Annotated in this window: 106 protein-coding genes (2 of these 106 cut by a window edge); 44 read left to right on the plus strand and 62 right to left on the minus strand. The window is 44.4% G+C overall.

Features of this window, described 5'->3' with window-relative positions:
- From hrpA to ACF8CV_RS13145, 5 genes are all read left to right on the plus strand, one after another.
- On the plus strand, nt 1–2850 hold the 3' portion of the coding sequence (gene hrpA / locus ACF8CV_RS13125) for an ATP-dependent RNA helicase HrpA (protein ID WP_171056005.1). The gene continues 1137 nt to the left of window position 1, outside the view; only the last 2850 of its 3987 coding nucleotides appear in the window; its start codon lies off the left edge, out of view; it ends in the stop codon at nt 2848–2850.
- A 184-nt stretch (nt 2851–3034) separates the two neighbouring features.
- The gene (locus tag ACF8CV_RS13130; protein ID WP_005483427.1) at nt 3035–3514 is read left to right on the plus strand and encodes an outer membrane beta-barrel protein; all 480 of its coding nucleotides are present in this window, start codon (nt 3035–3037) and stop codon (nt 3512–3514) included.
- A 243-nt stretch (nt 3515–3757) separates the two neighbouring features.
- Nucleotides 3758–4273 (plus strand): outer membrane beta-barrel protein, encoded by a 516-nt coding sequence (locus ACF8CV_RS13135; RefSeq protein ID WP_005454858.1) that lies wholly within the window; start codon nt 3758–3760, stop codon nt 4271–4273.
- Nucleotides 4274–4657: 384 nt separating this feature from the next.
- Nucleotides 4658–6238 carry a BCCT family transporter gene (locus tag ACF8CV_RS13140; protein WP_171056004.1) on the plus strand — a complete coding sequence of 527 codons (1581 nt, stop codon included), beginning with the start codon at nt 4658–4660 and terminating at the stop codon, nt 6236–6238.
- Between the two features lie 121 nt (nt 6239–6359).
- Nucleotides 6360–6749 (plus strand): ATP-binding protein, encoded by a 390-nt coding sequence (locus ACF8CV_RS13145; RefSeq protein WP_025631719.1) that lies wholly within the window; start codon nt 6360–6362, stop codon nt 6747–6749.
- Between the two features lie 18 nt (nt 6750–6767).
- On the opposite strand, the gene ACF8CV_RS13150 is transcribed toward ACF8CV_RS13145, so the two are convergent.
- The 16 genes from ACF8CV_RS13150 to ACF8CV_RS13225 form a co-directional block, all read right to left on the minus strand.
- A complete protein-coding gene (locus ACF8CV_RS13150; protein ID WP_005486834.1) occupies nt 6768–7406 on the minus strand; it encodes a sugar transferase in 639 nt (212 codons plus the stop codon).
- A gap of 10 nt (nt 7407–7416) precedes the next feature.
- Nucleotides 7417–8610, minus strand: a complete 1194-nt coding sequence (locus ACF8CV_RS13155; protein ID WP_171056003.1) for a glycosyltransferase family 2 protein — start codon at nt 8608–8610, stop codon at nt 7417–7419.
- Nucleotides 8603–9721, minus strand: a complete 1119-nt coding sequence (locus tag ACF8CV_RS13160) for a glycosyltransferase (RefSeq protein WP_171056002.1) — start codon at nt 9719–9721, stop codon at nt 8603–8605. The genes ACF8CV_RS13155 and ACF8CV_RS13160 overlap by 8 nt, the downstream gene beginning before the upstream one ends.
- Before the next feature lie 235 nt (nt 9722–9956).
- A complete protein-coding gene (locus ACF8CV_RS13165) occupies nt 9957–11390 on the minus strand; it encodes a chain length determinant family protein (RefSeq protein WP_021449098.1) in 1434 nt (477 codons plus the stop codon).
- On the minus strand, nt 11387–12511 hold the full coding sequence (locus ACF8CV_RS13170; protein WP_069540366.1) for a glycosyltransferase: 1125 nt from the start codon (nt 12509–12511) through the stop codon (nt 11387–11389). Before ACF8CV_RS13170 ends, ACF8CV_RS13165 begins: the two co-directional genes overlap by 4 nt.
- 115 nt (nt 12512–12626) lie before the next feature.
- The gene (locus tag ACF8CV_RS13175) at nt 12627–13991 is read right to left on the minus strand and encodes an O-antigen ligase family protein (RefSeq protein WP_021823082.1); all 1365 of its coding nucleotides are present in this window, start codon (nt 13989–13991) and stop codon (nt 12627–12629) included.
- Nucleotides 13988–15418, minus strand: a complete 1431-nt coding sequence (locus tag ACF8CV_RS13180; RefSeq protein WP_170926572.1) for a lipopolysaccharide biosynthesis protein — start codon at nt 15416–15418, stop codon at nt 13988–13990. Before ACF8CV_RS13180 ends, ACF8CV_RS13175 begins: the two co-directional genes overlap by 4 nt.
- Nucleotides 15411–16583 carry a glycosyltransferase family 4 protein gene (locus ACF8CV_RS13185; RefSeq protein ID WP_138938704.1) on the minus strand — a complete coding sequence of 391 codons (1173 nt, stop codon included), beginning with the start codon at nt 16581–16583 and terminating at the stop codon, nt 15411–15413. Before ACF8CV_RS13185 ends, ACF8CV_RS13180 begins: the two co-directional genes overlap by 8 nt.
- A gap of 10 nt (nt 16584–16593) precedes the next feature.
- Nucleotides 16594–17778, minus strand: a complete 1185-nt coding sequence (locus tag ACF8CV_RS13190) for a glycosyltransferase (protein ID WP_138938703.1) — start codon at nt 17776–17778, stop codon at nt 16594–16596.
- Nucleotides 17779–17928: 150 nt separating this feature from the next.
- Nucleotides 17929–18999, minus strand: coding sequence for a glycosyltransferase family 4 protein (locus tag ACF8CV_RS13195; protein ID WP_086583800.1), 1071 nt, complete (start codon nt 18997–18999; stop codon nt 17929–17931).
- The gene (locus ACF8CV_RS13200) at nt 18974–20518 is read right to left on the minus strand and encodes a sigma-54 dependent transcriptional regulator (RefSeq protein WP_025524990.1); all 1545 of its coding nucleotides are present in this window, start codon (nt 20516–20518) and stop codon (nt 18974–18976) included. The genes ACF8CV_RS13195 and ACF8CV_RS13200 overlap by 26 nt, the downstream gene beginning before the upstream one ends.
- Nucleotides 20519–20789: 271 nt before the next feature.
- Nucleotides 20790–21170, minus strand: a complete 381-nt coding sequence (locus ACF8CV_RS13205) for an Hpt domain-containing protein (protein WP_005454845.1) — start codon at nt 21168–21170, stop codon at nt 20790–20792.
- Nucleotides 21171–21182: 12 nt separating this feature from the next.
- A complete protein-coding gene (locus ACF8CV_RS13210; protein ID WP_138938702.1) occupies nt 21183–21869 on the minus strand; it encodes a CpsD/CapB family tyrosine-protein kinase in 687 nt (228 codons plus the stop codon).
- Complete coding sequence (locus ACF8CV_RS13215; RefSeq protein WP_025520508.1) at nt 21869–23971, minus strand: SLBB domain-containing protein; 2103 nt, start codon at nt 23969–23971, stop codon at nt 21869–21871. Before ACF8CV_RS13215 ends, ACF8CV_RS13210 begins: the two co-directional genes overlap by 1 nt.
- Nucleotides 23968–24870 carry an OmpA family protein gene (locus ACF8CV_RS13220; RefSeq protein ID WP_025796375.1) on the minus strand — a complete coding sequence of 301 codons (903 nt, stop codon included), beginning with the start codon at nt 24868–24870 and terminating at the stop codon, nt 23968–23970. The genes ACF8CV_RS13215 and ACF8CV_RS13220 overlap by 4 nt, the downstream gene beginning before the upstream one ends.
- Before the next feature lie 26 nt (nt 24871–24896).
- Entirely contained in the window at nt 24897–25217 is a 321-nt protein-coding gene (locus ACF8CV_RS13225; RefSeq protein ID WP_005454817.1) for an STAS domain-containing protein, read from the minus strand.
- Between the two features lie 376 nt (nt 25218–25593).
- Here ACF8CV_RS13225 and ACF8CV_RS13230 point away from each other — a divergent pair, with 376 nt between their 5' ends.
- A complete protein-coding gene (locus ACF8CV_RS13230; RefSeq protein WP_017448527.1) occupies nt 25594–26436 on the plus strand; it encodes a DNA ligase in 843 nt (280 codons plus the stop codon).
- On the opposite strand, the gene ACF8CV_RS13235 is transcribed toward ACF8CV_RS13230, so the two are convergent.
- A complete protein-coding gene (locus tag ACF8CV_RS13235) occupies nt 26426–27436 on the minus strand; it encodes a DUF3080 domain-containing protein (protein WP_171056001.1) in 1011 nt (336 codons plus the stop codon). The genes ACF8CV_RS13230 and ACF8CV_RS13235 overlap by 11 nt on opposite strands.
- A 142-nt stretch (nt 27437–27578) precedes the next feature.
- A complete protein-coding gene (locus ACF8CV_RS13240) occupies nt 27579–28949 on the minus strand; it encodes an MATE family efflux transporter (protein WP_015296717.1) in 1371 nt (456 codons plus the stop codon).
- Nucleotides 28950–29236: 287 nt separating this feature from the next.
- On the opposite strand from ACF8CV_RS13240, the gene ACF8CV_RS13245 reads away from it, so the two are divergent.
- Nucleotides 29237–29848 (plus strand): riboflavin synthase, encoded by a 612-nt coding sequence (locus ACF8CV_RS13245; protein WP_020840658.1) that lies wholly within the window; start codon nt 29237–29239, stop codon nt 29846–29848.
- 108 nt (nt 29849–29956) lie between these two features.
- Here the strand turns inward: ACF8CV_RS13245 and ACF8CV_RS13250 are convergent, their stop codons facing one another.
- Together ACF8CV_RS13250 and ACF8CV_RS13255 are read right to left on the minus strand one after the other, a co-directional pair.
- Complete coding sequence (locus ACF8CV_RS13250) at nt 29957–30151, minus strand: CPXCG motif-containing cysteine-rich protein (protein ID WP_005396219.1); 195 nt, start codon at nt 30149–30151, stop codon at nt 29957–29959.
- Between the two features lie 283 nt (nt 30152–30434).
- Nucleotides 30435–31301, minus strand: coding sequence for a fructosamine kinase family protein (locus ACF8CV_RS13255; RefSeq protein WP_054389447.1), 867 nt, complete (start codon nt 31299–31301; stop codon nt 30435–30437).
- 224 nt (nt 31302–31525) lie between these two features.
- Here ACF8CV_RS13255 and ACF8CV_RS13260 point away from each other — a divergent pair, with 224 nt between their 5' ends.
- The 3 genes from ACF8CV_RS13260 (at nt 31526) to ACF8CV_RS13270 (ending at nt 33944) form a co-directional block, all read left to right on the plus strand.
- A complete protein-coding gene (locus ACF8CV_RS13260) occupies nt 31526–32497 on the plus strand; it encodes a response regulator (RefSeq protein WP_005488594.1) in 972 nt (323 codons plus the stop codon).
- Entirely contained in the window at nt 32497–33459 is a 963-nt protein-coding gene (locus tag ACF8CV_RS13265; protein ID WP_005453915.1) for a sensor domain-containing diguanylate cyclase, read from the plus strand. Before ACF8CV_RS13260 ends, ACF8CV_RS13265 begins: the two co-directional genes overlap by 1 nt.
- Nucleotides 33460–33599: 140 nt before the next feature.
- A complete protein-coding gene (locus ACF8CV_RS13270; RefSeq protein WP_005453925.1) occupies nt 33600–33944 on the plus strand; it encodes a DUF3802 family protein in 345 nt (114 codons plus the stop codon).
- 62 nt (nt 33945–34006) lie between these two features.
- On the opposite strand, the gene ACF8CV_RS13275 is transcribed toward ACF8CV_RS13270, so the two are convergent.
- Nucleotides 34007–34501 carry an NlpC/P60 family protein gene (locus ACF8CV_RS13275; protein WP_015296721.1) on the minus strand — a complete coding sequence of 165 codons (495 nt, stop codon included), beginning with the start codon at nt 34499–34501 and terminating at the stop codon, nt 34007–34009.
- A 134-nt stretch (nt 34502–34635) separates the two neighbouring features.
- Between ACF8CV_RS13275 and ACF8CV_RS13280 the strand changes: the two genes are divergently transcribed.
- The 6 genes from ACF8CV_RS13280 to ACF8CV_RS13305 all read left to right on the plus strand — a co-directional run bounded on the left by ACF8CV_RS13280 (nt 34636) and on the right by ACF8CV_RS13305 (nt 39058).
- On the plus strand, nt 34636–36654 hold the full coding sequence (locus ACF8CV_RS13280; RefSeq protein WP_392417229.1) for a methyl-accepting chemotaxis protein: 2019 nt from the start codon (nt 34636–34638) through the stop codon (nt 36652–36654).
- A gap of 207 nt (nt 36655–36861) precedes the next feature.
- On the plus strand, nt 36862–37281 hold the full coding sequence (locus ACF8CV_RS13285) for an NUDIX domain-containing protein (RefSeq protein ID WP_025534427.1): 420 nt from the start codon (nt 36862–36864) through the stop codon (nt 37279–37281).
- Nucleotides 37271–37684, plus strand: a complete 414-nt coding sequence (locus ACF8CV_RS13290) for an NUDIX domain-containing protein (protein ID WP_025500062.1) — start codon at nt 37271–37273, stop codon at nt 37682–37684. The genes ACF8CV_RS13285 and ACF8CV_RS13290 overlap by 11 nt, the downstream gene beginning before the upstream one ends.
- Nucleotides 37685–38152: a hypothetical protein gene (locus tag ACF8CV_RS13295; RefSeq protein WP_171056000.1), complete on the plus strand. Its 468-nt coding sequence runs from the start codon at nt 37685–37687 to the stop codon at nt 38150–38152.
- 262 nt (nt 38153–38414) lie between these two features.
- Nucleotides 38415–38795 (plus strand): hypothetical protein, encoded by a 381-nt coding sequence (locus ACF8CV_RS13300; protein ID WP_005495070.1) that lies wholly within the window; start codon nt 38415–38417, stop codon nt 38793–38795.
- Nucleotides 38796–38839: 44 nt separating this feature from the next.
- The gene (locus ACF8CV_RS13305) at nt 38840–39058 is read left to right on the plus strand and encodes a hypothetical protein (protein WP_025588324.1); all 219 of its coding nucleotides are present in this window, start codon (nt 38840–38842) and stop codon (nt 39056–39058) included.
- Nucleotides 39059–39150: 92 nt separating this feature from the next.
- Here the strand turns inward: ACF8CV_RS13305 and ACF8CV_RS13310 are convergent, their stop codons facing one another.
- Nucleotides 39151–39978, minus strand: a complete 828-nt coding sequence (locus ACF8CV_RS13310) for a sterol desaturase family protein (protein WP_138938696.1) — start codon at nt 39976–39978, stop codon at nt 39151–39153.
- 154 nt (nt 39979–40132) lie between these two features.
- Here ACF8CV_RS13310 and ACF8CV_RS13315 point away from each other — a divergent pair, with 154 nt between their 5' ends.
- Nucleotides 40133–40882, plus strand: a complete 750-nt coding sequence (locus ACF8CV_RS13315) for a tRNA-uridine aminocarboxypropyltransferase (RefSeq protein WP_083110760.1) — start codon at nt 40133–40135, stop codon at nt 40880–40882.
- A gap of 173 nt (nt 40883–41055) precedes the next feature.
- A complete protein-coding gene (gene nagK, locus ACF8CV_RS13320; protein WP_023625024.1) occupies nt 41056–41964 on the plus strand; it encodes an N-acetylglucosamine kinase in 909 nt (302 codons plus the stop codon).
- A 204-nt stretch (nt 41965–42168) separates the two neighbouring features.
- Here the strand turns inward: nagK and ACF8CV_RS13325 are convergent, their stop codons facing one another.
- The 6 genes from ACF8CV_RS13325 to ACF8CV_RS13350 all read right to left on the minus strand — a co-directional run bounded on the left by ACF8CV_RS13325 (nt 42169) and on the right by ACF8CV_RS13350 (nt 47143).
- Nucleotides 42169–42435: a DUF2960 domain-containing protein gene (locus ACF8CV_RS13325; protein ID WP_005377584.1), complete on the minus strand. Its 267-nt coding sequence runs from the start codon at nt 42433–42435 to the stop codon at nt 42169–42171.
- Between the two features lie 74 nt (nt 42436–42509).
- The gene (locus ACF8CV_RS13330; protein WP_138938695.1) at nt 42510–44288 is read right to left on the minus strand and encodes a bifunctional molybdopterin-guanine dinucleotide biosynthesis adaptor protein MobB/molybdopterin molybdotransferase MoeA; all 1779 of its coding nucleotides are present in this window, start codon (nt 44286–44288) and stop codon (nt 42510–42512) included.
- Nucleotides 44285–44872 carry a molybdenum cofactor guanylyltransferase MobA gene (gene mobA, locus ACF8CV_RS13335; RefSeq protein ID WP_025504675.1) on the minus strand — a complete coding sequence of 196 codons (588 nt, stop codon included), beginning with the start codon at nt 44870–44872 and terminating at the stop codon, nt 44285–44287. Before mobA ends, ACF8CV_RS13330 begins: the two co-directional genes overlap by 4 nt.
- Entirely contained in the window at nt 44850–45569 is a 720-nt protein-coding gene (locus tag ACF8CV_RS13340) for an energy-coupling factor ABC transporter ATP-binding protein (protein ID WP_025522065.1), read from the minus strand. The genes mobA and ACF8CV_RS13340 overlap by 23 nt, the downstream gene beginning before the upstream one ends.
- A gap of 50 nt (nt 45570–45619) precedes the next feature.
- Complete coding sequence (locus tag ACF8CV_RS13345) at nt 45620–46318, minus strand: ABC transporter permease (protein WP_005396188.1); 699 nt, start codon at nt 46316–46318, stop codon at nt 45620–45622.
- Between the two features lie 6 nt (nt 46319–46324).
- On the minus strand, nt 46325–47143 hold the full coding sequence (locus ACF8CV_RS13350) for a substrate-binding domain-containing protein (RefSeq protein WP_005479446.1): 819 nt from the start codon (nt 47141–47143) through the stop codon (nt 46325–46327).
- Between the two features lie 325 nt (nt 47144–47468).
- On the opposite strand from ACF8CV_RS13350, the gene ACF8CV_RS13355 reads away from it, so the two are divergent.
- The 3 genes from ACF8CV_RS13355 to ACF8CV_RS13365 all read left to right on the plus strand — a co-directional run bounded on the left by ACF8CV_RS13355 (nt 47469) and on the right by ACF8CV_RS13365 (nt 52793).
- On the plus strand, nt 47469–48920 hold the full coding sequence (locus tag ACF8CV_RS13355) for a sigma-54 dependent transcriptional regulator (RefSeq protein ID WP_005453875.1): 1452 nt from the start codon (nt 47469–47471) through the stop codon (nt 48918–48920).
- Nucleotides 48910–50949, plus strand: coding sequence for a cache domain-containing protein (locus ACF8CV_RS13360; RefSeq protein WP_025503769.1), 2040 nt, complete (start codon nt 48910–48912; stop codon nt 50947–50949). The genes ACF8CV_RS13355 and ACF8CV_RS13360 overlap by 11 nt, the downstream gene beginning before the upstream one ends.
- 251 nt (nt 50950–51200) lie before the next feature.
- Entirely contained in the window at nt 51201–52793 is a 1593-nt protein-coding gene (locus tag ACF8CV_RS13365; RefSeq protein ID WP_005453913.1) for an ABC-F family ATPase, read from the plus strand.
- Nucleotides 52794–53155: 362 nt separating this feature from the next.
- On the opposite strand, the gene ACF8CV_RS13370 is transcribed toward ACF8CV_RS13365, so the two are convergent.
- Nucleotides 53156–53989: a formate dehydrogenase accessory sulfurtransferase FdhD gene (locus tag ACF8CV_RS13370; RefSeq protein ID WP_005396179.1), complete on the minus strand. Its 834-nt coding sequence runs from the start codon at nt 53987–53989 to the stop codon at nt 53156–53158.
- Between the two features lie 314 nt (nt 53990–54303).
- Here ACF8CV_RS13370 and ACF8CV_RS13375 point away from each other — a divergent pair, with 314 nt between their 5' ends.
- The 12 genes from ACF8CV_RS13375 (at nt 54304) to ACF8CV_RS13430 (ending at nt 70028) form a co-directional block, all read left to right on the plus strand.
- The gene (locus ACF8CV_RS13375) at nt 54304–54768 is read left to right on the plus strand and encodes a DUF3305 domain-containing protein (protein ID WP_138938694.1); all 465 of its coding nucleotides are present in this window, start codon (nt 54304–54306) and stop codon (nt 54766–54768) included.
- Nucleotides 54758–55387 carry a DUF3306 domain-containing protein gene (locus tag ACF8CV_RS13380; RefSeq protein ID WP_138938693.1) on the plus strand — a complete coding sequence of 210 codons (630 nt, stop codon included), beginning with the start codon at nt 54758–54760 and terminating at the stop codon, nt 55385–55387. Before ACF8CV_RS13375 ends, ACF8CV_RS13380 begins: the two co-directional genes overlap by 11 nt.
- Nucleotides 55388–55695: 308 nt before the next feature.
- Nucleotides 55696–57357, plus strand: a complete 1662-nt coding sequence (locus ACF8CV_RS13385; protein WP_020903769.1) for a 4Fe-4S dicluster domain-containing protein — start codon at nt 55696–55698, stop codon at nt 57355–57357.
- A gap of 9 nt (nt 57358–57366) precedes the next feature.
- The gene (locus tag ACF8CV_RS13390) at nt 57367–57993 is read left to right on the plus strand and encodes a molecular chaperone (protein ID WP_024703673.1); all 627 of its coding nucleotides are present in this window, start codon (nt 57367–57369) and stop codon (nt 57991–57993) included.
- 73 nt (nt 57994–58066) lie between these two features.
- Entirely contained in the window at nt 58067–58267 is a 201-nt protein-coding gene (locus ACF8CV_RS13395; RefSeq protein ID WP_005396171.1) for a twin-arginine translocation signal domain-containing protein, read from the plus strand.
- A 10-nt stretch (nt 58268–58277) separates the two neighbouring features.
- Complete coding sequence (locus tag ACF8CV_RS13400; protein WP_086583776.1) at nt 58278–61133, plus strand: formate dehydrogenase subunit alpha; 2856 nt, start codon at nt 58278–58280, stop codon at nt 61131–61133.
- An 11-nt stretch (nt 61134–61144) separates the two neighbouring features.
- The gene (gene fdh3B / locus ACF8CV_RS13405) at nt 61145–61753 is read left to right on the plus strand and encodes a formate dehydrogenase FDH3 subunit beta (RefSeq protein WP_005453840.1); all 609 of its coding nucleotides are present in this window, start codon (nt 61145–61147) and stop codon (nt 61751–61753) included.
- Between the two features lie 14 nt (nt 61754–61767).
- Complete coding sequence (locus tag ACF8CV_RS13410) at nt 61768–62820, plus strand: formate dehydrogenase subunit gamma (protein WP_015296735.1); 1053 nt, start codon at nt 61768–61770, stop codon at nt 62818–62820.
- Nucleotides 62804–63220, plus strand: a complete 417-nt coding sequence (locus ACF8CV_RS13415) for a membrane protein (protein WP_005479430.1) — start codon at nt 62804–62806, stop codon at nt 63218–63220. Before ACF8CV_RS13410 ends, ACF8CV_RS13415 begins: the two co-directional genes overlap by 17 nt.
- 502 nt (nt 63221–63722) lie before the next feature.
- Nucleotides 63723–67910 carry an RHS repeat-associated core domain-containing protein gene (locus tag ACF8CV_RS13420; protein ID WP_138938692.1) on the plus strand — a complete coding sequence of 1396 codons (4188 nt, stop codon included), beginning with the start codon at nt 63723–63725 and terminating at the stop codon, nt 67908–67910.
- A gap of 2 nt (nt 67911–67912) precedes the next feature.
- Entirely contained in the window at nt 67913–68467 is a 555-nt protein-coding gene (locus ACF8CV_RS13425; protein ID WP_021449073.1) for an imm11 family protein, read from the plus strand.
- A 340-nt stretch (nt 68468–68807) separates the two neighbouring features.
- Nucleotides 68808–70028 (plus strand): ammonium transporter, encoded by a 1221-nt coding sequence (locus tag ACF8CV_RS13430; protein WP_021486678.1) that lies wholly within the window; start codon nt 68808–68810, stop codon nt 70026–70028.
- A 73-nt stretch (nt 70029–70101) separates the two neighbouring features.
- Here the strand turns inward: ACF8CV_RS13430 and ACF8CV_RS13435 are convergent, their stop codons facing one another.
- Nucleotides 70102–70281, minus strand: a complete 180-nt coding sequence (locus tag ACF8CV_RS13435) for a hypothetical protein (RefSeq protein ID WP_138938691.1) — start codon at nt 70279–70281, stop codon at nt 70102–70104.
- A 120-nt stretch (nt 70282–70401) separates the two neighbouring features.
- Here ACF8CV_RS13435 and cobB point away from each other — a divergent pair, with 120 nt between their 5' ends.
- Nucleotides 70402–71127, plus strand: coding sequence for a Sir2 family NAD+-dependent deacetylase (gene cobB / locus ACF8CV_RS13440; RefSeq protein ID WP_015296744.1), 726 nt, complete (start codon nt 70402–70404; stop codon nt 71125–71127).
- A gap of 74 nt (nt 71128–71201) precedes the next feature.
- On the opposite strand, the gene ACF8CV_RS13445 is transcribed toward cobB, so the two are convergent.
- From ACF8CV_RS13445 to potA, 5 genes are all read right to left on the minus strand, one after another.
- On the minus strand, nt 71202–72239 hold the full coding sequence (locus ACF8CV_RS13445; RefSeq protein ID WP_005453907.1) for an extracellular solute-binding protein: 1038 nt from the start codon (nt 72237–72239) through the stop codon (nt 71202–71204).
- Between the two features lie 250 nt (nt 72240–72489).
- On the minus strand, nt 72490–73521 hold the full coding sequence (locus tag ACF8CV_RS13450; protein ID WP_017448550.1) for an extracellular solute-binding protein: 1032 nt from the start codon (nt 73519–73521) through the stop codon (nt 72490–72492).
- 106 nt (nt 73522–73627) lie between these two features.
- Nucleotides 73628–74398 (minus strand): spermidine/putrescine ABC transporter permease PotC, encoded by a 771-nt coding sequence (potC, locus tag ACF8CV_RS13455; RefSeq protein WP_005389180.1) that lies wholly within the window; start codon nt 74396–74398, stop codon nt 73628–73630.
- The gene (gene potB, locus ACF8CV_RS13460) at nt 74398–75258 is read right to left on the minus strand and encodes a spermidine/putrescine ABC transporter permease PotB (protein ID WP_392417212.1); all 861 of its coding nucleotides are present in this window, start codon (nt 75256–75258) and stop codon (nt 74398–74400) included. The genes potC and potB overlap by 1 nt, the downstream gene beginning before the upstream one ends.
- Entirely contained in the window at nt 75239–76432 is a 1194-nt protein-coding gene (gene potA / locus ACF8CV_RS13465) for a spermidine/putrescine ABC transporter ATP-binding protein PotA (RefSeq protein ID WP_238988919.1), read from the minus strand. Before potA ends, potB begins: the two co-directional genes overlap by 20 nt.
- A gap of 323 nt (nt 76433–76755) precedes the next feature.
- Here potA and ACF8CV_RS13470 point away from each other — a divergent pair, with 323 nt between their 5' ends.
- From ACF8CV_RS13470 to ttcA, 4 genes are all read left to right on the plus strand, one after another.
- The gene (locus ACF8CV_RS13470) at nt 76756–77553 is read left to right on the plus strand and encodes a hypothetical protein (RefSeq protein ID WP_005457395.1); all 798 of its coding nucleotides are present in this window, start codon (nt 76756–76758) and stop codon (nt 77551–77553) included.
- A complete protein-coding gene (locus tag ACF8CV_RS13475) occupies nt 77546–78382 on the plus strand; it encodes a glucosaminidase domain-containing protein (RefSeq protein WP_138938690.1) in 837 nt (278 codons plus the stop codon). Before ACF8CV_RS13470 ends, ACF8CV_RS13475 begins: the two co-directional genes overlap by 8 nt.
- 12 nt (nt 78383–78394) lie before the next feature.
- Nucleotides 78395–79054: a DUF2987 domain-containing protein gene (locus ACF8CV_RS13480; protein WP_138938689.1), complete on the plus strand. Its 660-nt coding sequence runs from the start codon at nt 78395–78397 to the stop codon at nt 79052–79054.
- A gap of 190 nt (nt 79055–79244) precedes the next feature.
- On the plus strand, nt 79245–80138 hold the full coding sequence (gene ttcA / locus ACF8CV_RS13485; protein ID WP_005477636.1) for a tRNA 2-thiocytidine(32) synthetase TtcA: 894 nt from the start codon (nt 79245–79247) through the stop codon (nt 80136–80138).
- Between the two features lie 95 nt (nt 80139–80233).
- Here ttcA and uspE read toward each other — a convergent pair whose 3' ends face one another.
- The 10 genes from uspE to ccoN all read right to left on the minus strand — a co-directional run bounded on the left by uspE (nt 80234) and on the right by ccoN (nt 89214).
- Entirely contained in the window at nt 80234–81181 is a 948-nt protein-coding gene (uspE, locus tag ACF8CV_RS13490; protein ID WP_005495023.1) for a universal stress protein UspE, read from the minus strand.
- 179 nt (nt 81182–81360) lie between these two features.
- Nucleotides 81361–82107, minus strand: a complete 747-nt coding sequence (locus tag ACF8CV_RS13495; protein WP_005477663.1) for an FNR family transcription factor — start codon at nt 82105–82107, stop codon at nt 81361–81363.
- Between the two features lie 90 nt (nt 82108–82197).
- Nucleotides 82198–82875: a sulfite exporter TauE/SafE family protein gene (locus ACF8CV_RS13500; protein WP_025555964.1), complete on the minus strand. Its 678-nt coding sequence runs from the start codon at nt 82873–82875 to the stop codon at nt 82198–82200.
- Between the two features lie 8 nt (nt 82876–82883).
- Complete coding sequence (gene ccoS / locus ACF8CV_RS13505) at nt 82884–83048, minus strand: cbb3-type cytochrome oxidase assembly protein CcoS (RefSeq protein ID WP_005457379.1); 165 nt, start codon at nt 83046–83048, stop codon at nt 82884–82886.
- 14 nt (nt 83049–83062) lie between these two features.
- The gene (locus ACF8CV_RS13510; RefSeq protein WP_138938687.1) at nt 83063–85426 is read right to left on the minus strand and encodes a heavy metal translocating P-type ATPase metal-binding domain-containing protein; all 2364 of its coding nucleotides are present in this window, start codon (nt 85424–85426) and stop codon (nt 83063–83065) included.
- Between the two features lie 4 nt (nt 85427–85430).
- Entirely contained in the window at nt 85431–85907 is a 477-nt protein-coding gene (locus tag ACF8CV_RS13515; protein ID WP_005457371.1) for a FixH family protein, read from the minus strand.
- An 89-nt stretch (nt 85908–85996) separates the two neighbouring features.
- On the minus strand, nt 85997–86971 hold the full coding sequence (ccoP, locus tag ACF8CV_RS13520) for a cytochrome-c oxidase, cbb3-type subunit III (RefSeq protein ID WP_005477628.1): 975 nt from the start codon (nt 86969–86971) through the stop codon (nt 85997–85999).
- Complete coding sequence (locus ACF8CV_RS13525; RefSeq protein ID WP_005396487.1) at nt 86971–87144, minus strand: CcoQ/FixQ family Cbb3-type cytochrome c oxidase assembly chaperone; 174 nt, start codon at nt 87142–87144, stop codon at nt 86971–86973. The genes ccoP and ACF8CV_RS13525 overlap by 1 nt, the downstream gene beginning before the upstream one ends.
- Before the next feature lie 9 nt (nt 87145–87153).
- Nucleotides 87154–87774 (minus strand): cytochrome-c oxidase, cbb3-type subunit II, encoded by a 621-nt coding sequence (gene ccoO / locus ACF8CV_RS13530; RefSeq protein ID WP_005457377.1) that lies wholly within the window; start codon nt 87772–87774, stop codon nt 87154–87156.
- 12 nt (nt 87775–87786) lie between these two features.
- Nucleotides 87787–89214, minus strand: coding sequence for a cytochrome-c oxidase, cbb3-type subunit I (gene ccoN, locus ACF8CV_RS13535; protein WP_005477654.1), 1428 nt, complete (start codon nt 89212–89214; stop codon nt 87787–87789).
- 256 nt (nt 89215–89470) lie between these two features.
- On the opposite strand from ccoN, the gene ACF8CV_RS13540 reads away from it, so the two are divergent.
- From ACF8CV_RS13540 to ACF8CV_RS13555, 4 genes are all read left to right on the plus strand, one after another.
- On the plus strand, nt 89471–89827 hold the full coding sequence (locus ACF8CV_RS13540; RefSeq protein ID WP_005457383.1) for a hypothetical protein: 357 nt from the start codon (nt 89471–89473) through the stop codon (nt 89825–89827).
- A gap of 113 nt (nt 89828–89940) precedes the next feature.
- Nucleotides 89941–91122 carry an FIST signal transduction protein gene (locus ACF8CV_RS13545; RefSeq protein WP_024700058.1) on the plus strand — a complete coding sequence of 394 codons (1182 nt, stop codon included), beginning with the start codon at nt 89941–89943 and terminating at the stop codon, nt 91120–91122.
- The gene (locus ACF8CV_RS13550; protein WP_138938686.1) at nt 91112–92842 is read left to right on the plus strand and encodes an ATP-binding protein; all 1731 of its coding nucleotides are present in this window, start codon (nt 91112–91114) and stop codon (nt 92840–92842) included. The genes ACF8CV_RS13545 and ACF8CV_RS13550 overlap by 11 nt, the downstream gene beginning before the upstream one ends.
- Nucleotides 92843–93268: 426 nt before the next feature.
- Nucleotides 93269–93598 carry a phage protein gene (locus ACF8CV_RS13555; RefSeq protein ID WP_338149267.1) on the plus strand — a complete coding sequence of 110 codons (330 nt, stop codon included), beginning with the start codon at nt 93269–93271 and terminating at the stop codon, nt 93596–93598.
- Between the two features lie 21 nt (nt 93599–93619).
- Here the strand turns inward: ACF8CV_RS13555 and ACF8CV_RS13560 are convergent, their stop codons facing one another.
- The 7 genes from ACF8CV_RS13560 to matP all read right to left on the minus strand — a co-directional run bounded on the left by ACF8CV_RS13560 (nt 93620) and on the right by matP (nt 96213).
- Nucleotides 93620–93880 (minus strand): hypothetical protein, encoded by a 261-nt coding sequence (locus tag ACF8CV_RS13560; protein WP_025625196.1) that lies wholly within the window; start codon nt 93878–93880, stop codon nt 93620–93622.
- Nucleotides 93862–94047, minus strand: coding sequence for a hypothetical protein (locus tag ACF8CV_RS13565; protein WP_025625197.1), 186 nt, complete (start codon nt 94045–94047; stop codon nt 93862–93864). The genes ACF8CV_RS13560 and ACF8CV_RS13565 overlap by 19 nt, the downstream gene beginning before the upstream one ends.
- Nucleotides 94041–94286, minus strand: coding sequence for a hypothetical protein (locus ACF8CV_RS13570; RefSeq protein ID WP_025625198.1), 246 nt, complete (start codon nt 94284–94286; stop codon nt 94041–94043). Before ACF8CV_RS13570 ends, ACF8CV_RS13565 begins: the two co-directional genes overlap by 7 nt.
- Nucleotides 94287–94402: 116 nt before the next feature.
- Entirely contained in the window at nt 94403–94681 is a 279-nt protein-coding gene (locus ACF8CV_RS13575; RefSeq protein ID WP_138938685.1) for a hypothetical protein, read from the minus strand.
- A 324-nt stretch (nt 94682–95005) separates the two neighbouring features.
- Nucleotides 95006–95329: a hypothetical protein gene (locus tag ACF8CV_RS13580; RefSeq protein ID WP_015296753.1), complete on the minus strand. Its 324-nt coding sequence runs from the start codon at nt 95327–95329 to the stop codon at nt 95006–95008.
- A 112-nt stretch (nt 95330–95441) separates the two neighbouring features.
- Nucleotides 95442–95753, minus strand: coding sequence for a DUF3634 family protein (locus tag ACF8CV_RS13585; protein ID WP_005494983.1), 312 nt, complete (start codon nt 95751–95753; stop codon nt 95442–95444).
- Nucleotides 95754–95763: 10 nt separating this feature from the next.
- Nucleotides 95764–96213 carry a macrodomain Ter protein MatP gene (gene matP / locus ACF8CV_RS13590; RefSeq protein ID WP_005457449.1) on the minus strand — a complete coding sequence of 150 codons (450 nt, stop codon included), beginning with the start codon at nt 96211–96213 and terminating at the stop codon, nt 95764–95766.
- 210 nt (nt 96214–96423) lie between these two features.
- Between matP and ACF8CV_RS13595 the strand changes: the two genes are divergently transcribed.
- Entirely contained in the window at nt 96424–98061 is a 1638-nt protein-coding gene (locus tag ACF8CV_RS13595) for a Lon protease family protein (protein WP_138938684.1), read from the plus strand.
- A gap of 70 nt (nt 98062–98131) precedes the next feature.
- The gene (gene fabA, locus ACF8CV_RS13600) at nt 98132–98650 is read left to right on the plus strand and encodes a bifunctional 3-hydroxydecanoyl-ACP dehydratase/trans-2-decenoyl-ACP isomerase (protein ID WP_005390081.1); all 519 of its coding nucleotides are present in this window, start codon (nt 98132–98134) and stop codon (nt 98648–98650) included.
- A gap of 113 nt (nt 98651–98763) precedes the next feature.
- Here fabA and rmf read toward each other — a convergent pair whose 3' ends face one another.
- The 10 genes from rmf to pepN all read right to left on the minus strand — a co-directional run.
- Nucleotides 98764–98937 carry a ribosome modulation factor gene (gene rmf, locus ACF8CV_RS13605; RefSeq protein ID WP_005494976.1) on the minus strand — a complete coding sequence of 58 codons (174 nt, stop codon included), beginning with the start codon at nt 98935–98937 and terminating at the stop codon, nt 98764–98766.
- A gap of 171 nt (nt 98938–99108) precedes the next feature.
- Entirely contained in the window at nt 99109–100848 is a 1740-nt protein-coding gene (locus tag ACF8CV_RS13610) for a DUF3466 family protein (protein WP_023585874.1), read from the minus strand.
- Nucleotides 100849–100855: 7 nt separating this feature from the next.
- Nucleotides 100856–102775, minus strand: coding sequence for an ABC transporter ATP-binding protein (locus tag ACF8CV_RS13615; protein WP_023585875.1), 1920 nt, complete (start codon nt 102773–102775; stop codon nt 100856–100858).
- On the minus strand, nt 102753–102995 hold the full coding sequence (locus ACF8CV_RS13620; protein ID WP_011105882.1) for a glutaredoxin family protein: 243 nt from the start codon (nt 102993–102995) through the stop codon (nt 102753–102755). The genes ACF8CV_RS13615 and ACF8CV_RS13620 overlap by 23 nt, the downstream gene beginning before the upstream one ends.
- Before the next feature lie 28 nt (nt 102996–103023).
- A complete protein-coding gene (gene rlmKL / locus ACF8CV_RS13625; RefSeq protein ID WP_005494968.1) occupies nt 103024–105147 on the minus strand; it encodes a bifunctional 23S rRNA (guanine(2069)-N(7))-methyltransferase RlmK/23S rRNA (guanine(2445)-N(2))-methyltransferase RlmL in 2124 nt (707 codons plus the stop codon).
- Nucleotides 105148–105643: 496 nt separating this feature from the next.
- Nucleotides 105644–106186: a cell division protein ZapC gene (locus ACF8CV_RS13630; RefSeq protein WP_005494967.1), complete on the minus strand. Its 543-nt coding sequence runs from the start codon at nt 106184–106186 to the stop codon at nt 105644–105646.
- A gap of 168 nt (nt 106187–106354) precedes the next feature.
- The gene (pyrD, locus tag ACF8CV_RS13635; RefSeq protein ID WP_005458264.1) at nt 106355–107365 is read right to left on the minus strand and encodes a quinone-dependent dihydroorotate dehydrogenase; all 1011 of its coding nucleotides are present in this window, start codon (nt 107363–107365) and stop codon (nt 106355–106357) included.
- A gap of 308 nt (nt 107366–107673) precedes the next feature.
- A complete protein-coding gene (locus ACF8CV_RS13640) occupies nt 107674–112515 on the minus strand; it encodes an NAD-glutamate dehydrogenase (RefSeq protein ID WP_023585877.1) in 4842 nt (1613 codons plus the stop codon).
- Nucleotides 112516–112716: 201 nt separating this feature from the next.
- The gene (locus tag ACF8CV_RS13645; protein ID WP_005494961.1) at nt 112717–112935 is read right to left on the minus strand and encodes a DUF2835 domain-containing protein; all 219 of its coding nucleotides are present in this window, start codon (nt 112933–112935) and stop codon (nt 112717–112719) included.
- Nucleotides 112936–113000: 65 nt separating this feature from the next.
- Nucleotides 113001–115343, minus strand: partial view of an aminopeptidase N gene (gene pepN / locus ACF8CV_RS13650; RefSeq protein WP_392417350.1) — the 3' portion only. It continues 264 nt past the right edge of the window; the window shows 2343 of its 2607 coding nt (coding positions 265–2607); its start codon lies off the right edge, out of view; it ends in the stop codon at nt 113001–113003.

Here is a 115343-nt window from a genome sequence, read left to right on the forward strand (position 1 = left end):
GTAGCAGAAACCTCGTTGACGGTTCCGGGCATCAAATACGTGATCGATCCGGGTACGGCGCGTATTAGCCGTTACAGTTACCGTACTAAAGTACAACGCCTTCCAATCGAGCCAATTTCTCAGGCGAGTGCGAACCAACGTAAAGGTCGTTGTGGTCGTGTGGAAGAGGGTATCTGTATCCGTCTGTACTCAGAGGAAGATTTTGAGTCACGTCCGGAGTTTACCGATCCTGAGATCCTGCGTACTAACCTAGCATCGGTTATCTTGCAAATGACGGCACTGGGTTTGGGCGACATTCAAGCGTTTCCATTTGTGGAAGCGCCGGATAAACGCAACATCCAAGACGGTGTTCGCTTGTTGGAAGAGCTTGGAGCGATTAACGCCGAAGCGAAGGACGCGAAAAAACGCTTAACCAGCATTGGTCGCCAATTGGCTCGCTTGCCTATCGACCCGCGTCTCGCACGTATGGTTTTGGAAGCGCCAAAATATGGTGCACTAAAAGAAGTGATGATCATCGCAGCGGCATTGTCGATTCAAGATCCGCGTGAGCGCCCTTCAGACAAACAACAATCGTCAGATGATAAACATCGTCGTTTCTTCCATGAAGAGTCGGATTTCCTGACATTTGTGAACTTGTGGGATTACATCCAGAAGCAGCAGAAAGCGCTGACGGGCAACCAATTCCGCAAACAATGTAAGCAAGATTACTTGAACTACTTGCGCGTACGTGAGTGGCAAGATGTGTACTTCCAGATTCACCAATCTATGCGTGAAATGGAATTCAAACTTAACGATGAGCCTGCGTCTTACCATGGCGTACACAGTGCGATTCTGGTTGGCTTGTTGTCGCACATTGGTATGAAAGACCAAGAGAAGAATGAATACCAAGGCGCGCGTAACGCTCGTTTTCATATCTTCCCGGCATCGGGGCTGTTCAAGAAGCAACCTAAGTGGATCATGTCGGCTGAGCTGGTGGAAACCTCGAAACTTTGGGGTCGTATCATCGCCAAGATTCAACCGGAGTGGATCGAGCCATTAGCCAAGCACCTTATCAAGCGCAGTTACAGCGAACCGCATTGGTCGAAGAAACGCGCGGCGGTGATGGCGCATGAAAAAGTCATGCTTTACGGCGTACCAATCGTACCGAAACGTTTGGTGAACTACGGCAGTATCGATCCTACCGTTAGCCGCGAAATCTTCATTCGTAGTGCATTGGTTGAAGGTGAGTGGGAAACCAAACACGCGTTCTTCAAGCAAAACCGCAAGCTTTTGCAAGAAGTGGAAGAGCTTGAACACAAATCTCGTCGTCGTGACATCTTGGTGGATGATGATGAGCTGTTTGATTTTTATGACCAACGCGTTGGTACCGAAGTGGTGTCTGGTAAGCATTTCGATACATGGTGGAAAAAGGCATCGAAAGAAAACCAGGAACTGCTGAACTTTGAAAAAGAGATGCTATTCAAGGGCGATGCTAGTCATGTAACCGATTTGGATTACCCGAACTTCTGGCATCAGAATGGTTTGAAGCTCAAGTTGAGTTACCAGTTTGAACCGGGTGATGATAGTGACGGTGTAACCGTACACTTGCCGTTGCCGATTTTAAACCAAGTCGAACCAGCAGGTTTTGACTGGCAGATCCCGGGGTTACGCCATGAGCTTGTGGTGAGTTTGATTAAGTCTCTGCCGAAGACAATTCGTAAGAACTTTGTGCCGGCACCGAACTATGCTGATGCGTTTTTAGCACGCGTAACACCAATGGAAGCGCCGCTGCTGGACTCGCTAGAAAAAGAACTGCGCCGTATGACGGGCGTAGAAGTGCTGCGTGAAGATTGGAACTTAGAACAAGTGCCTGAGCACTTGAAAGTTACGTTCCGCGCGGTTGATCATCGAAATCGCAAGCTGAAGGAAAACAAAGATCTTCATGAACTGAAAGAAAGCTTGAAAGACAAAGTTCAAGAAACGCTTTCCAAAGTCGCGGATGACGATATCGAACAACAAGGCCTGCATACGTGGAGCTTTGGCGAACTACCGAAAGTGTATCAACAAAAACGTGGCGGCTACGATGTAAAAGCGTATCCGGCGCTTGTTGATACCAAAGACAGCGTTGAAATCAAACTCTACGAAACCGAATTTGAGCAGATCACCGCAATGCGCGCTGGTCAGCGTCGCTTAATTTTGTTGAACGTACCGTCGCCAATTAAATATTTGCACGCAAACTTGCCGAACAAATCGAAGCTGGGTCTGTACTTTAACCCTTACGGCAAAGTGCTTGATCTGATTGATGACTGTATTGCCTGTGGCGTCGATAAGCTTATTGAAGAGCAGGGCGGTTTGGTTTGGGAGCCTGAGAAGTTTGAAGCGTTGAAAGAACACGTTCGCGCTGAACTGGGTGATACCGTGGTAGAAATTGCCAAACAGGTAGAAACCATTCTGACGACGGCTTTCAACATCAACAAAAAGCTGAAAGGCAAGATTGATTTCACCATGGCGTTTGCGTTGTCGGACATCAAAGCGCAAATCGAAAGCTTGATTTTTAAAGGCTTTGCAACGGAATGTGGCTGGAAACGTCTGCCTGATATTCTTCGCTACATGCGTGCAATTGAGCGCCGCATGGAGAAATTGCCGATCGATCCGAACAAAGACCGTTTGCACATGCTTAAAGTGGAATCTGTCACCAAGGATTACAAAGAGTTGCTGAATAAGATTCCGAAAGGGATGGTGATTCCAGAAAATGTGAAAGAAATCCGCTGGATGATTGAGGAGCTTCGAGTGAGCTACTTTGCTCAACAATTAGGCACTCCATATCCGGTTTCTGATAAACGAATCAAAAACGCGATTGATGCTTGTTAATCAACAAGTAAAATGGCGCTGTGGTTTGTTGTAAACGATGAACAAGTTACTGGTACAGTAATTGCTAGTAACTTGTCACGTGTTGTTTTTAGTTCTCGGGAGGCAATGGTTCGCCTCCCTTGTATTTGCAGTACCAACGTCTGATTTGCAAGACGTGGGGAATAATAAAGAGTAAAGGTAGATGATGAAAAAAACTCTATTAGCAGTGGCGCTACTTGGCGCATCTTCTGCGGCAATGGCAGATTCTTGGATTTACGGCGGTGCAACTGTTGGTCAATCTGACTACAAAGGCGAGACAGATACGTCTTACTCTGTGCACGTAGGTACAGGTATTCTACCTATCATCGGTATTGAAGCGGGTGTAACTCAACACGGTGAGTTCAACGTAAACGGCCAAGATACTAAGCTGACTTCTTACTACGCTGCACTTAAGCCAAGCATCGATTTTGGCCCACTGCACGTGTACGCGAAAGGTGGTATCCACCAGTGGGATAAGAAAGTAAAAGGCGGCAAAGACGATGATGATTTCGATCTAATGTACGGTGTAGGCGCTGAGTACTTCATTTTTGGTCCAATGTCTGTTGGTGCTAGCTACATGAACTACACTGCGGGCAAAGACGACATCGGTACGTTCTCTGTTAACGCGACATTGCACTTCCTATAATCATCCGTTCAAGATGATGCAAATTCTGAACACCGGCATTGCGCCGGTGTTTTTTTGTCTATTGATAATCCTAACTGCTCTTAATTCTACTATTCACCTGAATTGATATCACACAAACAAAATCTGAACATAAATTATTCACTTTTTGATCTTAAATTCGCCATGCCTTCCAATATATAGTGACGAGTAGGTGCGCATGTATGCGTAATGTTCCGTTCAGGAATCGAACAGGAAGGTATAACTATGAAAACAAAACTCTCGTTATTGGCTTTGGCGTTGTGTTCAACATCAGTGCTCGCTGACTCATGGATTTATGCAGGCGGCCAAATTGGTCAATCAGATATTGATGGCGAAAACGACACAACGTATGGCGTGCATGTCGGAACGGGGATTCTGCCATTAATCGGTATCGAAGTCGGTTATTTCAACCACGGTAAAGTCGACTTGTCTTTCGGTGGCAACAAAGGGGATGCGGATTTCACTTCGTTCTACTTAGCGGCGAAACCAAGCATCGATTTTGGCCCGCTACATGTGTATGCCAAAGGCGGAATTAATGCATTCAATGTCGATTACAATGGCGGATTAAGCTCGGTCAGCAAAGATGATGGCGTGTCTTACATGTATGGCGTCGGCGCGGAATATTTCTTGTTAGACAATATCTCTGTTGGTGCAAGTTACCAATCATTTGGCGTGGATATCAATGGGGACAGCGATAACCTAAGCAGCTTTACGGGCAACGTGACTTTCCATTTCTTGTAAACCGCAAACTTCCCGATCTTCTTTATCCAACTCACCCTTCATAGTTGGTTGAAAAACTCCACCTATCTCAAAATGGTCTCGCACTTATGTGCGAAGCCATTTCTTTTGTTCTGAATACCGTTTGACCTTGTTGATTGAAGGTTTTCCTCTGTGTATTCCAATTTTGAAAAATAGTTAGATGTCGTAGTTTATTTCTGTGAGTTGAAGATGCTTGTTTGGCGTTTATTTGCTGTAAATATGCAATAAAAGTGTCATTTTTGCATAAATCTGTGATTGGTGATAAACTTCGCATCGTTTTTAAAGTTTAGAGTTCAAATTAATGGAGGGCGGTATTGGAGTTCTTCTCCCCTGAGAAGCGTTTCAAATTACGTTAAATTTGTATTTATGGATAATGCATTTAAAAAATATAGTATCGACACAACAGACTATCAGGTTGGCCAAGACAACGTTCAAAAATGGGGATTCGATATACACAATCCCGTATTCGGTATCAGTGCTGGTCTCGTTGTTTTCTGTCTTATTTCACTTCTTCTTGTCGAGCCAGTCACCGCTCGCGACGCATTAAACGGGATCAAAAACGGAATTATTGAACAGTTTGATGCATTCTTTATGTGGTCTACCAATTTCTTCTTATTGTTCGCTGTTGGTCTGCTTTTCTCGCCATTAGGTAAGATTTGTTTAGGCGGTAAAGAGGCGACGCCGGATCATTCAACCGTTTCATGGCTATCAATGCTGTTTGCTGCAGGTATGGGTATTGGCCTCTTATTTTGGAGTGTGGCTGAGCCAACGGCCTATTTCACGGATTGGTGGGGTACGCCGCTAAACGCAGAAGCGTATTCAGCCGATGCTAAATCACTCGCGATGGGTGCGACCATGTTCCACTGGGGTGTTCACGGTTGGAGTATTTACGCCCTTGTTGCGCTGGCGCTTGCTTTTTTCGCCTTTAACAAAGGTTTACCGCTTTCATTGCGCGCGGCGTTTTACCCAATTTTTGGTGACCGTGCATGGGGCTGGTTAGGTCACGTTATTGATATCCTTGCTGTACTTTCGACGTTGTTCGGTCTTGCTACTTCTCTTGGTTTGGGTGCTCAGCAGGCAACCAGTGGTATTAACCATGTATTTGGTTTAAACGGCGGCATCGGTACACAAATGGTGGTGATTGCGTTTGTAACCTTTATTGCTGTGCTTTCTGTTGTTCGTGGTATTGACGGTGGTGTCAAACTCCTAAGTAACGTCAATATGATCGTTGCGTTTGCTCTGCTTATTTTTATTACGTTCATTAGCTTTGATACTGCGATGGGTTCATTAGTCGACACGACAATGGCATACATTCAAAACATCATTCCGTTGAGTAACCCGCATGGTCGTGAAGACGAAACGTGGATGCACGGTTGGACAGTGTTCTACTGGGCGTGGTGGGTATCTTGGTCTCCGTTTGTGGGTATGTTTATCGCTCGCGTATCGAAAGGCCGTACCGTTCGAGAATTTTTGTTCGCAGTCATCGTGATTCCGACGTTGGTAACATTGGTTTGGATGTCAGTATTTGGTGGTATTGCGCTTGATCAGGTCGTGAACAAAGTTGGTGAATTGGGTGCGAATGGTTTAACGGATATTTCACTGACACTATTTCATGTTTACGATGTATTACCATACAGCTCAGTGATTTCTATTCTGTCGATTGTTTTGATTTTGGTGTTCTTTATCACCTCATCTGACTCCGGCTCATTGGTTATCGACAGTATCACTGCGGGCGGTAAGATTGATGCTCCCGTTCCACAGCGAATCTTTTGGGCGTGTATCGAGGGTTCAATTGCCGCGGTTATGCTTTGGGTTGGCGGTAAAGAAGCCTTACAAGCGCTACAGTCTGGTGTGGTTGCGACCGGCTTGCCATTTACCTTTGTTCTGCTGTTGATGTGCGTGAGTTTGGTGAAAGGTTTACGTACCGAGCTTTCCGCTTACCGCTAATCGATGTTGATAAATTAATACTCAATGCCGAGCATTCATTTGCTCGGCATTTTTATTTCTGCTTTTCTTTTTAAGAAATTCCGTTACAGTTTGGGCTTCTATTTCATCACTCAACTGCATTATGTCGCTTGCTAAACTTATTCTCATTCGTGGTCTTCCTGGCTCAGGAAAAACAACCTTGGCGAAACGATTGGTGAAAGATTTCGATGCGAAGCATTTCGAAGCCGACATGTATTTTGAGAATGAGAAAGGCGAGTACCACTTCAATCCGTCTTTGCTTCCGCAAGCGCACGAATGGTGTTTTGAACAAACGCGCAAATGGTTGAACAAAGGGAAAATCGTGATTGTGAGTAATACCTTTGTACGACATTGGGAAATGAAGCGGTATTTAGATTACTGCCGAAAGAAATCTATCGAGGTGGAAGTGATGGTGTGCTCGGGCGAATATCAGAGCATTCATAATGTGCCACCAGCGACAATCGAGAAGATGCGTCGCCAGTGGCAAGAGTAGCAAAATAGACTCGAAGCATTACTGGCCGCGTCCATCAATCATTACGATAAGCGTTTTGCTCATGATAGAAAGATCCATCGTGATCCACGAGTAAAACGACCCAAGGCTTAGTGCATAGCTGTGGTCAAAACCAACTTTTCTTCTCACGTCTTCAATGCAAGCATCGTAACCTTGGTTTACTTGCGCCAAGCCTGTAATACCTGGCAGTACGCCGTATGTACGCTCTACAAAATATGGAATTTCATCTTCCAACTTTTGATAAAAGGCAGGTCGCTCAGGGCGAGGGCCAATCATAGACATTTCACCTTTCAATACATTGAATAGCTGCGGTAACTCATCGAGACGAGTCTTACGTAAAAATCGGCCGACCGGGGTAATGCGTGGATCATTTTCGGTTGCCCAAACGGCACCTGAGCGTTGTTCTGCATCGATGTACATCGTGCGAAACTTCATGATTTGAAACAGATCCATCTTCTCTGGTGTGCAGCGACCAACACGCAGTTGACGATAAATCACTGGGCCTTTTGAGCTGACCTTGATGGCAAGAGCAATGAACGGAAGCAGTGGTGCGGTTGCTAGCAGAATCAACAGCGCAACCAGTACATCAAACGTTCTTTTCGCGTGGCATACATTTGAGTCGTAACGTGAGTTTTTCATGATGCTTTCCTTATTGGTTGACGCGTTTCCAACGCCCGTTTTCCATGCCTAGTAGGTACTTCATACCGCCGACGAAGTTTGCGATATGGCCAACGACGATATAGCTAATCAGTTTGAAAGGTTTCACTGTGTTAAGGGCTGGTATCAGATAAGTCATTAACGCAATTCCGTAAATGCCAACCTGCGCCAAAAGCAACAATAGAAACACCGGATGTTGAGCAAGTAACAATGAGCACACTAAGCACACAATCATCAAATACGGCGTTGCTAAACGCAGAACCTTTCCTGATAGAAATGCAAAGGCGGTGCCACGATAGCGAGGCAGCAACAATTTTTTCAATTGCATCAGCTGCTGCATGTTTCCGGCTGAGATTCGTAGGCGGCGCTTGAAGTCCGCGTCGTCTGAGCTTTGTTCCAGTTCGAGTGCGAGCATCTTAGGTTCGTAAACCGAAGTGAAGCCTCGCAAAACGATTCTCATAGGGAGAATGAAATCGTCATTGATGGTGCCAGCTTCGAGTGGCTCAAACAGCTTAGTCCTGAACGTGTAAAACGCGCCGTGAGAACCAATCGTTGAACCAAGTAAGGATTCTTGGTGTTTAACGCGAGACTGGTATTGCCAATAAGCGGCTTCGCCTTGATTGCTAGTGCGCATAATTTGGTATGTCGCATTAACGACGCCCACGTTCTCATTTTGATAATGCTGACTTGCCAAAAGGAGAGAGTCGCAAGAAACCAGAGCAGATGTATCACTCAGCGCCGTAATGTCGGACGTAACGTGTTTCATCTCTTCATTAATCAACGCGACTTTGCCACGATTGATAGAGTGGTCGTTCACAATAAACAAGGTATCAGAGCAAATCGCTTCTTGGATGGTATCTTGTGCGATTTCTGCAGTTTTATCGGTACAACCATCACACGCGATTACCACTTTCAGCTTATCCCGTGGGTAGTCCAAACTCGCCAAGTTGCGAATTTTCTCAGCAATCCATAGCTCTTCGTTGTAAGCGGGGATGATGATGGTCACGGAAGGAAGTTTGTTATCACTGGCCGAGGCTTTGTAATGACGCTCTGCAAAGTGTTCGCCTTCGTCGTTAGATTTTGGTTTGAGTGGCAGCCATTTCAGCAGTAACGGATAACCCACATGATGGTAGATGATCAAAAACGCAGACAAACCAAAACCAGCAATACAAATGAGATCATTCATAAGTCGACTCCTTAGCCAAACGTGTGTAGCGACCAACCATGTCACGAATATCGAAATGTTGAAGAATGTAAGCTCGAGGCGAATGGATGTTTGAATCCAATTGTTTAGATAGAGCCTCCGCGAGTGAAAATACGCGGTTAGGTTCTACCAAAGCGCTGCTTTTCGGGCACAGTGTTTCTTTCACGCCGCCAACATCCGTCGCGACGCAAGGGATGTCACACGCTTGCGCTTCGAGTGTTGAAAGCGGAAACCCTTCTTGCAGAGACGGTAAGCAAAACACGTCTAAGCTTTGGTAGAAGCTTGGCATGTCGTCGACTAAACCGAGAAAGGTGACGCGTTGCTCAAGTTTGAGTGTGCGTACCAAATGTTCAAGTTGCTCGCGTTGGCTACCGTCACCTGCAATCGCAAGGTGGGTATGAGATTCAAGGTGAGAGAAGGCCTCTATCAGCACTTTATGTCCTTTCACGGTTTCTAATCGGCCTGCTACGCCAATTACGGTTTTATCCTCAGGTAGTCCAAAGTGATTTCTTTTAGCTTGGCGATCACCGCACTGAAACTTTTGACAATCAATACCGTTGTGAATGGTGCACACATCGCGATAGTTGAGCTTGGTTGTGATTTGGTCGGCAACAAAGTGTGCATCGGCAACCACATGTGGGCGAACGGTTTTTAGCAGCACAGACTGTAAGCGCGCAGCTTTTTTATTGTTCAAATGCCAGGCATCATGTTCGGTGTGAATGATGACAGGAACGCCAGCCAAACGTGAGGCAATGCCACCGTAAAGCAAAGGACCAATATGATGTGTGTGTACAACATCTGGCTTCATGCCTTTGATCATCGCCGTAAGTGTGCCTAAGGTTTTAACGCTGAACCCCGGCTGTTTATTGAGAAAATGAAGCTGGCTTTTGTATTCGGTCAACTTAGCCCATTTCGCTAAGGATTGGGATTTGGCGCCTTCTAAGCTCACCACAAACACATCGTGACGAGGTTCTGCGAAGCGAAGCATATCCAGCACTAGCGTTTCTAAGCCACCCGGTGCCAAGTGTTGCACCACATGCAACACCACTTTTTTATGATTCCGTTTGGTGTTTTTATCTTCTCTGCATTCCATCTTTACGCCCTCAGTAGAGTGTATCTACTCTGAACAACGTATTGCACGCTACGTGCCATTATTTATTTAAAATAAAAACAACCAGTTAGGCCTGAATGTCAAATCTGGAAGTCAACATTCTCAATTTGAGATTCATATTAATGAGAAGACAAAACCATGCGGTAAATTAACGTGGCGTAGCAAAGAAAAAGCACTCGGGTCAACGAGTGCTTTATCGTCATGGTGAGTAGGAGAGTTAACTGGCGAACGTCACTTTAGGCAAGGTGGTGATCACCGGAACGCCCAGGTGTTTTTCTAATGCTCGGCGAGAGCGCACCGAGTTGTCTGCCAGTTCAAGTATGGTGGCTAGACCAACGCCAAGGCCGGCACCACCGATAAAGCCTAGAATGATAAATACAATACTTGGTAGATTAGACGGAATTGTCGGAGTGAATGGCGCATCAATGATCTTCACGCGTTTGTTTTCTTCAAACACACCAAGCGATCCTGTCAATTGCGCCATTTCGTAGCGCTCGACGAGGTCGTCGTACATTTCACGTTTTACGGCGACATCACGTGCTAAACGGTTGATTTCTGTCGCGGTGCTACCAAAGCGATGGGCATTGCTTTCTAACTCTTGAATCATCTTTTGCAAACTGATGGTTTCTTCGGTGAGTGATTCAAAACGGCTACGCATAATTTGCAGTTGATGAAGTTGAGACACAAGCAATGGCTGCGCTTCCCCAAGGCTACTTACGGTGGCGTTACTCGCAATGTCCCACAATTGGTTACTGTTCAGCTCTGGCTGTTTTGAACTGAGCAGAACTGTGCGTTCTTGCTCTAAGCGTTTTAATTCGCGCAATTTTCCTTGTACTAGGCTGTGCGCTTCGGTGTATTTGGCGCGGAGCAGAGTAAGCTCGCTTCGGATCTCGATAATTTGTTCTTCAATCTTACCGATGACGGGGTTGGTTTTGGAAAGCTGTTGGTCCAAGCTCCCCAAACTGCGAGTCACACCGGCAAGCTCGGCTTCTTTCTCCGCCAAGGTTTGCTTTAAGCTGGCTAGGCGGGTCAAGCTTTGGGCCTGCATTTCTGGAGTTGCGTGTGAGTAGGTGTTTTTGTACTCGGCAAAAGCGTGCTCTGCTTTGTCGAGCTCTTCTCTGCGCTTATTGATATGGATGGTCAAGAAATGACTAGAATCCTTAATCGATGAGCGTTCCGGTGCCAAAAGTTGCTCAACAAATCGGTTACTCACCGATGTTAACATTGACTCCATTCCTTGCGCTTTACCGCTTCTAAGCTGAATTTGGATAAAGTCTTTACCCAGTTGTTGAACGGACAAGCGCGAAGCGAGATCTTTGATGATGAACTCTTGTTCTTTCGCGCCCATGTCATCGTCAATCAGCCCTTGCTCTTTTGCGACAGAGTAGAGCACGTGACGGCTTTTCAGCAAAGTACTCAACGCACTCAAACGGTCTTTAAGCATGGTTGATACGGCAATATCTTGCAAAAACGGGTTCATCTTCGCCGTTTCTTGAATCAACATGCTGGTGTGTGCGACGTACGTTGTTGGAACGAGCTTGCTTACGCCAAAACCAAGGATAGGTAGCACAAGCATCGGAATGACAATCATATAGCGACGTCGCCACGCGCCATGCAGTAATACGCTGATGTTTTCTCGTAAATCGCTCATAGTGCCCTCACTAATTTCTCAACTTGGTCTGCTCTTGCTTCCCAGCTTTGTTGTTGGACATAAGATGTAGAGCCGTTTGGTGGTGGCAGCAGGTGACTTAGGCTGGCACACACGTCTTCGACGTCGGCGACGATGTGTAACATGTGTTTGTAAGGCATCAGAGCCGGAAATGGCGTGCTAATAACGGGCGTACCCGTTGCTAAATACTCCAAAAGTTTGAGCGGGTTACACGCTTTGATTTGTGCGTTGTCGACAAACGGTAGCCAACTTGCGTCCCAGTGTTGGGAATAGCTTGGCAATAAATGATGCGCGCGAGGCCCCAAGTAATGAACGTTGTCTCGCTGTGGTAATGGATTGTGGGCAAACTCATTCGGTCCAATAAAAACCAAATCCCAATCCGGTGCGTGTTGGGCGACTTGGTCGATCAAACGATAGTCCAGCCAGTCAGACAAACTGCCATAAAAACCCAATATTTTACGGCCATTGTTCGGCAAGTCGCTTGCCTTTTCAGCAGGCGTTGAAAATAGGCTGAAATCGACCCCGTGTGGCAGCGTTGTGGTTTTATTATCCGGAAATCGAGCGGCCAGCTTGTCGCTTGCAGCAAGAATACAATCGGCGTTATCAACCAGTGTGCGTTCATGCTCCATCACTGTTTGATGATCAACGCCCGCTAACGCGCCAAAATCGTCTCCGCAGTAGTAAATCAGCCCGCGTTTATTCATGGCATTACATACATCAGCGGCGGTTGGCAGGGATGTCCAAAACAGTGGGTTGTCGAAGTTCAACGCTTTTAAGTGTTTTTCTAGTTGGTGCTGCATCATCTTCGCTGCCACTTTTCTTAAAAAAGAAGAGTGAGGAGCCGGTATTGTCAGCAAATTTACCGTGAAAATGTTGTCTACCGCATCACAATGCATGGTTGGCTTATCTGAGCCAGTATCGCCGAAAACGCGGGAAATCTTGCTCACTAAACGTTGAATGTCTTTACTCGTCGGTTTTGGTTGTCTTAAACCGATGGAATTAACCCAAAGAATGCGATGGTTGGTGGCAAGTCGCTGAACGATGTGCTGCGTTGATGATGGTAGGCCGCCGAAGTCTTCGCCAAATACTACGATATCCGTCATGTGTTTCTCCTTGAGTCCTTAAGATTTGGTTTCTGATAGAAGGAGTAATCACAATGCGTGCCAAGGATTTAAGCTTTTAAAAACAGCTAGTTGTATTATTGTCAAAATGAAAGGATTAGGATTTCTCATTTTGACAATCAGATTGAACGATACGACTGACCACCACGGTGAGCGCGGCTAGGATATAGATTGGCCAAGTAAAACCTTGAGTAAGAAACGTACCCGAGACAATGGTGCCGATAAGGCCGCTCAGTACCGCGTTTGCGCCAACAGTCAGTGCGTAATCGGAATCAGGTGTGAGCAGCGAAATGGATTTCAAAGAGGTGCGAATCAACGAGACGATCAGCGTGATGAATACCGCTAGCCCGACAAATCCGGTTTCCGCTAACACGCCAAACCATGTACTGTGCACCGCGTGGTTAATGCCATCCCAATGTGGGCTGTAGAAATAGTAGTTGAAGTAGAAGTTATCCAGTCCCACTCCAGTAAACGGGTGGTGGAGTGCCATTTTGAAAGCTGCTTCCCATGCGTACAAGCGACCCATCGCCGATGCGTCGATACCATCTTCTGCGGCGCCGCCGGATTCACGCCCCGAAATCCCAGCAAAAGCATACAAAGCTAAAGCTGCAACTGCCCCAAGAACCAAAACCAAGGTTTTGCTTTTGATGTGTTTAAAGGCGAAGTAAGCAAACACGGAGAGCGATCCCAACAAACCGCCACGGCTTTGTGTTTGTATCACTGCGAAAAACAGGATAAAGCAGGTGATAAGCGCGAAGAGTCGTAATAGGGTTGGCGAGCGTTTTTCCATCAATTGACTAACGGTAAAGGCGAGAGGAAACATCAACACGAGTGCCAAGTCGTTAGGGTCGCCCAGCACTGAACCAATGGAACGCCCAATCGACACGCGAGTGCCTTCGACTAAATCAATGCCGTTCGCTGCGTTGTTAAGCGCGACTAACCCAATCAACATGCCGGCGACGATGATCGCTCGGGACATTTGAGCGAGCTGCTGCGGTTTGGTGATCAGCCAAGTGATCGCCAAGGTCATCACAATGATTTTCCAATACGTATTTTTAAATACCGTGATGGCAATATCTCGGCTAGAGGCGAACACAATCCCGATGATAACCAGCCCCCAGAAAATGCACAGCCACTTGAGTGAAGGGTGCCAGAATGCCGTAAGTTGACGACTTAGCAGTAGATGAAAAGCTAGCGCAGCTAACGCGCCAAGGGATAAAAGCAATGGGATTTTAAAACTGTAAATGGCAGGAAACGCTTCGTGAATACGGAAAAAGGAAAAGATAACGAACAGTGTCACGAGCCAAAAGGTTTGATTGAGGACGAATAGCAATGCCAACGGTGCAAAGCACACTGCCACAATCAAAATGGGGTGAGGCATCACGATCCAAAGCAGCGCAATCACGACGGTGATCGTCAGCGCTGCAATGGATTGTTTTGTTCTCACGTCGGTTGAGCTCATATCGAATATCTCTTCACTTGTCCGCGCCATCGAATGAATTGCTGACTTAATGCGCTGCGGGTTTCTTTACTCACGTAACGAACGGTGAGTCCTGCCAGGAGGCTGCATGTCAAAATGCAAATTGCGATGGCGATTCCTATCGATTGTGAAGAGTGAAGCAGGAACAGTGCCACACCTGAGATAATTTGCAGTAAAACCATCAAACTCAAATGGAATGGTAGAGTCATACACTGTTGGCCAACCGCGTAAGTTAGGCCGAGTTTACAAAGCTGCGCGTAGTACAACGCAATGAACACACCAAAAATACCGAGAGAAGACAAACCAAACAGCAACCCAATCGCAACGAAGGCAGAAACCACATTAATACCAAGCAACCATCGGGTTCTGCGTTTGAAAAGAATGGCGATGTTTAACAATTCGCTCCATTCCTTGAGCATCGCAATCGGTAGCAAGAACAGAGTGTAAAGTACCGCTTCATGGTAGGTCTCTGGCAAGAAGTTCGTGATCATGACCATTGCTAGTGTCGCTACAACCACGCTGAGCGCAGAAACATAAATCATCCCTAAATGGGAAACACGCACGGCTTCACTATCTCGACCATTTTCGAGGTACGTAAAGCGTCGTGGCATCCACCACATGCCAAATGGCTGCACCAAAATACACATACCCACTGCGAACTTAACCGCAATCGCATAAATCCCTAACGTCGCCAACGAAGCATTTGCGCCGATGAACCAGCGCTCGGCACCATTCAAACAAAACGCGACAAGCGCAGACAGCATTACTGGTAGGCAGTAATTCAAATACTGCTTGGCTAAGGCAATCTGAGGCAGAGCAAGGGTGTAACGGTTGATGATGTGTAACCAAACAAATTGCATGACCGCAGCGATAAGACCGCCAATCAGCACCGAGGTGATATGCGGGTGCAGCGCAAGCGCCGCGACGATAAACGTGACTTGCAGTAGAGTCGTCGTCACCATCACTTGAAGCAGTGTTTTGGCTTTGTCATCTTGAGTGCGCAGCCAAGCCGTGCCAATCGCAATGCTGCCTTCCAGAACAATGGCAAGCGTGACAACAGCAAATTCGATGCGCGTAAAAGGTTCAGGAATAGGGAGCAACGCAATCAGTAACAGGAGAATTGCTGCCACCGCGCCGGCGATCAGTACCGACAATGAGTAAAGTTGGTTGAGAGAAGCGGTTCTTTTTTGTGCGTCTTTCTCCACGCCGACAAAACGATAGAGTGCTTCGTGCAAAGCAAAGCTGACCAACAAGGTTGTCACTACGCCAAAAGTGGTCAGTAGCTCGAGCTTACCCATTTGCTCTGGCGTCAAAAAGTGTGGGAGCACAGGCAACATGAGTAAGCTGATGCTTTTGTTGATCACTAACGCAATCGCGAAAAGTGACATGTTGGTCATTGCTTTAGACATGGTCATATCCTTTGACGTTGTTTCGCGCTTTGGCACCGTGATGACTGGTTGGCGCATGCTCTGAACATAAATATTGAGCTATTGGCATGTAGCAGCGTTCCGCGCTGTATAGCTGTGCGACATTTAAGGCTTCAAGTCCCATTGTGACCTTCATCCACGGTGACTCATTAAGCAGACGAATCGCGTTGTGCAGAGAAGCCGCATTATTCGGTGTGTATTTGATGCAGTTCTTTCCATGAGTCAATACGCGATCCCAATAGCTATCATCGTGAGGGATAACCACACACATACCGGACGCCAGTGCTTCTAAAATGGAAAGCCCGAAAGGTTCGTTCACGCTGGTGGAAACAAAAACACCACACTGTGCACGCAATTCGTTGAGGTTGTTTGGAGATTCATACCAATCGACCCCTTTGGTATTAAAATCCGGAGTGGAATATTCAAAGCCTGGTACATTCGGTTTGATGTAACAAATGGTGGATTGAATAGTGGTGGTGTTTTCTAACGTTAGGGCATCCAGCAGTAAATCCACGTTTTTCCATTTCAACAAACTCGCTGCCCAAAACACGCGATTGGAGATTGGATTAGCTTGTTTCGGCCAGCGTTCGCGAGAAAGGCCGTTCACAAATGTGGAGGCGTTCAATGTACTCCAATATCTTTCCGTCGCAGGTTTTGGTGTTTTTAAATAGGCTTGCAACGCGTTAATCAAGGATTCGCGAGTGTTTGACAGATAGTAGATAGCGCTGGCTTTTACTAAGCAGTAGCCGGACGATCTTGCGACGCCAACCGGTCCGTGAATCATTTGTACCACTGGCTTGCGGCTGAACAATCTCATCAGGTACAAAGGCATGTCATTGCTTGGGCAAGAAAGCCCCAGATACCAATCTATTTTTGGCAGCTTCATGCAAACCTTGAGCAGTTGAATCAGGTAAAACGCGTTCATCAACCAATAGATAAGGCCATGAGTTGAGCAAAACGGCGCCGCTTTTATGTTGAGAATCTGGATGCGCGGCGTGTCTTCCAAAAGTGGCGTCCAATGCTCGGGTTTTGTTGTCACCAAATAACCAACAACGTTGAGCTTATTGCACTGTTTGAGTAGCTCCGCATTGGCGATTTTGGAGCCACCTTGCATTGGAATCGCATCGAACATCAATACACGTTTCATGATCTGTTCCTCAGTTGATGCTCAACCAGCGGGAAATGGGTTTCATGCACTGCGCCATTGACATCGGTACAACAGTTTTGTTTTCCAGCTCGGTTTCATAAATTGCTTCAATCGCTTTGACGGAAGCGGTCGTGGTCAAGTTTTGGCTAGCATGTAGGTAGGCATTTTCAGCCAGTTTTTCTCGCAAGTCGGCATCTTGCATGACCAATTGAATCGCATTCAGCAGTCCAGCCATGCCCTGGTTTGGATAAAGAAGGGCGCTATGGTTGTGCTCGAACAATTCGGGAATACCGCCAGTTTTAGGTGCTACGATTGGCAGTTTTGCTAATGCCGCTTCTCCTACGACTAGACCAAAAGCCTCTTCGTATGCGCCGCTAATGAAAGCGTCAGCATTACCCGACATCCAAGCGCCTGCATTGGTCTGTTCTCCGACGAAGTGCACGCGGTCTTGCATACCAAGAACGGTAACTAATTGCTTCAAGTTTTCGCGCTCTTCACCGTCGCCGACAATCACGAGATGTGGATTGGTTTGATGGTAGTTGTGCATTCGCATAGCATGAATGAGGCGGTCAAACCCTTTGCGTTTGATCAGCGAACCAACCGAAAGGAAGGTGAATGCATTAGCAGGAATACCCAAGCGCGCTTTGATGTCGATAGGCGCTTCAGAGTCATCCAAAGAGACGCCGTTGTGCACTACGTGCAGTTGATCTTCTGGATAACCATCGCGCAGAATTTCACGGCCTACATCTTTGCTCACACAGATTAGTTTCGGCGAAAGGTGCAAGCCAAGCGAAAAACGATCGCGCAACGTGTAGTGACAATGCAATTGCGTGACTAGAGGTACATGATTCATGCGTGCGGCTAAGGACATCCACTGGCAAGGGCCACCGCTGTTGACATGAACGAGGTCGATATTGTGCTTCTCGATGAGCGCTGAACCTTGTTTGATCAGGTTATTCCAACCCGTGATGTCCCAACGCGGCGCACACCAGCCACCGACGAGATTGAACGTAGAGTGCTCTGCTTTGATACCAAGATCTTGGCATTTCTCAATCAGAGGTTGGCAGTTCGACCAGACAATTGGCTCGAACTTGTCTCGGTCGATACCCAAGATAAGATCGAGTAGTACCACTTCACTGCCGCGAATCCAGTTATCACCATAATGAACGTAAAGAATGCGTTTTGGAGTAGTCATAAGTCACCTCGGTCTTATCGTTAATCTAATTCGACTACTGCAACCGAGATGCCAAAATATGCTATTGGTTTAAGTGATTGAAATGTATAGATGAGGAAATGAAAACAAAGAGGCAGCGAGACAAATTCTCAATTTGAGAACCAATATGGGTTAGTTATCCATCTCAATTTGATATTGCGTTAGCAATACGGGAATAACGCTCTCTGTTGAGAACTGTTCTACGATCGTTTGGCGTGCGTTTTTACGGATTCGTTCTTGTTGGCTTTTCTCCATCGCCATCCAGTACTGTAGATTGAGCGCGAGAGCGGGGACATCATCGGCAATAAAACCATTGTTGCCGGATTGAATGATGTCGGGTAAACGTCCGACCTTTAGACTGATCACCACAATGCCGCGTGCCATTGCCTCAAGTGCCGCCATGGGTAGTCCTTCGAAGCGAGAAGAGATAATCAATACGCTGATATTTTCCCATACCGCGTTCATGTCTGTTTGATGACCATGAAAAATGACATTCGCTGGTGCGGTTGTCTCTAAGTTTTGTCGCTCAGGCCCATCGCCATAGATAGAGAAGCGATAATCGGGGCAGGCTTTCGCTAACTCGATAAATTGATCTGCGCCTTTTTCATGGCTTAAGCGACCAACAAACGAGATCTCTTGATAATGGTTGTTCATGCTTGGTAGCGCGACAAAGTTGTTGAGCAGTTGCGAGGGGCAGAGCACTTTATCTTGAATACTTTTACTTACTGCAAAGCAGTGATCCGAGAGGTAGCCTGAGCATCTGTCCAACCCGTCGTAAAGCCACAGTTTGCCCGATGACGACTCACCGGCATGATAAGTTGAAACCAAACGCGGAAAAGTGCGAGTGAGCAGTTTGGCGGTGCGAGCCAGTATGCTCGCCTTGTAGCCGTGAGTGTGCAGCACAATCGGTTGATGATGCGCGACAGCACTGGTGAGGTGCTTGATCGCAATTGTATTCAACGGAACGCCAGATATCTGCGGCAAATAGCTGGTGGGAATGTTTGCCGCTTGCGCTTTTTCTACAAGCTGCGCTTGAGGTGTGTACTCCGTTGGCAACACTATACGCACGGCGTGCCCAAACGCGAGAATGCCTTTTGCCAGCTCTAATATGTGGCTTTCGATGCCGCCAAAAATGCGGCTATCAACAAAAATCCAAACTTCGCCCACAATGGGTAAATCAGGATTGTTCGAGATTAACTTCATCCGCTTCCCACGCTTGTTTTTTACGATAGACCGTTGAAGGGCTTAGCTCCAGCATCACAGCGGCATTGAGCACGTTACCATCACAATAAGCGATCGCGTTTTGAATCGCTTCACGTTCGACTTGCCACATTGGTCGGATACTTCCGTCTGCATTAAAGTACGGCGATAAGGAATGACTCGGTGTTTCAACGCCGACAGTAGGTTGCATTTGTTGAGCGGGCACCTCTTGAACAGGTTGCACTGGTTCAATGGGTTGTGTTTGCATCGCTGGAGCATTATGTCCGTTGAGGTTGTTGCTCGGGCTTGATGATTCGACGTGCACAGGGGTTACGGTTCTTGCCTGCGTTTTCTTTTGAGTTAACTGAGCGGGCAGGTGAGCCACCGTGACTTTTTCATCATTGTTGAGTACCACGATATTACGAATGATGTTTTGTAGCTGCCTTACGTTGCCAGGCCATTCGTAATGTTTGATCACGTGCTGCGCTTCGGTATCAATGTTAGAGAATTTTTTCTTGTCCTCTTTGGCGTAAGTCGTGAGAAAATGCTTGGCTAACGTGACGATGTCACTTCCTCTTTCTCTCAAAGGTGGCATATCAATCGGCACAACGTGAACACGGTAATACAAGTCTTCGCGAAAGCGTCCTTCTTCCACCTCTGTAAGTGGATCTCGGTTGGTGGCGCAAATGATACGTACATCGACTTTCATCTCTTTTGTGCCGCCAAGTGGGGTGTAAGTGCCCGTTTGTAAGAAGCGCAGTAGCTTTTTCTGCATTTCCAGTTCCATTTCACACAGCTCGTCGAGAAATAGCGTCCCTCCGTGGGCTAATGTTGCTGCGCCTTTTCTGTCTGTGGTTGCGCCAGTAAACGCCCCTTTAACGTGACCGAAAATCTCACTTTCCATCAAATCTCGTGGTATCGCACCACAGTTGATGGCGATGAAAGGTTTGTCTCTGCGATCACTTTGGCGATGAACGGCCTCGGCGCACACTTCTTTACCCGTGCCACTTTCACCGACGATAAAGACGCTGGCCGAGGTTGGTGCGACGGCATCTATCGTTTTGTATACCGCTTGCATCGGTAGGCTTGAGCCAATGAAGCCATGATAGTTGTGGCGATCGAAGGTAGACTGAATGTTTTCTACCAAGTCTTCCAATTTGGCTCGCTTTAGATGCAGTGCCACAGAGGTTTTAAGACGGTCGGCATTGATGGGTTTTTCTAAGAAGTCTTCAGCGCCTTTTTGTATCAAGTTTACAGCTAAGTCGACGCTACCGTGTGCGGTGGCGATGATGACTGAAGTGGGAATATCATTTTGATTGATCCAATCCAACACGTCTTCACCCGACATGTCTGGAAGTTTTAAATCCAAAATGATCAGTTGAGGCTTGCTGCGTTCAATGAATTGAATGGCATCACGACCTGTCTCGACATGGAAAATGTCGTAAGGCTCATCTTTCACATATTGCTTATAAAGTATGGCTAATGAGGTAGAGTCTTCTACCAATAACACCCTTGGTCTCATAGTCCTATCCCAACTTAATCTGATTCATTGTTATGATTCTGCCAGCTCACTTGGAGATTGATGAGAAAGAAAAAATAGATAAGCATCCTCAAGTAGCTAGAAGATTCTCAATTTGAGAAAAGTTATAGTTAAGTATTAGCACAGGGCAGGGATATTGCGAAAATTCTTTACTTTTTAATTGATTAAGCGCGGTATGAATTTTAAAAGGTGAAGACCAAATCGCACTTTAATAAGTGCGATGGTTCATATGGTTTTGCGGGTTTTCTTCTTGTTACTCAAAACCTTGAGCCTTGCGCAGGTTGAGCGCTTCAAACGAACGTTCAGCCAGTAAAGGCAATGCTGCACACAGTTCCAATGCTTGTTGGGTTTTACCTTCGACGCAATGTTTCTCGATGCTTCTGGCTTGACGAGACAATGGGCGATTGCCTAATGCCAGTGCAGAACTGCCAAGTGTATGGACTTCAAACTCGAGTTTTTCTAGGTCATGCTCACCCAACGCCCGCTCAATTTTTTGCATCCGTTCGCGAGACTCTTCGATATAGTGTTCAATCAACGTGGGAATGATCTCCGCGCAGGTGTCTTTAATCATTTGCTGGAGAATGAGCTCATCAACCAACTCTTGTTCAATGTGTTGTGCAGTATTGGAATTCATAATAAGCGCTCCCTATAACATAAACAGTTCACTTTTTTTAATCTGCTGTGCCAGTTTGTCTTTCCATTTTTTCGGTAAAAAGCGCAGCTTTTCGACTTGGCGAATCAGCTCGTCTTTTAGGCTCGGAGTGTGTTTCATGTTTAGCACCGAGCCAATCAGATTGGCATCGCTTGCTTCAAGCAGCTTTTTGGCTTGCTCAAGTTGCGTTGTCGTCGTAGACCCATAATGAGCAACCAGAAGCGTTGCATCACAAACTCCCGCGATGACTTGCGGTGGAATGTTACTCTTATTCACACTGAGCAACGGAGAGGTGTCGATGACAATGCGATCATACTGAGATAACCATGTCTCGATGTTTTTCCTCAGTGTGGTTGGATCTCGATACGCCAGTTTGGTGCTTGCCAAGGACGGGGCAGGCAATCCCACCAGCGTTTGGTGCGCATCTTCGCGCGTAATTAAATGACCGACATTTGCGTCATCATCAAACTCGTGCACCGTGTGATACGCGGGTTTGAATAAGTTCAAGTCTACATATAACGTGCGGTAACCTGCCAAGATAAGGCGCTCGGCAAGAGAAGAGGCGACAGACGTAACGCCTTCTTCAGATTTACAGCCCACCACGCAAATCGATCTGTGACCCTTTTGTTCACTTTGCAGATAGATTTGCTCGATTTCAGCATGAGTCGCAGGAATGGTCATTACAGCGCTCCTATTAACACGATGGTGGTGGTGATTTGAAGAATGTCTCTCAAACCAGCGCGCGCTTTTTCTGCAAAGCTTTCATCTTTATGAGGAATGTAAATCGTATCCCCAGCTCGAATGACAGGCAGATCGTAAATGTTGGCGGTTTTGCTGAAGTTTACGAGGTCGAACGTTCTCGCTTGGCCTTGGCAGCACGACATATTGACGATGCTAATTTTCTCAAGATAAGCGCTGTTTGTTGGGCCGCCAGCTTCTGCCAATAAGTCTAAAACCGTCATGTTGTCGTTGAACACGTAGCGTCCCGGATCTCGTACTTCACCCAGTACGCGCACGGTGGATTCTTTAGAACGGTCGAGCCAGTTTTTGTTTTTCTCCGGAATGTAAATAGTGTCGCCAGGGCGCACGTCTGGCAGGATAGATTCATCTCCCGTTTCGAAATACATCGACAGATTTAGTTTGCTCACTTTTGCGTAGCCTAAACCGCGATGAGTCACGCGAATATTGTGGATATCGGCATCCATAGTCGGGCCGTCGGCGGCCGAAAGAATATCGAGAAAGTGCATTTCGTCCGTGAAGCGATAGCGACCAGGTGCGTTGATTTGACCAAACACGTAAATGGACGCGTCTGAGCTTTGGCTGACCCATTGAGATTTGTTGTCGGAAGGGTCATCTGGCAGTGCATGAACGCGCACTACCGTGCCGGCAGAAACGCGTGGCAAGTTAGACGCTGGCGAACCATCTAAAATGTACTGGTCTAAATCGAAATTCGTCATTTGACCGTTGTTGGCCACTTCAATTTTGGAGGTGTCGGCACGGCGAGTCGGGCCGCCAACGTGAGCCAGCAAATCAATGAGGTCCATTTCATCTGACCATTCGATTCGGCCTGGACGAACGACTTCACCCATTACGGCAACGGCGCGACTTGGTGCGACTTTCAACCATGACTTTTCATTAAAATCGGTCTTTTCCGGTACGAATATCGCGTCGCCGGCACTCACTTTTGGTGGCGCCACGGAAGAGAGCCCTTCAGTATGCGCCGTTAAGTCGAATTTGATCACCTGACCGTCGGCTTTTATCACTCGTATTTGGCGTGATTCTGCGTAACGAGTCGGGCCCCCTGCGTTTGCCAGAATGTCCATAAAGCTCGCGCCTTGTTTACCTTCGTAAGCTCCCGGGTGCGCAACTTCACCCATGATATAAACTACGTTCGCACCAGCTTTTATCTCTTCTTCCTGCTTAGGCACAAAGATGGTTGCGCCCGGCAATATCTCAGGCAGCAAGCTTTGATCGCCAGTATCTAGGTAGGTTTTCAAGTTGAACATGGTTGGTGTGTTGTTCGTAATCACGCGAATTTGCTCAACGCTCGCGTAGCGAGTAACACCGCCAGCGCGCATGACCACATCGACAAGTGTGGTGTTTGGCTTGTAAGTAAATGAGCCCGGGGCGTTCACTTCACCGAACACTTTGATTGCGCGGGCGGAGTCGGCACTGTCACCAGAGTTGGCGAGTTTGGCTGCATCGAACTCTTGCTCAATGTTGCCGACCAATGGGGAAGCAGGCACAAATAACACGTCTAACGATTCCAGTTTTGGTAGCTGGCTGTTGTCGCCTGTATCCAAAAAGCGTTTGTAATCGAACTCGATGTTCTGATCGCCACGTTTGACGATCATTTTGTCGAGCTGCGCGCCAGCACGGAGTCCGCCAGCTTCGTAAACAAACATTTGGATGTTAGAACCTGCGGGCAACGTGTATTCACCCGGCTTAACAACGTAGCCTTGCACGGAGACAAGCAGTTGTTGCTGTTTAATGAACACGCGAGCGTTATTCACGTCTCGATAGACGGTTTTCAGCGTTTCAATAATGACATCTTGCAATTGCTGCTCGTTATAACCAGCAACAAACACCGGACCAATTTCCGGTAAGTTGATTCGTCCGCGGCGGTCCACTTGAAAACCTTGGTTTAGCGATGCTTCGCCGGGCAGGTTGATCTGTACTAAGTCACCAACTTTTACTGTGTCGTTATCTGCGGCATGCAGAGGGGTTACCCAAGCGAGCACGCACAACGTGAACAAGGCAAAAAACGTTTTGAAAATGCTCATAACGCGCCTCCTATCGAACCGCTCGCGCTCGTTGGCATGTTGCCTTTGTTAGGTAAATTGTGATTACTTGGCGCATTGCTATCAGAGTTTGCGCTGAGAACTTCGATGCTCACTCGACGGTTGGTTAGGCGCACGGCTGGCGTTTGTCCCTCATACAAAGGCAATGTGTCGCCAACAGATTTGGTTTGTACACGGTCTGACGCTACACCGAACACACTTAAGTATCGTTTAACTTGCTCGGCTCGTTCCTGTGCTAGTTTTTTATTGTGCTCAGGCGTACCCGTGACGTCCGCATGGCCAGTGACAACCAGAGACAGAGCTGGGTGGTCACGCAGAATATAAGCGGCTTCTGCCAAGTGTCCCATGTACTTCGGATTGATCTCCGCAGAATCAATGGCAAACTGATTATCGACGTTGAGCAGCGCATAAATATCGGCGACGATGTTTAGGTCATTCCTTAGCGCATCAATGTCGTCCGGCGGCGTGCAAGCGGTTTGCGTAAGTACGTAGTCGAGTTGCTGCTCAAGCTGGTTTAATCGACGACGCTGGATGACCAGGTCATTCGCGGCATCAAGCAGTAAACCGCCTTCTAGTTCACGAGCAATGCGATTTTGCTTCTCGAGTGCTTGCACCACTGCAGCAGGGAAGCACCAACGAGCGCCTTCTTGAATCAAAGCGTCGAGATGAAGCTTGGTCAACTGCCAATCGAATCGCAATCCATGCTCTGGGCCCAATGGTTCATCTGGCATCACAGGCGAGAACTGATAGTTCTCAATCGAAATATCTTGATAGCTTTCCGCCAATCCACCCTGACCATGATCGGGATAATCAAATGACGAACAACCAAACATGCCGACAACGAGACCGCTAACTACACTTCGTCGTATTAGATTTACCATGCCAACCTCCGTTTAAACCGGTATTTTTAGTGTCCTTTTGAATTGACGGGAATGGCATGGTTGATACGTAGCAAGCTCATGATTTCTAATGGCTGACCTGATACGTTTTCAATACTCATGCTTCGTTCACGTTCAACTAGGCGCTTATATAAGTAAACAATGGCACCAATCCCTGAGGAATCAAGAAATTGGACGTGCTGGAGGTTGATTTCGACTTCTTTGTGATGATTGTTGTGAATTACTTCATCAATGTGATGTTGGGCTTGACGACAGCCGTTTGCATCCAAGTCACCAAAAATCTCAATCGCTAGTTTGTCTTGGGTGATTTCAAGTTTGCGTAGTTCCATGATCCTATCTCCATTTAGGTTCTTTCCTAATCTCGTAGAGCAGGGAGCGTGCCAAAATTTAAATTCAATAATTTCAATCAATTAAAGTGATGGCAGTGTGATGTTCAAATTGAGAAACGCCCAGTTCTCAATTTGAGAATCAAAAATGAACGATGATTTAGATGCAGATTGAAAATTGAAGAGGAGAGTTTGGCTTTATAACCGTGCCATTAACGTGAGCTGAAAAAACAAATGCAATACCTGTCTAAACTTTATGATTTACATTGCAAACCATTACTTATGTTGATTGTTATGAGTCGAATAATTAACACTGACAAATAGGTAAATCGGTGGAGTTACGTTTCAATAAAGATGCTTTTTTGTACAAGGTTCTCCCATGCCATTAAAAATGACATTGATTGCCCTTGCCGTTATGGCATCTGCGCAGCCCCAAGCGAATACACCTATAGCTCCGCCCGTCTCTCTTGCTGAAACCTATCAAGATGGAATAGATGTTTCTGAGTATTGGTACAGTGAGAAACTCGATGGAATTCGAGCCTACTGGACAGGTCAACACCTCGTGACCCGCAACGGAAACCGAATTTATGCGCCCGAGTGGTTCACTGAGTCACTTCCGAACTATCCATTGGATGGTGAGCTTTGGGCCGGACGCGGAAATTTTCACATTGTTCAGCAAACCGTTCTTGATAAAACACCAATTGATAGCGCGTGGCGCGAAATCGATTTTATGGTGTTTGACATGCCGTATTCCGCAGGAGATTACCGAAAACGTTATTACAACATTCAGGATTTAGTGTTTGATATTGATGAGCACCACATCAAATACGTTGAGCACCGAGCCATCCAAAACGAGCAACATTTGTTTGCTCAACTGGATAAAATTTCCTTGTCCGATGGCGAAGGCGTGATGCTGCGTAAAGTGTCGAGCCGTTACCAAGCGGGCAGAGGAAGCGACTTACTTAAGCTAAAGCGCTACGCCGACACGGAAGCTCAAGTGGTTGGCTACAAACCGGGAACGGGGCGTTTGCTTGGGATGATGGGCGCAATGCTCGTGCGTTTGCCAGATGGTACAGAGTTTTACATCGGCAGCGGTTTTACGGATGAAGTTCGTCGCCATCCGCCGAAAATCGGCTCTACCATTACGTTTAGATACAACGGGTTTACCCAAACGGGGAAACCAAGATTTGCTCGCTTTTTGAGAGAACGATTCAAGGAGTAGGTGAGTTTCCCACTACCACGCCACAACGTTTAAAAAGACCCTGCCAGAACTTAACATGTTCGAGGGTCTTTGTTCTAAATTGCTCATGCGCTTTTATCACGCCATAACTTTCCCCATGAAGTTCCATTCTCTGCTCAATGATCATTGCACCATCATTCAACTGCTGATATGTACTGTCGACAAAGGCGAGGTATGGCTGTACTTCTTCAACATAAATTGACTGGAAAACATTTTTCAAATAGCGAAATTGTGTGGTGTCTCGATTCTTTCCACACACAATGCGCTCCTGATTTCCTTCTAGCAATTTTGTGGTGACATCAAGCCACTCAGAAGTGCTGTTCAAAGTGAAGTAAACCTTACCCATCAAGCGAGACTTTTCCATTTCCTCTTGATATTGCACGAAGGAGAAAGAGGGTAAGCGCGAAATGCCCCCTTTAGGCGTCTCATACATGGCATTTAGCGCATGAAAGGTTTCACTGACATGAGCAGTTTGATTCCGGCTTTTGGCTGATAACCAACTTGAAGCGGTGAGTTGCTTGCGCATGCTTTCGCTTGTGAGGAGAACGTTATCAAGATGAACGGGAAGATGCTGCCATTTTTGTTCATACAGGCGAGTTAACGTCGTGCGTTCGTCTTCGCTCAAGGGGTATTCAGTCAAACAACCATTGAGCGTGTTGAGCAAAGTGGTCTGGTAATCCAGGTCATGGAAAGGATCTTGTACTTTGCCCAATTGGGAGTTCTTTTCCGCAATCAGGTTGAACAGGCCGCATTTACGCAGCTGGTAACTCTCTAGTAACCCTAGCGACAATCTTGGCAGCTCTTGATACAAAGCCCTTTTATCAGGAATCGTGATAGCGGAAGCCTCGTCCAGCTCTCTCGGGGGAACGTCGAGTACGTTCGCTAAACGTTGATGGTACTTTTCAAAGATTGCGCGCTCTGGATTCGTCCAACCGTTGCAACCGCTGAGCAAAGCGAGTAATGCGAAGAATAGGATTTTCACGAACTTCCTTGTCTGTTTGCTTGTGTTACTCAATTAATGCATTGTCAAAAAGTATACCTAACAACTTGCCATGAAGATCAAAAAAGCCAGCGAATGCTGGCTTTTATGTTCTGTTGTAAACCGTCACCAATGGCGAGCAGAATTACTGCAGAGAAAAGTTAAGTTGTACATCGGGCTCTTGACGGTGCATCCAACGAAGGCGAACACCAAGCATTAACGCAGCTGCGGTCAGGCCGATGATAAAGCCAAGCCAGAAACCTTGCGCGCCCATTGGTTCAACAATCCAATCTGTACGACCAAGAATGTAACCAGTAGGAAGGCCAAGAATCCAATACGCGATGAACGTGCGGTTGAAGATCGCGCGCATGTCTTTGTAGCCACGAAGTGCACCGGCTGCGATGACTTGAACGGCGTCTGTGCATTGGTAAACCGCGGCAAACAGCAATAACTGCATCGCTAGTGTGATTACTTCTGGGTTATTGGTGTAAAGCTCAGCAATCAGTTCTCGAGACAGTACTGTGATGATCGCTGTAATCGTTGCTAAAGCAAGACCAACCATAATACCGACGCGAGATGCAACGCGTGCTCCGTCGACATTTTCTTCACCCAAACGGTGGCCAACGCGAATACTTACCGCAGCACCTACACTCATTGGCAACATAAATACCAACGAAGAGAAGTTAATCGCAACTTGGTGCGCCGCAACGATGATTGGGCCAAGTGGTGATACCAACAGCGCCACTACAGCAAACAGTGTCACTTCAAAGAACAGTGCCGCTGCAACAGGGAAACCCAGTTTGAACAGGCGAACTTGCGCTTTCCATTGTGGTTTATGGTATTCGCCAAACACATTGATGCTTTTTAGTCGTGATGACGTCATCACATACGCCAACAGCAACGCGAACATAACCCAATAGACGATGGTGGTTGCTACGCCACAACCTACGCCACCCAACTCAGGCGCGCCAAATTTACCGTAAACGAAAATCCAGTTAAGCGGGATGTTCAGTAGCAAACCAATAAATCCAATCACCATCGCTGGCTTGGTTAATGACATACCATCAGTGAAACTGCGCAGAGTTTGGAAGAGAAGAAAAGCTGGCACAGCGAAAATCACAGCATGAATGTAGCCGACGGTTTTATCTGCCATCACAGCTTCTACGTCCATCAATTGTAGAATGAACTGTGTTTGCAGTAACACACCAATGATCGGGATACTGATTAACAACGCAAGGACAACACCTTGCTGAATTTCAAATGGGATCTTTTCGCGACGCGCAGATCCGTTAAGCTGCGCCACAACAGGAACCAAAGCCATAAGCAGGCCAATACCAAACAAAATAGATGGCAGCCAAATGCTTGAAGCGACAGATACCGCAGCCATGTCAGTTGCGCTAACGCCACCTGCCATTACGGTATCGACAAAACCCATGCCCGTTTGAGCGACAGACGCGATCAATACAGGGGTAGCCAATTTAATTAGACTCGATGCTTCTTCTTTATAGCGATGCACGAAAAATACTCCAGAGCGGAACAATAAGATTGAAAGAAAGGGAGTGCTCGAGGACAAAAGATGTGATGAACTGATCTGATGGTTGATTTTAGTCACGATAAGGTGAAAAAATGCCTCGGAGAAACTCCGCGCAAATGATAAACAATTGTATGTGCATATGCTATACCTAAGCGATTCTCATTTTGGCTTTCTTCGAAGGATTGTTTAGGTATAGAAGGCAAAATGTCGCGGGACTTCAGTGTCTGTGCGGATAGCCAACGTTTATATTGCATCAGTAGGTAAAAGACATGTTTACAGGAATAGTGCAAGGAACAGCGAAGGTTGTTCAGATTGATAAGAAAGAGCGTTTTCAAACTCACGTCATTGAACTCGATGGCGCGTTAATCGAAGGGTTAGAAATTGGTGCGTCTGTAGCGCACAATGGCTGCTGTTTAACTGTGACGAACATCGATGGAAATCGAGTCAGCTTTGACTTGATGCAAGCCACGCTTGCGTTGACCAACTTGGGGCTTCTCGAAGAAGGAAGCGCCGTTAACGTTGAGCGCGCTGCTAAATTTGGTGACGAAATCGGTGGGCACAGTATGTCTGGTCACATTAGCTTAATGGCAAACATTGTGGATGTGATTGATACGCCGAACAACCGCACAATTTGGTTTGAGTTACCACAAGAGTCGATGAAATATGTTCTTGCGAAAGGTTACATCGGTATCGACGGTTGCTCGCTAACCATTGGAGAAGTTGAAGCAAACCGTTTCTCTGTACATTTGATTCCTGAAACTTTACAAAGAACCTTGTTTGGCAGTCGACAGGTGGGTGACAAGGTGAACATTGAATTCGATCCACAAACTCAAGCTATCGTTGATACTGTTGAGCGCGTACTGGCGGCTAAACAGTTGTAGCTGGAACGCAGATTTGGCCTTATAGATTGGCCTCATATAGATGAAGAAAAAGGAGCAAAGAGGCTCCTTTTTCTATTTTAAATGGATTCAAAACAATACCGAGTGTGGCTACTCGTAGTTGTCATCAATAAACAACTCGACTTTATCTTGAAGTTCGTCCACGCGCATATTTAAATGAATCGCATGGCAACAAGCCGGGCAATCATCATAAAACTCTTGATCCCCATTACTGGCATCCAATGTTATGCCTATTGAGTGCCCACAATGCGGGCACTTAACATGCCTTTCAGTATAATTTTTCATACAACAACTCCTAGTATTGCAGGGCTTTTAAAACTCAATATTTAAGGAAGTACAGCCCTTTCACTTACTTTGCCTGACCATTCACAAATCGCGTAAACGCCATTTATGCCAACGGCTCAGGCACAATCTAAAGATAAGTTACTTAGATATTAGGTGGACTTGTTGCTAATTGATTCGAAATAAGTACAAAACTTGACCCCAAACTCAACCTTGAATCTGGGGTCTGTAGCTTGAGTGATGTGCCTCGAAAATTGACACAAAGCAGTGACTTGTGCCTTCCAAATTAGTAAGAAATAATTTTATTGATAGTGAGCTGAGCTTGCTCCAAATAATGCCCACCGAACAAATTACAATGATTGAGGATGTGATAGAGGTTGTAGATATCTTTTCGTTCATGATAGCCAGGCAGCAATGGCATCACCGATTCATACCCTTGATAAAACTCAGGTTGGAACCCTCCAAACAATTCAGTCATCGCGATGTCGCATTCTCGGTCCCCCCAATAGCATGCAGGATCGAAACAAATCGGGCCAAACGCGGTGAGGGCAACATTACCATTCCATAAATCACCATGTAGAAGAGACGGTTCTGGCGTATGGTTCGCAAGAAGCTGTTTTACAACGTCAATAAAGTCGTCGATATCAACTAGCGTCACGCCTTTCTCTTTTAATAACTGCAGTTGCCAACCAATACGTTGCTCAGCGAAGAACATGCACCATTTTTTGTGCCATTGATTCGGCTGCAGGGTGGAACCGAGATAATTGTCGGTATCGAAACCAAACTCTTTCTGTTCTCCCCATTGATGCAGTTGAGCTAATTGCTGACCAAATTTGAAGTTGTTTTCAGGGTCATCTAAGGGTTTGGTAGGAAGGTAGTTTAAAATAATGAAAGCGTTGTTTTTGGTCTTACCGACCAATACCACTTCAGGGACAAATATTGTCGAAGTTTCGCGTAACAAGTGCAGGCTCTCGGCCTCAACTTCAAACTTGTGCAAGAATTCTCGGTCGTTGATTTTGACAAAATAGCGTTGCTCACCGTCGTTTATCATATAGCTTTCGCTAATGTCTCCGCCGGATAGTCGAACTTTTTCGGTGATCTGATATTCAAACAGTAAAGTATCAGAAAGTTGTTGCGATATTGCTTGCCACATACAAAACCTCGCGAATCTATTTGACCACCAATAGTTTAGGATAAACGACAAGAGATTGGCGCGGAGTTGAGCATACTTCGGCAAGAAAACTTTGATTAAAAACACCTATTTTTTATAAGTGTGAATCAAATCTCCTATAAGCCTATGATTTGTCGGCTTAACATATGGAGCAATTTGTTTACAACAGGTATGATTATTTTTTTGACTTTAGTTCCATTGGTGGCATGAAAATACTGATATGTGATGACTCGGCGGTTGCTCGTAAGCTTATCGCTCGAACCATCGTACAAGATACCTCATTGCACCTTATCGAAGCCCAAGACGGGAATGAGGCGCTGAAAATCTTAGCCGAACAAAATATTGACGTTTTGTTCCTCGATTTAACGATGCCCATTATGGACGGTTTCGAGGTTCTTGAGTCTTTACCCGTAAGCCATTATCCAACTCAGATCGTGATCGTGTCGGGTGATGTACAACAAGAAGCAAAGCAGCGCTGCCTAGAGTTAGGGGCAATGGATTTTATCGCAAAGCCGTTGTCAGAAGAACAAGTCATCCCGCTGTACGAGCGTCTTGGGTTGCATTATGCACAGCGAACATCAATGGAGCTTAATTCTGCACAAAGCCAAGAAGAGCTTTCATCCCTTGCCAAGTTTCGTGAAATTGCCAACATTGCGCTAGGCAAAGGGGCGGCCATTATGGCTGATCACTTGCATGAGTTTATCCAGTTGCCAGTTCCGCATGTTGGGCCATTGTCCTATGGTGAATTGCATATGACGCTGGTGGACGTGATTGGGCGAGATAGCTCTGTAGCGGTTTCGCAGCGCTTTGTTGGCGGCGGCATACACGGAGAGGCGTTGGTTTGCCTACGTGGGAAAGATATCAATCAAATTGGCGAAAGGTTGGGGTATCTGCTCGAATTTACGCCTCATAATGAAATTATTTTAAATGTCTCTAACTTGCTGGTTTCGTCATTCCTAACCTCTTTAGGGAACCAACTTGATAAGCAGTTTTCACTTCGTCAGCCGGGCATCGTCGATACAATCACTCCTTACAATGAAGAACAAGGAGAATCAGGCGAACTCTTTACCATCGAATATACCTACATGGCGGAAGCGCTCGATTTTGAGTGTGAAGTATTATTTCTAATAGACAAACCATCAGTAGAGATTATTTATGAAATCATGGAGTTAATCTGATGTCCGATATCACGCTGGACATAGCAGACTTTCATTGGGTCACACAAATTTTAGATACCATGGATTCTGGGCTCATTGTTCTTGATCCAGAATATAACGTGTGTGTCTGGAACAGCTTTATGCAGTCTTACAGCGGTGTGCTGTCTCAAGATATTTTAGGTCAATGCTTGTTCGATCATTTCGACGAACTACCACGAACGTGGTTGGAAACGAAACTAAAGGCCTCTGCTGATCTTGAGACTCGTTCCTTCTCCAGTTGGGAAAACCGACCATACCTTTTTAAATTCAACAACTTTTCACCGGTTTCCAACAGCTGTGACTTTATGTTTCAAGACATCGTTATCACGCCATTGCGTTCACTTTCTGGCGAAGTAAGCCATATTGCGATTCAAGTGAACGATGTTTCCGAAACGGCGAGAAACCGAATCCATTTGCGAGAAACCAATCAGCATTTGTCTGAGATCAGCAGAAAGGATGGTTTAACAGGTTTGTTTAATCGAGCATTTTGGGAGCAATCATTAAAAGATGAGTTTGCGCACCTCAAAGTGATCGACGGACCATGTTCTCTGGTTATCTTCGATATTGACCACTTTAAAAAAGTAAACGACACCTATGGCCACCCAACGGGTGACGAGGTAATTCGTCGTACTTCTGCTTTACTTCGTAAAACCGCGCGCAGCAGTGACATTTGTGGCCGCTTTGGTGGCGAAGAGTTTACTGTGCTATTACCGCATACCAATCAAGAGCAAGCATGCTATTTTGCCGAGCGATTACGTAAGAGAATTGAGCAAGAGATCGTGAAAGTAGAAGATTTTTTGATTAATTACACGATAAGTATTGGTGTTTGCGAGTATAAGCCTTATTTTGAAAGTCATACTCAATGGTTAAAGAGTGCTGATGCGGCGTTATACCGCGCAAAAGAAAATGGGCGAAACCAAACTTGTTTGCATGAATGCGATTAACCTAATTGGTTGAAAAGCATCCAGTTAGCGCATGAATGTTTATTAATATGAAATAAGTTAATGAAATTTTCTCGGCATGTCTTACTATTGAAACTAATTCGCTTTCAGCTACGAAGGCTTGCAATAAACGGAGAAAAACAGTGGTTGTAGAAACCGATGGGTATCTCGCTCTCATTGAGCATTTGTCGCTTAATCTAGATATTTTCACAACGGAAATTGGCGATACAGGTTCCGAAAGCATCGAAGATGTGGTTACTGACATGGTTGCTTCAAACATCATGGCGATCTTTGAGCAAAACCCTGAACTTCACTCAAGCGTACGTTTTAAACTGCTAAAAGAAGCAGATGCCGTTGTAGAAGACCTTGGTGAAGTGCTAGCGGGTGTGTGGAGCAAGAAAGCAACGAACGAACAGATTGCTTTTCTAGATGAATACATTGCGTTAGTGAAAAACCTATTTGATACCGCAGTCGCCACTTACGACTAATGTTCAAATGCCGAGTATGCCCCCTAATATTCAGCTAAACACTATTCCAACAATAAGAAGGGTTACAAGGTAACTCTTCTTACTTGCCAAAACTTGGACGCCCAGTAAGGGTTGTCTATTCTAGAAATAATTACCCCTTTAGACGTAGATGCGTGCATAAACTGCTTGTTCCCCAAGTAGATTCCAACGTGGTAGGTGCTTCGTCGAGTTTTAAAAAACACCAAATCTCCTTGTTTGGCATCCGTCCAACTCAGCTCAACGCCTTGTGTGGATTGCTGCTTTGTCGTCCTTGGTAGGGCGAGTTGATACGCTTCGACAAAGGCTCTTTGAACGAAAGCCGAGCAGTCGATTCCAGATTTTTGCGTTCCGCCAAGTCGATAGGGCGTGCCGTGCCACTCGTTGTAAAACTGAAACAAGTCAGGGTTATTAGACAATAACTGATTGGTGGGTACAGTTACTTCAACCTGTTCACTCGGCTCTGGGCCAGACGAACAAGCTGAAAGTAGAGCACTGATTATCAAAGGAAAATATATACGACGCAAATCTTCACCTGTCATCTGTATGACTCATAACTGAAATATTAATGTCATAACCAATCCATAGTATGGGCTGAAAATCACGGTTTTGTCTCACATGTGTGACGGATTCACGACAAAGCCGACTCAACCTCAAGAAAGAATAAAAATTGATTATGGCAACGCGCAAACGCTCACGCACATCGCTTTCACTGATTCAGACTATCAGCGCAACATTTTTAACTATCATCGCACTTGTTATAGCCCTTTCTGTCTCAAGTTTCAAAGGAATGGGGCAGGTTGGAGAACAATTTGAAGATTTGTCTCAAAAAGCATTACCGATTGCGATGGCCAATGCGACTCTGACCAGAAATGTGTTGGAAATGGTGAAACTGCTCAACTATGGAATGCAGGTAACGGAAGCGAAAGAGTTGCCGCTTGTAGAAGCGCAAATTGAAGCGCTGGCGAAACAGACAGAAGGTCTGATCGAGAAAACATCCGAAGTCGCTCCACAGCTTTCCAATGAGTTAAAAGATAAAGTGGAGACGTTGCACCAAATCACAAACTCCATTTTACTCAAGCAATCCGCAGTGATTCAGATGCAAGGGCACATCGATGCGAATGTTGGTGGTTTTCGCTATGGACTGAGTTCCATCGGCCCAGAGATGAACAGAATTAGCTCATTTTTAAGCCTGGACGATCCTGAGTCGAGTGACGCGGCAAACCGTTTTATTGCATCTGCGAGTTCGATGGAAAGCACTTTCCTTGTAATGATGATGCATACCGATTTACCTAAAGCAGAGAAAGAATATCGGGAGATGCGAAATCGGATTGCGGGGATTAACCTTGCTTACGAAGATTTCAAAGCCCTACACCCTGAAGTCAGTGACTACGCCAGCTTGACAGCGCCTTATGAGATGGTGAAATCAGGCTTTGACGACGAGGGCATTTTGCAACTCATTCTTGCCAAGTTGGCCCAAAGCGAACAACAACAGCGTGAGTTTCATCAAGCGTCGTTATTAGCTGATGAAACCATGAGGCTCTTGGATAGCATTTCGCAGTCGGCATCGAACTTGATTGATGAACGCGAAGCCATGGTCAATAACACCATAGGCAGCGTCAGCATGATGGTTCTTGTCGCGGCGTGTGTTATCTCTCTGGTTATTTTGGTCTCTTGGTTCGGGCTAAAAACGTGGACAAACCGAGGCTTGAAGAATGTGCTGGTACGTTTGTCCGCATTAACTGACCACGATTTTCGTGCCAAAGCAGATGAGATGGGCCCCTTTGAGCTAAAAGAGGTCGCACGCAAATTGAATCAGGTGATCGATTCAACACACGACTCTATCCAAACGGTTACACGTAACTGTGAGACGCTTTATCAAACCGCAGAAATCAGCCACGATGCAGCTGAGCAAACCAATGACGGTCTAACGACGCAAAACGAAGCGTTGGCGAGCATGGTGACTACGATTTCTCAGCTAGAGGCGTCCATACGTGAAATTGCGACAGTAACGAATGCTTCGTCAGAAGATTCATTACTTGCTACACGACATACCGAAAAAGGTGTCCAAGTTGTCGAGCAAAACCGCAAGCGGTTGGAATCGTTAGAAAGCTCTTTGGATATGAATGAACAATCAATGTTAGAGCTAGACCAGCGTGTTAAGCAGATTCGTGAAATGGTCGATATGATCAGTGGTATCGCGGAAAACACCAATTTACTTGCGCTGAATGCGGCCATCGAAGCTGCTCGCGCAGGTGAACAAGGGCGCGGGTTTGCGGTTGTCGCGGATGAAGTCCGTAAACTGGCAAAGGATACCTCCCAGCAAACGACCAATATTCGTGAAATGATGAGCGAGCTTATTACTGCGGCAGAGCGTTCTCGCCAAGCGGTAAACGATTCGCGAGAAGAAATGACCCACGCGCTGCATTCCAGCAATGAAGTGAAATCGACGTTCTCTGACATCAACCTCGCGGTTAAGCATATTCAAGAGCGTGTTGAGCAGATCTCTGTTGCCACGGAAGAGCAAGAACGTGCGACGGCGGATGTGTCTCAATCCATCAATAATATTTCCGAGCTTGGAGAGCGTACAAAGCTACAACTTGAATCCATGGTTGAAAGCTCTGAACAAGTGGCAGAAATTGCAGGGCATCAACAAGCGATGTTGCATAAATACGAGCTACATCAGTCCGCCTAAGTGACATGTTTTTATCTTCTATAAGCAGAACTTCGGTTCTGCTTTTTTGTTGCTTCTACGTACCTTCTCATTGCTATTCAAATCGCAAAAGTGAGCTATATCGCATCTTGCTCATTTCTTAAGGGCTGAGTTATCACTACGTGGTGTTAATGCTATGTCGGTAAAACAAGATGGCTAGAATGTTGTCCGAATTCAAAGGAATGAATCATGCAACTATTACAAAGAGCCAGCCTTATACTGGTTAATCATCAGCAAGAACTTTTGCTTATCCAGCGTTTTCAAAACGATAGACATTATTGGGCTTTTCCAGGCGGTAGTGTTGAGGTTGGAGAGCAGCCTGTTGAAGCTGCGAAAAGAGAAGCGCTGGAAGAAACCTCATTGGAACTCAATCGAGTCCAAAAGGTTTTTGAGATCGAAAACCAAGGTCGCTTAGAAACCTATTTTCTTTCTTATGTAGGGAGCTCAAAAGTGAAACTGGGGGTAGGGCCGGAACAAACCAGACAGTCAGACGTTAACCAGTATCATTTAAAGTGGGTGCGTTTAGATCAACTTCATACGATTCCTTTATATCCAGAGCAAGCCAAAGTCTTCTGTTTAGACAACGAGGAGTGGTTTTATGATCGATAAAGTCTGTCCCGTCGTTCTGCGTAAGCAAAACCAAGAGATCCTACTTTTTCAGCACCCCTTAGCGGGTATTCAACTCGTCAAGGGAACGGTTGAGACGTTTGATGAAAGTTACATCACGGCTGCAAAACGGGAGCTGGCTGAAGAATCTGGGATTACGCACGTTATCTCCGCTCGGTATTTATGTTCATGGGACAGTGGCTTTCAAAATCAAGCATGGCATTTTGTTTTGTGTGAGTGTGCAGACCTAGAGGATTCATGGACGTTTCATACGAAAGACGATGGCGGACATGATTTTGCGTTTTTTTGGCACGATATAGGGAGCGATATTTCCTCACAGGCGCATACTGTTTTTCAGCACGCACTGGAAAAAGTTCGAAAACTGATAGACCAAGGGGTGGTGTAAGTGAGGTTGCAAGTTGGAGGTTTAACAAAGAAGCACTTGTTAAAGCACCTGAGTAAAAAAGGTGTTCAATTGAATGCCTTCGCCCAACAACTATTTGATGATGACAAAGTCGAGTGCGCAGATGAGATTCAATCGTTCTTTTTAACGATAAAAACACCGTTTGACTTCGGACTTTATTTTGGCGCGACCCTTGGAGAAATGATTGAAGCGGCGTCGACACAAAATCTATCACCTTGCCCTTTAGTTGTTGCGCCATACCTCCGTTTACAAGAAATTGACTTGGCGAAGGGAGAGTACCTTACTGTGGTGTCTTCCCCGCTTTCGAATGACAAAGCTTATCCTCGTGGTTTGTATCTACGGGATCTCGACGACGGATTCTGGCTACGAGGCTTTAGATGTTCGGACGATTGTATCTTTCCGCCGTCGATAAAATTTGTTTTTGTGTCTGAGATCGCGAAGGAGTGTTGAGTGTGACATATCTTTATCATCGCGAGCCCGACAACCTTTCTCACCTAATATCGAGGGAAAACTAGCGGATTTGAGCGAAGTGCCAAAGCAAACACTATGCTTCTATCAGAAGCGAATAGATAAGGGAGAGCATCCGTTACTCTCTTTCGCACGCCTCGTGTACGGTTTAAAGGCACTGTCGATCTCAAAAATGGCTATGGGATTACAAATGTTTAACTGACTTCTATATGCTTTGCGCATTCTTTCAGATAAGGAAACGATAATGGATAAATTCGTAGTGTTTCTCTTATGCCTTTTTATGACGATAGGTGGCGTGGTTCACCTGTATGACAACATCGTTGATGGCTTTTTGCCTTACGATTTTGCTCCGCGTTGGCTAAACATTTATTGGAGCGCATTAGGTCTTTTAGATTTGTTAGCGGTGTACTTATTAGTGAAACATCGCCGAGTGGGTTTGGTGTTGATGCTATTGATTTTGATGACAAACGTTATTTTTAGTTCACACGCTCACTATACATTAGAAATATTGGACAACAATGTGGCTCTGCAAATGAAAACGCTGTTCTTGGGCTTTTCGTTGGGCGTTTCCATCTGGCTTTGGAATGCGCGAAAGCACCAGCAATCGCGTCAGATATTTCGTTAACTTTATCTACTCACACATTTAAGGATTATCAACAGGGATTCGTTATGAACGATTTTAAAGACTTGGCGAGTTTTGCCGGTTTTAGTGCGTTAACAGGTTTGAGTTTTGGCACCATTTTCTTCAGTCTCACTTTTGTGTACAGCTCCTTCGAAACGCAGCAACACGTCAACACTAGCGCTTTAGTTTGTGCTGTTTTTGGCGTCATAGGCTTGGTTGTTGGCATTACGCAATTAAATAAAAAACGCCAATTAGTCGAAAGTTAATTCGACAAGTCTTTCGGTGGATGGGGTCTCCAAAACTCTATAATAAACTCTGTGATTTGTTTTTTGTTGGTTACTCCATCTACGTTTGTCTTTTAATCATCATTCTTGCCCTTGCCTTCGCGATAACGAAAAGGCTGTGTCAGCAGCTTATCCAATCTTTGCTCGCTCGCTTCCCTGATCTCAGGCACGCCAATCACGACATCGTTATGTCCAAGCGCTGGTTGTGCACGATACGTTCCAAACCATCTATCCCAAACGGAAAGGAAAAAACCAAAGTTCGAATGGGTTTCCTTCACAATCACCGAATGGTGCACGCGGTGCATGTCTGGTGTCACAATGACTTTTCGCAGTTTCTTATCGATAGATAACGCAAGTTTTGCGTTACTGTGATTGAACATTGCACTCGCATTTAGAATGATCTCAAAAACCACAATCGCGAGAGGTGAAACACCAAGAATGAATACCGAGGCGATTTTGACAACCATCGAGATGATGATTTCAATTGGATGAAAACGCGCGCCAGTTGTGACATCGATATCCAAATCGGCATGGTGCATACGATGAATTTTCCATAGCGGTTTAACGCGATGAAAAACCAAGTGCTGAACATAGATGATGAGATCGAGAACAATCACAGCAAGCAACACATTTAACCAATCGGGCAGGGACAGAAGATTGAATAGTCCCCATTGCTGATCATGAGCAATGGCCGCAGCTTGAAACGCAGCGATAGGCATCACTAATGCAATGATCGCGCTGTTTAGGGCGACCAAAGAGAGGTTGTTTAACCAGCGAAAGGAACGTTTGACGGTGAGCGTCTTTCTTGGGAGCTTGTTTTCCCAAAGAGTACACAGCAACAATACGCCAATAAAACAGCTAAGTCGCAACCAAGATGGGTCGGTAAACGTGTTTTCAGTCACTGATCTTTCCTTCTTCTACGCATTTGTCGCAATAGACCTTAACTAACGTGAGATTCTTTCAATGTTTGGTCTTTAGAGTAATAACGCTGCCGCCTTGTGAGCGAGCGGTTATACCAGTAGAATCGCGCTCTCGTTTTTATTTGGCATTTCCTTCATGAGAATCCACGCTTTCCATCGTTTATATCAGTATCGTCAATCCATCTCAACGAAGCCTTTCAATGCTCGTGGATGCAAAGTTCAGCGCTGCCCATTCTGTCAGGTTTCAGAGCAGCATTGTTTATGTGAATTGCAACCTGATATCGATAGCAATGTCGCGTGCATGCTGATTGTGTCTGAGAACGAAGTGTTTAAGCCAAGCAATACAGGCCGATTGATTGCTGATACGGTGAAAGAGACTTACGTGTATCAATGGAATCGCACTGAACCTTCACAAGAGATGCTTGATCTTTTGTCCAACGATGACTACCAGCCTGTCATTGTCTTTCCTGCCGATTACGTTGATCAACCTGAGCGATTGCTAGATGGATTACACGCTGAGTACTTACATCGCACTGATGGTAATAGCAAAAAGTGGTTGTTGATTTTTATCGATGGTAGTTGGCGTGAGGCGCGAAAAATCTTCCGTCGCTCTGAGTTTTTACAGTCTCTACCAGTCCTATCTATCGAGCCGGAGTGTTTATCAGAATACATCATGCGCCGTTCTGAGAACGAGCAGCATCTTTCGACAGCTGAAGTCGCGACTTTAGTTTTGAAACAAGCCGGGGAGAACAAAGCATCGGAATGCCTTCAATTGTGGTTTGAAGCCTTTAGAGAAACCTACATGCTAACCAAGACCCGAGTCAAAAACGATCCTAATCGACCGCATTTGAAACGTTTCAAAGAGTGGGTGAAAACCGAGAGCTGACTCTAAGGAATGAACTTTTGTTGATGGCATGTTGTTCAACTGACTTCAGCGAGGGGATAAATCTGCATTCGGTCACGGTTTGCAGGCGTACAGATATGGATAATGCCACTAGTTTATACTTTTGACTCCAGCCATTTTGGGAGTCGTTTAAGCATTTTTTAGGAGAGAAATACATGTATTACGGCTTTGATGTCGGCGGCACTAAAATTGAATTTGGTGCATTTAACGAGAAGCTTGAGCGTGTAGCGACGGAACGTGTACCTACACCAACAGACAACTACGAGCTGCTGGTTGATACCATTGCGGAATTGGTTAACAAATACGATGCAAAGTTTGGTTGCGAAGGCACCATTGGTCTTGGTCTACCTGGCATGGAAGATGCGGACGATGCAACGGTATTAACAGTTAACGTTCCTGCGGCGAAAGGCAAACCATTGCGAGCGGATCTTGAAGCGAAAATCGGTCGCAGCGTAAAGATTGAAAACGATGCGAACTGTTTTGCGCTATCAGAAGCATGGGACGAAGAGCTTCAAGATGAACCTTCTGTACTTGGTTTGATCCTAGGTACTGGTTTTGGTGGTGGTTTTATCTACGATGGTAAAGTTTTCTCTGGTCGTAACCACGTAGCAGGTGAGGTGGGCCATACTCGTTTACCTATCGATGCTTGGTTCCACTTAGGCGAAAACGCACCTCTATTGGGCTGTGGTTGTGACAAGAAAGGTTGTTTAGACAGTTACCTTTCTGGCCGAGGCTTCGAACTTCTTTATGCCCATTACTACGGTGAAGAGAAGAAAGCGATCGACATCATTAAAGCGCACGCAGAAGGTGAGGCGAAAGCTGTTGAGCACGTTGAGCGTTTTATGGAGTTGCTGGCTATCTGTTTTGCAAACATCTTTACAGCGACTGACCCACATGTTGTTGTGTTGGGTGGTGGTCTTTCCAACTTCGAATTGATTTACGAAGAGATGCCAAAACGTATTCCTAAGTACCTGCTTTCTGTCGCGAAGTGTCCGAAAATCATCAAAGCAAAACACGGTGATTCAGGTGGTGTACGTGGCGCTGCGTTCCTAAACATCAAGTAGTGACTGAAACCTTACTCGATATAAAGTAAGAAGAAATTTAAAGCCCCGTTTAGACCATCAAGGTAAAGCGGGGCTTTTTACTTATATATCGAAGTAACTCATATACCCAAGTAACTTCTGTATGTTCGGGTATAGAGCACGAACAAAAATAGCATGCATAAAAAAACTCGCGACGAATCGCGAGTTTTCTGTTTGCAGCTAAGCTTATTTGTTCTTTTTGCCTACGCCTAGGTTTTCTTTTTGAGCTAGGGTGATTTTACTAAAGCCTAATTTTCTGAAGTAGTTATCGCGGTAGTTGCGCACCGCTTTAGTGTCAGACACTGCTTCGATTTGTTGCTCCATCTTTAGGAACTCAGTGATATCGATACCTTCTGCTTCTGCAACCGCTTCTTGAATGTTGCGGTGCTGCTGGTATGAGAACGTCAGTTCTTTGTCTTGGTCTTTGTAAGTGTAAAGAATGGTGCGAGCCATAGCTGTCTCTCTGAAAAGGTTTCTGTATTAAACAAAAAGGCCAGACTCGCTGACCTTTGAATTTCTAGTTTGGGCTAGATTCTGCCTTGAAGTGGGATGATTGTCACGCTTTCTCCCGCTTTTACTGTATCAATAGCTGGGGCGATTTCGATTAAACAGTTTGCTTCACTCATTGAGCGCAAAATACCAGAGCCTTGCTTGCCTGTTGTACGAACGGTTAAACAGCCAGTGTCATCCAGTTCATAGATTCCTCGACTAAACTCGGTACGACCTTGGCGAGAGCGAAGGTTCTCAGTCGCGATGGCATTCACTTTCAGAGGCTTCCAGCCTTGTTCGCCTTGCATCTTACGCAGTGCAGGCTCGACAAAGTTAATGAAAGAGACCATCACGGCAACAGGGTTGCCCGGCAGACCAAAGAACGGCTTGTTGTTGATTTGACCAAACGCTAGTGGACGTCCCGGACGCATGTTGATTCGCCAAAAATCGATTTGACCAAGTTTATCCAAGGCAAGTTTGATGTAATCCGCATCACCAACGGATACGCCACCAGAAGTCATAACCACGTCCGCTTGCGCCGATGCGTTTTCCAACGCTTCAATCATTAACTGTTCGTTGTCTTCCAGAATGCCGAAATCCAAGATCTCGCAGCCGAGCTTTTCAAGCATGCCCATGATGGTAAAACGGTTGGAATCGTAGATAGAATTCGCTTTTTGCTCTGTTCCCGGCGCTTGTACTTCGTCACCAGTGGAGAACACGGCAACTTTCAATTTGCGGAACACATTCGCTTCACCAAAACCAAGCGAAGCGATCATGCCCATTTCTGGAGAGGCTAGGCGAGTGCCTGCGGTAAAGACGTCACTGCCGATAGTGAGATCTTCACCTGCTTGACGAACGTTTTGGCCTGCTTTGATATTCGCACCGTCAAAGGTGACCTTGTCACCTTCTTGAGAGGCTTGCTCACGCATGACCACTGTGTCGCCGTTAAGTGGTGTTGGTGCGCCGGTCATGATTTTCACCGCTTGACCAACTTCAAGAGGCTGATCGTAAGCATGGCCCGCCATCACTTCAGCAACCACTTGGTAGCTATCACGGTCAACATCATCACTGCGGATGGCATAACCGTCCATCGCGGAGTTGGTGTATTGCGGCACATTTACTGGTGAAACGATATGTTCCGCAAGAACGCGGCCATAGGCGTTTTCAATCTTGCATGCTTCTATTTCCGAAACCGTGTTCACCAAAGAAAGGATTTTTTCTTGGCCTTGAACCACAGAAAGGAAAGCCGGAGAAAGTGTGTCGCAACATGCGACGTCTTTCTCTTTAGATTTTGGTGCTTTTGCATCTTGAACGTATTGAAGAACAAATTGAGCGATGGCATCCAAATCATTGATGTTCATTTGAGGGAGCTCAGAATCTAACCCCGCACTGTCTGAAGCGATGGCAATGATGTTTTCATCGTGAGGGTAAAGCCAAGGTTTACCCACTTCTTCACGGTGCAATTCAATTTTAGGAAACGCGATGTTTTTACAGCCTTCAACCAAAACCACATCGAGCTTGTCTTCATCAAAACGAGTTAAGAGGTATTCAAACTCCGCTTCGGCTTCTGGCGTTTCTGTCATTAACGCAAAACGGTTGCGAGAAGCAATCAGCATTTGAGACGCGCCGGCTTTGCGTAAACGGTAGCTGTCTTTACCCGGCTTATCGACATCGAAGTTGTGGTGCGCATGTTTTAGCATGCCAATGCGTAAACCTGCTTCAGTCAGCTTTGGCAATAGGGCTTCAAGTAGCGTGGTTTTGCCTGTGCCTGAATAAGCTGCAAAACCAAGAATAGGAATGTTTAGCGTGTGTTTCATGATTCTAATTGTCCAAATTGCGCCAGTTCTTCCGGGGTGTTCAAGTTGACGAAACAGTTTGGTGAGTCGCTAAAGTCAACGTAACTGGTGTTGCACTCTTTGTAGAGCAGAATGATTTTGCGGTCGCCACGTTCTAAAAATGCGGTGAGTTTTGGCAGTACGCGTTTGTGGTAGAGCGTGAAAACAGGTTGCTGATGGTCACCATCATGAGCGACCAAAATATCGCTGTCTTCTTTGACTGCCTGGCAGAAACGCTCGACAAGGTCGGTGTTAATTTGTGGACTATCGCAAGGTACAAATCCGACCCAGTCAGTTTCAGCATGCACCAAACCCGCGTGAATACCGCCCATAGGTCCAGGGAAATCTTTGAATTGATCACTAAATACGAAACCAAATTTGCTGTACGCATCTTGGTTTCGATTGGCATTAATTAAAATGCGTGGTGTTTGTGGAGATAAACGTTCAATAACGTGTTCGATGAGTGGCTTCTGATTTAATTCAATCAGACCTTTATCTTTTCCACCCATACGGCTGGCTTGGCCACCAGCCAAAATGACCCAACTAGTTTGTGTTGGTTGAAGCATATGCATTCTCTTGGGATGTTTCTTTTGGTATGACATACAACAGAGGAGACTCTATCAAAGTCTTGTCTTTAATCCACCACTGTTTTTTACATAAGTCGGTCAGAGCGTTGGTTTGATGGCTTGTCACTACGATACTGGAACCACGATCCAAAAGATCTTTTGCCATCACCACCAATCGTTCAATGGACTCTTTGTCTAAAGACGCACTTGGCTCATCCATCAATAAAATCGACGGTTTTAAGATCCAAGCTCTTGCCATGGCAACACGCTGTTTTTCACCGCCGGACAACACGGAGATATGTTCGTCCGCTAATGTTTCTAAACCTACCATGCGTAGTGCGTGAATAACTTGAGCGCGCTTATCTTTTGGTGTGTCTTGTTGATATTTCACTCCATAGACTACGTTCTCATAAACAGTGCCATCAAAAAGGTAAGGAGATTGATGGAGATAAATCACATCGACACGGCCGTTTCGGCGCGTCAGTCTTTTCAGCCACGTATCTTTTGGTGCAACAACATCGCCAGTAGAAGGTTTTAGCAAGCCAGCAAGGATTTTGAGTAGGGTAGTTTTGCCCACACCATTGTCACCCTTGAGATAAATGGCATCATTTGGGCCGATGGCTAACTCAGGGATGTGGAAAAGCACGCGCTCTTTAAAGCGCATGGATAACTGCTCGGCGGTGATTTTTATAGTCATAATGCGCCTCTACATGGGGTTAATGGTGAGTCGTTTGTTTGCTTCATGTTCTATGTTCTGAGGTAGCCTTTGCCTCTCATGCTTGATAAGAAGAAGTTTAGTGCCAACGCTAAAGATAGTAATACAATTCCTAATGCAACTCCTTGCGCAAAAGCACCTTTGCTGCTTTCCATTGCGATAGCGGTCGGAATATTGCGCGTCACGCCCATAATGTTTCCGCCTACCATCATTGAGCAGCCCACCTCGGTTACGATACGTGAGAACCCTGCAATGATAGCTGCGAGTAGAGGAAAGCGGGTTTCCCAAATCATCGTAGCGGCCACGCGCGGAATGGAGACGCCTAGGGTGATGGCGGTTTCAACTGCGCGACGGTCGCTAGATTGCAATGCACCATGCATCATCGATACCAAAACAGGGAAGCAGATCACCATTTGGCCGAAGATCATCGCCTTCTGAGTGAACAGCATTTGCCAGTCTCCCCAAGGGCCAGCGCGTGATAGCAACATATACAGCAAAAGACCAATCACGACGGTAGGAACCGCTTGCAGCGTATTCACGATCGACAGCAAAAACCATTTGCCGCGAAAGTCGGTATACGCCAGTACAAAGGACATCAAAATAGCCGGCAATACAACTAAGGATATTGCCGTGATAGAAACACTAAAGGAGACCGCGACGATCTCCCATAGGTCTGCATCAAAATTCACCAGCAAGCGAAGCGCTTCCAGTGTTGTATCAGCAAGATTCATATTGCGTTATTTGCTCTCAGCATTCGCAACAAACAGTTGTTTACCGTTCAGGCGGAAACCATTGATAAGTTCCTGACCGCGAGGGTTCACCAACCAATCACTGAAAGCTTTTGCGCCTTGGTAGTTGATTGTTGGGTAGCGCTCAGGGTTAACAAGAATAACTTGGTACGGGTTAAACAGTTTTTCATCGCCTTGGAACAGAATTTCTAGATCCAATTTGTTTTGGTAAGCCAACCATGTACCGCGGTCTGACATTGTGTAGCCTTGCATTTCAGACGCCATGTTTAGAGTTGGGCCCATACCTTGACCTACGCTGCGGTAGCCACCAAAGTTTGGTTCGATTTTAGTTTGAGCCCAAAAGCCCATTTCTTTTTTGTGCGTACCAGAATCATCGCCGCGAGAGATGAACGTTGCGTTTTTGTTCGCGATCTCTTTGAACACATCTAACACGCTTTCGTCATCTTTGATTTTTGCTGGGTCTGCTTTAGGGCCAACAATCACAAAGTCGTTGTACATCAGTTTACGAGGTAGAACGCCGTAGCCTTTCTCAACGAATGTGCCTTCGGCTTTTGGTGCGTGAGTCATCACCAAATCTACGTCACCGTTTTCGCCCATTTTTAACGCTTTGCCAGTACCGGCGGCAATAACATCGACTTTGTAGCCAGTGTCTTTTTCAAATTGTGGAAGTAGGTAGTCAAGCAAGCCCGAGTGGTAAGTACTGGTTGTAGTTGCTAGGCGGACGTGTTCAGCGTCTTGAGCAGAAAATGCAGAGTAGCTTACAAGCGTGATTGACGTTGCGGCCAATGTTAGCGCAATTTTTTTCATTTTTATGTGTTTCCTTTCCAATGATTCTTTGGCTTCTATCCGTCTAGGTGACAGCGAAGTCTCCGGAGCGATCTTGATTGCTCAAATCACAAGTTGCCTTAGGGTGTTGGAATAGCAAGTTCTCCAACATCCTGAGATCACTTTGATACCCCTTATAGCAAACAAGATGCCAACATTTTACAAGCCAAAAATGTTTGATTTATGCGCGGATTCATGGAGTTATTTGCACAAAAGTTTGCGTTGGTACAAAATGTCGCACTTTTTGTAGGGTATATCGTTTCAAACTTGGTACACTCTGTCCCATCCGAATCCATCTGGGGTAAATATGTCTACTCAATCCCATATTAGTACAAACCAACAATATAACGCCTTTTCCGTACTGGTCGTTGATGATGAATTGGGCATGCAAGCCATTTTAAAAAAGGCATTGGGAAAGCTTTTCTCACATGTCGACACCGCTGGCAGCATCGAAGAAGCAGAACAACTGCGCAATTCTCGCCATTATGATTTGATTTTGCTGGATATTAATCTGCCGGGGCGTTCTGGGATTGAGTGGGAAGAAGCGTTTGAAGATGATGAAAAACGCGCCGATGTGATTTTCATGACGGGTTATGCGGATCTAGAAATTGCCATTCGAGCGCTGCAGCTCGGAGCTTCCGACTTTATCCTCAAACCATTCAACCTTGAGCAGATGCTAAAAGCGGTCAGCCGCTGTATGGATCGCCGTTTGAACGAGCGCATGCAGTACGCCATGAAGCGTGATTATCAGCGTCACAATACTTCCGAGATCATTGGTGGTTCGGAAAAAACGCGTCAGCTCAAACAACTTATCACACAGTTTGCTCCATCACGTGCCTCAGTATTGGTTGAAGGCGAATCAGGTACGGGCAAAGAGTTGGTCGCGCGAGGCATTCACCAAGCAAGTGGGCGAACGGGCCCATTTGTGCCTATCAACTGTGGGGCGATTGCGCCAGAGCTACTCGAAAGTGAGTTATTTGGTCACACATCAGGTGCGTTTACTGGAGCGAAAAAGTCACGCGAAGGTTTGTTCCGCGTAGCGAATGGTGGCACTTTATTCCTTGATGAAATTGGAGAAATGCCGCTTTCCATGCAGGCATCATTATTGCGTGTGTTAGAGCAGCGTACAATTCGTCCTGTCGGTTCAGAAAGAGAGATCAGCATTGATGTCCGTATCGTGGCGGCAACCAACCGTAATCTGCAAGAAGAGGTCAACCAAGGCAATTTCCGCAGTGACCTGTATTACCGTTTAAACGTTCTGAAAATTGAAGTGTGTCCGCTGCGAGAGCGCAAAACCGACTTATTTGAGTTAGTGCCATTTTTCAGCAACATGCTGACGCGCGAGCTCGGTATGCCTGCGCCAAAATGGGCGCACGAAGACATGGAAGCCATGAGTGAATACGATTGGCCGGGCAACATTCGTGAGCTGAAGAACCTCATCGAGCGCTGCATTTTGCTTGGTAAGCCACCAGCGCATTACTGGCGAGAGCTGAACGGTGGTCATTCTCTGCCTAATGTATCGATTACCGTTTCTCACTCCGCCGAGTTACCAACTTTTAGAGAAGGCAAAGAATTTACTGGCGAAGGCTACCCAAACAATTGGACTTTAAAAGAAGTCGAGAAAGCGCATATCAAACAAGTCGTTAATTTGCATGAAGGCAATAAATCGGCAGCGGCGCGCGACTTAGGCGTTGCCCGCAAGACGTTAGAACGCAAATACAAAGAATGGGATTCTGAGGATGAGGGATATGCCGACTAACTGGCAGCAGCACAAAGGATTGTCGAAATGGACGCACCGTTTTAAAACCATGGTGCGTTATCGCTTATTGATTTTAACCTCTGCACCGATCTTCCTTACGTTGATAGCGCTGATCGGTATTACGATTTATTGGTCTATCCATTACACGTGGCAAAACGCGCTGCTGGATGTGTCAGAGCGTTTGGGTGTAGCAAATAACAGCGTGACGTTGTTACAACAAAAGCAAGCCAATTACGTGCGAGCGTTTGCTGACTCCTACGACTTCCGAACTCGAATCAATCAAGGGACACCACAAGACGAGCTACAAAAGTGGGTTACTGAACAGAAAAAACGTTACTCCCTAGACTTTCTCTCTTTCCAACGCGTTAATTCGATGGAAAACAAATTCCGTTTTATGGATCTCACCAAGCGCGAATCGTTTTTTGATGTACTCAATCGGGAAGAACTCGAACAGCTCGATCCGGAACTCGCCAAACGGGCCGAAGTGCCCATTCTGGCTGATGGTGGAATGGAAGCGCGCGGCTTGGTGAGCCGTACCGTTATTCCGGTATACAGCCAAGCGAACGATCTGATCGGCTTCCTTGATGGTGGTTTGCTCCTCAACAACAGTACTGTACTGGTGGATCAAATCCGCGATCTCATTTATCTCAGTGATAATGACCGCCTTCGCCCTGTGGGTACGTTGACCGTGTTTCTTGATGATTTGCGTGTGAGCACCAACGTTCCTCTAGACAGCGACCATAGGCTAGGGCGCGCTATTGGTACGCGAGTGAGTGCAGAAGTGTATAACCAAGTGCTCTCTCAAGGTCAGCAATGGGTCGACCGCGCGTATGTGTACGATGCGTGGTACATCACCGCTTATCAACCAATCAAAGACCAGTACGATAACGTCATTGGCATGCTTTATACCGGCTACCTGATGTGGCCATTTGTGAAAGCGTACATGACCAACATCGCCGAAATCAGCCTTATTACCTTAATGCTATTACTGGTTTCTGGCGTGATGGTCTATCGCGGTTCGCGTGATTTGTTCCGACCAATAGAGCGCATTCATAAAGTCGTTAAGCTCGTTCAACTTGGCAAAGAGAAACGTATTGGTCCGCTGGGGCTGGATGATCATCATGAGTTGGCGCAGCTGGCTAGGCAGTTCGACAATATGCTTGACGCCTTGGAAGATCGCAAAATCGAACTCAAAAATGCTGCAGCTCAGTTGGAGTGTAAAGTTCAAGAGCGAACGGCTAGCTTGCGAGAAAAAACTGAGGAGCTCGAACTTCACATTCAGTTGCTCAACCAAACCCGCGATAAGTTGGTAGTGCATGAAAAACTGGCGGCGCTCGGTGAGCTGACCGCTGGGATTGCACACGAAATCAATAATCCAACTGCGGTAATTCTTGGTAACGTTGAGTTGATTCACTTTGAGTTGGGTGAAGATGCGAATCGAGTTCAAGAAGAAATTGATGCAATTCACGCGCAAATTGACCGTATCCGCAATATCACTCGCAGTTTATTGCAATACAGTCGCCAAGGCGGTGTTCAAGATGAAATCACTTGGCAACATGTCAACCCTATCATTGATGAGAGCATCACATTGGTCAAAACCGGTACTAAGAAGCGCGACGTCGAATTTATTACCGATTTACAAGCGCATACGCCAGTCGAAATTAATCGCCATCACTTGCTACAAATTTTGGTTAACCTGCAAATGAATGCCATTCACGCGATGAACGGTAAAGGAAAACTGATCGTAATGAGTGAAGATTGGATTGAAGAAGGTGAAATAAAGGGCGCGGCGATTCATGTTATCGACGATGGTTGTGGTATCAAACCAGAAAACTTAAATCGAATTTTCTCACCGTTTTACACGACGAAACGCGACGGCACCGGATTAGGCTTGTCGGTTTCGCAAAGTATTCTCAGTCAAACCGGTGGCGAGCTGAAAGCCGAATCGGAGTGGGGTAAAGGAAGTACATTCAGCATCTATTTACCGAAGAAAGCCGAGCTACTGCTGGAAGTGACGAACATCGCGTAACGTAAACCAACGCCAGTTCCATCAAAAAAGGTCAGTGAAAACTGGCCTTTTTCTTATCTACTCATCTTATCCTTCGTTGCGACTTTAAGTACGACAAATGACATGGATTTTTCGCCTTTTCGTACAGAAAAACACAGGTAACGAAACATATTTCCCATTAATTAATAAAAACAAAACTTGAAGTATGTAGCTTGAAGCAGTACCGTTGCCCGGTTTTTTCTCAATACACTTAAATTGCTAAGGTAAAGGTTTTGATCTCCACAGCGAATATCACTCAACAATTTGGCGCTAAGCCGTTATTTGAAAACATCTCAGTTAAGTTTGGCGAAGGTAACCGCTACGGCTTAATCGGGGCTAACGGTTGTGGTAAATCAACCTTTATGAAGATCTTAAGCGGTGAGCTTGAGCCAACAGGCGGTAACGTAAGCTACGATCCAAACGAGCGCGTTGCAAAGCTAAACCAGGATCAGTTCGCTTACGAAGAATTCACGGTTATCGACACGGTAATCATGGGTCACAAAGAGCTTTGGGAAGTAAAGCAAGAGCGTGACCGTATTTACTCTTTGCCAGAAATGAGCGAAGAAGACGGCATGAAAGTGGCTGACCTTGAAGTTCAATTCGCGGAAATGGACGGCTACATGGCAGAAGCAAAAGCGGGTGAACTGCTTCTTGCTGTAGGCATCCCAATGGAACAACACTTCGGTTTGATGAGCGAAGTGGCTCCAGGTTGGAAACTGCGTGTGCTTCTAGCGCAAATCCTGTTTGCTGACCCAGACATCATGTTACTTGACGAACCAACCAACAACTTGGACATGGATACAATCCGTTGGTTGGAAGACACGCTAAACGCGCGTAACTGCACGATGATCATCATCTCGCACGACCGTCACTTCCTAAACTCAGTATGTACGCACATGGCTGACTTGGATTACGGTGAACTACGTGTTTACCCTGGTAACTACGACGAGTACATGACCGCGGCTTCTCAAGCTCGCGAACGTCTACTTAGCGACAACGCGAAGAAGAAAGCTCAAATCGCTGAGCTACAAACTTTCGTGGCGCGTTTCTCTGCAAACGCATCGAAAGCAAAACAAGCTACGTCTCGTGCGAAGCAAATTGACAAGATTAAACTGGACGAAGTTAAAGCGTCTAGCCGTCAAAACCCATTCATTCGTTTCGAACAGTCGAAAGAACTGTTCCGTAACGCTCTGATTGTTGAAAACCTCAGCCAAGGTTTTGAAGAGGACTTGTTCTCAGACTTCAATGCAATTTTTGAAGTGGGTGAGCGCGTTGCGATCATCGGTGAGAACGGTGTGGGTAAAACAACTCTTCTAAACACGCTTGCTGGTGTACTTGAACCTCGTGCGGGTGAGTTCAAATGGTCTGAAAATGCAAACATCGGTTACTACGCGCAAGACCACGCGCATGAGTTTGCAGAAGACATGAATCTAACGGATTGGATGGGTCAATGGCGTCAAGAGGGCGACGACGAGCAAGTAGTTCGTGGTTTCCTAGGTCGTATGCTGTTTGGTCAAGACGACATTAAGAAGTCAGTAAAAGTGCTGTCTGGTGGTGAGCAAGGTCGTATGCTGCTTGGCAAGCTGATGATGCACAAGCCAAACATGTTGCTAATGGACGAACCAACCAACCACATGGATATGGAATCGATCGAATCTTTGAACACTGCGCTTGAGCAATACAAAGGCACGTTGTTCTTCGTATCTCATGACCGTGTGTTCGTAGACTCGCTAGCAACACGTATTATCGAAATTCGCGATGGCAAGATTTCAGACTTCAAAGGTACTTACTCTGAGTTCTTGAAATCTCGTGGCGTTGACGCGTAATTACTCATACAGCGCTTGAAAAGTAAAAGCCTCGCTATTTAACGAGGCTTTTTTAATTGGTCTTAATCCTTAAACTGACCGGTTAGATACGCATATATGCCGACGACACCAAATGTAATGATCATTGAGAGCATAATGCCACTGGGCGTGAGCAAAAAATTCCACAGTTGGTCATTGTCCATAGTTCACATCCTTTGTGAATGAGCTGTAGTTAGCATCAATTAAAACAAGTGTTGTTATTGTTACAACAAACGTTGCTATTTCTGGCTTATATCGCTTAGTTAAGCCTTCATAACGTGATGATTTACTTATCCCAATCGTTATAAGTTTACACTAATCGGCGGTTTTGTAATGTGTTCTCGTTAACGAGATGCGCTTTCGCCTTTCACATCAAACTCAATCTTGTCCGCTCCGGTAAATACTTGGAATCGCAAACCTTTCGCACGCGCAATGGTCGTAATGCCAAATTGCTTCGCTAGATCTAACCCCATTTGAGTAACGCCAGAGCGAGAAAGTAGAACAGGAATGCCCATTTGAGCTACTTTAATCACCATCTCTGATGTAAGGCGACCTGTTGTGTAGAAAATTTTATCTTCACCTGTCTCTTCTTTGAGCCACATCTCACCTGCAAGCGTATCCACTGCGTTGTGACGGCCGACATCTTCCACAAATGACAATACCTCATTGCCTTTGCAAACCGCACAGCCATGCACCGCGCCCGCTTTTTTGTAGGTGTCGTTGTAATGAGTCAGCGCTTCTAGTGCGGAGTAGATTTCTGATTGCTTAAGCGGAACTTGAGGCACTTGGTAGTTCTCAAGTTGTTTCATCACGTTGCCATACATGGTGCCTTGACCACAGCCAGATGTGACGGTTTTCTTTTTCAGAGCGCCTTCTAAATGTTCGGTATTTTCTTTAGTAATCACCGCTGCGGAATGCGTTTCCCAGTCAATAATAACGGATTCAATCGCTGCTGGATCAGACAGGAAGCTTTGGTTTTTTAAATAACCCAGTACTAGCGCTTCTGGACGCGAACCTAGCGTCATGAGCGTGACCACTTCTTTCCAGTTCAGCATGACCGTAAGAGGACGCTCGCAAGCGATTTGCTTCGTGAGCTTTTCGCCGTACTCGTCGTACACATCGACTTCAATGGTTTGCAGGGGATTTTCACTGGTTTTAATAATATTTGGTTTCAGCACAGTCGTGTCCTAGTGATTAAGAGCGTTAGGTTGCTACGCATTTAGCTTGCTAAGTGGTTAGCAAAGCAAATCTCGTTCCAAAATAGCGGTTCCCATAAAAATTGCGAGGTTTTATGTCAACAATGCATTAAAACTGCGATATCGCAGTAATGACACATCAATAAATTTGAGTTTCAACTACTTTGGTACTTGAGTATAGCGCTGTGTATAGGATTGATTTGGCGCGGTTATTGCTTTGTAGCGATGAAATGGTTAAAGCCAAGGTCAAAATGTCCTGTGAGTTTTCAGACCAAAATAGAAAAACTGGGTGAGTTATGTCGGATAAGAAAGATTTCGAGAACAATTACGAGAAGACTGAAGACGCATGGCCAATTGGCGTAGAGCTTGTTGAGCATGAGATCAGTACAGGGATTTGGGTGACAACCCAATGGCAGTTGACGGGATTTGCGCTAAATCCGACGGAAGAGACTCCAGATGTTTGTCTGTTGCAATTGCACAAAGACGAGCGTACAGACTACCGCTTTAACTTAAGCTCTCAGCAACCTAAACTTTTTTTAGTGATGGATAACGTCGAGTCTAGTGAAAAACCAGCGATACAGCTACTAACGGCTTCACAATCTGTCGCGGCGCAATATATGGATGGCGACAACCTTGTACTATCCAACGATATGCCGTTAGCCGTTCAGGCTTGGATGGAAGCCTTTATTGGTCGCCACGGTGAGTTGTTAGAAGTAAGACGTAAGAAACGCAAAGGAGCGGGCAGAGCAAATGGCAACTAGTTTTTTAAGCCGTTGGTCGAAACGTAAGTTAGAAGAATCTTCCCAACATGATGAAGAGATCACGCCGATAGCAGAGACGGAGCAATCCGAAGATTGTGTCACAGCGCTTTCAAACGCTGACGAAAGCTCAGACGCTTTGAACGTCAATGAGGTTAGTCAGTCACCAGACATTACCGCGAGTGTAGAGACTGAAAAGCCCGAAGAAATGTCTGTGGCGCAACTGCTGGTTTCTGAAGCTTCAGAAAGTGTTAAGAAAGCCGCGCTGCGCAAAATGTTCTTGTCCGAAGAATTTAACGTGCGTGATGGCCTAGACGATTACGATGATGATTACAGTAACTTAAAGTCACTTTCTAAAGACGTCGCAGAGACGCTGCGTGATTGGGTTAAAGAAAAAGTGGAAGAAGAACCAGACGCTGAAACGGCGCAAGGATCTGAACTTAACGCTGACGATATCGCATCTGAGGTAGTTGAAGACTCAGAACCAAACGCCGAAAAAAGTGCCGGAATTACCCAAGATGAAAATGAACTGTATATAAATACAGTATCTAGTGAAAGTGATACTTTTGCTGAGGAATCACCGCCTAAAGAGGTGAGACAAAATATACCACACAAAGAATAGGTACATTTTGACTAAACACTCAATGAACCGGCTGGGACAAAATGTCTCAACCGGTTTTTTTATCCCTACTATTTGTCGGTAAAATGTCTAACTGATTGAATTTTAATTGATATTTTATTGGCATGACATTTGCTATTTGTTGCTCAATACCACTCTGGTTGAAGTTAGTACGGACGCACTGCGTAGTATTCATCGCCTATAGATGGCGGAATAAGAATGCTCATTGATAAGTTAATCAGCAGAATCTCCGGCGCTAACTACACTAAGAGATGGAAAAGACTATCCATGTTCATAAATGGAATTGAGCAATGCTGAAACAATTATTAGAACAAGCAACTTCCAATAACGGTAAAGCGAGGCTGTACGCTTTCGAAAATACCGTAGAGTTGACCAATCTTATTCCACCAACCGTAAGCTATGAAAGCGGCGGTAATACTTTGATTGTGGGTCCAACGGCAATCATCGAAAGTGCGGCAGCGCAATTGTCGCAAATGAACAGCCTAACGCTGCTTTCTACCGATGGCGAAAAGGGAACAAATCCCGAGCTTTACTACGCTAATTCGGTTCAGGTTTCAGGGTTCTTAGGTACGTTTGAAGTTCTGATTGAAAATCATGGTTCGACCAACAATCTTGCCAAGGTCGCGATCAATAGCGATTGTTTCGATATCGTACTCGATCTTTGCCTAAACAGCTGCATGTCGGAAGAAGTACCAGTACCGGGCTACTACCCAGTTGGTCGTGGCTATCCGAAACTGGCTGAAGCGTTGGAAGAAATTCCAACCTTGATGGGGACGTTCGATAAACCGAAATTCTTCCGTTTAGATACCGATCTATGTGCACACAGCTCTCGTGGCGTAAAAGGTTGCGAACGTTGTGTGGATGCTTGTCCGGCAGGGGCACTATCGAGTGAAGGCAGCGACAAAACGGGCCATCGCATCGAGATCAACCCATACCTATGTCAAGGCGTGGGTACTTGTGCTACAGCGTGTCCGACAGAAGCTATTCATTACGCATTGCCAAACCCCGAAGATACGCAAAAGTTTATTGAACGTACGCTAGCCAACTATGAGCAAGCGGGTGGTTTAGATCCTATCGTATTGATTTGTAGTTCTCGCCACGAGAGCTACAACGTGATGGCACTAAAAGCATTGCCAGATAATGTGATTCCAATTGTGGTGGAAGAACTGCCTTCGGTTGGTATAGATACTTGGTTTGCCGCGCTTGTGAACGGTGCCACTCAGGTGCTGTTTGCGGCTTCGCGTTTTATGCCTCAAACCATTATTCGTGTGCTTAATAGCGAAGTAGGTATTGCTCAAGAGCTGCTCGACCAACTTGGTATCGCCAAAGAAACCATCGACATTTTGTACCTAGAGTCACTACGTGAAGGTGCTCCGACACTTTGTACTGAGTCTTTTGATTTGGCATTAGGTGATTTGCAAGGTAACAAACGTCAGCGTCTATTTACGGCGTTGGATGCGTTGTCAGCATCACGTATTCCAGTTGAGAACATTGTTGAGCTTCCAGCGAACGCACCTTACGGCACAGTCTCTTGTGAAAACAAAGATTGTACGTTGTGCATGAGCTGTGTGGCGGTGTGTCCAACACGTGCATTGCATACGGACGGCCAATCTCCGTCGCTTAAATTCGTCGAGCAAGACTGCATTCAATGTGGGCTGTGCGAGAAAGCGTGTCCAGAGAAAGTGCTGACGCTTACTCCTCGTATGAACTGGGTGAAAGAAGAACGCCAGAAAGCGGTTGTGATTCATGAAGAAAAGGCAGCCGAGTGCATTCGCTGTCACAAGCCTTTTGCTCCGCAATCGATGATCGACATGCTGCAAAACAAACTTCGTGGTCATTCTCATTTCTCTGATGAAGCCGCCATTAATCGCATCGCCATGTGTGAAGACTGTCGTGTGATCGACATGTTTGAGTCGATGGCTGCTGATCCAATGAATCAATTGAAATACTAGGAGCTCGCAGTGGATACACAACAAGAACAAACACTGAGAACGGACATTTATCTCGTTCTATCCGCGCTTTTTCGTAGTGCGCCAAGTGAGGAAATGCTGGCGTTCCTGAAATCGCTAGAAATTGAACCGTCTGAGAGCGCGATGCAAAAAGCTTGGCTCGCACTGCAACAAGCCGCGAACGAAGCGCAACGTGAAGCGTTAGAAGAAGAATATCAAGATCTGTTTATTGGCATTGGACGTGGTGAAGTTGTGCCATTCGGGTCTTGGCATCGTACGGGCTCGATGATGGAAAAACCGTTAGCGGAAATTCGTCGCGATTTGGAACTTTTAGGCATCGAACGGGAAGAGAACGTGAAAGAGCCTGAAGACCATATTTCTGCACTGTGCGAAGTGATGGCAATGCTGACGGGTGAAGAGGAAGAACTTCAACAAGCGGTGTTTAACAAACACATCGCGCCTTGGTTCCAATCTTTTACGCGCCAACTAGAGAACGCAGAAAGCGTAAACTTCTACAAGCCAGCTGCACAGCTTTGCGATGCGTTTTTAACGTTAGAGCAAGTGCGCTTTAGCGTGAACACCAAAAGCAGTAAGAGCAAATTAAAAATTGATGTGAAAAACGTCACTGATTACGAGTAATCGAGCAGTACTTGGTCATATCGATAGAGAGGCATGAGTCTCCAAAGATCTACCGTAAGGTAAGGAAGCAATGATGAAAGATAATAAAGAAATAAACACAAGCCGTAGGGATCTCCTAAAAGGCTTCACAACCGCTGCCGTTGCTGGTGCTGTTGTTGCGGGAACCACGAAAGTGGCCGTTGCTTCAGAAACGGTTGAGCCTTCTGAAAAAGACGTGAAGAAGAAAGGGTATCGTGAAACTCAACACATTCGCGATTACTACGACACACTTTAGGAGATAACGGATGAAACTTGTCAAACGCTCCGACAGTGTGAGCAAAGAAACGAACCAGCTTGGCGTATCTCGTCGTGCATTCATGAAAAACACTTCGCTTGCCGCTGGTGGTGCAGTGGTTGGTGCTAGTCTATTCGCACCGGGAATGATGAAAAAGGCGCAAGCAAAATCAGTCGATCCAGAAGCGAAAACAGAAGTAAAACGTACTATCTGTTCTCACTGTTCAGTGGGTTGTGGTATTTACGCAGAAGTTCAAAATGGTGTTTGGACGGGTCAAGAGCCTGCATTCGACCACCCATTTAACGCCGGTGGTCACTGTGCAAAAGGCGCCGCACTGCGTGAACATGGTCACGGTGAGCGCCGCCTTAAATACCCAATGAAGCTTGAAAACGGTAAGTGGAAAAAGCTTTCTTGGGATCAAGCGATCGAAGAAATCGGTAACAAGGTGATTGACATCCGCAAAGAGTCTGGCCCTGATTCGGTTTACTTCTTGGGAAGCGCAAAGCACAGCAACGAACAAGCGTACTTGTTCCGCAAAATGGCATCACTTTGGGGCACTAACAACGTTGACCACCAAGCGCGTATTTGTCACTCAACAACCGTGGCGGGTGTAGCGAACACTTGGGGTTACGGTGCGATGACCAACTCTTTCAATGACATGCACAACTGTAAGTCGATGCTGTTCATTGGTTCAAACCCAGCTGAAGCACACCCAGTAGCGATGCAGCACATTCTGATCGCGAAAGAGAAGAACAACTGTAAGATCGTCGTAGCGGATCCTCGTCGTACACGTACGGCAGCAAAATCGGATCACTATGTCTCACTTCGTCCTGGTTCTGACGTAGCATTCATTTGGGGTGTGTTGTGGCACATCTTCGAAAACCAATGGGAAGATAAAGAATTCATCCGTCAACGTGTATTCGGTATGGATGAAATCCGTGCTGAAGTAGCGAAGTGGACGCCAGCAGAAGTTGAGCGTGTAACAGGCGTAAGCGAAGAAGACGTTTACCAAACAGCAAAACTGCTTTCTGAAAATCGCCCAGGCTGTATTGTTTGGTGTATGGGTGGTACTCAGCATACTACTGGTAACAACAACACACGTGCTTACTGTGTGCTTGAGCTAGCGCTTGGTAACATTGGTAAATCAGGCGGCGGCGCAAACATCTTCCGTGGTCACGATAACGTACAAGGCGCAACCGACCTTGGCGTACTTTCTGACACGCTACCGGGCTACTACGGCCTTTCTGAAGGTGCTTGGCGTCACTGGTCAAAAGTGTGGGAAATCGATTACGAATGGATTAAAGGCCGTTTCGATGACAACGCTTACGGTGGTCAAAAACCAATGAACAGTGCAGGTATTCCTGTATCTCGTTGGGTGGATGGCGTACTGGAAAACAAAGACAACATTCGTCAACGCGAAAACATCCGTGCAATGTTCTACTGGGGTCACGCAGTGAACTCTCAAACACGTGGTGTTGAGATGAAAAAAGCGATGCAAAAGTTGGACATGATGGTGATTGTGGACCCATACCCAACTGTTGCTGCGGTAATGAACGACCGTACCGACGGCGTTTACCTGCTTCCTGCAACAACGCAGTTTGAAACATACGGCAGTGTTACCGCTTCTAACCGCTCTCTACAATGGCGTGATCAGGTGATTGAACCTTTGTTCGAATCAAAACCAGACCACGAAATCATGTACCTGCTTTCGAAGAAACTGGGCTATTCAGATCTTCTGTTCAAAAACATCCGTGTTGAAAACAACCAGCCAGTTATTGAAGACCTAACGCGTGAATTCAACAAAGGCATGTGGACGATTGGTTACACAGGCCAAAGCCCAGAGCGTTTGAAAGCGCACCAACAAAACTGGCATACGTTCCACAAAACCACATTGGAAGCGGAAGGTGGCCCTGTCAACGGTGAAACCTACGGTCTACCTTGGCCATGTTGGGGTACACCGGAAATGAAACACCCAGGCACACACATTCTGTACGATACGTCTAAGACGGTTGCAGAAGGTGGCGGTAACTTCCGTACGCGCTTTGGTGTGGAATTCGAAGGCAAGAGCCTTCTTGCAGAAGACAGCTACTCGAAAGGCTGTGAAATCAAAGACGGTTACCCAGAATTCACTGACAAGTTGTTGAAACAACTTGGTTGGTGGGACGATCTAACGGCTGAAGAGAAAGCGGCAGCAGAGGGTAAAAACTGGAAGACTGACCTTTCTGGCGGTATTCAGCGTGTCGCGATCAAGCACGGTTGTATTCCATTTGGTAATGCGAAAGCGCGTGCGATTGTTTGGACGTTCCCAGACCGCGTACCACTGCATCGTGAACCACTGTACACACCACGTCGTGACCTTGTAACGGATTACCCAACTTGGGATGACAAAGATGCAATCTTCCGTGTTCCTACATTGTATAAATCAATTCAAGAGCAAGACAAATCGGGCGAGTACCCAATCGTTCTGACTTCTGGCCGTCTGGTTGAATACGAAGGTGGTGGTGAAGAGACGCGTTCAAACCCATGGCTTGCCGAGCTTCAACAAGAAATGTTTGTCGAAGTGAACCCGAAAGACGCGAACGATCTTGGCTTTAGAGATGGTGATGATGTTTGGGTTGAAGGTGCAGAGAAGGGACGCATCAAAGTGAAAGCGATGGTTACACGTCGTGTGAAACCTGGCTTGGCGTTCATTCCGTTCCACTTTGGCGGTAAGTTCGAAGGTGAAGACCTACGTCCTAAATACCCAGAAGGCACTCAACCTTATGTTGTTGGCGAAGCCGCCAACACGGCAACCACTTACGGTTACGACCCTGTTACTTTGATGCAGGAAACCAAAGTAACCCTATGTAACATTCGTAAAGCGTAAGGAGTCTGACAATGGCACGAATGAAATTCCTATGTGACACCAAACGCTGTATCGAGTGTAACGGCTGTGTTACTGCATGTAAGAACGAAAACGACGATGCGCTTGAATGGGGCATCCAACGTCGTCGCGTTGTGACACTTAATGACGGTGAACCGGGTGAAAACTCGATCTCTGTTGCTTGTATGCACTGTACAGATGCGCCTTGTATGGCGGTTTGTCCAGCTGACTGTTTCGAGCATACAGAAGACGGCATCGTACTTCACAATAAAGATCTGTGCATCGGCTGTGGTTACTGCTTGTTTGCTTGTCCGTTTGGCGCTCCGCAGTTCCCGAAACAAGAAGCGTTCGGTGAACGTGGCAAAATGGACAAATGTACGTTCTGCGCAGGCGGTCCAAACACTGAACCAGGTTCAGAAGAAGAACGCCAAAAATACGGTGCGAACCGTATCGCAGAAGGCAAACTACCGATGTGTGCATCGCTATGTTCAACAAAAGCACTACTTGCGGGTGACGCAGAGAAAGTCTCTGACATTTTCCGTCAACGAGTGGTAGAGCGCGGCGCGAAAAACGCAGGTTGGACAGACGGAAACGATCTTTCTTACGATGCGACGAAAAGCTAAGTAAGGAGAGGCACATGTTAAACACTCTTAAACGTGCGTCTCTAGCAATGCTGTCAATGATGACGGCATTGCTGCTGACTTTCGCAATGCCTGCTTCAGCAGAGGGGCAATCTTCTAAAGTGGTTCAACAGGAGATAACGCAACTTGCAGGTGCAGATTATTGGCGTGAAGTCAGAGAGGGGCAAGAAGGTTATACCACGTCTAAATCGCCAGAACATGGCGTATTAATCAGTAAACCTGGTGAGACTTGGTACATTCTAAAAGAGAAATGGATGTCTCCTGCTGGTGCTGTCGCGATTTTCGGCAGTATCGCGATGGTTATCATGGCTTACGTATTTGTTGGCCCTTTGATGCTAAGTAAGCCTCGTACAGGCAAAAAGATGAAGCGCTGGTCTCGCTTGGATCGCGCTCTCCACTGGAGTATGGCGTTTACATTCTTAACGCTTGCATTCAGTGGTTTGATGCTGGTTTACGGTAAGCACTTTTTAAAACCGTATGTTCCTACCGAGTTTTGGGGCTTTATCGTCATGTTGGCGAAGCAGTACCACAACTACATGGGACCACTGTTCTTCATTTTGCTGATGTTTGTACTCTTGAAATGGTGGCGCAAGTCGATTCCAAACATGACAGATATTCGTTGGTTCATGAAAATGGGCGGCATGGTTGGTAAGCACAAAGGAACGCATCCATCGGCAGGGTTCTCAAACGGCGGTGAGAAAGCCATCTACTGGTTGTTGATTTTCTTTGGCGCTATTGTCGCGGTAAGTGGTTTAGTTTTGGATTTCCCAATCTTTGGGCAAACTCGCCGAGATATGGAACTTTCTAACCTAGTTCATGCCATTTCAGCCCTGATTCTGATCTGTGGCTTTATTTTCCACATCTATATCGGTCTATTCGGTATGGAAGGTGCGTTAGAAGGCATGGTGACTGGTGAAGTCGATGAAACATGGGCGAAAGAGCATCACGATCTTTGGTATGAAGAAGTGAAGTCTAAAGAAGCGATGGGCGAAGCAGAATCAAAACCAACGACAGAGAAAGGAGCGAAAGCGAATGAACAAACATCATAACGGGATTTGGATTGCGTATATCCTGAGTTGTTTTACCCCGTTTACGTTTTTGATCTCAGGCGTTATCGCAATTATCTATGCGGGTTACCGTTTGGATAAGGGGGAAGACAGCGACGTAGTGATTTCTCATTACTACGGTCTGATTCGTACCTTCTTCCTCTACCTGACGTTTTTTGTGGTGCTGATTGTCACCGTAGCGACCTCTAACGGTGTGCTAGTCGGGGTGAGTGATTATTGGGTGAAAAGTACGTTGATCGAAGACATCGCTTACTTCATCCCTTGGGTCGGAATGGTATTCGCTGCGTTAGCTATTCTTGTCTGGTTCATCCGTATGTTCCAAGGCATGCAGCAACTGCGTAACAATCAACCTCATACTCCCTCTACAGGTCCAAACCTATAATTGAACCTTAACAACATCAAAAGCCGCCTTATTTAGGGCGGCTTTTTTATTGCTTCGGTTATGCAATTGAGAGCCAGAAGCTTGTCGTGACATGCTGGACATGAGCATAACGTTCTATAGTTTGAGTCAGCTTCTCTTGTGTGAGACACGGTATCTCAGTCATGCGACTATTGTGAATTTTCTTGGTGAATTTTGTTATCTGGGGAGCGAGTCAAATTAACAAAAGAAATTGTCCTCTAAAAGGCAAATCGCTGAGACCTCAGTCTCACTCACACTATTGTTCATTTACTCAAGGCATTTTTAGCCGCTAGAGTACGCGACGCTCAGCTTTTTAAAGAGCATCAAATTCGCCTTAGTGCATTCAAGTCAAGGAATAGTCGAATTCTGAAAAGGATCCGGCTTTCACACGTTTGCTTTGTATTCTCAGTACCTGCTAGATGAAAACAAAGCAAACTTGTGAAGTCAGTGGTAGGCAATAGGAAAGGACACACTCGTTACAACTATGATTCCTCAATTTGTTATCCCTCTCACCAACTGCCTTGGTCAAAGCTATCATTTTTCCAGTCAGCCAATCCCAAAAGGTGAACACAAAAAGTTTGACTCAGAACAGAGTGCGAAGGCGTTTCTAGATGACTTCGTACCGCTTAGCTCAAGCCGTGTTGAAGAGTTGTATCATCTACTTGGTCAGTTTCCCCCAAACGTACCGGATGAAGAACTGACACCAGAGCTTTATGCGCCTGTATTTGCAAAAGCACTTGTGAATGGTTCTCTTTATGTCGCTAGTTTCCCTAAAACAAAGAAAAACGCGACAATATCCAGTGAACCAACACCGGTACCTAAGCAAGTAAACGCAAAGTCTAAGCAGAACAAAGCACATACATCTTCTAAAACCCAAGCTAAGAATTCAGCCTCTGCAAAGCCTTTACAGACGGGCAGCGAATGTCATGAAAAAGCGGGAGATCCGGTTTCTCTAGTAACGGGCGAAGAAATATTAACACTCAATGATGTAGAGCTTCCCAATGGCTTCGTTTGGTCAAGAACGTATCGCTCATCCAAAGCTTCCCGAAATCAAGGTCTTGGTTACGGTTGGCGACATGCTTTTCAATTTGAACTGAAAGAAGTCACAGATGAAAAGCACAACGTCACCTCATGGGAATTTGTAAGTGATTCTGCTGACGAGATTGAATTTGAACCAGTTGAGCATGGTTCAACAAGTTATCAAGTCTATGTCGGAGCAAGCTGTCATTTCCTAAACCCAAATACACGAATTGTCACTCTCTCTAGTGGTGATCAATATCGTTTTGAGTTGGTAGAAGACATTTGGCTATTAAAACAAATCCGCAATGGAATCTTTTCGACGTTCCAACTTCGTTATTCGAGAAACCATCGCCTAATTGAAGTTGCACATAACAAGCGACCAGTTCTTGAGTGTCAATATGATAAACAAGGGCGCCTTGTTGAATTGTTGAACACAAAGACAGAACAAGTATTAACAACATATATCTATGACGAGCAAGACGATCTTGTTAGTGCGACGAATGATTTGGGTTTGACTGAGCGATATGAGTATCAAGACCAACATTTGATAGCCAAACGTGTTCGACCAACAGGGTTTACGCATCACTTTGAATGGTCGGGAGAAGGCTCGAGTGCTAAGTGCATTAGAAACTTTGGCGACTCAGGTATTTACGATTATCGATTCCATTATGAGGGCGCAAAGTCCTCTTATTCTGACTCTTTAGATAATGAGTGGACTTTCATTCATGATGAGCAAGGTCATCTGCTTGAAAAATCGAGCCCTACAGGAAGAACGTGGCAATGGCACTATGATCATTTAGGGCGTAAAGAGAAAGCGGTATTCCCAGATAACTCGACAACACAGTACCAGTACAATCAGCAAGGCCAATTAATTTCCAAACTGCACTCTTCCGGTGCTCAAATTCAATATGGTTATGACAGCTTAGGTAAGCTTGTAAAAACGGTATCTCCTGATGGTGATCTTGAAAAGGCCTATTACAACAGTCTTGGCCAACGAGTGTGGGATATCGATGCTCTAGGTTGCGTAACGGAGTATGAATACGATAAACATGGTCAAGTCGTAAAGAGAGAGTCTGAAGATGGTAAGAAGAGCCGTTGGTGGTGGGATAAACAACAAAGATTAGTCGCTCATGAAGTAGATGGCACTTTACTTCGTTACAGTTATGGCGCTACCGATTTAGTTAATGGGATTGCGTATCCCGATGGATGTGTTGCCCAGATTTCCTATGATGATTACGGACGCCGCACATCGATAAGATATTTCAACGACGAAGACAAAGTCGGTTACAGTGAAGAGTACGCTTATGACGAGTTTAGTCGTGTTGCACAGATACACACACCAGAAGGTGTCACGTCTTATCAATGGGGAGCTTTGGCTCAACAAGAAGCGGTAATCTTCCCTGATGGCAGCCATATTTCCTACGAGTACGATCAACAACGTAACCTAACGAAATTAGTTCGAAGTGATGGTCTAGCGTTTGAGTTTTTGTACGACAGTGAAGGGTTACTATCAGGTACCGTTGGATTTGATGGGCTACACAGCCAATTCAAATACGACTCTATGGGAAGAATCATCCGAAAAGATGTTGCAGATAGGACCGTTTTATACCGCTATGACGATGCTGGCTTTCTTCAGCATATTAAAGCGGGAAATGGAAAAAATATTGTTGAGAATCACTTTAACTATACGTTAGGTGGAAGACTGACTTTAGCCTCTAATCGTCATCAAACTCTACAGTATCAATATTCCTCATTTGGACATTTAACTAAGCGTATTCAAGGTCAATTTGAAATCGGTGAAGAGTTTAACCGAGTCGGACAGCGTGTTTCGCAAACCTTACCAGACAAGACGTCACTTAACTTTTCATACGACACCAATGGTAGGCTTTCCGAAATCCGGTTTAGCGATGACTCATTACCAAAAATTGAGTTCCAATATGATGTTATGGGGAGGCTTTCTGTCACTGAAACTGAGAGTTTCAGAGAGAGCAAACTTTATGACGGTGTCGGTCGATTAGTCGAGCAGCAATGGTCAGGTAGAGAAAAAAAATACATATACAATGCACAGAACCGAATCTCTTCAATTTTAGATAATACTGCAGGGGCAACTCACTATCAGTACGATACCCTCGGGTACGTTACAAAGGTTAGTGAAGCCGGTTCGACTTCAACATTTGAATCAGATAGCTTTGGAAATCCCGCTTTGGCTGATTCTAAGGTAATGAGTGACCGCATTGAAGCTTATGCAGGTGTTCGTTACAAATACGACCAACAAGGTAATCAAGTTAAACGAGAAGGCGATGGCACGGTTCAAAAACGTGTGTTTGACGCATTAAATCAACTGGTAGAAGTACATGGTGATTCGAGTATTAGTCACTATGAATATGATGCATTAGGCCGTAGAACAAAGAAAATTACTCAACATGGTATCACGGAGTTTCTTTGGGAAGGTGAGCGTTTGCTCGGAGAACGCACTTTCAATGGCTTCCGTTGGTACCTATATCAACCAGAAACCTACATCCCATTGGCTGTGTTAGAAAATGGCTCAATTTATTTGTATGAATGCGATCAGGTTGGTAAACCGGAACGACTCATTGATTGCAGTGGTCATGTCGTTTGGAGTGCGAGATATGATGTGTACGGCTTCGCCCATATTGACATTGAAGAGGTGGTAAACCCCCTACGTTTTCAAGGGCAGTACTTCGACCAAGAAACCAACTTACATTACAACCTCGCTCGGTATTACGACCCTAAGCTAGGATGTTTTATCCAACAAGATCCGATATCTATTGCTGGTGGCATTAACCATTACCAATATGCAGTGAACCCTATCCAATGGATTGACCCAACAGGTTTCCTTTGTGAAGAAGGGCTAAAACGCTTACAGCAAATGCTGGCTGAGTATCAGGCGCAAAACAACGTTCCCCAAGAGGTTTGCGATCAGATTTTAGAGGCGGCAAAAGAGTCATCCGTCGGAGAAGATGGCGTTCGCTCGCAAGTCAAAATCCGCAAACCCAATGGTAAAAACAATATTCGATATGAATACGATTTAGACCATATTGATTGCGAGAAAAACGAGATTACTTTTTATCGCCATATCAATTATTCAGATGGTATTAAACGCAAAGTTCAATATGTTGTAGGCATAGAAGAAATTGTCCAAATCATCCCCTTGAATAAAAGTCAAAGTGGGAGTGTTGCGAATCCTAATGGCGGTTCTTTAGACAGAGATTGTGGACTTAAGTTAAATAACGAAATAGTTGGCGGGGTACCTGCAAACCATGCTGGACACCATCAAATTAGTATCAATATTGCTCAGGAATATCCTGTAATGCATAGAGCTGCCGAACTTGGTTACAACATTAACAGAGGTACAAACGGGATTGCACTTCCGACTAATATTGAAACATCTGTCGAAACAGGTCTTCCTTTACACGTGGGTAGACATCTAAGTGCAAGGCACGAAGGTTCAGCTGATGCTTTAGTTCGACGAGAAATGAGAACGTTGCAAACTAAGTATGATCGTGGTTTTATCGATGATATGACTCTTGTAGATGAAATTGGAAAAACAGAAAGTAGAATTAGGAATGCTCTGGAAAAGAATGAAGTTCGATTGCAATTGGATGATCCGCACTGGAAAAGTAGGAAGTAGTAATGACACTTAAAATTTGGACCAACAAGGTAGAGAGAGATTCCGATTTTACTCAAGGCAAAGTAACGGAGCCTAGTGTATTAAGAGGGTTGAATCTGACGGGAGGCGTTGTCCTAGGAGACAAATGGCCAAACGTTACTATTGATGTCATATCAGATGACAAGCCTGCGGATAGTTTTCTTAGTGGTCCTTTATTAATCGTGAGTCGACGGTTAGCTGATTTAATTTCTGAGCACACACAAACGAGTGAAGTTGAATTCCTACCGATTGAGGTTAATTACCACGGTAAAAATTTTGGTGAATACTGTTTTTTAAATGTTCTTGCGATTTGCGACTTACTGGACAGAAATCATTCAATATTTAGTGAGTTTGATGGAGAGATTGATTCAATTGATCGAGTTGTCCTTAAGAAAGACATTGAAACGCAGAAAACTATATTTCAATTGGATGCTATCGAGTGGTTGTTATGTGTTGATGAAAAACTGGCGGAACTAATCGAGAATAAAGGTTTTTCTGGAGTGGCATTTAAGTCAGAAAGTGAATGGCGTCCTTTTTAGATCTCCGCGGGTAGTTTGTTTTGAGCCATCTCTTATGAGGTGGCTTTTTTTGCGTTTATGGCCAGAGTTTACTAATTAAACGCGTACATGTTGTGCGCATTATATTGGTGCATAGACCCTACATTGGTGCATTTGAATAGATAAAATCAATACAAATAAATGTTTTTGATTTCATTTAAGGCTTTATAAAACAATGAATTAAATTCTAATTGTTAGAAGAGTAAATTATGGAACGGTAATTGCTGTATTAGACGCTTTGTAAATTTCATTCACCAAATTGGTGATGACTTTAACTTTGATGCACAGGATGAGTGCGCTACAAATAACGGAGATAAACATAATGAGTGTAACTGCCGATCAGGTACATGGCGTTGTACAAACTCTCACACAAAGTTCCGATACACTTTTTCTATTATTGGGTGCCATCATGGTTTTTTTGATGCATGCTGGTTTTGCTTTTCTTGAAGTGGGAACCGTGCGCCAAAAGAACCAAGTAAACGCACTCGTTAAAATTATTGCCGATTTTGGTATTTCTGCGATTGCTTACTTTTTTATTGGTTATTGGGTTGCTTATGGCGGCACGTTCTTTTCTGATGCTCAAACCTTATCTCAAGATAATGGCTACGAGTTGGTTAAGTTCTTTTTCTTACTGACCTTCGCTGCGGCGATTCCTGCTATTGTTTCTGGTGGTATCGCGGAGCGAGCTCGTTTTTATCCGATTCTAATCGCAACATTTTTCACTGTCGGCGTCGTATACCCACTATTTGAAGGAATGATCTGGAACGGAAACTTTGGTGTTCAAGCTTGGTTTGAAAGCACCTTTGGTTATGGCTTTCACGATTTTGCAGGTTCGGTCGTTGTGCACGGCGTTGGTGGATGGATTGCGCTGGTGGCTGTTACTTTTTTAGGGATGCGTAGAGGTCGTATCCGCGCAGGAAAGCATACGAACTTCGCTCCATCTAATATCCCATTTTTGGCACTTGGGGCTTGGATTCTCTGTGTTGGCTGGTTTGGTTTCAACGTTATGTCCGCTCAAACTCTTTCTGGAATCAGTGGCTTAGTGGCGATGAACTCGTTGATGGCAATGGTTGGAGGTATCGTAGCTTCATTACTTGCGGGTAAAAATGACCCTGGCTTTATTCACAATGGCCCTTTGGCCGGTTTGGTTGCGGTTTGCGCGGGGTCAGATTTAATGCATCCGCTTGGTGCATTAGTGACAGGTGCCGTTGCTGGGGTTTTGTTTGTGTATCTGTTCACGTATCTGCAAAACCGAACCAAAATCGATGACGTACTGGGTGTGTGGCCTTTGCATGGAGTATGTGGTGCTTGGGGCGGGATCGCTGCAGGAGTTTTTGGTCAAAGTGGATTTGGTGGAATGGGCGGTGTTAGCTTCGCGGTTCAAGTTTTAGGGACATTTCTTGGCATTTCCATTGCGGTTTTAGGTGCTCTTGTAGTCTATGGCGCAATTAACGCTCTAACAGGTTTAAGGCTTTCAGAAGAAGACGAGTTTAATGGTGCGGATTTAGCGATTCATAAAATATCGTCTACTAACGAAGATTAAATTAATCGAAAAAAGAGCGGCATCAAACCGTTCTTTTTTAAACTATTTGCTTCAAACCGATATACAAGCCGTTTTAACAGTTGCCTTTTTTAGCTTGACCAGGAGGGCAAAAGCCACCATTGCCGTGCGGCCCATGATTTTCATCATTTGTGCTGACTTTTACTTTTACGTCGTCAATTTCACCTTCCACATTTGTCAGCTGACAGCCTGCTAAAGTCGTAAGTAATATAAGCGCCAGAGATACTTGTCTCATTGCGATTCCTCTCAAAATGTAATTCTAATAGTGACCATTACGACCATGGTCTAATCCATACTACTACAGTTGCTATTCTTTCAGTGTTAAGCTAATGAAAAAGAACAACAAGGATAAGTTATGAATTTCCCTTATAGAAATATTGTAGTACTTACTGGAGCAGGTATCTCGGCTGAATCTGGTATTCAAACATTTCGAGCCCAAGATGGCCTGTGGGAGAATCACCGAATTGAAGATGTAGCAACACCTGAAGGTTTTGCTCGAGATCCAGACCTTGTTCAGAGTTTTTATAATCAACGCCGTCAAAAGCTTCAAGATGAAACGATCAAACCGAATGCTGCGCATCTTGCTCTTGGCCGTCTTGAAGCGGAATTAAAGGGAAAGGTGACGGTTATTACGCAGAATATTGATAACTTGCATGAAAGAGGTGGCAGCCAAAATGTGATTCACATGCATGGTGAGTTACTTAAGGCGCGATGTAGTGAATCTAACCAAGTTATTGAACATACCGAAGATATAAAAACTGGTGAGCTTTGCCATTGTTGTCAAATTCCATCACAAATGCGCCCACACATTGTGTGGTTTGGCGAAATGCCACTGAGAATGGGAGAGATATACGCAGCACTGGAAGAAGCTGATTTGTTTGTCTCTATCGGTACTTCGGGCGTCGTCTATCCGGCCGCTGGGTTTGTGCATGATGCTAAAATGCATGGCGCTCATACTATAGAAATTAACCTTGAGCCAAGTGCGGTTGAAAGTGAATTTGAAGAAAAACGCTATGGTAAAGCAAGCGTTGAAGTACCGAAGCTTGTTGATGAAATTCTTGCTTTGGACACGAAAGCATAAAAACTTAAACCCAACTATCAGATACAAAAAAAGCGGCTCATGAGCCGCTTTTTCACATCTTTAAAACTAACGAATTAGTTGTTTACTTTTAGCTTTTGGAAGTACTCATCGTACATTACGCTCGCTTCGCCAACTTCATCTTGCCATGTACCGCTGTCCATTACTTCTTGCGGAGGGAAGATGCTTGGGTCGTTAGCAAACTCTTTTGGTAGCAGCTCATGTGCCGTCTTAACTGGAGTAGGGTAACCAATCTCTAGTGCAATCTTAGCGGCGTTCTCAGGGCGTAGTAGGAAGTCGATCATCTTATGAGCAGCATCTACGTTTTTCGCGCCAGCTGGAATTGCTAGGCTGTCCATCCAGAAAATGGTGCCTTTTTCAGGCCAAATGATGTCGATATTCGCACCTTCTTGACGAGCCATGTAAGCAGAGCCGTTCCAAAGCATACCAAGAGACACTTCACCTGCAAGGTAAGGGTTTGCTGGGAAATCAGAGTTGAATACCAATACGTTTGGCATTAGCTTTTTCAGCTCTTCATAAGCTGCTTTGATTTCATCTGGGTTCGTTGTATTTGGCGAGTAACCAAGCTTTGTTAATGCAATGTGGAAGACTTCACGAGAGTCATCCATCAGCATTAGTTGGCCTTCCCACTTGCTATCCCAGAAATCGTCCCATTTAGAAACAGACGATTTATCTAGCATATCTGCGTTGATACCAATGCCCGTCGCACCCCAAATGTAAGGGATAGAGTAGTTGTTGTTTGGATCAAATGGTTTATCTAGGAAGTTGGTGTCAAGATCGCTAAAGTGAGAAAGTTTCTTTTTGTCGATCTCTTGCAGCATACCTTCTTTACGCATTTTAGAAACGAAGTAGGTAGACGGTACTACCAAATCGTAACCAGAACCTTGCGTTTTTAGCTTCGCGTACATACTTTCGTTAGATTCGTATGTAGAGTAGATAACTTTGATGCCAGTTTCTTTTGTAAAGTCTTCAAGAACTTCGTTTGGAATGTATTCCGACCAGTTGTAGAAATACAGTTCTTGATCAGCCGCCATTGCAGGGGTAGCGATTAGCGTCGCTGCACATAGAGCGCTTGCGTAGAATTTACTTTTCATTTGTTTTCCGTTTTGTTTAGCGATTGGACAAATCAATACTAGTCGCAGTTATTAAGTTGAGCCAAATCGCAATAAGCACAATCCCGTTTATTTAAATCAATTTATACCGAGCCTTTTTAGAGAAGCGATAATTCTGTGAAACTGAGCTAAATAAACCTAGCAACGCATAATTATATCAGTCAATTACAAAAATAGGCAGCGTATCGCTGCCTATTTTCAGTTAGTCGATGCCTTAGTAGGCAAGATCAGATTATTGACCCGCTTTCAGTTTCAAGAAGTAGTCTTCATATTTCACTGTCATATCACCAACCGAGTCTTGCCATTCAACACGGTCAAGATCTTCTTGAGAAGGGAACAGCGGTGCTACGTCTTTAAACTTCGAGTTTGATTCTGTAACGGCGGTTAGGTAGCCAGTGTCACGAGAAATTTGCTCTGCGATTTCAGGGCGTAGTAGGAAGTCGATCATTTTGTGCGCTGCTTCTACGTTTTTCGCGCCAGAAGAGATTGCGAAGTTATCAACCCAGCCAATACCGCCTTCTTTAGGGAAGACTAGCTTAAGGTTTAGACCTTCGTTTTGCGCCGCAGCCGCACTGCCGTTCCAAAGCATACCAACGCCAACTTCGCCAGACATGTATGGTGCACCCGGGTTATCAGAGTTAAATACTAAAACGTTTGGCATCAGCTTTTGCAATTCAGCGTATGCTTCGTCGATTTGCTTTGGATCTGTAGAGTTACCTGAGTAACCCAATTTACGTAGGGCAATGTGGAATACTTCACGAGTATCGTCCATTAGCATTACTTGACCTTCAAGCTCAGGCTTCCATAGGTCTGCCCAGCTTTGGAAGTCGTTTGGATCGTACATATCAGCGTTAACTGCTAGACCTGTAATCGCAACAACGTGTGGAATAGAGTAGTCGTTATTTGGATCGTAAGGCTTATCTAGGTAGTTCTTATCTAGGTTGCCGAAGTTTTTCAGCTTAGTCTTATCGATCTTTTGTAGCATACCTTCATCGCGCATTTTTGCTACGAAGTAAGTTGAAGGTACGACTAGGTCATAACCTTGATTATGAGTTTTTAGCTTTGCGTACAAAGTTTCGTTCGACTCGTAAGTCGAGTAGATCACTTTGATACCTGTTTCTTTAGTAAATTGCTCTAGGATATTACTGTTGATGTAAGGACCCCAGTTCATAAATACCAATTCTTTATCGTCCGCTGCCGCTGAACCTGAGAACAGAGAAAGCGCACATGCACTACCAGCTAATAGAGTAGCCCATTTTTTCATTGACGTTAGCTCCAAACCAAACGTTGTCCAAATCATTTTGGACGGTAGATAGAAAAACAGAATGGCATGTAACCATTCTGTTTCGTGATGTTAACGGATGCGGATTTTACTTTACTTTTTCTCTTGCTAGCAACTGAGAAATTACTACAAGAACCAAAGATACAATCAACATGACCGTTGCTAGGGCATTCACTTCCGGTGAAATACCCACCTTAACCATCGAGTAAATTTTCAATGGTAGGATTTCGTATGTTGGGCCTGTTACAAACGAGCTGATAATTACGTCGTCTAAAGACAGAGTAAAGCTTAGTAACCAACCTGCAGCAACCGCTGGCTTCGCAAGAGGAAGGATGATCTGTTTTAAGATAACCCATTCACTTGCACCAAGGTCTTTTGCTGCTTCCAACATTTTCACATCAAAGCCGTTCAAGCGGCTGTAAACGGTTACCACGACAAACGGTAAACAGAATGTGATGTGCGCAATCAATAGAGTAAAGAAACCAAGCTGCGCGCCTAAAACTAAAAACAGCGCCAACAATGAAATTGCCATCACGATGTCTGGTGACATCATTACAACAAACAGCATGCCGTTTACCGCACCTTTACCTTTAAAGGAGTAACGGAATAGGGCAACGGCCGTCAAACTACCAATAATAGTAGCAGCTGTTGCAGAAAACACCGCGACATTAAGTGAATGCCACGCTGCTTGCATAAGGCTGTCATTGTTAACTAGGGTTTCGTACCATTTGGTTGTAAACCCGCCCCATTTCATACCAAATTTGTTGGCATTAAATGAGTTTACGATCAATACGATGATTGGTAGATACAAAAATGCATATACCAGCGCCATAAAGCTAAATCTAACTGTACGTCCCATTAGTCTAGCTCCACCTTCTTATTCAATAGTTTGCCTGCTCTGTAGTAGGCGTACAGCATGATTGCCATTGCAATAGTAAGTGCGATACTGGTTGCCGCACCGAATGGCCAATCACGAGCGTTTAATACTTGGCTCTTAATTACGTTACCAATTAATAGGTTCTTCGCTCCGCCTAGAAGGTCGGAGATGTAGAACATACCTAACGCAGGAAGAAGTACCAACAAACAGCCACCAATAATGCCAGGCATCGTTAACGGCAAGATCACTTTTGTGATGGTTTGCAGTTTGCTTGCGCCTAAGTCTTTTGCAGCCTCAATGTAGGTGTTGTCTAGCTTCTCGATTGCCGAATACAGAGGAAAAATCATAAACGGAAGCAAAATGTAGACAAGACCAATCATTACCGCTGTTTCTGTATACATAAGACGCAATGGCTTATCGATAATATCCATTGCCATTAATGACTTGTTCAAGATGCCCTGTGTGCCAAGAACAATCTTCAAACCGTAAGTACGGATAAGTGAGTTTGTCCAAAACGGTACAATCACAAGAAACAGCATAAACGGGCGCCATTTCTCAGGCATTTTCGCCACGATATAAGCAAATGGGTAGCCGATGATTAAACACAACAACGTCGCAATGATTGCCATGTAGAAAGAGTGCATCAGCACTTTTGCGTACAATGGATCAAGTAAACGAAGGTAGTTGTCGAAAGTAAAAGTCAGTTCAATTAAGTTTGCTTCATCACGCGTTAAAAAACTTGTACCGATAATCATTAGATTTGGAACCAACACGAAAAGTGTTAGCCAACCAACAATTAGGGTAATGATTGCGTTCTGAAGATTAATCTTCTTGCTTATCATTGAGTACTACCTCCCAGCTCTCAACCCAAGTGATAGCGACTTTTTGGCCGAGAGAGTGGTCCACATCTGGATCATCTTCGTTAAAGAACTCGCTAACCATCACGCGCATGCCTGAGTCCAGTTGGACAACAGAGTCTAGCGTCATACCTTTATAGGTACGTTCAGTGACGTGACCAACAATGCCTTTTTCTTCAGACTCTTTGATCTCTTCGATACGTAAGTCTTCAGGGCGAAGCAGCACTTGTAGTTTGTCACCTGCTTGTGCTTCTTTGTCGTAGTAAACGACAGACTCAACACCTTCGATTTCCGCACGGATGCGTTTTTCATCAATGCGTTCAAGCATTGTTGCGTTGAAGACGTTAATCTCGCCGATAAAGCGAGCAACAAACAAGTTTTTAGGTTCTTCGTAAATTTCACGTGGTGAGCCATCTTGTTCGATAACACCATCGCGCATAACGATAATGCGGTCAGACATCGATAGAGCTTCTTCCTGATCGTGAGTAACAAAGATAAAGGTAATACCAAGTTGACGCTGAAGTTGTTTCAACTCAATCTGCATTTGTTTACGAAGTTTGTAATCAAGAGCAGAAAGCGATTCATCAAGTAGCAGTACTTTTGGCTTATTTACAACCGCACGCGCGATCGCGATACGTTGTTGCTGACCACCAGAAAGTTGGTGCGGCTTACGCTGCGCCATTTTTTCTAGGCGAACCATACGTAGCGCTTCCATTACGCGTGGTTCGATTTCTGCCGCAGGCGTTTTTTGCATGCGTAGGCCAAATGCCACATTATCGAATACGGTCATGTGAGGGAATAATGCGTAACTCTGGAATACCGTGTTGACGTGCCTATGCTCTGCAGGAACTTGCGTTACATCTTGGTCATCTAATACGATTTGACCGTTATCTGCCGTTTCAAAACCAGCGATCATGCGTAAAACCGTCGTTTTACCACAACCAGATGGACCAAGAATCGTCAGAAACTCACCATGATTAACATCAAGATTTAAATTACCGATGATTTCCTTTCCATCGAAACTTTTGCTGATACCAGATAAACGAATAACTGGCTTTCCTGCTTGCTGTTTAGCGTTCAACGTCTGTATTTCTCCCACGTTAAAATTGGGTTTACGCCAATTAGTGCGACATAAGTCATTCACTTTTGAGGCGCGCATCATAATCACCAAAATTGTGAAATTAAAGCATTTTCTTATCTTGAAACAGAAAAAATTTTGCAGGCAAAAGTAATCATTCCTTACCATACTGTTTTTAAGAGGTTATTTGCCTTTTAAACACAGTTTGGTAGGGCTTTGTCATTAGCAACAATTGCTTTCAATTTCATAGTTTTGTGAGTGGTCAATTATCAACCAAATAGTAGATATTGCAAGGATAGAACGTCAGTTCTGATTTTAGACATGGAAAGATTTCTTTATAATGTTGGCCACTTTAATTGACTGGTATACCAGTAAAAAATTCACAAGTTAATCTTGGATAATATATGAATAACGATTTTGAAAAAGATTTCAATCTTGGGGGGAGTGTAGAGCGAGCTTTGTCTGGCGACTACGAACTAAAAGCGAGTGCTGTATTTAGTGAAGCTTGGCGCGCAACCATTCAACACTTTTTATCGTTCTCGCCAGCGATTATTCTTTTGCTTTTTGTCCAGTTGGGGATTTTCTACATTGCACTTCAACTTCAATTGGGCGACCCAAGTGTCATTCTCGATGCGATAGAAAATCCGGAAGCATTCACCGCTAATATCGTTTCTGCTATTTATATCGCTAACTTTAGTTATGAAGTGATCAGCGCCCCCATTTATGCTGGGATCAGTTTGATGGCAATGAGTCACGTAGCAGGGCTAAAAACCAAAGTTCGTCATGTCGGTAAAGGTCTGCAATTTACCGTTCCTGTTATTATTGCAACGCTGTTCAGTTTAACGTTGCAAGGTGTCGCGGGAATGATCCTTCCACCGCTTTCATTATATTTAGCAATGGCGTTTAGTCACTCTATCTTACTGATTTGCGAGAAAAGAGTGCCACCTATGCAATCGTTATTATTATCACTACGTGCGATCAATAAGAAGATTTTTGTTGTGGCAGGGCTTTACATGGGCGTTATGTTGATGTTTATTGTTGCGGCTATGTTCTACGGTATTGGCTTTATTTTTGTCTTGCCATTCTTCTTCCATTTGAAGGGCATCCTTTATCGAGAAATGTTTGGCATCAAACTTAAGATCGTAGCAACACAAAAAAATGATAACGATCACGATGGTAAATCTCAGGTGTTTAATGCCTAAATCTTTAAAATTAATGACTTTACGAGTGGCGGCTGCCTGTATAGCCGCCACTTTTATTTCGGTAGGTCCATATTTGCATTACGACCGCCAGTTCAAAAGCGCGAATGATCCTAATGTTGTTCAAGGTCCGGTGAAACATCCTGATTTGTCGCACTTGCCCTACATTGGGGACATTCCAGACTTTAACTCTATCAAAGACGCCAAAGAAAAAAAGGCGGCATTTTTCGATTTCTTACGGCCTAAAATCGCACTAGAAAATCACAGGATTGAAAAAGAACGTGCTTTTCTAAGCTCTCTTGAGATTGGAGAAGTGTCGCCGGACGAAGAAGCTTACGCAGAAAGATTAGCGCAGTTATATGGTTTTCCTCTTCATGATGATCATGTTGATGAAGCTTGGCTGACTGAAATGTTAAAGCGAGTCAATGTTTTACCAGAAGCATTAGTGCTAACTCAAGCTGCCAATGAATCCGCGTGGGGTACCTCTCGTTTTGCTACTCAAGCAAACAACTTGTTCGGCCAATGGTGTTATAAACAGGGTTGCGGAATTGTGCCTGCTCAGCGTGCTGCTGGAAAAACTCACGAAGTTCAAAAATTCGATTCAGTTCAGCAGTCAATTCATGGCTACTTTATGAATGTGAATCGCAATCCAGCTTACGCTGACTTACGTGATATTCGAGCTATGTTGGCAGATAAGCACAAAAACTTGTTATCCGTGGCGACAGCATCAGAACTCACTCATGGACTGTTGTCTTACTCAGAGAGGGGCATTGCATACGTTAATGACTTACGCTCGATGATTCGTCACAATAACGCCTACTGGACTCAATAAAATAATAATCGAATGAAAAAGTTAAGCTTAATTTTAGGAAGTGCAGCACTCTTGCTCTCGTCACCGATAACGCATGCTCAAGAGTATATGTTTACGTATTCCAAACTGTATACTCAGTTAAAAAATAACACTAAAGAAGGGCATGATGACGTTAAAGTCGGTGTGTTCTTCGTCGATGCCAGAACTAAGCAGCTGTGTGCGATCGAAAAAGCGTGGATGGAAAAGGAAGAACACTACGAAGAGTTTGTGATTCCAGCGTCGAAAGAACTACCATTACCGATCGACAAAAATCTAAAATCCGCAAATCCTTTGGTATTCGTACATACCCCTAAAGATAGCCGATGTGATTATTCTTTAGTTGTAATGACGAAAGAACCGTTACAGGGTAACGTTTCTTACGAGCAACTGAAGCCATTAATGCCTCAAATGCAAAGCATGTTAGAGGATTTAGGGGGGATGTTTGCTGGATGGTTCACACCTGAAGTACAGGGCGTCACAATGGAGTTTGCCAACGAACTGAACGGTAAGATCGTTTTTTCAAATGGACAAGAGAAGGCGATTGTTAACGGTAAAGTGCAGGTTGCTTTGAGTGAAATTGGCGAAGGTGGAACAATAACGTTACCGGAACCAACGATGAGAGTGCTTCCTTATTTGCCCCAAGCAAAGAAATAGCACTATCTTCACGAAAGAGCCGCATTCGCGGTTCTTTTTCTATTCTATGATGATAATTCAGCGCACTTATTTTCTTATCCTTCAATACAAACATTTAATCCTGCTGCAAAAGCCCGTATAATCCACGCCCCAAAGAAACCCATGTTAGGAAGTCCTACTGTCGATTTTATCGGCGATGTGAGAGCCCGCAATGAACCAGAAAGATACAAGAAAAGAAACCCTTGAATTCAACAAGCTTCAAAAACGTTTGAGAAGAAATGTTGGAAATGCCATTACAGATTACAACATGATCGAAGAAGGCGATGTTGTCATGGCATGCATAAGCGGTGGTAAAGACTCATTTGCGATGCTCGATATCCTGTTGAATCTACAAAAAGCGGCACCAATCAAATTTGAAGTGGTTGCTGTTAACCTAGACCAAAAACAACCTGGTTTCCCAGAGCATATTTTGCCTGAGTATTTTGAGACGCTGAATATTCCTTACTACATCGTAGATAAAGACACATACTCAGTAGTTAAAGAAAAAGTGCCAGAAGGTAAGACAACGTGTGGTCTATGTTCTCGTCTACGTCGTGGTACGCTTTACTCATTTGCTGAGAAAATCGGCGCAACAAAACTTGCACTTGGTCATCATATGGATGACATCGTAGAAACGATGTTCTTGAACATGTTCCATGGTTCTCGTTTGAAGGCAATGCCACCAAAGCTACGCTCTGATGATGGTCGTAACGTGGTTATTCGTCCGCTGACTTACTGCCGCGAAAAAGACCTGATCAAATACGCAGAGCACAAAGATTTCCCAATTATTCCTTGTAACCTATGCGGTTCTCAAGAGAACTTGCAGCGCCAAGCAATCAAAGCAATGCTGATTGATTGGGATAAGAAGACGCCAGGACGCGTAGAAGCGATTTTCAAATCAATCCAAAACGTAAGCCCAAGCCAATTGGCAGACCGTGAGTTGTTTGATTTTGTAAACTTGCCGCTAGATCGTGACGGTAGCCGCGAAGAGTATGAGTTTAGTGAAGCAGTCGTTTCTTCAACTAACATCGATGAATCTCTATTCATCGATGTAACGAACATCTAGTAAATAGGAGGCAACGATGCCTCCTATTTTGTACTTGCTGAAACCGAAAATAAAACGCCCCAAAAGAGGGGCGTTTTTATATTTGATTATTTGCTCTACGTTGCGGTATTTGGATCGAGAGGGCTGATATAACCTTTTGGTTTTAATGCCAGTACATCACAGTTAATCTTATCGATCACATGCTCTGCCGTGTTACCGATAAAGACCGCTGAAAGACCCGTACGACCAGTCGTACCCAAAATCACCATTGCTGCATTTAATCGCTCCGCTGCTGCAGGAATGACGTCTTCTGGTAAACCTTGTTCTACGATGGTTTGTTCTTCGTCGATGCCATGTTTTTGTCTCAATGCTTTCATTGCGGTGAGATGGTGGCCACGAACCGCATCCGTGTAGGTCGTTGGGTCAAATTCAGGCAACTCAATCGTAATGTTAGCCGGTGTAACAGGATAAGCGTTGACGAGATACGGTTCAGCATCGAGACGGTTTGACATCTCTTTGAGGCGTTCAACCATCGCGTCGTTCAAATCAATGTGAGTTGGGTTTTCTGACCCCACGTGTACAGAAGCGAGAATATTAGCTTGCTCCGGCCAATCCGAGTTCTTGATCAAAAGTACAGGGATAGGGCATTTACGTAATAAATGCCAGTCTGTCGGCGTGAAAATCACAGACTCTAAAACATCGTGTTTACGTGTCCCTTTGATTAGAAGATCGTGCCCACCAGCATATACTTCAGCAATGATTGCTTCGTAAGGACGGTTGTGCCACACAACGCAAACATCAAAATCGAAGCTATCGTTTAAGTACGGTTGAGCAATCTTACGCATCCACTGCTCACGTTGATGGATAACGCCGCGACGCATCGCATCTCTTTCATCGACTGACAGCATTGAGGTCATGTCATAGGAAAAATCGTAGATGGATAAGAAGAAGGTGATTCGGCTTCTGGATACACTCTTTTGAGCTAATTGAACCGCTCTAGCGAGTGCAGGCTGTTCATCATTATTGATGTCAGCAACAACAAGAATCTTACTGTATATACTCATAACTAAGCCCACTTATGTTGCGAAACCAAATACTGAAAACAAGTTAAATCAGTAAATTGGAGACTCTTCGTATATTTTTACTGTAGCTTAGTTTGGGGAACTTTTTGAGGACTTTCGAAGGGATTTTATGAGAAACATGATGTAGCTCATTTTCGAGCTACATCAATAAGTAAGCGAGATTACTCTTTTGTTACACCGGCAAGTTCCATTAGCGCATCATGATCTAATATGGTGATGTACTTACCTTTAACACTCAGAATTTCAGATTTTTGGAAACGACCTAATAGGCGGCTGATGGTTTCAACCGTTAGGCCTAAGTAGTTACCAATATCGCCACGAGTCATGGTCAAACGAAATTCTCTTGGGCTGAAGCCACGTTGAGAGAAGCGAGTTGACAGGTTGTACAAGAAAGCAGCTAGACGCTCCTCAGCATTCTTCTTAGAAAGCAGAAGAATCATTTCCTGGTCGCCTTTAATTTCGTTACTCATTAAACGCATGATTTGCTGACGAAGTTTAGGCATTTTGCCTGATAGGTCGTCAAGGATCTCGTAAGGGATTTCACAAACCATTGATGTTTCAAGAGCTTGAGCGAAACTAGGGTGGCAGTCACCAGTAATAGCGTCAAAACCAACTAAGTCACCAGCTAAGTGAAATGCTGTGATTTGCTCATCACCTTGTTCTGTGATTGTGTAGCTCTTAATCGTGCCAGAACGGATAGCGTACAAAGATTTAAGCTCATCACCTGCTTTAAATAGCTCTTGTCCTTTTTGGATAGGCTTTTTACGCTCGATGATTTGGTCCAACTGGTCAAGTTCAGATTCATTCAGAGTGAATGGGATACACAGTTGGCTAATGCTACAATCTTGGCAATGAATCGCGCAACCGCCTGATTGGATACGCTTTGTTGCAGGTTTTTCAGAAATCATAACAACCTTTCACTATTTGATATACATCAATATTTTAGCACCGCTTAATCCTAAAGGATAGCAAAAATATCGGTGGTATAGAGTTTTGCGTTATATGAAACCAAGCATCTGCATGGCACCCGCGGCAGTATACGCGCCATAGACAATTAAGATTAATGCTGAGATGTTTCTAAATATTAATGATTTTTGCAGTTTCTGAAAATGGCTAGCTCCGTAACCAACAGCGAGCATGGATGGCAGCGTTCCCAAACCAAAAGCTAGCATGATTAGGCCGCCATTTACTGCGCTACCGGACACCGCCGACCATGTTAATGCCGAATAAACTAACCCGCATGGTAACCACCCCCAGACAAAACCAAAGGGCAGTGCGTGTATTGGCTTTTTAAGTGGTAAAAGGCTTTTTCCAGCTGGGGAGATAAACTTCCAAAGGTGCTGGCCCATCTTTTCTACGATGAGTAAACCTTGCCACCATTTCGCAATATATAACGCAACCAAAATCATGAAGATTGCGGCAACAAAACGCAGCCACGCAAGAGATTGAGCTAAGCCGCTGAGTTCCGATAACCCTGATATTGCACCTCCGACAAGTGCGCCTATTAAGGCGTAACTGCTGAGTCGTCCAAGGTTGTAGAATAAAGGTATGGTTGGGGAGAATTTTGAGCTTGAACTACCTAAAGAAAGTAGGGATGCGATACCACCACACATCCCCATACAATGGCCGGCCCCGACAAGGCCGATAAGCAAAGCACCTAAAAAATCAGGATTCATAAAACATACTACGGTTTCTTATTGTCTGATTGTTCTTCTTCATCTAATAAAATGTTGTGTCCTTGTCGCTCAAGATCTTCAAACTGGTCGCTTCGAACCGCCCAAAGAAAAATAGCGACAGCAACGCAAACAAGAACAATCGCGATTGGAATTAAAATATAAAGGCTTTCCATAAGTGTTCTCTTGTTTACTTCTCTTTTAGAAGTCGCAGTGAGTTAGATACAACAATGATTGAACTTGCTGACATCCCAACAACTGCGATATAAGGCGCAACTAGCCCTGCAACCGCTAACGGCAAAATTAACAAGTTGTAGCCTAATGACCAAGCTAAGTTTTCACGGATAATCTTTCTTGTACGAAGAGCCAATAGGCGAGCTTCCAATAACTTTTCTAAGTTATCTCCAAGAAGCGTCATATCTGCTGATGCCTTTGCAACGTCAGTACCACCACCCATAGCCACGGATAAATGGGCTCCCGCTAGAGTAGGTGCGTCGTTTATGCCATCACCAACCATCATGGTGATATCACTGCTATCAAGGCTCTTAAGATACGCGAGTTTGTCTTCTGGTTTTGCAGATGCGATCACATGCTCGATACCAATTTCGTCAGCAACAGGCTGTGCGTTTTGAATAGAATCACCAGTAAGTAAGGTTGTTTTGATGCCGGCTTCAGCAAAACGTTGAATAAACGCCTGACTTTCTTTGCGAATAGGATCGTGATAATAAAAAGTTGCAGCGTGTTCGTTGTTTATTGACAAGTAAATGGCATTGCTTTCTTTTATGCTCGAATCTAGCACAAACGAGGAGCTGCCAATTTTTACCGTCTTACCATTCCAAATCCCTTCGATTCCTGAGCCAATCACGTTTTTAACATCTGTTACAATAATCTCGTCATTACTGAAACCGATAAATGAACGCGCAATAGGGTGGTTTGCATGAGCTTCAAGAGCAGATGCAAGGGCCAGACTTTCCGCTTCAGAAAGCTCTTTGAATGTGCTCGTACGGCTAATCTCGATGTCACCTTTCGTTAATGTTCCTGTCTTGTCGACGACGAGATGATTAACTTTGCAAAGCGTTTCGAATACATGGCCTTTTCGCAACAGAATGCCAAAATTGCCCATTCGTGAAGTCGCACAAGTTAGTGCGGTCGGTGTAGCAAGGGATAATGCACAAGGGCATGTAGCGACGAGAACCGAAAGCATAATCCAAAAAGCATCATCTGGTTTGGTTTGGTGCCAATAAAACCAGGTTCCAGCTGAGATGATAAGAATTACACCAACAAAGTAGCGTGCTACGACGTCAGCAACTTCTGCAATTTTTGGCTTCGAATGCTGTGCTTCATCTTGAAGGCGCACAATATTTGAAATCATCGAGTCTGCTTTTGAATTGGTGACTTCCAACTCAAATGATTCATCTCCGTTTAATGTACCTGCATAAACAGCATCACCTTCTTTTTTTACGACATGAATAGACTCACCAGTCAGCATTGATTCATCAATATGAATACGGCCAGAAATAACTTTGCCATCAGCAGGGATATGTTCGCCAGGGAGAACGCGAATGCGATCACCAATCTTCAGCGTTTTAACTGGAATTTGTTCGCCGTCTAGTGTAGTTGCAATGGCAGGGATAAGCTTGAGCAAGTTACCGCTAGCAGCAGCAGCTTTGCGGCGAGCGCGCATTTCTAAGAATCGACCCACTAACAAAAAGAAGGTAAACATCGAGATAGATTCAAAGAATACTTCGCCTTGCTCAGTTACTGTCGCAACTAAACTCGCAACATAAGCGAAAATCAAAGCGATCGAAACTGGGACGTCCATGCCTAGAGTTCGCCCTTTAATGCTTCGCCAAGCATTAAGGTAAAATGGTAGGGCAGAGTAAAGAAGAACTGGTGTAGCGAAAATCAAACTTACCCATCGGAAGTAGTTTTTAAATTCAGGTTCCAAATCGCCAAACACTTCTAAATACAACGCCACAGCAAGCATCATCACTTGCATCGTCGCTAAGCCAGCAATACCCAATCGGTAAAGGTACTGCTTCATCATTCGGTGATAAGATGCTTCTTGTTTGTCTGCTTCAAATGGCGCGGCTTTATAACCAAGCTTATGAATAACTGAAAGCAGTTCACTTAACTTAACTTGAGTTTTGTCCCACGCAAGCAAAGCTCGGTTTGTTGTCGTATTTACCCGTATGGAGACTAAACCTTTAGCGCTGGATACTTGCTTTTCAATAAGCCATGCACAAGCGGCGCAGGATACACCTTCGAGAGATAATGTTACTTCAGATACATTGTCATGGTTACGTACAAATTCTGATTGAACGTCTTCATTGTCATAGTGGATCAGAGCTTGAAGTTGTTCTGGAACGAGGTCTGCTTTTTCAGCGGGTGCGGTTCGGTACTGGTAGTAAGAAACAAGACCGCTATCTACGATAGTTTGTGCGACAGTTTCACACCCCGGGCAGCACATCTCACGAACTTCGCCAAGTATTTCTACTTTAAAATCCGTGTTTGCTGGTACATCTTCACCACAGTGGTAACAGGATTTGCACATAAAATTACTTCATTAATGAGACTGAAACTGCTGGAAATTCGACTTTGCCTTGAATCATCCATTGCTTATCGTGTGGTTGAAGTTCAACAAACCACGGGCCTTGTATAGCGTCTTCAGTGGTAAAACGATAGTTGCCAGATGCATCTGCGGTAACTAGCTTCGTAAAATCACGATCGGGTAATGTACGGTGAGTAAACGTTGCTGTAAGCGCTGGGTAGTGCGTTAGCGCCCCTTTCGTAAAGCCAATTACGATATTGTTATCTAGAGAAGAAATGTTCGCATTAAGACCAAGATCACGAGCGACGTTCATTTTACTGATGTCGATATTTATGCCTTTGCCTTTTTTATAGTAATCCTCAGCAACAAGAGAAACAGAGTTGTTTGAAAAGACGACTACCGTGGCGATTGTCCAAACGACTACCGTAAGAGGAAGGATGATTAGGAACCACGGCCAGAATTGTTTATACCAAGGCTTTACCATAAAAAAGTTCTCAACAGCTAAATGAAAAAATGTAAGGCATTAAATTTAAAGGAAAGACAGCCCCTGTGAAAGGGGCTGTTATTGAAATGTTACTTATTGTCTGAGTTGCTTAAACTCCAGACATAAGAGGCAACAAGTTGAACCTTATCCTCACCTAGAATGTCCTTCCATGCTGGCATAACACCAGAGCGGCCATTCATTACGGTTTCAGTTACGGCAGCACGCGAGTCACCAAATAGCCAGTCTTGGTCAGTTAGGTCAGGGGCACCAACTGCTGGGTTACCTTTACCATCTGTACCATGACACGCTGCACACACAACAAAGCGAGCTTTACCTGCTGCAGCTTCACGAGCGTTAACTTTACGACCCGATAGGCTTAATGTGTAACTTACTACTTCTTGGACACCTTGCTCACCAAGCGCATCTTTCCATGCTGGCATTTGACCAATACGGCCATGCATGATGGTTGTTACGATTGCTGCTGGCTCACCGCCATATAGCCATGCGTCATCAGTTAGGTTAGGGAAACCTTTTTGACCGCGAGCATCTGAGCCGTGACATTGTGAACAGTTTTGCAAGAACAAACGTTGACCAACTTTTAATGCTTCTGGGTCTTGCGCGATCTCAGGAACAGGGCGTAGACCATTCGCATTATGAGCAAGTTTACGGAATGCTTCGCCGAAGTAGGCATCCGCATCATCCAGTTCTTTTGCGTATTGGTTGAGTTGTTTATTTTCTTGTGCCTGTGCAATAGCTTCTTTTGACTCTTCAAGCGAACGAACGGTTTGAGCCGAACTTTGCCAGTTTAAAAAGCCTTTAAAGCTACCTAGACCTGGGAACAGGGCTAGATAAACTGCAGCAAATACAAACGTGCTTACGAAAAGGTAAGTCCACCATTTCGGTAGAGGGTTGTTTAGCTCGCGAATACCATCGTACTCGTGGCCCATGTCTTCCCCTTCCTCGACGCCCATTTTATCTTTGGCGCACCAAGTCAGGAGGATCGCACAGCCTACTAGCGTACCGATAGTAATCACGATAATCCAGAGACTCCAGAATGTAGTCATTACTTCTTCACTCCTTGGTTATTTGGGGTCGTTTGTTCTTCGTCAGCAAACACCAAGTTGGCATCTTCTTCGAAGCGTGCTTTACGCTTCTTGCTAAATGCCCACCATACGATGCCGATAAAACTCGCGAAGAGCACTACGGTATAAATACTATGAATTGTACCGAAATCCATATGATCCCCTTACTTCATTGCATGACCAAGAGACTGAAGGTAAGCGATGATTGCATCCATCTCTGTTTTACCTTCTACTTCTTTAGCCGCATTCGCGATTGTTTCATCTTCGTATGGAACACCAAACTGATCGCGGAACACTTCAAGTTTCTTCTGAGTCAGCTTGCCATCTAATACGTTCTCAGCAAGCCAAGGGAAACCAGGCATGTTTGATTCAGGAACTAGTTCGCGAGGGTCAAGTAGGTGTACTCGGTGCCACTCATCAGAATAACGACCACCGACACGAGCCAAATCAGGACCTGTACGCTTAGAACCCCATAGGAATGGATGTTCCCACACACTTTCACCAGCTACAGAGTAGTGGCCGTAGCGTTCCGTTTCAGAGCGGAAAGGACGAACCATCTGGCTGTGACAAACGTTACAACCTTCACGGATATAAATGTCACGACCTTCCATTTCCAGAGGAGTGTAGACTCGTAAGTTTTCTACACTTTCTGTGGTTTGCTTTTGGAAAATCAAAGGAGTGATTTCAACAAGAGCACCCCAGCTGATTGCAAAAACAATAAAAATAGCCAACAAACCGACATTACGTTCTAGAATTTCATGGCGATTATTAGAATTATTACTCATTCTTAAATCTCCTTATGCCGGATGAGGGATAGCCTTGAGGCTTTCTTTTGGCGCACTTACCGTTTTGTACGTGTTGTATGCCATTAAGAACATACCTGATAGGAAGATGAAACCTCCTAGGAAACGTACAAAGTAGAATGGGTAAGATGCTTCAACTGACTCTACGAAGCTGTAAGTCAGGGTGCCGTCAGAGTTAACTGCACGCCACATCAAGCCTTGCATCACGCCAGAGATCCACATTGCTACGATATAAAGAACCGTACCAATTGTTGCTAACCAGAAGTGGACGTTGACCAGACCCACAGAGTACATGCGCTCTTGGCCAAACAGGCGAGGGACTAAGTGGTAAACTGAGCCGATTGAAACCATTGCAACCCAACCTAGCGCACCAGAGTGAACGTGACCAATGGTCCAGTCTGTGTAGTGAGATAGTGCGTTTACTGTCTTAATCGACATCATCGGACCTTCGAAAGTAGACATACCATAGAAAGACAATGAAACGATTAGGAATCGTAGAATAGGGTCGTAACGAAGCTTATGCCAAGCACCAGACAACGTCATAATACCGTTGATCATACCACCCCATGAAGGAGCAAATAGAACGAGAGACATCACCATACCCAGAGACTGTGTCCAGTCTGGTAGCGCAGTATAGTGAAGGTGGTGAGGACCTGCCCAAATATATAGAGAGATCAATGCCCAGAAGTGAACGATAGACAGACGGTAAGAATAAACAGGACGTTCAGCTTGTTTAGGTACAAAGTAGTACATCATACCTAGGAAACCAGCGGTGAGTAGGAAACCTACCGCGTTGTGTCCGTACCACCATTGCACCATTGCATCCACCGCACCGGAATAAATCGAGTAAGATTTACCCAGTGATACAGGGATAGCCATGCTGTTCACGATGTGAAGTACTGCTACTGTGATGATAAATGCACCGAAAAACCAGTTCGCCACATAAATGTGGGAAGTGTTTCGTTTCACTAACGTTCCAAAGAACACCACTGCATATGAAACCCATACAATCGCAATAGCGATATCAATAGGCCATTCTAGTTCAGCATACTCTTTACCTGAGGTAAAACCTAGAGGTAGAGAAATCGCTGCGGCTAGGATAATTGCTTGCCAACCCCAGAAGGTGAAGGCAACGAGTGGGCCACCAAAAAGACGTGTTTGACATGTACGCTGAACAACATAATAAGATGTTGCAAACAGGGCACTAGTACCAAACGCAAAAATTACCGCATTAGTATGCAGTGGACGTAAACGACTGTACGTCAACCACGGCGTATCAAAGTTTAGCTGTGGCCAAACTAATTGAGCGGCAATCAAAACACCAACAGCCATACCAACTATGCCCCATAAAATGGTCACAAGGGTAAATTGGCGAACGACTGTATAGTTGTAGTTTTGTTCAAGCTGCTTTACTTGGCTCATTTGCATGCTTCCAATTTCTAATTAACTACACTTTACTTCCAACACGACTTGCGTCGTAACACCACCCAAGTAAACTCTAGAACTCAAGTGTTATCATCACCTTATTTCTATTGCTGACTTTAATAAAAAGTGGCATTTTCAGCGTGACACTATACTTGAATTAACAATTCAATGACAGAGTAGTAACCTTACTGGAGCTCTGGAAATCATTTTTTATTTAAAAAGTTTGAAGTTTGTAACAAGGATATTAGTAATTATGCCTGCACAAAAGTTAACAAAGGCGAGACTTGCACAAATCTTAATCATGCTCAGTCTTTTAGTTGGTGCGTTTTTCTGGAGAACCTTTACGCACGAGACCAGCACAAGCGTTGATTGTTCACAAAAAGAGCGATGCGATGTAACAATTGGTGAAGATAAAATCACGATTAATCGTGATTCGAGTGGGATTTTGATTGAAACAACTGAAAGTACAGGTCTAAAAATTGATCTGAATCAATCTGGTGTGTTTGATAGTATAAGCGACAATCATTATAGAGCTGAATGGAATGCTATATCTGCAACCAAAACGATTAAGCTCAAAATAAACCAAAATATTGTCTTAGTGCATTTATAAATTAGATCTGACACGAGATAATGGCATCTTCTTTGTGAAATTCGAACCTTCTAGCCTAACGATAATTTGTCGTAATGGTATAACAGTAACGTGACAAACAATAATAAAAGCGTATGCAGTGCCAATCAGTATTTACCCATATTACCGACGAATATTTAGCAGTAGAGAGGCTTCGTTCAGATCTGAGCCAAGAACACTTGTCTTACATCATCTGTTATTACACAGAAGAATACGACTTCAGAGCCATTCGCTCTGCCTTTCTTAGATATTTCCCTGGTGTTCCATTCCACGGTTCAAGTTCATGCCAAGCCATTATGACTGATCAGGGTTTTCACGTTGGGCCAGTCATAGCGGCTATGGCTATCTATGACTCAGGCCCACATGCTTATGGAACTGGTATTTCTAATTGTGAAGAAAATGAGTGTGTCTCCGTCGCTCTAGATATGGCTCTTCAAAATGCTAATCGAATTGGCGAAGTACCGAACTTAATTCTTCTTCATGCAACTCCTGGGAAAGAAGAAAAGATTATCGAATCGATCGACGAACGCTTCGGCACACTTGTTCCTATCATTGGCGGTTCTGCAGCAGATAACCACATTGAGGGAAAATGGTCAGTGATTACAGCGCAAGGCCATGAAAAGCAAGGGATTAGCCTCACACTATTTTACTCCTCTAATCCCGTTGATATTGCTTTTAGTGCAGGTCACACACCAACCAACATCAAAGGCATTGTTTCCAAAGCAAAAGGACGGTGTTTACTGGAAATAGATGGTGAATCAGCACTAGATACTTATCGAAAGTGGACTCGTCATCAAGAAAACCTAACTAGCAAAGAAAACCTACTCTTTACCAACTCCAGCGCTTATCCCTTGGGAAGAGTTGCCGGACATTTGTACGATAGACCTTATTACAAGCTTTCCCATCCAATACGTGAGACCGAAGATGGGGGGATTGAGCTATTTACCCAGATTTCGGTAGGGGAAGAGCTTACTTTGATGAAAGGGAGTAGGGAGCATTTAATCGCTCGAGCGGCAAAAGTCGTGAATGCTGCATTTAACCAAAAATTAGAAGAATCTCGAAAAATTGGTGTCATAAATATATTTTGTGCAGGACCGATGTTGCACTTAATGCAAGACATGAATAGCGTTTGCGAACAAATTAATCAGGAACTGGAACACTTGCCATTTATATGCCCATTTACCTTTGGTGAGCAGGGAAGATTTATCGGCGGCGAAAATGGACATGGAAACTTGATGATCTCATCAGCGATTTTCCATAAACCTTATGAAAGATAAATATTTAGACACATACCAACAAGAAGCATTACAAGAAGCGTTAGTTGAGCTAAAGCAGACCAAACAACGGGAAAAATTGCTTGCCGATGAAAACAAAGCGATTCTTTCAGCAATCTCTGCAATGAGCGAGGCAAAAAATCGTAATGAAATTTTTTCGGGGCTAAACAGCGTTCTAAAAAAGTACATCAGTTTTGAAGACTTTATTGTCATCACGCGCGATGACAGCCGTTATCCGTTCAAGACGTTAATCTCAACCAATAGCGTGTTTGATAAGGTAGAGTGGTTACACGGTAACACAATGGATCGCGCATTAAACGGCGAGTGTATTCTATTATTCGAGCCAACGAAATTGTTAGAGTTTGAGAACTTAAATAGCTTTGTTAAAACACATGTTAACTCCGTAATTTTAACGGGCATTCGTTCGGAAGTAACACAAAGCATCATACTATTAATTGGAGCTCAAAAAGGGCATTTTAGTATTGAAAACAAAGAGACTCTAAGGCGCTTTAGACCCCTTATAGAACGTGCTGTTATCGACATAGAAACAAAGGAAAAGTTACAACGTATTGTTGAGGTAAGAACGACTCAACTTGCAAGAGCTCGTGAAGAAGCAGAACTAGCCAACCAGTCAAAATCTGAGTTTTTGGCAATGATGAGCCACGAGATCAGAACGCCTCTTAACTCAGTTTTAGGAATGCTAGACATCCTGAGACAATCTACCTTATCAGATGAACAATTTGATGCCCTCAATCAAATGGAATGCTCCGCTGAGCTTCTTCTAGCCATCATTAGCGACATTCTCGATCTTTCAAAAATTGAATCCGGTAGCTTCCAATTAAACGAACAGTGGATACATTTAAATGACACTGTAACTTTTGTAATTTCTCAGCAAAAACAAGTAGCTATAACTAAGAATCTTTCTTTTAACTTTGATTGTCAGATCTCATCAGACAAACAGTATTGGATTGATTCGACGAGGCTGTCACAAATTCTCTTTAATTTGATTGGGAATGCCATTAAGTTTACGGACTCAGGAAGTGTGTCTGTTTCTGTCGCTGAAGAAAATGACGAAATTGTAGTTTCTATATCTGACACCGGAATTGGAATCTCGAGAGCAAAACAAGCCCATTTGTTTACGGCATTCCATCAAGGTGATCGCTCAATTACTCGAAGGTTTGGTGGTACAGGTTTAGGGCTTGCTATTACCAAGCACTTAGTTGAAATGATGAGAGGTGAAATCTGTGTAAAAAGCCGCGAGAATGAGGGTTCTGACTTCACCATTCGAATTCCAGTTCTAACACGTTACAACCAAAGCCGTCCTGTAAAAATTGAGCATAATAGACCAAACAAAGCTCTAAACTTGCTTATCGTCGAAGACACTCAATCAAATCAACTTGTCATTAAATTGATTCTTAACAAGCTTGGCCATAACGTTCATATTGCAAGCCATGGCGCAGAGGCGCTTACATTTCTTGAAGAAAACGATACTCAAATTGATATGATCTTGATGGATGTCTCGATGCCAGTAATGGATGGAATAACGGCAACTAGGCTGATTAGAAAGAAAGGAATCACAATTCCAATCGTCGCTTTAACAGCGCACGCGCTAGAAAGTGATAAAGATAAGTGCTTAGACGCTGGCATGGATAGTTTTGTATCAAAGCCAGTTCGCAGGCAAGATATCTATGAAGCTATACAATCATTAATAGAAACGGCGTAGTCATTAATATAGATCTTAACAATCGATAGATTATTAAGATCTATATTAAGTATTTTATGGTAAATACTGATTATGTTTAATCAGCTATCTAAAAGTTAGCTCAAATTTAAAATCTGAAAGAAATAGGAGAGCAAAGTAGAAAGAATCTGATGTATGGTTACATTTAATTTAACATAATATACATAATGCGCACCGAGGGGTGGTTTGTTAATAAAGGCTAACTCTTTGATTAAGCCTTTCATAAGTGTCTGATAACCAAGCCGTATTTTTTATTTTGTCGATTTCCATAACGCAAGTTACTTGTACTATTCGTGACGTTCGTTTTGTGCAATCAACGAAAAACCACTATAAGCCTGACCGCCACATAATGTTGCGTTCGGTAACGCCCAAAACAACAAGAAAAATAATTTTAGTCAGTTATTCAATATGCGAGCGTTGTCATGTTTCGTTCCTATCAATCCAATGGCAGAAAAACTACTGTTGATTAAAGCGCTTGGTTATTTGCCTAATGATTTGCGTTGGTCTGGGTTTCGTATCTGTGAAAAACGAGCTGTGTTTATCACACCGTCTGGTCGTGAGTTTAGCCCTAAAGAATTGGAAAGCTTTGTGTTCTGGCGTGACGAACATCGTCAGTTTGTGGAAATGTACGGACACTTCGAATATCCCAAGATTTACCCCGCTAAAGAAAACGTGTTGCCGTTTCGTGGCGGCCGTAGAATGAACGCCGCAGAATGGATACCTAGTAAATTTAGATAGAAAATGGAAAATTTAGGCGGATTATACTCCGCCTTTTTGAGATTTTGCCCACTCTAGAATTTTTGCGTACTGCCTATCTTCAGCCTCTTTTTTAGTGCGACCATAACACTCTTTAAATGTCTTCGGCTCTATAATTTCTTTGCTAGGTATAACTTTTTGAGTTTTAGCAGATGCCCAGTAATGATAAATGTCACCTAGTGGTGGAATTATCGGACCCACAATTATTTTATGTTCAAAACCTAAGTCATTCAGTAAACTAATTGCTAGTTTGCGGTTATCCACGCTTTTACCTCTCTACCTTCGGTTGTTTTTATCTTTCGCTCCACATAACCCGCAGCCTTCATTTTCTGCAATGTGTGTGGCTCTTTGGGATTGCGTAGCTGATAAACTGGACGACAAGTCTTGATGTCCTCACCAATAAACTCTAACAAATCTCTTACGTCTAACACTTGTTTTGCTCCAACTCGGCTGTTTGCAATATATGCGCTTGCAATAGATTTGCACAATCTTCGAGATTTTCTTCATCTGCCACCTCATTAAGAATTTCAAATAGCTGATGGTTGTCCAATTTCGGATATTCACTCCTAAGTTGCTGATAAAAAAGGAAACCTTGCTTGTTAGATATCAGCAGCCTACCACCATGAAAAAAATCCCTTAGTTGTATGCTACTTGTGGTAAAAAGTTTCATCGAATCTCCCATATTCTTTTTTAAAAAGTATAAATATTCAATGCGTTACCAGCAATACAGTTTGTCCTTTTGCATACATAAAAACCCTCAAAAATAGAGGGCTTTTATGTTCACTTTCAGTTCGCGCACACTTCTGCAGCATCCTTAGGCATCACCCAGCCATGCATTTCTTCTGATAGAACAAAACGTAGGTCATCAACTGTCATACTTTTAACTACCGAAGGAAGCCAATGGAATTTATGGACAAGATAGAAATAAACGGCATCCATGCCATCTAGTGATTTATAACCTTCTCGTTCTGCTAGGAAATCCCCGAATACATCTAATGAAAATGCCAAATCCGTATCAACTTTATAAATTTGTCTTTTTGCGAGGTAGTGTTGTTTGTCTCTCATTTGTGGTTCTCCAATAATTGAAATGTCTAGGAAGCTCCACATTAGTATGATTTATTGTACATATCCACTCCGCCCAAATTTTTCGCACACCATTGCCACACAAAAAAGCCGAACCCCATCGCTAAGGGTTCGGCTTTTTTAGGCTTCTGCTTTGGTGGCTTTCATTTGAAGCCTGTCGAGGTCAATCGATCCGCCAAAAGTATAGGCTCCCTACTCGTTGTGTAAATCGTCATTAATGACGTTTCGAACCAGTTCGCAGGGTTACGGATTATAGAAACCAATTGATTTGCGGTAACTCGGTCTTGCTTACTTTAAACTGAAGGTTCACGAACCAGTTGTTATATGTATGCGGATATATTTTTCAGGATGTTTGTAACGATATCGCTTACCGGTTTTTAAGTTTGAACGAGCAAAACGGCAAACTTTTGTATCTCCGCTTCCAGTAACTCGTTTTACTATTGCTACTTTTCCTTTATGTTCCATTTCAATCATTAAATCGCAATAACCATCATATTGGTCGAACTGCTTATCGACTTTCTTTTGTAGCGTCGATTTAATTTTCTTAGCCACTGGATTTGTTTCTGAATCATCGGCCAATGTTGACGCTGTGGGTAACAATAATAAAAATAAAGTGACAACGTATCGCATTCGTAAATCCATTTTTGATAAATGGACTGATTGTAATTTTTTATGCGTCAAATGCTAAAACGGGACACAATTTTGCGTCCCGTTTAACGTAGATAAGTAATTGATATGTCGGCTAAGCTTGTTTCTTGCCTTTATTGGCTTTGAAACCTTGATGAGGAAAAACATTTCGAATTCGTTGTTGAACTTTCTTTGGTACGTCTTTTGAAAAGACCAGCCTCATTCCGGAGCGTTGGTTGTACACTTTGAGTTCACCAGTAAATGGGTCATGCTCGCCAATATCTTGTAAGTTATGTTTAAAAGATGGAGGTATATGCCCTTTTACCTTACTCAAGTGGCCGTCATCAAAACTCACTTTTAACACGGGTCTATCCACGGCGATCAACCAGAATATGACGATTGCAGCAATTAATATCACATATAGCATCTAACACTCCTTAGCTGGATAGTAGCTTACTCAAGTCTTCTTTGATGGACGTAACTTTCTGGCTTGCTTTTTCACTTCTTGAGGCTTCTGAAAGTAGATATTCAATGGCATCAGACAGCGTACACCCCAGTTCATTAGCTCGATTAGATAATTTTTCCCAAACACGGTAATCAAGATCGATCGATTTCTTTTTGGTGTGAACTTGTTCTGCGTTGAAGTGGCGCTTTCGTTTTGCGCGAATTGCCTGCTTGAGTTTGTTCTCTAGCTCTTCAGACATGTGTTTTTCAATCCAAGCTAGCACTAATGTAGGTTCGTGCTCTATGCGTCGTAACTCGGCGATAGCTGCATCAGCTTCACTTGTATCAATATGTCTGGTAATCGCTTCACCATCTTTCCATTTTTTGATTAGATACTTCCACTTCCATCCACACTCTAAATTTTCAAGTTGCTGATATTTCATTCTTTCTGACTCATAAAGCTAACCTGGTGACAGCGTAACCCAGTTATAGTTATTCATCAATGAAAACTCTTTGAAGTATCGATGTTGATCACTCATTTGTCCAAATGATACTCAACGAGTTATTTACATTTACAACTACACCAATTGGCACTAGGGAGTTCAGAGCCCTTTCGTTATAATGACCGCAATATTGAATAATGATGAAATTAAATGAATCAACTTAATTGGAAAGACGTGACTCCTTCGCTCGAACAATACGAAGACATTTTAAAATCTGCCTCCTCTCTACCTAAGAAGAAGTTCGTAGAACTTCAACCAAGACTCCTCGCTACTGTTGAACGATTCAAGAAAATCAAAGGCTTGACTCGATTTTTGGTAATAAACTGTGCAGATAATACGGTTTATCGTAAGTTTATTTGTGACGTGGTCACTGATGATTCGGAGCCTGCAATAATGACAGAGTCTTTGGACGCAAAGCTCTTGTTTGATCGCTACAGTGTCGATTTAAAAGGCGATGTTGTAGTTGAAGCTGGATTACTTTCCAAGGCTAACGGCGGGTATTTGATTTTACCAGCGAACCTCATTTTGGCGAATCCCGGATATTGGCCGAGCATTAAGTCTGCCATTCAAGGGAAGCCAGTAAAACCCTTGAATGTAAGCCCTACTCGACTACCTATTTTAACGGCCGATGAAAAAGAATTTGACGTTAAGATTATTGTTACTGGCGATCGTAATCAATTGGCCGACCTTGAGTATGTTGACGAAGATTTTTCAACCGGCCTAACGATGTATACCGAAGTTGAAGAAGATATCCACTTATCTGCAAGTAACTTAGAGTTGTATGTGGGTTTGGTGAATTGGATTTGTTCGGAGTACGGTTTCCCATCGTTGGATGAAGGTGCTTTTCAACGGTTACTATTAGCAGGCATGCGTTTAACTGAGGACCAACATTATTTGCCTTTAGGTGTGATGTGGCATTGCCAACTACTTAGCCTAGCTGCTCAGTTTAGCGATCAAAATATCATTGATTATGTGGCGATAGATAAAGCCATCGACGATAAATATTATCGAGAGTCTTACCTTCCTCAACGTGCAGTTTATGACATTCTTGATGGTCAGGTCATCATTGAGACTACTGGTGAACAAGTCGGCCAAATTAACGGACTCACGGTTATTGATATGGCTGGGCATCCTGTCTCTTATGGCGAGCCAGCGCGAATTTCATGTGTTATTCACTTTGGAGATGGTGACATTTCCGATGTTGAGCGCAAAGCTGAACTTGGAGGAAATCTTCATGCGAAAGGCATGATGATCATGCAAGCATTTCTAAGCTCTGCTTTGAATTTGGATGAGCCACTGCCTTACTCTGCGTCTATTGTTTTCGAGCAGTCCTATAGTGAAGTGGATGGTGATAGTGCTTCATTGGCAGAGTTATGTTGTTTGGTAAGTGCACTGTCTGAATCCCCGGTTAATCAACAAATCGCGGTGACTGGCGCGGTGGACCAATTTGGCCGAGTACAAGCGGTAGGCGGTTTAAATGAGAAGATCGAAGGTTTCTATCAAGTTTGTAAACACCAAGGCTTCACTGGTCATCAAGGCGTTATTATGCCTAAATCGAACTTGAAGCACCTTGCTTTACATAAAGATGTCATAGAAAGCATTAAGAATGGTGAGTTCCATATTTGGTCGGTTTCTACCGTTGATGAAGCAATACCTATTCTAATGGGCAAATCATTCAGAGGCGAAGATGATAGCGTCATCGGCAAGATCGCCGAACGTATTGAAAATTTTGAAAGACATGAGCATCCAGAAGGAATTGTGCAGCGCATCAAAAACTGGTTTGTCTAGTACTGATCGGAGTTGTTTAGCGTACACGTGTTCACTAACATGCATCTGTCAAAAATTGGAGTAATTGATAATGCAAAACAAACGTGATTCTTACAACCGTGATGATCTTCTTGCTTCTAGCCAAGGTGAGCTTTTTGGTCCGGGTTACCCACAACTTCCTGCACCAAACATGCTAATGATGGACCGAGTTACTAAAATGTCTGAAACAGAAGGTGATTTTGGTAAAGGTTTAATTCTTGCAGAGTTGGATATTACTCCAGATCTTTGGTTCTTCGATTGTCACTTCCCTGGTGACCCAGTAATGCCAGGCTGTCTTGGTCTAGATGCCATGTGGCAGCTAGTGGGCTTCTTCTTAGGTTGGGTCGGCGGCAAAGGCAAAGGTCGAGCTCTTGGCGTTGGTGAAGTGAAGTTTACTGGCCAAATTCTGCCAACTGCTAAGAAAGTAACGTACGAAATTCATATGAAGCGCGTTGTGAACCGTAAACTAGTGATGGGTCTAGCAGACGGCCGCGTATGTGTTGACGGCAAAGAAATTTATGTTGCGAAGGATCTTAAAGTTGGCTTGTTCCAAGATACTTCGAGCTTCTAGTTACCCTTCTCTATAAATTTTTAAGGCCTCTATCTGGGGCTTTTTTATGCTTAGTCATTACGAGAAAAGGCTCTCTACGAGCCCTTTCGAATCCTTCTGTTGTATGTGGAGAGTTATTTATAGAGACCAGATTGTTTTTCATCTCTGGCATCACGCCAACCACCTAACCAATACGACCGAGCGTCTACTTGTTGATACGGGCAAGCCTCTTGAGACCTTCCATTCAACCCAGCTTTATAGCCTTGAGATTGAGCTCGTTCTAGGCGATCACGCTTTTGTCTCTTCATAGTTAATTCCTCATACAGGTCCATTTACTAACGTACAGCTGTTATTGTGAAACTTTGGTGGAGTTTTTATGACTCCACTTATAAGAATCGATCAAATTGCGCGATTTCTCAAGGCATAAAAAAAGCAGAGACTCAATTCTGTGAGCCTCTGCTTGAATTAAAAATTACTGACTATTTTCTACGGAACCCAAACAAACCAAGCATGGTCAAAGCTAACCAACCAAGGCCTGCGCCTTGACGTTCAGCGCTGTCTGATTCCACGCTTCGCGCTACGATATCTTCTTTCGTTTGGTTAGGAATTGGCATTAATTTCACTGCAACAATTTCTTCAGTACCATTACAAGAAGCGTTATGCGCTGTAGAGTTATACCCGCCTGCACATTTCATAGCAGTAGCCGATATTACACCTGCATCATTAATATCTGTTGCATCAATAATACGGAATGCGTTATTTGCCTCTGAATATTCGCCACCGTTTGTCAATGTATCTAGGAACCACGCTTTACCATCAAACAGTGTTTCAGCTCTCACATTGTTTGCATCATCTTGGATGTATGGATAAATGAAACCACGCTTACGACGAGGTTTGCCATCATCTTCACGGGTAGATTCCGCATCTAACTGACCCACAATTTCGTTGTAAGCGTTGATACCACCCATTTTACCGCCCGCACCGTTGAAGAAGATGCCCGTCGTTGGGTAAATAGCACTCAGAGATGCAGAGCGAACATCATCAACAATAAACAAACGATTTGGAGTGGAGCCGGTCGGCATAGGGTACGCACCTGAACGTTTGGCCTCACCAATAGCAACGAAATTTTTGTTTACATTTGTCAAACGAGAGTTCGAATGAACAGTGTCATCTCCTTCTCGTTGCCGCGCCCCTACCACTACCTTGTTTTGCCAGGTACTAATATTGCTTAAAGAACTTTCTGACTCCAAAGTTCCAACAAACACTGTCGCGTTTAGATAGTTATCATTTTTTGAGTAAGTATTGTATCCCACACCATAAATGGTGGTTCCATCGACAACAAAATCTCGCATGCTTCCTTGAGCCAAACGTTCCCCATCTTTCCAATTGGTACTCGGCCAAGGAACTTGAGATATCAAACCGCTTTTGTCCCAGATTGCTGCCTTAGACGTATGGTGAGCCCCATTAGTATTAGAAGCCTTTTCTGAAATACTACCAACGGTAAATGTTCCATCCGTTTTCCATGCTCTAGATTCAACAACTTCAGCAGTTTCAGAGCTAGGCACAATATTTGGCAAAGTCGGTGCTACAACTGTGTTACGAGTTTCTAACGTCGCTGAATCAGATGCGCTTACGATACTTTGGTTACCTACAGCCTGACCTGACTCAGTTAAACTGTTTATGACATTGTTATATTCATTTTTGTAAGCGTCAGCGCTGTTCTCTACAAACGCAAGGGCATTGGACGTGTAGTCTTTACTGTAGCGTTCTTTACCCCAAGGAGACCAGTTAACAGCAGCCCATGAATCACACGTTGAGTAACGTTTTTCATTTTTGCAATAACGTTCGAAATCTCCAACTTCATCAAGGTAGTAAAAACCAGCATCCATCGCAAAAGGGATTTCTTCGCGGTAGCTATTACCATCAACTTCTTGGCTTGCAGATATTGGTGTCGTACGAGTTTCAATAGCAAGCTTAAATTGCTCTGGAGTGCAGTTTGCCGTCGCATCAAAGCAACCTAGGGCAAATGGAGAGTCTGTTGACGCATCGATTACATCACCCTGTTGAATTGCAACCCCGTAGGCCGTTTGGTAGTCACCATTTGAGCCATGATCCTGAGGTGAAACCTCAACCACTTGATACAATGCTGCGTTTGCGTTCATTGCGGTACCCACCATCAAAGCGACAGCGGTTAACTTGAATTTCTTACTACAATTCATTGAATTCTTAACTATCCTGTTGCATTGCTTCGAGTTCTTCCCATCTCTCGAATGCGATTTCTAACTCCTGCTCTAAAGCAGCAAGTTGTTCCAATACCGGTTGAGTCTGCTCGACTGGCTTAGCGAAAAACTCAGGGTCATTCACTTGTTCTTGCAGAGTTTCAATATCCGATTCTAACTGTTCTAGCTTAGCTGGAAGAGCTTCTAATTCTCTTTGCAGCTTATACGATAACTTCTTAGAGTTGTTCTTAGGTTGAGTTGTTTTGGGAGTTTCCTCAACCACTTTCTCTTTTTTCGCTGGTTTTTCCGTCGAAAAACGAACTGCAAGTGCTTGATCACGTTGCTGCTTCGCATCGTGATAACCACCCACGAACTCTTCGATTACACCGTCACCTTCAAAAATCCAGCTAGTCGTTACTGTATTATCAACAAACTCACGGTCGTGACTTACTAACAGTAACGTACCCTGATAATTGGCAAGCATTTCTTCTAAAAGTTCCAACGTTTCTATATCCAAATCGTTGGTTGGCTCATCAAGAATAAGTAAGTTATTAGGTTTCAGTAAGATACGAGCGAGCAACAATCGGTTTTTTTCACCGCCAGATAAGGCTTTAACTGGAGTGCGGGCACGCTTTGGTGCAAACAGAAAATCTTGAAGATAGCTTAAAGCGTGACGCTGACGACCACCTACCATTACTTCCTGCTTACCGTCCGCTAAGTTGTCGATAACAGTTTTCTCAGGATCGAGGATCTCACGGTATTGATCGAAGTAAGCGACTTCAAGCTTGGTACCACAATGTAAGCGACCCGATTGAGCTTCTAGTTGCCCAAGCAATAACTTCAGTACGGTACTTTTACCACAACCATTTGGACCAATAAGGGCAATACGATCGCCGCGCATGATGTTGAAGCTGAAGTTATCAACAATTTGCTTACCGTCGTAAGCAAAAGACATATTCTCTGCTTCAAAGACGATTTTGCCTGAGCGTGATGCATCATCGATATTGAGATTAACTTTACCCTGCACTTCTCTGCGGTCGCGACGCTCTTCACGAAGTTTCTTAAGTGCGCGCACTCGTCCTTCATTACGAGTACGACGCGCTTTAATACCTTGTCGAATCCACACTTCTTCTTGAGCCAGTTTCTTGTCGAACTCAGCGTTTTGCATCTCTTCAACACGAAGCATCTCTTCTTTCTCAAGCAAGTAATTGTCGTAATCACCAGGGAAAGAGGAAAGTTGCCCGCGGTCTAAGTCGACAATACGTGTCGCCATAGATTTAATGAATGCGCGGTCGTGGGAAATGAAGATAATTGAACCTTTGAAATCTTTCAGGAAGTTCTCTAGCCATTCGATGGTTGTGACGTCCAAATGGTTGGTTGGTTCGTCAAGTAGTAATACATCAGGGTCACAAACTAAAGCTCGAGCTAATGCCGCCTTGCGTTGCCAGCCGCCAGATAAGTCACGAAGTAATGTGTCTGGACTTAACTTTAGGGCACTAAGTACGTTTTTAACTCGGTCATCAAAACGCCACGCATTTGAATGATCCAATTGTTCTTGAGTTTTTGCTAAGCGGTTGATGTTCTTTTCGCTTGGGTCTTGCGCAACAAGATCAAGAAGATCATGGTAGATCTTAAGCTGTTCGCCAATTTCCGCTAAGCCACCAGAGACATACTCATAAACAGTACCTTCTTGGTTACGCGGTGGATCTTGCTCCAAACGAGAAACAACAACGTCTTGTGTTATTTGAATTTTGCCGTCGTCCAGTAAGATGTCGCCAGCAAGTACTTTCATCAACGTTGACTTACCGGCACCGTTTCTCCCTACTAAACAAACACGCTCATTTTCCTGCAAAGCAAACTCTGCGCGGTCTAATAGCGGATGATCACCGAAAGCAAGTTGCGCGTTATGAATGGTAAGTAATGCCATTATTTTCCAACCAATTTTTGAGTTCATCTAAATCGAACGGCCAGTTCAACTCAGAATCTTGATATTTTAATACGGGAATCGTTACGCCGTAACGAGAAAACAGTTCATCATCGAATGCGATATCGATAATATCTGTTTGTTCCGCCAGGCCGACCTGGCTTACTAGAGCAAATGCCATCTCACAAAGATGGCACCCCTCTGTGCTATACAATGTCAGCACCTATACGTCCTTATACTCAATCGTTTCTTTACTCTGCGTGTGTCACTAGCCAGCAGTTATGGATGTGTTTGTTTCGAGAAAAATCCAAAGGCAAAGTTTGCGATGAAATATTCTGAGCTTTTAGTCCTAGCTCAGCCAACCCTTCTTCATCCATCTTAAAGTGACGTTTATTGTTCGAGAACACAATCGTACCGCCTGCTCGTAACAAACGTTTCAAGTTCGTCATTAGCTTGATATGGTCACGTTGCACGTCGAATGACGTTTCCATACGTTTTGAGTTTGAAAACGTCGGTGGATCAATAAAGATAAGGTCGTATTCGCCTTTTGCATTTTCAAGCCACTGCAGACAATCGGCTTGCTCAAAGCGATGTTGGCGTCCAATACAACCATTCAACTGCATATTGTCTTTTGCCCAGTTCAGGTAAGTGTTTGACATGTCTACTGTCGTTGTTGAACGAGCTCCGCCAACTGCCGCGTGTACTGTTGCACTACCTGTGTAAGCAAATAGGTTTAAGAAATCTTTGCCTTGAGCCATTTCGCCTAAGCGACGACGTGTGATCTTATGATCTAGGAATAGTCCCGTATCAAGATAGTCGTGCAAATTCACGATCAGCTTCACGCCGTACTCGTTCACCTCTAACGTTTCAGATACCTGACCCAACTTTTGATATTGGCTGCGACCTTTCTGCTTTTCACGAACTTTAAGGACAACTTTGTTCGCTTCTACACCAGTCACTTGAATCGTTGCACGAATGATATCCGTCAAACGGCGTTTCGCTTTCTCTTCAGGGATATTTTTAGGTGCTGCGTATTCTTGAATCACGATTTGATCGCCATATACGTCAATCGCTACGTTATATTCAGGAAGATCTGCGTCATAGATGCGGTAGCAATCTAATTTCTCTTTACGAGCCCATTTGCCAATTTTGCCAATGTTTTTCTTCAAACGGTTTGAAAAATCAGGAGCGATTTGAGTATTGGTATCTGCACCTTTTACTTCATCGGCACTACGTTCTGCGATGCTGTAGTTTTTTTGGTGACACGGTAACGCACCATTGTTTAATTTGAATTGCTTATCTGCACGCATGCGAAGACAGCTCAGCAACTCATCTGAACTAGAGAAAATAGACGCTTTGCAGCCACCGAATTCTGCTTTCAATTGGCCACCAAACGCGGTGTAAAGCGCAATCAGACCTGGCTCTGTACCCAAACGTTCGCCGTAAGGTGGGTTAGATACAATCACACCATTTTCAAAACCTGCAGGTCGCGTAATAGTTGCCGCATCGCCTTGAGCAAACTCAATCAGTTCCTCAACCCCTGCTCTGCGAGCGTTCTCTTGTGCAACTTTGAGCACTTTAGGGTCGTTATCGAAGCCAAAAAACTTAGCGTCAACTTTCTTGACGCCGCGTCTAGCCTGAACGTTTGCTTCTGATTTGATTTCAGCCCATGTATCTGGCTCAAAGTCTTCAAGTGATTCAAAGCACCATTGCTTTCGTTTTACACCAGGAGCCATATTTGCAGCCATCATTGCCGCTTCAATCAGTAACGTACCAGAACCACACATTGGATCGAGAAGTGGCTGATGACCGTCCCAACCACAACGCATAATGATTGCTGCTGCTAATGTTTCACGAAGTGGTGCACGGCCAGATTCCGGACGGTAGCCACGTTGATGAAGGCCACTGCCTACCATATCAACACCTAAGATAGCTTTATCTTTGTGAAGGCGAACATGAACGCGAATATCAGGACGTTCTTTGCTGATGTTTGGTCGAGGTAAGCCTTTCTTCTCAAAGCAATCAACGATGCCATCTTTTACTTTCATCGCGCCGTACTGACTGTTGCGGATCTCGCGGTTGGTACCGTTAAAGTCCACAACGAAACGCTTAGAACTGTGGAATTGATTCACCCAGTTAATTGACGAAGTAGATAGGTATAGATCCATGTCGTCGTTACAGGTGAATTCAGATAAAACACGTACAAATCGTGATGCCAAGCGGCTCCACAAACAACAACGATAGATTTGCTCATTCGTGGCTTTAAATTTTACGCCCGCCTGTACTGGTTTCGCGTTTTCAATGCCTAGTTTAGTCAGTTCTTCAACAAGCAGGTTTTCCATGCCGTTTGAAGTTACCGCGAGATATTGATTCATAGTGTTCTTTCGTTAATAAAAAATGGCCTTAATTATACCTGACTTTACGATCAATGCCTCGTTTTTAAAGGCGTTTTTAGTTTCACCAGAGCAAACAATCACCAATCACTTGATCTGAAACTTCCTACATTTCGAGCTGAGCATTTCTTTTCCCATTCTTTTAGCTAACCGAAAACCTTACTTTAAAGAAGAAGTGAATACTTATTTACATTAAAATTGGTATATACCAATAGTAAAATTATGTTGTAATTTACTTACCAATTGCATGTATTGGGGAAGAAATGGGGGAATGTTAGGCGATAAGTTGCCTAATATTAGTGATCGCTAAGATTAAAAAAGTGGAATAAAAGTGACCAGCTTCATAGTTATGTGCTTAACAACGCAGTGATTTCAGCCGATTAATAAAGGTATTTGAAAGGAGAAGGATAAAAAAAATCGACCTGAGGCGGTCGATTAAGGCAAACAAAGGAACGAAATAAAGAAAACTTAAAGATGTTTAACCCACCATAGCCATTGGAGCCATGACAAATAAATGATTCGCACAAACCATTCTGTCGTGCATAACTTTTATTGGTTGTCCAAACTGCAGCGTTTTATGGCCATCAAGAATGAACTCTTCTTGACCGACGTACGCGCATAAGCTTGAAGCTTCGCCAGGTTCTAAAACGATGAAAACGCCTTCAGAATAGCGGTTAGATAGAAATACCATGTCCCCTTCTTCTGGTTCGTGCCCTGTTGATTGAGCATCGAAGAACCAACTCTTAGGCTGGACTGGTTTATGGAAGCGTTTCGCAGCTACACAGTAAAGTGTTAGCTCGGCCTGACGGTACTCATTGATATCGAGACAGCGAATGCGTTCATTAAACGTTTGAAACGCACTAGCATCGTCGACTGTAAATTCGTTTTTTGAGAAGGCACAGTTGACCAACAGCTTACGGGATAGATTGGTTTGGAAAATCATTTCCTCCCCCAGATCCAGCATTAAGCAAGCTTTGTGCTCGTCAAAATACCAATTCCATTTGTCGCTGGGTTTAAGCATTATTCCGTTCTCTCTTGACTAGTGAATCAATGGTAAAGAGGTAAGACGCTTAATTACCTACTCATGATTTTCTAAATTTTACAAACGAACGGACAAAAAAAAAGAGGAAACGAGTTCCTCTTTTTTCTGAAATAAGCGTTGAATTCTCAGCGATTTATTTGATGAGTGCTACAGATTTTTAACAATATCGCGTACTAGGCCAGGACCATGGTAGATAAAGCCAGTGTAAACTTGTACGAGTTGAGCGCCTGCCATCATTTTCTCTTTTGCAGCAACATAAGAGTCAATGCCGCCAACACCGATGATAGGAAGTTTGTCACCCAATGCTTCGTGCAATTTGCGAACAACTTCTGTTGAACGAGATTGCACCGGACGACCGCTTAAACCACCCGCTTCATTTGCGTGTTTCATACCTTCAACTACTGTTCGATCCAGTGTAGTGTTTGTTGCAATAACACCATCGATATTGTTTTTCAGTAGTGATTCACAAATCTGAGTGATTTCATCATCGCTCAAATCAGGGGCAATCTTAAGTGCTAGTGGAACGTACTTGCCGTGTTTTTCTGCAAGCTCTGATTGTTTCGCTTTAAGCTCTGATAGTAACTCGTCGAGTGCTTCACCGTATTGTAGAGAGCGAAGTCCCGGAGTGTTTGGAGAAGAAATGTTTACAGCGATGTAACCAGCATATTCGTACACTTTCTCCATACAAATCAAGTAGTCCTCTGCCCCGTTCTCGATTGGTGTATCTTTGTTTTTACCAATGTTGATACCAAGAACACAGTTGAACTTTGCTTTTTTCACATTCTCAACCAGATGATCCACACCTAAGTTGTTAAAGCCCATTCGGTTGATGATGCCTTCTGCTTCAACCAAACGGAACAAACGCGGTTTGTCATTACCTGGCTGAGGACGAGGAGTCACTGTGCCAACTTCAACAAAGCCAAATCCCATCGCATCGAATGCTTCAATACATTCCCCGTTTTTATCCAAACCAGCAGCAAGACCCACTGGGTTACGGAATGTTAACCCCATGCATTCTACTGGACGGTTAGGTAATTGTTGACGATAGAAAAGATCGAGTGGTGTGCCGTTAAAGCGTTGGAAGTTCTTGATTGCAAGATCATGTGCCTTTTCGGCATCAAGTTGGAAAAAGCCAGTTCTGGCTAGACGGTAAAGCATTGTGCCTCCGAAAGAAAAAAGCCCCGTGTAAACGGGTCAATATTATTTACTGTTTTTTATTGTAATTCAATGAAAATGAACGAATTAAGTAAAATTGCATCTTGAGTTAGAAGTTTTTTCATAAAAACAAAGAATTAGCGTTTTTTTGCTGCATTGAAATATTCAGTTTCTAATGGAAAAGCAATCGATTTCAGCAGAAGTTAAGTTTTAAAATTTAGTTACAATGTCACGTTAATGACCGGAGTTTGGTGTTTGCGGATACAAAAAAGCCTCGCATTTACGAGGCTTTTTCTAATAAGTTAACTCACCTACTCGTTTGAAGAGCAATTCAAATTAAGCAGTACCAGTTCACGAAGAGCTACCGAGAATTTGGCAAATTCATGTACAGAACCGACTTTGAACTCATTAAGGATGCTTTCCCAACGATGAAGTGATTGTTCGTTTGCTTCCATCCACTCTTCAAGCGCTTGCATTACATCAAGATCTTCGTTTGCACACGCGCAGTTGAGAACTTGCGCTGTCAACTGACGTTGTTGCCAATCTAGGTCTTCTCGGAATGCCGCGCGAGCTAGAGCTTGCCAGTTGTTGTCGACAGCTTGGCTATTGATTTGTTTCAAGAACCAGTGCAACGACAAGCGATCGCCAAGGTTGAAGTATAGCTTCGATGCTTGTTCAACTGTTTTGCCAGTTTCACTTGCAACCGATGAAATATCCAGTGCCGATTGAAGGCTCGATAGACGTGCTACTTGATGGGCAAGTTTTTCTTCTACCCCACGCTCCATCCATGTTTGAGCCAACTCATTGTGCTCTTCCACTTCAGATTCAACCAGCATGCTATCAAGAGTTTCAGTAATGACATTCACATCTTGTTTGTAGATTGCAATCAACTCACCAACGGTAGATTTACCGCTGCGATTACGCAGTAACCAACGAGCAATACGACGTAGTGCGCGGCGTACGTAGAACATTATCTCGTACTGCGCATCAGCCGTTGCAACGTTGTCTAACGCGCGAGTTTGCTTAAGAATTTCAGCAAGATCAAATATTTCACGAGCTGCACTGTAAGCGTTTGCAATATCAACAACACTTGCGCCCGTTTCTTCTTGAAGACGAGTGACGAAGTTACAGCCCATTTCGTTAACCATTTGGTTTGCTAGCGCAGTCGCGATAATTTCTGCACGTAGCGGATGGTTAACCATTTGATCTTTATAGTTACGGCGTAACTCACTTGGGAAGTACTCAACCAGCTGTTTCGCATGGAATTCATCATTTGCAATGTCATCCGTCACGAGTTGCTGTTTCAGAACCATTTTGCCGTAAGCGACAAGTACCGATAGCTCAGGACGAGTAAGACCTAGGCCCTGTTTTTCGCGTTCCAGCAACGTTTCATCATCAGGAATGTACTCAAGAGCACGGTCCAAGTACCCTGCTTTTTCCATTGTGTGGATGAAACGAATCTGTTCTTTAACGATGCCAACGCCTTGTTGCTCTGTCACTGAAATGGACTCAGATTGACGGTATGCGTCATCCAGAACGATTTCACCGACCTCTTCTTCCATAGATTCAAGAATTTGGTTGCGTTGTTTAACGGTAAGATCGCCATTTGAAACCAGTCCGTTCAAAAAGATCTTAATGTTTACTTCGTTATCCGAGCAGTCTACACCGCCAACATTGTCAACAAAGTCGGTGTTAACTCGACCACCGTTTAGTGCGTACTCGATACGACCAAGCTGTGTCATACCTAAGTTACCACCTTCACCAACCACTTTTGCGCGCAGCTCACGACCATCAATACGAAGCAGGTCATTTGCTCGGTCACCAACGTCTGTATGCGTTTCAGTCGAAGCTTTAACGTAAGTACCGATACCACCGTTCCAAAGTAGATCCACTTTCATTTTTAGGATCATTTTAATCAGATCGTTTGGTGCTACGGATGCCTTCTTGGTGCCCAACATTTTTTGGATTTCAGGCGTTAGTTGGATCGATTTTGCACGACGTGAGAACACACCACCACCTTGCGAGATCAACTCGGTGTTGTAATCTTCCCAACTTGATCTTGGTAGATTAAACAAGCGGTTACGCTCTTCCCAGCTGGTGGCTGAATCTGGGTTCGGATCAATAAAGATGTGCATGTGGTTAAACGCAGCTTGCAGACGAATGTGCTTAGATAGCAGCATACCGTTACCAAACACATCACCAGCCATATCGCCTACGCCGATTGCGGTAAAGTCAGTCGTTTGACAGTTGATGCCCATTTCACGGAAATGACGTTTAACTGATTCCCAACCACCTTTTGCAGTGATACCCATTGCTTTGTGGTCGTAACCGTTTGAACCACCTGAAGCAAACGCATCGCCAAGCCAGAAGTTGTATTCTGCTGAGACTGAGTTCGCCAAGTCAGAGAATGTCGCCGTGCCTTTGTCGGCAGCAACCACTAGGTATGGGTCATCTTCATCGTGACGAATTACGTTTTGTGGTGGAATCACCTCGCCTTCAATGATGTTGTCAGAAACATCAAGCAACGCGCGAATGAACTGTTTATAGCAGCGTTGACCTTCTGCAAAGATTTCATCACGAGTGGTCAGAGACGGCTGACGCTTACAAACGAAACCACCTTTCGCCCCAACTGGAACAATAACGGTGTTCTTAACTTGCTGAGCTTTTACAAGACCAAGAATTTCTGTACGGAAATCTTCTTGACGATCTGACCAACGTAAGCCACCACGTGCAACTTTACCGCCACGAAGGTGAACACCCTCAATGTCTGGCGCGTAGACGAAAATCTCAAAAGCAGGAACTGGCTGAGGAATCTCTGGGATTTCGCTTGGTTTCATCTTCAAAGATAGCCAAGGCTTCGACTGCTTGTTTTCGTCCAACTGGTAGTAGTTAGTACGCAGCGTTGCCATAATCATATCCATGTAACGACGAATAATACGATCATCATCTAGGCTTTCTACACGATCCAGTTGTTCAGTCAGCTTCTTAATCAGATCACTTTGGCCTTTTTCGCTGCCTTTATGTTTTGGATCGAAACGTTTAGCAAATAGGTTAACCAAGCCAGTAGCTAAATCAGGGTAATGGCTTAGTGTATCTTCAATGTATTGTTGGCTGAATGGGAAACCAACTTGACGCATGTAGCGCGCGTAAGCACGTAGAATCGAGATTTCACGACCAGATAACGAAGCACCCAGTACCAAACGGTTGAAACCATCACTTTCTAGATCCCCTGCCCAAATCGCAGCAAATGCTTGTTGGAAACGATCACGAGCTTCGCGAAGATCAACGGTTTTTTCGCTCTTATGCAGCATCGAGAAATCTAGGATCCAGAACGTCTGGCCATTGTTTTTCTCGATCTCGTAAGGAGATTCACCAATCACGCGTAGACCCAAGTTTTCCAACATTGGCATTACGTCTGATAGATGGATTGGCTCGTCACGATGGTAAAGTTTTAAGCGAACCGCTTTCGAATCCGTTGCAACTTCCTGCGGACGGTAGAAAAGCATGCCAAGTTTGTTGTCGTCACTCAGTGCTTCAAGGCGCTCAATGTCTGCCACAGCAGAACCAGGCATCATGTCTTCTTTGTATGAACGAGGGAACGCGCTCATGTACTCTTTCGATAGTGGTAGACCTTTGCTTTCACCAAAGTTAGCAATGATCGACTCTTTTAATCTGTCGTCCCAAGAGGTAGAAACTTCCATTAAATTCTGCTCGATTTTTTTCACGTCTACATCAATGTTGTTATTGTCTACACGAACAATGTAATGCGTTCTTGCCAATGGGCTTTCAGAGAAGAACGTCGTAAATTCAACTTCTTGTTCACAGCCAAAATACTGCTTAAGAATGCGTTGAGTTTGGCGGCGAAGTTCTGTGTTGTAACGGTCTTTCGTTACGTACACCATGCAGCTGAAGAAACGACCGAACGGGTCTTTGCGTACGAACAAACGCAGCAAGTCGCGGTCTTGCATTTGTACTACGCCCATGCCGACTTCAAGCAAATCTTCTTCGTTCGCTTGTAGCAGTTCATCACGTGGGTAGTTTTCAAGAATATTATGCAGCGCTTTGTAGGAGTATGAGCCGCGGCGGTAACCACTTGCTTCTAAGATACGATCTACTTTTTCTCGAATTAGAGGAATGCTGTGAACAGCTTGGTTGTATACCGCAGATGTGTACAAACCAGTGAAGCGGTGCTCGCCAATTACTTTGCCATTTTCATCAAACTTTTTGATGCCGATGTAGTCGGTGTAAGCAGGACGGTGGATACGAGACGCTTGATTGCCTTTCGTAATGATCAAAGCGTAAGGTTTTTTCGCTTCTAGTCTTGCTGAATCAGACAATTCAGACAATTTAACGCTGCGAATGCGCTTTTCATCAGCAAACAGACCTAGGCCATTTTCTTTTGCTGGTCGTAGTTCCGTATCACCATTTATTTCCGCTAAGTCATAATCTTTGTAACCCATAAAGGTAAAGTTATGATCACCAAGCCAACGTAAAAATGCTATGGTTTCGTCCAAACGATCGGTTTTCATCGAAACACGATCTTTGTTTTTTTCAAGATCATCTGTAACGATCTTGAGTTTGTCGACCATTGGCTGCCAGTCATTAACAACTAGGCGTGTATCAGACAGGATGTTCAATAACTCTTCTTTAAGAGCTTGCATCTCTTCTTTACTTGTTAGGCGGTCAACTTCGATGTGGAATAGTGATTGAAGAACACCACCCTCACCGTTCACTTCTGTTACTTGACCTTTTTTATCACGCTCTAGCTGAGTTGGATTATTGAGCATTAAATGGCAAACAAGATCTAAGCGCGCTAGCGCCATCTTGATTGAATCCACTAAGAATGGACTATCTGGGACAACAACTTCTACGATTGTGTGTGTGGATTGCCAGCCTTGACGACTTACGGTCGGGTTAAACACGCGGACCGAGATATCTTCTGGTTTTTTTTCGTTTATGTGGTGCCAGAGGCTGACAACAGCACCATAGAGGTCGGATTCGTTTCGCTGAATCAAGTCATCATCAGCAATGTTACTAAATAAGTGTTGAGCAAGTTTGGTTACAAGCGTTTGGTGAGAAAGCTCGAGTTTGTCTTGAATCAGTTGGTAAACCTTTTCAAGCAGAACCGGCACTACATTTTCACGCGCGGTCATATTCACACTCCACATTAGAATTGTTGTTTTGTAGGGGGACTTAGTAACAGGGTTGTTACCCTAGAAACTAAGCATAGGTAATGCATGCACTCATTGTAAAAGCATAATTACAAATGTTTAACAACTATTCACTGTGGTAGGAGGTGAAATGTCTGATTCTGTGACTAAGATTCCTATTTAACTCTCTGCAAATACAAAGCATCACAGAGTTTCTAACTTTAGAAACTTGTTATTTTGGTCAGTTGTTAGCCTAAATCGCCCTCTCACTCCTAATTGGCTAAGAAATGGTCTAAATTTGGCTGCAGGAAGTTGTAGCCTTAAGCCGTTGTTTGTTATGACTTGAACGGAACTTGCGGCGCCCGAGTAATGGGACAGAAATGTTTGATAAGGAATATTCAGCGTAAAGTAATAGTGCTTCATGAACTAGAAACGTTGTAGTAGATACAATTAGGGTGGTCATTGCGACCACCCTATTATTTTGGCGACTATTCGTCTAGTGCTTTAGTCACTTTTTCAAACAGGTCTTTGGCAAGGTTGTCCATTGCTTTTAGTTTTTCAAGTTCTGCACGAATCATCGCTTGGCGAGCTTCATCGTATTTACGGAACTTCAGCAGAGGATCAATCATGCGAGATGCAACTTGAGGGTTGGAGTCGTTCAACTGACGAAGAATTTCACCGGCAAATTGGTAACCAGAACCCGATTTGTCGTGGAAACGAACTGGGTTTGCAGCCAAGAACGAGCCAACTAAGCTGCGCGTGCGGTTCGGGTTCTTCAAGCTGAACGCTTCGTGATTCATGGTTGCTTTCACTTTTTCAAGTGCATCTTCTGCTGGGTTAGTCCCCTGCAGTGCAAACCATTTATCCATAACTAAACCGTCATGTTTCCACTTATCGCTGTAATCAGCCATCAGCTCTTCACGACATTCCAGTTGAGCACTATTCGCTGCACTCATAGCTGCAATGGTATCGGTCATGTTATTGGCAGCTTCATACTGCGCTTTAACTAACGTGTTACCTTTGTCTGTATGAGCTAAGAACTGAAGACATTGATTACGCAACGCACGTTTGCCGATTGCTGCATGGTCGATGGTGTATTCGGCTTGTTTTAGCGTGTGGTAAGTGGCACTTAGTTCGTCTTCCAATGCGGCAGAAAGTGACACTGTAATGCTATTTAAAACCGTATCAACTGCATCTACATCAATCTGTTTGTACCAGCCTGTGATTTCATTGATAGATGGCAATGAGAAGACTTGAGCGATAAAAGCAGGCTCTAAGTTTTCATCCAATAATACGCCGCGGAATGCATCGATAAGATCTTCTGAAAGTTGAACCTCACTGCCCGTTTGGACATTGTTGACATTTTGTCGAATGTACTTCGCTAATAGCATTTGGCTTGCATCCCAACGAGCAAAATCGTTGGTTGCGTGCTTCATTAGGAAGATCAGTTCTGCGTCGCTGTAATCGTATTCCAATTTAACTGGCGCAGAGAACTCGCGTAACAATGAAGGCACTGGTTGTTCTGCGACATTCTCGAACACAAATGTTTGTTTATCTTGCTTGATGTCCAAAACATTGTGAACGGATTCGCCGTTAATGATCAGTGGGATAATCTGACCTTTCGAATCATACAGCTCGATATCGAATGGAATGTGCAGTGCTTGTTTTTCTGCTTGGTCTTGCGTTGCTTCAGTAAATTGCTCAACTGTTAGCGCGTAAGTTTTTGCTTCAGCGTTGTATTCGCTGTTTACACGAAGTGTTGGTGTACCAGATTGGCTATACCATAGACGGAATTGCTTAAGGTCAACGCCCGTTGCATCTTCCATTGCAGAAACGAAGTCTTCACATGTTGCCGCGGTACCGTCGTGACGCTCAAAGTAAAGCTTCATACCTTTTTGGAAACCTTCCTCGCCAAGCAAAGTGTGGTACATACGAATCACTTCACTGCCCTTTTCATAAACGGTCAGCGTATAAAAGTTATTCATTTCAATAACTTTGTCAGGACGAATTGGATGTGACATTGGGCTTGCATCTTCAGCAAACTGAGGGCCACGAATAATGCGTACGTTGTCGATTCGATTTACCGCACGTGAACCTAAGTCAGAAGAAAACTCCTGATCACGGAACACCGTCAAACCTTCTTTTAGGCTCAGCTGGAACCAATCACGGCAAGTCACGCGGTTGCCTGTCCAGTTATGGAAGTATTCATGGCCAATCACAGCTTCAATACCCAAGTAATCTCGGTCTGTCGCCGTTTGGTCATTCGCCAGAACAAACTTAGAGTTAAAGATATTTAGGCCTTTGTTTTCCATTGCGCCCATGTTGAAGAAATCAACCGCCACGATCATATAAATATCGAGGTCGTATTCTAGACCAAAGCGTTCTTCGTCCCACTTCATTGAGTTGATTAGCGATGTCATCGCGTGACCCGCTCGGTCTAAGTTGCCTTTATCAACAAAGATTTCTAGGTCAACGTTGCGACCAGACATTGTGGTGTATTTGTCGCGAAGCACATCAAAGTCACCAGCGACAAGCGCAAATAGATAAGCTGGTTTTGGATGTGGATCTTGCCATTGCACCCAATGACGACCGTTCTCTGCTTCGCCTTGTGCAATACGGTTACCATTGCTGAGCAAGTATGGATATGTTGCTTTATCTGCAATGACTTTGGTTGTGTATTTTGCCAGTACGTCTGGACGATCTAAGTAATACGTGATGCGGCGGAAGCCTTCTGCTTCACACTGTGTACAGAATGCACCACCAGATTTGTACAGACCTTCAAGTGCGGTGTTGGCTTCAGGATCAATTTTAGTGATGATTTCAAGTTCGAA

The sequence above is a fragment of the Vibrio sp. zbq_1 genome, assembly GCF_043102935.1.
Taxonomy (GTDB): domain Bacteria; phylum Pseudomonadota; class Gammaproteobacteria; order Enterobacterales; family Vibrionaceae; genus Vibrio; species Vibrio parahaemolyticus.

Bases quoted from the DNA above. Each gene is read 5' to 3' on its own strand.
- ACF8CV_RS13130 (WP_005483427.1), top strand. From the start codon at position 3,035: ATGAAAAAAACTCTATTAGCAGTGGCGCTACTTGGCGCATCTTCTGCG.
- ACF8CV_RS13135 (WP_005454858.1), top strand. From the start codon at position 3,758: ATGAAAACAAAACTCTCGTTATTGGCTTTGGCGTTGTGTTCAACATCA.
- ACF8CV_RS13140 (WP_171056004.1), top strand. From the start codon at position 4,658: ATGGATAATGCATTTAAAAAATATAGTATCGACACAACAGACTATCAG.
- ACF8CV_RS13145 (WP_025631719.1), top strand. From the start codon at position 6,360: ATGTCGCTTGCTAAACTTATTCTCATTCGTGGTCTTCCTGGCTCAGGA.
- ACF8CV_RS13150 (WP_005486834.1), bottom strand. From the start codon at position 7,406: ATGAAAAACTCACGTTACGACTCAAATGTATGCCACGCGAAAAGAACG.
- ACF8CV_RS13155 (WP_171056003.1), bottom strand. From the start codon at position 8,610: ATGAATGATCTCATTTGTATTGCTGGTTTTGGTTTGTCTGCGTTTTTG.
- ACF8CV_RS13160 (WP_171056002.1), bottom strand. From the start codon at position 9,721: ATGGAATGCAGAGAAGATAAAAACACCAAACGGAATCATAAAAAAGTG.
- ACF8CV_RS13165 (WP_021449098.1), bottom strand. From the start codon at position 11,390: ATGAGCGATTTACGAGAAAACATCAGCGTATTACTGCATGGCGCGTGG.
- ACF8CV_RS13170 (WP_069540366.1), bottom strand. From the start codon at position 12,511: ATGACGGATATCGTAGTATTTGGCGAAGACTTCGGCGGCCTACCATCA.
- ACF8CV_RS13175 (WP_021823082.1), bottom strand. From the start codon at position 13,991: ATGAGCTCAACCGACGTGAGAACAAAACAATCCATTGCAGCGCTGACG.
- ACF8CV_RS13180 (WP_170926572.1), bottom strand. From the start codon at position 15,418: ATGTCTAAAGCAATGACCAACATGTCACTTTTCGCGATTGCGTTAGTG.
- ACF8CV_RS13185 (WP_138938704.1), bottom strand. From the start codon at position 16,583: ATGAAACGTGTATTGATGTTCGATGCGATTCCAATGCAAGGTGGCTCC.
- ACF8CV_RS13190 (WP_138938703.1), bottom strand. From the start codon at position 17,778: ATGACTACTCCAAAACGCATTCTTTACGTTCATTATGGTGATAACTGG.
- ACF8CV_RS13195 (WP_086583800.1), bottom strand. From the start codon at position 18,999: ATGAAGTTAATCTCGAACAATCCTGATTTACCCATTGTGGGCGAAGTT.
- ACF8CV_RS13200 (WP_025524990.1), bottom strand. From the start codon at position 20,518: ATGAGACCAAGGGTGTTATTGGTAGAAGACTCTACCTCATTAGCCATA.
- ACF8CV_RS13205 (WP_005454845.1), bottom strand. From the start codon at position 21,170: ATGAATTCCAATACTGCACAACACATTGAACAAGAGTTGGTTGATGAG.
- ACF8CV_RS13210 (WP_138938702.1), bottom strand. From the start codon at position 21,869: ATGACCATTCCTGCGACTCATGCTGAAATCGAGCAAATCTATCTGCAA.
- ACF8CV_RS13215 (WP_025520508.1), bottom strand. From the start codon at position 23,971: ATGAGCATTTTCAAAACGTTTTTTGCCTTGTTCACGTTGTGCGTGCTC.
- ACF8CV_RS13220 (WP_025796375.1), bottom strand. From the start codon at position 24,870: ATGGTAAATCTAATACGACGAAGTGTAGTTAGCGGTCTCGTTGTCGGC.
- ACF8CV_RS13225 (WP_005454817.1), bottom strand. From the start codon at position 25,217: ATGGAACTACGCAAACTTGAAATCACCCAAGACAAACTAGCGATTGAG.
- ACF8CV_RS13230 (WP_017448527.1), top strand. From the start codon at position 25,594: ATGCCATTAAAAATGACATTGATTGCCCTTGCCGTTATGGCATCTGCG.
- ACF8CV_RS13245 (WP_020840658.1), top strand. From the start codon at position 29,237: ATGTTTACAGGAATAGTGCAAGGAACAGCGAAGGTTGTTCAGATTGAT.
- ACF8CV_RS13250 (WP_005396219.1), bottom strand. From the start codon at position 30,151: ATGAAAAATTATACTGAAAGGCATGTTAAGTGCCCGCATTGTGGGCAC.
- ACF8CV_RS13255 (WP_054389447.1), bottom strand. From the start codon at position 31,301: ATGTGGCAAGCAATATCGCAACAACTTTCTGATACTTTACTGTTTGAA.
- ACF8CV_RS13260 (WP_005488594.1), top strand. From the start codon at position 31,526: ATGAAAATACTGATATGTGATGACTCGGCGGTTGCTCGTAAGCTTATC.
- ACF8CV_RS13265 (WP_005453915.1), top strand. From the start codon at position 32,497: ATGTCCGATATCACGCTGGACATAGCAGACTTTCATTGGGTCACACAA.
- ACF8CV_RS13275 (WP_015296721.1), bottom strand. From the start codon at position 34,501: ATGACAGGTGAAGATTTGCGTCGTATATATTTTCCTTTGATAATCAGT.
- ACF8CV_RS13280 (WP_392417229.1), top strand. From the start codon at position 34,636: ATGGCAACGCGCAAACGCTCACGCACATCGCTTTCACTGATTCAGACT.
- ACF8CV_RS13285 (WP_025534427.1), top strand. From the start codon at position 36,862: ATGCAACTATTACAAAGAGCCAGCCTTATACTGGTTAATCATCAGCAA.
- ACF8CV_RS13290 (WP_025500062.1), top strand. From the start codon at position 37,271: ATGATCGATAAAGTCTGTCCCGTCGTTCTGCGTAAGCAAAACCAAGAG.
- ACF8CV_RS13300 (WP_005495070.1), top strand. From the start codon at position 38,415: ATGGATAAATTCGTAGTGTTTCTCTTATGCCTTTTTATGACGATAGGT.
- ACF8CV_RS13305 (WP_025588324.1), top strand. From the start codon at position 38,840: ATGAACGATTTTAAAGACTTGGCGAGTTTTGCCGGTTTTAGTGCGTTA.
- ACF8CV_RS13315 (WP_083110760.1), top strand. From the start codon at position 40,133: ATGAGAATCCACGCTTTCCATCGTTTATATCAGTATCGTCAATCCATC.
- nagK (WP_023625024.1), top strand. From the start codon at position 41,056: ATGTATTACGGCTTTGATGTCGGCGGCACTAAAATTGAATTTGGTGCA.
- ACF8CV_RS13325 (WP_005377584.1), bottom strand. From the start codon at position 42,435: ATGGCTCGCACCATTCTTTACACTTACAAAGACCAAGACAAAGAACTG.
- ACF8CV_RS13330 (WP_138938695.1), bottom strand. From the start codon at position 44,288: ATGAAACACACGCTAAACATTCCTATTCTTGGTTTTGCAGCTTATTCA.
- mobA (WP_025504675.1), bottom strand. From the start codon at position 44,872: ATGCTTCAACCAACACAAACTAGTTGGGTCATTTTGGCTGGTGGCCAA.
- ACF8CV_RS13340 (WP_025522065.1), bottom strand. From the start codon at position 45,569: ATGACTATAAAAATCACCGCCGAGCAGTTATCCATGCGCTTTAAAGAG.
- ACF8CV_RS13345 (WP_005396188.1), bottom strand. From the start codon at position 46,318: ATGAATCTTGCTGATACAACACTGGAAGCGCTTCGCTTGCTGGTGAAT.
- ACF8CV_RS13350 (WP_005479446.1), bottom strand. From the start codon at position 47,143: ATGAAAAAAATTGCGCTAACATTGGCCGCAACGTCAATCACGCTTGTA.
- ACF8CV_RS13355 (WP_005453875.1), top strand. From the start codon at position 47,469: ATGTCTACTCAATCCCATATTAGTACAAACCAACAATATAACGCCTTT.
- ACF8CV_RS13360 (WP_025503769.1), top strand. From the start codon at position 48,910: ATGCCGACTAACTGGCAGCAGCACAAAGGATTGTCGAAATGGACGCAC.
- ACF8CV_RS13375 (WP_138938694.1), top strand. From the start codon at position 54,304: ATGTCGGATAAGAAAGATTTCGAGAACAATTACGAGAAGACTGAAGAC.
- ACF8CV_RS13380 (WP_138938693.1), top strand. From the start codon at position 54,758: ATGGCAACTAGTTTTTTAAGCCGTTGGTCGAAACGTAAGTTAGAAGAA.
- ACF8CV_RS13385 (WP_020903769.1), top strand. From the start codon at position 55,696: ATGCTGAAACAATTATTAGAACAAGCAACTTCCAATAACGGTAAAGCG.
- ACF8CV_RS13395 (WP_005396171.1), top strand. From the start codon at position 58,067: ATGAAAGATAATAAAGAAATAAACACAAGCCGTAGGGATCTCCTAAAA.
- ACF8CV_RS13400 (WP_086583776.1), top strand. From the start codon at position 58,278: ATGAAACTTGTCAAACGCTCCGACAGTGTGAGCAAAGAAACGAACCAG.
- fdh3B (WP_005453840.1), top strand. From the start codon at position 61,145: ATGGCACGAATGAAATTCCTATGTGACACCAAACGCTGTATCGAGTGT.
- ACF8CV_RS13410 (WP_015296735.1), top strand. From the start codon at position 61,768: ATGTTAAACACTCTTAAACGTGCGTCTCTAGCAATGCTGTCAATGATG.
- ACF8CV_RS13415 (WP_005479430.1), top strand. From the start codon at position 62,804: ATGAACAAACATCATAACGGGATTTGGATTGCGTATATCCTGAGTTGT.
- ACF8CV_RS13420 (WP_138938692.1), top strand. From the start codon at position 63,723: ATGATTCCTCAATTTGTTATCCCTCTCACCAACTGCCTTGGTCAAAGC.
- ACF8CV_RS13425 (WP_021449073.1), top strand. From the start codon at position 67,913: ATGACACTTAAAATTTGGACCAACAAGGTAGAGAGAGATTCCGATTTT.
- ACF8CV_RS13430 (WP_021486678.1), top strand. From the start codon at position 68,808: ATGAGTGTAACTGCCGATCAGGTACATGGCGTTGTACAAACTCTCACA.
- ACF8CV_RS13435 (WP_138938691.1), bottom strand. From the start codon at position 70,281: ATGAGACAAGTATCTCTGGCGCTTATATTACTTACGACTTTAGCAGGC.
- cobB (WP_015296744.1), top strand. From the start codon at position 70,402: ATGAATTTCCCTTATAGAAATATTGTAGTACTTACTGGAGCAGGTATC.
- ACF8CV_RS13445 (WP_005453907.1), bottom strand. From the start codon at position 72,239: ATGAAAAGTAAATTCTACGCAAGCGCTCTATGTGCAGCGACGCTAATC.
- ACF8CV_RS13450 (WP_017448550.1), bottom strand. From the start codon at position 73,521: ATGAAAAAATGGGCTACTCTATTAGCTGGTAGTGCATGTGCGCTTTCT.
- potC (WP_005389180.1), bottom strand. From the start codon at position 74,398: ATGGGACGTACAGTTAGATTTAGCTTTATGGCGCTGGTATATGCATTT.
- potB (WP_392417212.1), bottom strand. From the start codon at position 75,258: ATGATAAGCAAGAAGATTAATCTTCAGAACGCAATCATTACCCTAATT.
- potA (WP_238988919.1), bottom strand. From the start codon at position 76,432: ATGCGCGCCTCAAAAGTGAATGACTTATGTCGCACTAATTGGCGTAAA.
- ACF8CV_RS13470 (WP_005457395.1), top strand. From the start codon at position 76,756: ATGAATAACGATTTTGAAAAAGATTTCAATCTTGGGGGGAGTGTAGAG.
- ACF8CV_RS13475 (WP_138938690.1), top strand. From the start codon at position 77,546: ATGCCTAAATCTTTAAAATTAATGACTTTACGAGTGGCGGCTGCCTGT.
- ACF8CV_RS13480 (WP_138938689.1), top strand. From the start codon at position 78,395: ATGAAAAAGTTAAGCTTAATTTTAGGAAGTGCAGCACTCTTGCTCTCG.
- ttcA (WP_005477636.1), top strand. From the start codon at position 79,245: ATGAACCAGAAAGATACAAGAAAAGAAACCCTTGAATTCAACAAGCTT.
- uspE (WP_005495023.1), bottom strand. From the start codon at position 81,181: ATGAGTATATACAGTAAGATTCTTGTTGTTGCTGACATCAATAATGAT.
- ACF8CV_RS13495 (WP_005477663.1), bottom strand. From the start codon at position 82,107: ATGATTTCTGAAAAACCTGCAACAAAGCGTATCCAATCAGGCGGTTGC.
- ACF8CV_RS13500 (WP_025555964.1), bottom strand. From the start codon at position 82,875: ATGAATCCTGATTTTTTAGGTGCTTTGCTTATCGGCCTTGTCGGGGCC.
- ccoS (WP_005457379.1), bottom strand. From the start codon at position 83,048: ATGGAAAGCCTTTATATTTTAATTCCAATCGCGATTGTTCTTGTTTGC.
- ACF8CV_RS13510 (WP_138938687.1), bottom strand. From the start codon at position 85,426: ATGTGCAAATCCTGTTACCACTGTGGTGAAGATGTACCAGCAAACACG.
- ACF8CV_RS13515 (WP_005457371.1), bottom strand. From the start codon at position 85,907: ATGGTAAAGCCTTGGTATAAACAATTCTGGCCGTGGTTCCTAATCATC.
- ccoP (WP_005477628.1), bottom strand. From the start codon at position 86,971: ATGACTACATTCTGGAGTCTCTGGATTATCGTGATTACTATCGGTACG.
- ACF8CV_RS13525 (WP_005396487.1), bottom strand. From the start codon at position 87,144: ATGGATTTCGGTACAATTCATAGTATTTATACCGTAGTGCTCTTCGCG.
- ccoO (WP_005457377.1), bottom strand. From the start codon at position 87,774: ATGAGTAATAATTCTAATAATCGCCATGAAATTCTAGAACGTAATGTC.
- ccoN (WP_005477654.1), bottom strand. From the start codon at position 89,214: ATGAGCCAAGTAAAGCAGCTTGAACAAAACTACAACTATACAGTCGTT.
- ACF8CV_RS13540 (WP_005457383.1), top strand. From the start codon at position 89,471: ATGCCTGCACAAAAGTTAACAAAGGCGAGACTTGCACAAATCTTAATC.
- ACF8CV_RS13545 (WP_024700058.1), top strand. From the start codon at position 89,941: ATGCAGTGCCAATCAGTATTTACCCATATTACCGACGAATATTTAGCA.
- ACF8CV_RS13550 (WP_138938686.1), top strand. From the start codon at position 91,112: ATGAAAGATAAATATTTAGACACATACCAACAAGAAGCATTACAAGAA.
- ACF8CV_RS13555 (WP_338149267.1), top strand. From the start codon at position 93,269: ATGCGAGCGTTGTCATGTTTCGTTCCTATCAATCCAATGGCAGAAAAA.
- ACF8CV_RS13570 (WP_025625198.1), bottom strand. From the start codon at position 94,286: ATGAAACTTTTTACCACAAGTAGCATACAACTAAGGGATTTTTTTCAT.
- ACF8CV_RS13575 (WP_138938685.1), bottom strand. From the start codon at position 94,681: ATGAGAGACAAACAACACTACCTCGCAAAAAGACAAATTTATAAAGTT.
- ACF8CV_RS13580 (WP_015296753.1), bottom strand. From the start codon at position 95,329: ATGCGATACGTTGTCACTTTATTTTTATTATTGTTACCCACAGCGTCA.
- ACF8CV_RS13585 (WP_005494983.1), bottom strand. From the start codon at position 95,753: ATGCTATATGTGATATTAATTGCTGCAATCGTCATATTCTGGTTGATC.
- matP (WP_005457449.1), bottom strand. From the start codon at position 96,213: ATGAAATATCAGCAACTTGAAAATTTAGAGTGTGGATGGAAGTGGAAG.
- ACF8CV_RS13595 (WP_138938684.1), top strand. From the start codon at position 96,424: ATGAATCAACTTAATTGGAAAGACGTGACTCCTTCGCTCGAACAATAC.
- fabA (WP_005390081.1), top strand. From the start codon at position 98,132: ATGCAAAACAAACGTGATTCTTACAACCGTGATGATCTTCTTGCTTCT.
- rmf (WP_005494976.1), bottom strand. From the start codon at position 98,937: ATGAAGAGACAAAAGCGTGATCGCCTAGAACGAGCTCAATCTCAAGGC.
- ACF8CV_RS13610 (WP_023585874.1), bottom strand. From the start codon at position 100,848: ATGAATTGTAGTAAGAAATTCAAGTTAACCGCTGTCGCTTTGATGGTG.
- ACF8CV_RS13615 (WP_023585875.1), bottom strand. From the start codon at position 102,775: ATGGCATTACTTACCATTCATAACGCGCAACTTGCTTTCGGTGATCAT.
- rlmKL (WP_005494968.1), bottom strand. From the start codon at position 105,147: ATGAATCAATATCTCGCGGTAACTTCAAACGGCATGGAAAACCTGCTT.
- ACF8CV_RS13630 (WP_005494967.1), bottom strand. From the start codon at position 106,186: ATGCTTAAACCCAGCGACAAATGGAATTGGTATTTTGACGAGCACAAA.
- pyrD (WP_005458264.1), bottom strand. From the start codon at position 107,365: ATGCTTTACCGTCTAGCCAGAACTGGCTTTTTCCAACTTGATGCCGAA.
- ACF8CV_RS13640 (WP_023585877.1), bottom strand. From the start codon at position 112,515: ATGACCGCGCGTGAAAATGTAGTGCCGGTTCTGCTTGAAAAGGTTTAC.
- ACF8CV_RS13645 (WP_005494961.1), bottom strand. From the start codon at position 112,935: ATGAAGCACTATTACTTTACGCTGAATATTCCTTATCAAACATTTCTG.